This is a genomic window from Deinococcus rubellus (assembly GCF_025244745.1).
Classification (GTDB): domain Bacteria; phylum Deinococcota; class Deinococci; order Deinococcales; family Deinococcaceae; genus Deinococcus; species Deinococcus rubellus.
In genome coordinates this window covers 2,397,939-2,482,500 of the sequence record NZ_CP104213.1, presented here as the reverse complement: position 1 = coordinate 2,482,500, position 84,562 = coordinate 2,397,939, and the positions used below count along the sequence as shown (strand labels likewise).

Annotated in this window: 84 protein-coding genes, 2 tRNA genes and 1 pseudogene (2 of these 87 only partly in view); 47 read left to right on the top strand and 40 right to left on the bottom strand. The window is 64.7% G+C overall.

The features are described from left to right. Window positions 1-513: the 5' portion of a DMT family transporter gene (locus tag N0D28_RS12745; RefSeq protein WP_260561902.1), read on the bottom strand. Its footprint begins 393 nt before the window's first position; the window shows 513 of its 906 coding nt (coding positions 1-513); it begins with the start codon at window positions 511-513; the stop codon falls past the left edge of the window. Window positions 514-518: 5 nt separating this feature from the next. Beyond that, on the bottom strand, window positions 519-1,289 hold the full coding sequence (locus tag N0D28_RS12740) for a glucodextranase DOMON-like domain-containing protein (protein ID WP_260559880.1): 771 nt from the start codon (window positions 1,287-1,289) through the stop codon (window positions 519-521). A 413-nt stretch (window positions 1,290-1,702) separates the two neighbouring features. On the opposite strand from N0D28_RS12740, the pseudogene N0D28_RS15580 reads away from it, so the two are divergent. The 6 genes and pseudogenes from N0D28_RS15580 to N0D28_RS12710 form a co-directional block, all read left to right on the top strand. Next, window positions 1,703-1,978: pseudogene (locus N0D28_RS15580) on the top strand (hypothetical protein); the annotation flags it as partial. 150 nt (window positions 1,979-2,128) lie between these two features. Further along, a protein-coding gene (locus N0D28_RS12730) for an IS5 family transposase (protein WP_260561901.1) occupies window positions 2,129-2,988 on the top strand; the annotation gives its coding sequence in 2 pieces (ribosomal slippage) (window positions 2,129-2,486 and window positions 2,486-2,988; 861 coding nt in all). Between the two features lie 44 nt (window positions 2,989-3,032). Beyond that, entirely contained in the window at window positions 3,033-3,299 is a 267-nt protein-coding gene (locus tag N0D28_RS12725; protein WP_260559879.1) for a nucleotidyl cyclase domain-containing protein, read from the top strand. Between the two features lie 26 nt (window positions 3,300-3,325). Beyond that, window positions 3,326-5,431, top strand: coding sequence for an SF1B family DNA helicase RecD2 (gene recD2 / locus N0D28_RS12720; protein ID WP_260559878.1), 2,106 nt, complete (start codon window positions 3,326-3,328; stop codon window positions 5,429-5,431). A 141-nt stretch (window positions 5,432-5,572) separates the two neighbouring features. Next, entirely contained in the window at window positions 5,573-7,183 is a 1,611-nt protein-coding gene (locus N0D28_RS12715; RefSeq protein WP_260559877.1) for an HD domain-containing phosphohydrolase, read from the top strand. A 46-nt stretch (window positions 7,184-7,229) separates the two neighbouring features. Beyond that, complete coding sequence (locus N0D28_RS12710; protein ID WP_260559876.1) at window positions 7,230-8,798, top strand: GGDEF domain-containing protein; 1,569 nt, start codon at window positions 7,230-7,232, stop codon at window positions 8,796-8,798. Between the two features lie 56 nt (window positions 8,799-8,854). On the opposite strand, the gene N0D28_RS12705 is transcribed toward N0D28_RS12710, so the two are convergent. After that, window positions 8,855-9,526, bottom strand: a complete 672-nt coding sequence (locus N0D28_RS12705; protein ID WP_260559875.1) for a hypothetical protein — start codon at window positions 9,524-9,526, stop codon at window positions 8,855-8,857. Window positions 9,527-9,629: 103 nt separating this feature from the next. On the opposite strand from N0D28_RS12705, the gene N0D28_RS12700 reads away from it, so the two are divergent. From N0D28_RS12700 to N0D28_RS12685, 4 genes are all read left to right on the top strand, one after another. After that, window positions 9,630-9,932 (top strand): putative quinol monooxygenase, encoded by a 303-nt coding sequence (locus N0D28_RS12700; RefSeq protein ID WP_260559874.1) that lies wholly within the window; start codon window positions 9,630-9,632, stop codon window positions 9,930-9,932. Between the two features lie 109 nt (window positions 9,933-10,041). Continuing rightward, entirely contained in the window at window positions 10,042-11,556 is a 1,515-nt protein-coding gene (gene sthA, locus N0D28_RS12695; protein ID WP_260559873.1) for a Si-specific NAD(P)(+) transhydrogenase, read from the top strand. 4 nt (window positions 11,557-11,560) lie between these two features. After that, the gene (locus N0D28_RS12690; protein WP_260559872.1) at window positions 11,561-12,124 is read left to right on the top strand and encodes a hypothetical protein; all 564 of its coding nucleotides are present in this window, start codon (window positions 11,561-11,563) and stop codon (window positions 12,122-12,124) included. Between the two features lie 55 nt (window positions 12,125-12,179). Continuing rightward, the gene (locus N0D28_RS12685) at window positions 12,180-14,432 is read left to right on the top strand and encodes a DUF6930 domain-containing protein (protein ID WP_260559871.1); all 2,253 of its coding nucleotides are present in this window, start codon (window positions 12,180-12,182) and stop codon (window positions 14,430-14,432) included. 10 nt (window positions 14,433-14,442) lie between these two features. On the opposite strand, the gene N0D28_RS12680 is transcribed toward N0D28_RS12685, so the two are convergent. The 5 genes from N0D28_RS12680 to sufC all read right to left on the bottom strand — a co-directional run bounded on the left by N0D28_RS12680 (window position 14,443) and on the right by sufC (window position 19,303). Then, window positions 14,443-15,048: a TMEM175 family protein gene (locus N0D28_RS12680; protein WP_260559870.1), complete on the bottom strand. Its 606-nt coding sequence runs from the start codon at window positions 15,046-15,048 to the stop codon at window positions 14,443-14,445. 100 nt (window positions 15,049-15,148) lie between these two features. Next, window positions 15,149-16,504 (bottom strand): Fe-S cluster assembly protein SufD, encoded by a 1,356-nt coding sequence (sufD, locus tag N0D28_RS12675; RefSeq protein ID WP_260559869.1) that lies wholly within the window; start codon window positions 16,502-16,504, stop codon window positions 15,149-15,151. 29 nt (window positions 16,505-16,533) lie between these two features. Continuing rightward, window positions 16,534-16,893 carry a VOC family protein gene (locus N0D28_RS12670; RefSeq protein WP_260559868.1) on the bottom strand — a complete coding sequence of 120 codons (360 nt, stop codon included), beginning with the start codon at window positions 16,891-16,893 and terminating at the stop codon, window positions 16,534-16,536. A gap of 102 nt (window positions 16,894-16,995) precedes the next feature. Continuing rightward, window positions 16,996-18,402: a Fe-S cluster assembly protein SufB gene (sufB, locus tag N0D28_RS12665; protein WP_260559867.1), complete on the bottom strand. Its 1,407-nt coding sequence runs from the start codon at window positions 18,400-18,402 to the stop codon at window positions 16,996-16,998. A gap of 118 nt (window positions 18,403-18,520) precedes the next feature. Beyond that, window positions 18,521-19,303, bottom strand: a complete 783-nt coding sequence (gene sufC / locus N0D28_RS12660; RefSeq protein ID WP_260559866.1) for a Fe-S cluster assembly ATPase SufC — start codon at window positions 19,301-19,303, stop codon at window positions 18,521-18,523. 202 nt (window positions 19,304-19,505) lie between these two features. On the opposite strand from sufC, the gene N0D28_RS12655 reads away from it, so the two are divergent. The 9 genes from N0D28_RS12655 (at window position 19,506) to N0D28_RS12615 (ending at window position 27,909) form a co-directional block, all read left to right on the top strand. Next, window positions 19,506-20,222 (top strand): MotA/TolQ/ExbB proton channel family protein, encoded by a 717-nt coding sequence (locus N0D28_RS12655; protein ID WP_260559865.1) that lies wholly within the window; start codon window positions 19,506-19,508, stop codon window positions 20,220-20,222. Continuing rightward, a complete protein-coding gene (locus N0D28_RS12650) occupies window positions 20,219-20,623 on the top strand; it encodes an ExbD/TolR family protein (protein ID WP_260559864.1) in 405 nt (134 codons plus the stop codon). Before N0D28_RS12655 ends, N0D28_RS12650 begins: the two co-directional genes overlap by 4 nt. A 57-nt stretch (window positions 20,624-20,680) precedes the next feature. Next, complete coding sequence (locus N0D28_RS12645; protein ID WP_260559863.1) at window positions 20,681-22,954, top strand: hypothetical protein; 2,274 nt, start codon at window positions 20,681-20,683, stop codon at window positions 22,952-22,954. A 97-nt stretch (window positions 22,955-23,051) separates the two neighbouring features. Further along, on the top strand, window positions 23,052-23,837 hold the full coding sequence (locus N0D28_RS12640) for a hypothetical protein (protein WP_260559862.1): 786 nt from the start codon (window positions 23,052-23,054) through the stop codon (window positions 23,835-23,837). 299 nt (window positions 23,838-24,136) lie between these two features. After that, window positions 24,137-24,976 carry a DUF72 domain-containing protein gene (locus N0D28_RS12635; protein ID WP_260559861.1) on the top strand — a complete coding sequence of 280 codons (840 nt, stop codon included), beginning with the start codon at window positions 24,137-24,139 and terminating at the stop codon, window positions 24,974-24,976. Between the two features lie 430 nt (window positions 24,977-25,406). Then, on the top strand, window positions 25,407-26,357 hold the full coding sequence (locus N0D28_RS12630) for a hypothetical protein (protein ID WP_260559860.1): 951 nt from the start codon (window positions 25,407-25,409) through the stop codon (window positions 26,355-26,357). 108 nt (window positions 26,358-26,465) lie between these two features. Continuing rightward, window positions 26,466-26,864: a RidA family protein gene (locus tag N0D28_RS12625; protein ID WP_260559859.1), complete on the top strand. Its 399-nt coding sequence runs from the start codon at window positions 26,466-26,468 to the stop codon at window positions 26,862-26,864. After that, window positions 26,861-27,784: an aldo/keto reductase gene (locus N0D28_RS12620; RefSeq protein WP_260559858.1), complete on the top strand. Its 924-nt coding sequence runs from the start codon at window positions 26,861-26,863 to the stop codon at window positions 27,782-27,784. The genes N0D28_RS12625 and N0D28_RS12620 overlap by 4 nt, the downstream gene beginning before the upstream one ends. 50 nt (window positions 27,785-27,834) lie before the next feature. Then, window positions 27,835-27,909, top strand: a tRNA-Thr gene (locus N0D28_RS12615). Window positions 27,910-28,524: 615 nt separating this feature from the next. Here the strand turns inward: N0D28_RS12615 and N0D28_RS12610 are convergent. After that, complete coding sequence (locus N0D28_RS12610) at window positions 28,525-29,925, bottom strand: hypothetical protein (protein ID WP_260559857.1); 1,401 nt, start codon at window positions 29,923-29,925, stop codon at window positions 28,525-28,527. 37 nt (window positions 29,926-29,962) lie between these two features. Then, on the bottom strand, window positions 29,963-31,441 hold the full coding sequence (locus N0D28_RS12605) for an alkaline phosphatase family protein (protein WP_260559856.1): 1,479 nt from the start codon (window positions 31,439-31,441) through the stop codon (window positions 29,963-29,965). A 60-nt stretch (window positions 31,442-31,501) separates the two neighbouring features. Here N0D28_RS12605 and N0D28_RS12600 point away from each other — a divergent pair. Next, window positions 31,502-32,456 (top strand): IS630 family transposase gene (locus N0D28_RS12600; protein WP_260559855.1). Its coding sequence is split into 2 segments (ribosomal slippage): window positions 31,502-31,852 and window positions 31,854-32,456, totalling 954 coding nucleotides; the frame shifts between segments, so codons are not numbered across the junction. A 133-nt stretch (window positions 32,457-32,589) separates the two neighbouring features. Here the strand turns inward: N0D28_RS12600 and N0D28_RS12595 are convergent. The 4 genes from N0D28_RS12595 to N0D28_RS12580 are packed head-to-tail and all read right to left on the bottom strand — an operon-like array spanning window position 32,590 to window position 37,184. Then, complete coding sequence (locus N0D28_RS12595) at window positions 32,590-35,226, bottom strand: FtsX-like permease family protein (RefSeq protein WP_260559854.1); 2,637 nt, start codon at window positions 35,224-35,226, stop codon at window positions 32,590-32,592. Beyond that, a complete protein-coding gene (locus N0D28_RS12590; RefSeq protein ID WP_260559853.1) occupies window positions 35,223-35,948 on the bottom strand; it encodes an ABC transporter ATP-binding protein in 726 nt (241 codons plus the stop codon). Before N0D28_RS12590 ends, N0D28_RS12595 begins: the two co-directional genes overlap by 4 nt. After that, window positions 35,941-36,597, bottom strand: a complete 657-nt coding sequence (locus tag N0D28_RS12585; RefSeq protein ID WP_260559852.1) for an ABC transporter ATP-binding protein — start codon at window positions 36,595-36,597, stop codon at window positions 35,941-35,943. Before N0D28_RS12585 ends, N0D28_RS12590 begins: the two co-directional genes overlap by 8 nt. 5 nt (window positions 36,598-36,602) lie before the next feature. Beyond that, window positions 36,603-37,184: a hypothetical protein gene (locus tag N0D28_RS12580; RefSeq protein WP_260559851.1), complete on the bottom strand. Its 582-nt coding sequence runs from the start codon at window positions 37,182-37,184 to the stop codon at window positions 36,603-36,605. A gap of 247 nt (window positions 37,185-37,431) precedes the next feature. On the opposite strand from N0D28_RS12580, the gene N0D28_RS12575 reads away from it, so the two are divergent. Next, the gene (locus tag N0D28_RS12575; RefSeq protein ID WP_260559850.1) at window positions 37,432-38,730 is read left to right on the top strand and encodes an Nramp family divalent metal transporter; all 1,299 of its coding nucleotides are present in this window, start codon (window positions 37,432-37,434) and stop codon (window positions 38,728-38,730) included. A 42-nt stretch (window positions 38,731-38,772) separates the two neighbouring features. Then, window positions 38,773-40,056 carry an ArsB/NhaD family transporter gene (locus N0D28_RS12570; protein WP_260559849.1) on the top strand — a complete coding sequence of 428 codons (1,284 nt, stop codon included), beginning with the start codon at window positions 38,773-38,775 and terminating at the stop codon, window positions 40,054-40,056. A 148-nt stretch (window positions 40,057-40,204) separates the two neighbouring features. On the opposite strand, the gene N0D28_RS12565 is transcribed toward N0D28_RS12570, so the two are convergent. After that, window positions 40,205-40,642: a cupin domain-containing protein gene (locus N0D28_RS12565; protein ID WP_260559848.1), complete on the bottom strand. Its 438-nt coding sequence runs from the start codon at window positions 40,640-40,642 to the stop codon at window positions 40,205-40,207. Between the two features lie 435 nt (window positions 40,643-41,077). Here N0D28_RS12565 and N0D28_RS12560 point away from each other — a divergent pair, with 435 nt between their 5' ends. Beyond that, the gene (locus tag N0D28_RS12560) at window positions 41,078-42,643 is read left to right on the top strand and encodes a molybdopterin-dependent oxidoreductase (protein ID WP_260559847.1); all 1,566 of its coding nucleotides are present in this window, start codon (window positions 41,078-41,080) and stop codon (window positions 42,641-42,643) included. A gap of 46 nt (window positions 42,644-42,689) precedes the next feature. Here the strand turns inward: N0D28_RS12560 and N0D28_RS12555 are convergent, their stop codons facing one another. After that, on the bottom strand, window positions 42,690-43,826 hold the full coding sequence (locus N0D28_RS12555; RefSeq protein ID WP_260559846.1) for a polysaccharide deacetylase family protein: 1,137 nt from the start codon (window positions 43,824-43,826) through the stop codon (window positions 42,690-42,692). Between the two features lie 135 nt (window positions 43,827-43,961). Between N0D28_RS12555 and N0D28_RS12550 the strand changes: the two genes are divergently transcribed. The 4 genes from N0D28_RS12550 (at window position 43,962) to N0D28_RS12535 (ending at window position 46,092) form a co-directional block, all read left to right on the top strand. Next, window positions 43,962-44,480, top strand: coding sequence for an alpha/beta hydrolase family protein (locus N0D28_RS12550; protein ID WP_260559845.1), 519 nt, complete (start codon window positions 43,962-43,964; stop codon window positions 44,478-44,480). Further along, window positions 44,438-44,782 (top strand): hypothetical protein, encoded by a 345-nt coding sequence (locus tag N0D28_RS12545; protein ID WP_260559844.1) that lies wholly within the window; start codon window positions 44,438-44,440, stop codon window positions 44,780-44,782. The genes N0D28_RS12550 and N0D28_RS12545 overlap by 43 nt, the downstream gene beginning before the upstream one ends. A 125-nt stretch (window positions 44,783-44,907) precedes the next feature. Then, the gene (locus tag N0D28_RS12540; RefSeq protein WP_260559843.1) at window positions 44,908-45,387 is read left to right on the top strand and encodes a cupredoxin domain-containing protein; all 480 of its coding nucleotides are present in this window, start codon (window positions 44,908-44,910) and stop codon (window positions 45,385-45,387) included. Between the two features lie 168 nt (window positions 45,388-45,555). After that, entirely contained in the window at window positions 45,556-46,092 is a 537-nt protein-coding gene (locus tag N0D28_RS12535) for a Dps family protein (RefSeq protein ID WP_260559842.1), read from the top strand. A 67-nt stretch (window positions 46,093-46,159) separates the two neighbouring features. On the opposite strand, the gene N0D28_RS12530 is transcribed toward N0D28_RS12535, so the two are convergent. Then, window positions 46,160-47,446, bottom strand: coding sequence for a HAMP domain-containing sensor histidine kinase (locus N0D28_RS12530; RefSeq protein WP_260559841.1), 1,287 nt, complete (start codon window positions 47,444-47,446; stop codon window positions 46,160-46,162). Next, complete coding sequence (locus tag N0D28_RS12525) at window positions 47,443-48,120, bottom strand: response regulator transcription factor (RefSeq protein WP_260559840.1); 678 nt, start codon at window positions 48,118-48,120, stop codon at window positions 47,443-47,445. The genes N0D28_RS12530 and N0D28_RS12525 overlap by 4 nt, the downstream gene beginning before the upstream one ends. 137 nt (window positions 48,121-48,257) lie before the next feature. Between N0D28_RS12525 and N0D28_RS12520 the strand changes: the two genes are divergently transcribed. Genes N0D28_RS12520 through N0D28_RS12505 form a run of 4 tightly spaced genes read left to right on the top strand, consistent with a single transcriptional unit; the run spans window position 48,258 to window position 50,094 of the window. Continuing rightward, a complete protein-coding gene (locus N0D28_RS12520) occupies window positions 48,258-48,851 on the top strand; it encodes a ferric reductase-like transmembrane domain-containing protein (RefSeq protein WP_260559839.1) in 594 nt (197 codons plus the stop codon). 30 nt (window positions 48,852-48,881) lie between these two features. Beyond that, on the top strand, window positions 48,882-49,385 hold the full coding sequence (locus N0D28_RS12515) for a Rieske 2Fe-2S domain-containing protein (RefSeq protein ID WP_260559838.1): 504 nt from the start codon (window positions 48,882-48,884) through the stop codon (window positions 49,383-49,385). A gap of 46 nt (window positions 49,386-49,431) precedes the next feature. Continuing rightward, window positions 49,432-49,746: a hypothetical protein gene (locus N0D28_RS12510; protein ID WP_260559837.1), complete on the top strand. Its 315-nt coding sequence runs from the start codon at window positions 49,432-49,434 to the stop codon at window positions 49,744-49,746. Further along, window positions 49,747-50,094, top strand: coding sequence for a hypothetical protein (locus N0D28_RS12505; RefSeq protein WP_260559836.1), 348 nt, complete (start codon window positions 49,747-49,749; stop codon window positions 50,092-50,094). Between the two features lie 14 nt (window positions 50,095-50,108). On the opposite strand, the gene N0D28_RS12500 is transcribed toward N0D28_RS12505, so the two are convergent. The 8 genes from N0D28_RS12500 to N0D28_RS12465 all read right to left on the bottom strand — a co-directional run bounded on the left by N0D28_RS12500 (window position 50,109) and on the right by N0D28_RS12465 (window position 56,520). Further along, the gene (locus N0D28_RS12500; RefSeq protein ID WP_260559835.1) at window positions 50,109-50,309 is read right to left on the bottom strand and encodes a hypothetical protein; all 201 of its coding nucleotides are present in this window, start codon (window positions 50,307-50,309) and stop codon (window positions 50,109-50,111) included. Then, a complete protein-coding gene (locus tag N0D28_RS12495) occupies window positions 50,306-51,061 on the bottom strand; it encodes a COG4280 domain-containing protein (RefSeq protein WP_260559834.1) in 756 nt (251 codons plus the stop codon). The genes N0D28_RS12500 and N0D28_RS12495 overlap by 4 nt, the downstream gene beginning before the upstream one ends. Before the next feature lie 249 nt (window positions 51,062-51,310). Further along, window positions 51,311-52,333 carry a PIG-L deacetylase family protein gene (locus N0D28_RS12490; protein WP_312846407.1) on the bottom strand — a complete coding sequence of 341 codons (1,023 nt, stop codon included), beginning with the start codon at window positions 52,331-52,333 and terminating at the stop codon, window positions 51,311-51,313. Beyond that, window positions 52,330-53,709 carry a sensor histidine kinase gene (locus tag N0D28_RS12485; protein ID WP_260559833.1) on the bottom strand — a complete coding sequence of 460 codons (1,380 nt, stop codon included), beginning with the start codon at window positions 53,707-53,709 and terminating at the stop codon, window positions 52,330-52,332. The genes N0D28_RS12490 and N0D28_RS12485 overlap by 4 nt, the downstream gene beginning before the upstream one ends. Beyond that, window positions 53,709-54,383 carry a response regulator transcription factor gene (locus N0D28_RS12480; protein WP_260559832.1) on the bottom strand — a complete coding sequence of 225 codons (675 nt, stop codon included), beginning with the start codon at window positions 54,381-54,383 and terminating at the stop codon, window positions 53,709-53,711. Before N0D28_RS12480 ends, N0D28_RS12485 begins: the two co-directional genes overlap by 1 nt. Further along, complete coding sequence (locus tag N0D28_RS12475; RefSeq protein ID WP_260559831.1) at window positions 54,383-55,024, bottom strand: phosphatase PAP2 family protein; 642 nt, start codon at window positions 55,022-55,024, stop codon at window positions 54,383-54,385. Before N0D28_RS12475 ends, N0D28_RS12480 begins: the two co-directional genes overlap by 1 nt. A gap of 98 nt (window positions 55,025-55,122) precedes the next feature. Beyond that, window positions 55,123-55,617: a PepSY domain-containing protein gene (locus tag N0D28_RS12470; RefSeq protein WP_260559830.1), complete on the bottom strand. Its 495-nt coding sequence runs from the start codon at window positions 55,615-55,617 to the stop codon at window positions 55,123-55,125. Window positions 55,618-55,719: 102 nt separating this feature from the next. Continuing rightward, a complete protein-coding gene (locus tag N0D28_RS12465) occupies window positions 55,720-56,520 on the bottom strand; it encodes a COG4705 family protein (RefSeq protein WP_260559829.1) in 801 nt (266 codons plus the stop codon). Between the two features lie 132 nt (window positions 56,521-56,652). Between N0D28_RS12465 and N0D28_RS12460 the strand changes: the two genes are divergently transcribed. Continuing rightward, window positions 56,653-57,135, top strand: a complete 483-nt coding sequence (locus tag N0D28_RS12460; protein ID WP_260559828.1) for a hypothetical protein — start codon at window positions 56,653-56,655, stop codon at window positions 57,133-57,135. 65 nt (window positions 57,136-57,200) lie between these two features. Here N0D28_RS12460 and N0D28_RS12455 read toward each other — a convergent pair whose 3' ends face one another. Next, the gene (locus N0D28_RS12455) at window positions 57,201-57,614 is read right to left on the bottom strand and encodes a hypothetical protein (RefSeq protein WP_260559827.1); all 414 of its coding nucleotides are present in this window, start codon (window positions 57,612-57,614) and stop codon (window positions 57,201-57,203) included. A 144-nt stretch (window positions 57,615-57,758) separates the two neighbouring features. Between N0D28_RS12455 and N0D28_RS12450 the strand changes: the two genes are divergently transcribed. Both N0D28_RS12450 and N0D28_RS12445 read left to right on the top strand, forming a co-directional pair. Next, complete coding sequence (locus tag N0D28_RS12450; protein WP_260559826.1) at window positions 57,759-58,262, top strand: YbhB/YbcL family Raf kinase inhibitor-like protein; 504 nt, start codon at window positions 57,759-57,761, stop codon at window positions 58,260-58,262. After that, a complete protein-coding gene (locus N0D28_RS12445) occupies window positions 58,259-59,317 on the top strand; it encodes a YVTN family beta-propeller repeat protein (protein ID WP_260559825.1) in 1,059 nt (352 codons plus the stop codon). Before N0D28_RS12450 ends, N0D28_RS12445 begins: the two co-directional genes overlap by 4 nt. A gap of 63 nt (window positions 59,318-59,380) precedes the next feature. On the opposite strand, the gene N0D28_RS12440 is transcribed toward N0D28_RS12445, so the two are convergent. Then, a complete protein-coding gene (locus N0D28_RS12440) occupies window positions 59,381-59,851 on the bottom strand; it encodes a fasciclin domain-containing protein (RefSeq protein ID WP_260559824.1) in 471 nt (156 codons plus the stop codon). A 294-nt stretch (window positions 59,852-60,145) separates the two neighbouring features. Between N0D28_RS12440 and N0D28_RS12435 the strand changes: the two genes are divergently transcribed. Further along, entirely contained in the window at window positions 60,146-60,940 is a 795-nt protein-coding gene (locus N0D28_RS12435) for a COG4705 family protein (RefSeq protein ID WP_260559823.1), read from the top strand. Window positions 60,941-61,371: 431 nt separating this feature from the next. On the opposite strand, the gene N0D28_RS12430 is transcribed toward N0D28_RS12435, so the two are convergent. Then, entirely contained in the window at window positions 61,372-61,983 is a 612-nt protein-coding gene (locus N0D28_RS12430; RefSeq protein ID WP_260559822.1) for a TetR/AcrR family transcriptional regulator, read from the bottom strand. A 142-nt stretch (window positions 61,984-62,125) separates the two neighbouring features. On the opposite strand from N0D28_RS12430, the gene N0D28_RS12425 reads away from it, so the two are divergent. From N0D28_RS12425 to N0D28_RS12415, 4 genes are read left to right on the top strand one after another with little or no spacing between them, the layout of a single operon-like run. Then, window positions 62,126-64,858 (top strand): YhgE/Pip domain-containing protein, encoded by a 2,733-nt coding sequence (locus N0D28_RS12425; protein WP_260559821.1) that lies wholly within the window; start codon window positions 62,126-62,128, stop codon window positions 64,856-64,858. A 56-nt stretch (window positions 64,859-64,914) separates the two neighbouring features. Then, window positions 64,915-65,436: a gluconokinase gene (locus N0D28_RS12420; RefSeq protein ID WP_260559820.1), complete on the top strand. Its 522-nt coding sequence runs from the start codon at window positions 64,915-64,917 to the stop codon at window positions 65,434-65,436. Further along, complete coding sequence (locus N0D28_RS15715; protein WP_376777628.1) at window positions 65,372-65,602, top strand: DUF2256 domain-containing protein; 231 nt, start codon at window positions 65,372-65,374, stop codon at window positions 65,600-65,602. Before N0D28_RS12420 ends, N0D28_RS15715 begins: the two co-directional genes overlap by 65 nt. Further along, window positions 65,575-66,519 (top strand): apurinic/apyrimidinic endonuclease family protein, encoded by a 945-nt coding sequence (locus N0D28_RS12415; RefSeq protein ID WP_376777627.1) that lies wholly within the window; start codon window positions 65,575-65,577, stop codon window positions 66,517-66,519. Before N0D28_RS15715 ends, N0D28_RS12415 begins: the two co-directional genes overlap by 28 nt. A gap of 251 nt (window positions 66,520-66,770) precedes the next feature. On the opposite strand, the gene N0D28_RS12410 is transcribed toward N0D28_RS12415, so the two are convergent. The 4 genes from N0D28_RS12410 to N0D28_RS12395 form a co-directional block, all read right to left on the bottom strand. Further along, the gene (locus tag N0D28_RS12410) at window positions 66,771-67,304 is read right to left on the bottom strand and encodes a copper chaperone PCu(A)C (RefSeq protein ID WP_260559818.1); all 534 of its coding nucleotides are present in this window, start codon (window positions 67,302-67,304) and stop codon (window positions 66,771-66,773) included. Window positions 67,305-67,336: 32 nt separating this feature from the next. Then, on the bottom strand, window positions 67,337-67,732 hold the full coding sequence (locus N0D28_RS12405; RefSeq protein WP_260559817.1) for a DUF2946 family protein: 396 nt from the start codon (window positions 67,730-67,732) through the stop codon (window positions 67,337-67,339). A 74-nt stretch (window positions 67,733-67,806) separates the two neighbouring features. Beyond that, the gene (pyrF, locus tag N0D28_RS12400) at window positions 67,807-68,637 is read right to left on the bottom strand and encodes an orotidine-5'-phosphate decarboxylase (RefSeq protein ID WP_260559816.1); all 831 of its coding nucleotides are present in this window, start codon (window positions 68,635-68,637) and stop codon (window positions 67,807-67,809) included. A gap of 1 nt (window position 68,638) precedes the next feature. Next, a complete protein-coding gene (locus tag N0D28_RS12395; RefSeq protein ID WP_260559815.1) occupies window positions 68,639-69,532 on the bottom strand; it encodes a class I SAM-dependent methyltransferase in 894 nt (297 codons plus the stop codon). 164 nt (window positions 69,533-69,696) lie between these two features. Here N0D28_RS12395 and metK point away from each other — a divergent pair, with 164 nt between their 5' ends. From metK to N0D28_RS12380, 3 genes are all read left to right on the top strand, one after another. Further along, window positions 69,697-70,941 carry a methionine adenosyltransferase gene (gene metK / locus N0D28_RS12390; RefSeq protein WP_260559814.1) on the top strand — a complete coding sequence of 415 codons (1,245 nt, stop codon included), beginning with the start codon at window positions 69,697-69,699 and terminating at the stop codon, window positions 70,939-70,941. 140 nt (window positions 70,942-71,081) lie between these two features. Further along, a complete protein-coding gene (locus tag N0D28_RS12385) occupies window positions 71,082-71,846 on the top strand; it encodes a hypothetical protein (RefSeq protein ID WP_260559813.1) in 765 nt (254 codons plus the stop codon). 53 nt (window positions 71,847-71,899) lie between these two features. Next, window positions 71,900-73,084, top strand: a complete 1,185-nt coding sequence (locus tag N0D28_RS12380; protein WP_260559812.1) for an MFS transporter — start codon at window positions 71,900-71,902, stop codon at window positions 73,082-73,084. 21 nt (window positions 73,085-73,105) lie between these two features. Here the strand turns inward: N0D28_RS12380 and N0D28_RS12375 are convergent, their stop codons facing one another. Both N0D28_RS12375 and N0D28_RS12370 read right to left on the bottom strand, forming a co-directional pair. Beyond that, window positions 73,106-73,483 carry a hypothetical protein gene (locus N0D28_RS12375; RefSeq protein WP_260559811.1) on the bottom strand — a complete coding sequence of 126 codons (378 nt, stop codon included), beginning with the start codon at window positions 73,481-73,483 and terminating at the stop codon, window positions 73,106-73,108. After that, window positions 73,483-74,604 (bottom strand): butyrate kinase, encoded by a 1,122-nt coding sequence (locus tag N0D28_RS12370; protein WP_260559810.1) that lies wholly within the window; start codon window positions 74,602-74,604, stop codon window positions 73,483-73,485. Before N0D28_RS12370 ends, N0D28_RS12375 begins: the two co-directional genes overlap by 1 nt. A 97-nt stretch (window positions 74,605-74,701) precedes the next feature. Here N0D28_RS12370 and N0D28_RS12365 point away from each other — a divergent pair, with 97 nt between their 5' ends. The 3 genes from N0D28_RS12365 to N0D28_RS12355 are packed head-to-tail and all read left to right on the top strand — an operon-like array spanning window position 74,702 to window position 78,237. Next, window positions 74,702-76,126, top strand: a complete 1,425-nt coding sequence (locus N0D28_RS12365) for a S1C family serine protease (RefSeq protein ID WP_260559809.1) — start codon at window positions 74,702-74,704, stop codon at window positions 76,124-76,126. Window positions 76,127-76,179: 53 nt separating this feature from the next. Further along, window positions 76,180-77,580 (top strand): tRNA nucleotidyltransferase/poly(A) polymerase family protein, encoded by a 1,401-nt coding sequence (locus N0D28_RS12360; protein ID WP_260559808.1) that lies wholly within the window; start codon window positions 76,180-76,182, stop codon window positions 77,578-77,580. A gap of 42 nt (window positions 77,581-77,622) precedes the next feature. Beyond that, entirely contained in the window at window positions 77,623-78,237 is a 615-nt protein-coding gene (locus N0D28_RS12355; RefSeq protein ID WP_260559807.1) for a site-2 protease family protein, read from the top strand. A 65-nt stretch (window positions 78,238-78,302) separates the two neighbouring features. Here the strand turns inward: N0D28_RS12355 and trhA are convergent, their stop codons facing one another. After that, window positions 78,303-78,959: a PAQR family membrane homeostasis protein TrhA gene (trhA, locus tag N0D28_RS12350; RefSeq protein WP_376777626.1), complete on the bottom strand. Its 657-nt coding sequence runs from the start codon at window positions 78,957-78,959 to the stop codon at window positions 78,303-78,305. A 181-nt stretch (window positions 78,960-79,140) separates the two neighbouring features. Here trhA and N0D28_RS12345 point away from each other — a divergent pair, with 181 nt between their 5' ends. Continuing rightward, window positions 79,141-80,037, top strand: coding sequence for a LysM peptidoglycan-binding domain-containing protein (locus tag N0D28_RS12345; RefSeq protein ID WP_260559806.1), 897 nt, complete (start codon window positions 79,141-79,143; stop codon window positions 80,035-80,037). A 212-nt stretch (window positions 80,038-80,249) separates the two neighbouring features. On the opposite strand, the gene guaB is transcribed toward N0D28_RS12345, so the two are convergent. Beyond that, a complete protein-coding gene (gene guaB, locus N0D28_RS12340; RefSeq protein WP_260559805.1) occupies window positions 80,250-81,713 on the bottom strand; it encodes an IMP dehydrogenase in 1,464 nt (487 codons plus the stop codon). 104 nt (window positions 81,714-81,817) lie between these two features. Between guaB and N0D28_RS12335 the strand changes: the two genes are divergently transcribed. After that, window positions 81,818-81,893, top strand: a tRNA-Ala gene (locus N0D28_RS12335). Window positions 81,894-82,043: 150 nt separating this feature from the next. Here the strand turns inward: N0D28_RS12335 and N0D28_RS12330 are convergent. From N0D28_RS12330 to tnpC, 3 genes are all read right to left on the bottom strand, one after another. Next, window positions 82,044-83,093 carry an SIS domain-containing protein gene (locus N0D28_RS12330; RefSeq protein WP_376777625.1) on the bottom strand — a complete coding sequence of 350 codons (1,050 nt, stop codon included), beginning with the start codon at window positions 83,091-83,093 and terminating at the stop codon, window positions 82,044-82,046. A gap of 55 nt (window positions 83,094-83,148) precedes the next feature. Then, window positions 83,149-84,267: an N-acetylglucosamine-6-phosphate deacetylase gene (gene nagA, locus N0D28_RS12325; protein ID WP_260559804.1), complete on the bottom strand. Its 1,119-nt coding sequence runs from the start codon at window positions 84,265-84,267 to the stop codon at window positions 83,149-83,151. Between the two features lie 182 nt (window positions 84,268-84,449). Further along, a protein-coding gene (tnpC, locus tag N0D28_RS12320) for an IS66 family transposase (RefSeq protein ID WP_260561897.1) crosses the window boundary here: on the bottom strand, window positions 84,450-84,562 show its final stretch. Its footprint extends 1,237 nt past the window's final position; 113 of the gene's 1,350 nt are visible here — the last part of the coding sequence; the start codon falls outside the window, past its right edge; the stop codon is at window positions 84,450-84,452.

The window sequence follows — 84,562 nt, the reverse complement described above, 5'->3', positions numbered from 1 at the left end:
GTAATACAGGCTGTAGGTCAGCCCTGCCGTAAGGCCCCAGCCGAGCGAGAGGACTGAGACCTGCACGCCCGAGCCGCCGCCCAGCGAAATCAGCGCCACGCCGCTGAGGGTGAGCGCGATGGCCCCGAGTTCGCGCAGGCCCAGCCGTTCTTTCCAGAACAGCCAGCCGGAGAGTGCCACGAACGCTGGGGCGGTGTAGAGCAGCACCGAGGCCAGGCTCGCGCCGCCTGCCCGGACCGCCAGTTGGTAGCTGCCGTAAAAGATGCTGACCCCACCCAGTCCGAACAGCCCGGTGATGAGCAAATCGCGGCCACGCGGCAGGGTGCTGCGGCGCACTCCGGCGCTGAGGGCAAAACAGCCGCCGCCCAGCAGCGCCCGCCAGAAAGCGATCTCCAGCGGCGAGACGCCTTCCTGCTGCGTGAATTTGCCGAAGATACCCAGTAAGCCCCACAGGCAGGCGGCCAGCAGCACCCAGGCGGCCCCGGCACTGGCTGCCAGGCCGGTCTGTCGCAAGCGGGTCAAGCGCCGCGCCGCCAGGCAAGAACGCCCAGTATGCTGGCCACCACCAGTCCGGTCACTGCCAGTCCCAGCAGCGTCAGCGCCCGCACATCGCGCACCTGGCCCACGCTGCTGAGCGCGCCGGAGGTGTAGACGGATTTCTGATCGCCGCTGAGCAGCACGTCTATCGGCGCGGGGGTGCCCTCGCGGGCGCTTCTCAGGGCGCTCAGGGAGGTGTCGCCGCCGGGCCGCGCCACGCCGTCGGGGCTGAACGGGGTGTAGAGGCTGGTCATGACCCAGTAGCTGTAGGCCCCGGCCTGAATGTCGGTGTCGATGACAATGTCGGTGCCGCGCAGGCTAACACGCGGCGCACCGCTGTCCAGGCGCACCTTGCCTGCTGTATCGGCGCTAAAGTGCTGGGCCACGAAGCCGTTGACGCGGTAGTGCTCCTGCCAGCCGGGTGGCTGAACGGTGCGCAGCCCCAGGTTGCCCAGATCATCGGCCCCACCCGGCCCGGTTTTGACGAAGATATCGAGGTTGAGGCCGGAAAACCCTGCTGGAGCCTGCCAGGGATTGCCGACGGCCCCCAGCGCGGTGCTCAGTTGCAGCTTGCCGCCGACATTTTCGGCCCTGAAGAGCCGCAGATCGAGCATGGCCGCGCTGACAGCGGGCCGGGCAGGCAACTGATAGCTGCCGTCGCCGTTCGCGTCACCCGCCGGATCGGGCACGCTCAGCAGCACAGTGGCGGAGAGTAGAGCGGCGGGCAAAAAGGCGGCCAGCAGGACAGACACGCCGGGCAGTATAGCGGCCTCCGGAGACCTGACGGGCCGCACCGCCGTGAGATGACAGGCTGCACAGTGGTCGAACCCAGTCCATCAAAAAACCGCCAGGATAGCAGGCGCTGCATGGCTTTTTCGTTGATGACTCCAGACCTCTTTTCTCCAGAAGGTCGCCGCATACTGCTGACCCTAGATCTGATGGTGCTGGGGCTGCTGCTGTTCGCCTCGCCTCGGGAGAATCAGCGTGGTGCTGGGCGTGCTGACGTTCTCACTGGTGGCGATGCGAGATCTGCGCCAGGCACTGACGCTCGGCAGCTTGCCCAGTGGGCTGGGCTTGTGGACGCCCGCCGAGATTCTGGAAGTGTTCTTTGCTCTTGGGGTCTGCGGCGGGCCTGGCGGGTATAGGGCTACTGGGCGCAGGGCTCATGGGAGTGCTGCTGTGGAATCTGCCGCTGGCGGTGATGATCCAGAAAGTGTGGGTCAATCTGGTGCTGGTCACGCTGCTACTGACCTGGCTGGGCTACGGCCTGAGCCGATTTCTGGAACGTGCCCACCAGATGCATCGGAGCGGCCACGCCGCGCTGGTCGAGGCCCGACAGGATTCCCTGACGCGGGTGCTGGGCCGGGCCGCCATTGAGGCTGAACTCGATCTGGCGCTGGAACGTACTGAGGCGAACGGCAATCCACTGAGTCTGGTGGTGTGTGACCTCGACCATTTCAAGGCGGTCAATGACCGTCACGGTCACGCGGTAGGTGATGTGGGGTGGCCAAACTGCTGCGCCGCAGCGTGGGCCAGGGGCGCAGCGTGGGGGCTAGGGTCTGTCTGGCTAAGTTTGATAGAGTCGTCTGTCATGGGCAGAACAGATCTCACGCCGGAACAATGGGCAAAACTGGAGCCTGAATGGCCAGGTAACCCCCGGCACGGACATGCCTACAAGCCGCATCTGCCGGTCACCAATGGCATTCTCTGGCGGCTGAAGACGGGAGCACCGTGGCGGGACATCCCAGAACGGTATGGCCCCTGGGAAACGTGTTGGGATCGCTTCACCCGCTGGTCACGCGATGGCACCTGGAAACGCGTCCTCGTGGCCCTCCAGGTCAAGGAAGATGCTCAGGGAAAGATTGATTGGGACGGCGCGTCCCTGGATAGCACCAGTTGTAAAGCCCACCGCGCTGCGGTGGGCGCACGAAAACAGCCAGCTAAGCTGGAAAAAAGGGGGCACTCAACGATGAGTGGCTCGGCATCAGCCGTGGAGGACGAAACAGCAAGATCCACGTGCTGACCGAGGGAAAACGCCGCCCGTTGGCCGTGCTGGTGTCGGAGGGTCAGGCCAGCGACCCGACCTACCTGCTTCCCCTCCTTGACGAGGTCTGCATCCGGCGGCCCGGTCCGGGCCGCCCTCGGAAGCGTCTGCCGATGGTGCGCGTAGATCGTGCGTACGGTGCACGGAAGTACCGTCAGCAACTGCGGAGCCGCAAGATCGTCTGTGTTTGTCCTGAACGCAAGGATGCCAAGAAAGCGCGGTTGAAGAAGGGCAGTCGTGGAGGTCGGCCCCCGAAATTCGACGCTGAAGCCGACAAGGGCCGCCAGGTGGTGGAATGCAACATCAATCGGCTCAAGGATTTTAGAGCACTCGCCACCCGCTACGAAAAACGTGGACATCAGTTTTTAGCCGTTGTACACGTTGCGTGCATTGTCCTCTGGCTCTGAAAACTCAGCCAGACAGACCCTACGGCGGAGAGGAATTTCTGCTGGTGGTGGCGCTCACCAAGTCCGACGCCCTGGGGTTGGCCGAGCAGCTCCGGCGCGACATCCAGGCCAGCCAGTGGGCGGGGCTGCGCGTCACGGTGAGCCTGGGAGTGGCGGCCTACCGAAGCGGCGAGAGTGCCGCGTCTTTGCCCGCGCTGCCCGGCGGCTTTACGCAGCAAAGCGCACCGGGTGCAACACCGTGCGCTGAACCCTCATCCCGCGTCCTGGGGCGATGGACGGGTTCATCTGGAACCCGCGCCCACCGGAGCTGATATGCTGAGAGCAGAATGGAGCCGCCGTGACCGACCTCGCCTCGCTGACCGATTTCAAACCCCGGCAGCTCAGTGTGACCGGCAGCGTCAATAAGGTGCGCTACCGTGCCGAGAGCGGCTTCACGGTGCTGTCGGCCACCCTCAGGAACGAGGAGGGCGAGGACGGTGACGCCACCGTGGTCGGCCTGATGCCGCCCCTGGACATCGGAGACAGCTTCAGCGCCGAGGTCAGCATGGAAGAGCACCGCGAGTACGGCTACCAGTACAAGGTGCTGAATATGGTGCTGGAAGCTGTGCCCGCCGACCTCACCGAGGAGGGCGTGGCGGCTTACCTGGAAGCCCGTGTGGGCGGCGTCGGTAAGGTACTGGCCAAGCGTATCGCCTCGCACTTCGGCCCGGCGACCTTCGAGGTGCTCTCAGAGACCCCCGAGAAGATGCTTCAGGTGCCGGGCATCACCCAGGCCACCCTGTTCAAGATGACCCAGAGCTGGAACGTGCAGGGCGGTGAGCGCCGTTCACTCGCGGCCTTGCAGGGCCTGGGCCTGAGCATTGCTCAGGCGCAGCGGGCTGCCAAGCACTTCGGCGAGGCGGCTGCCGAGCGGTTGCAGGCCGACATCTACGCCCTGACCGAAGTGGAGGGCATCGGCTTTTTGACCGCCGACAAGCTGGCCCGTGAGCAGGGCATGACCCTGGACGACCCGCGTCGCCTGACCGCCGCCGCCGTCTACGCCGTGCAGCAGGCCGCGCAGCAGGGCGGGCACAGCTACCTGCCGCGTGAGCGGGCCGAGAAGGGTGTGGCGCACTACGCCCGCGTCACGCCGCAGCAGGCGCTGCTGGCCCTCGACAACGCCGTGGAGCTGAACCGCCTCAAGGACGACGCGGGCCGGATCTACCTGCCGCCCGTGCTGCGCGCCGAGCGGCGGCTGGCCGGGACCATCCGCACCCTGATCAACACGCCGCCGACGGGTGAGTGGACCGTGCCCGCCGGAGCCGACCAGGGTCTGTCGGCGGAACAGGCCAGCGTGCTGCACCTGATGGAAGATCACCGCCTGGTGGTGCTGACCGGCGGCCCCGGGACCGGCAAGAGCACCACCACGCGGGCGGTGGCCGATCTGGCCGAGTCGCTGGGCCTGGAAGTGGGTCTGTGCGCCCCCACCGGAAAGGCGGCGCGGCGGCTGGGCGAGGTCACAGGCCGCAGCGCCAGCACCATTCACCGCCTGCTCGGCTACGGTCCCGAGGGCTTCCGGCACAACCATCTGGAACCGGCCCCGTTCGAGCTGATCATCGTGGACGAGGTGAGCATGTGCGGCGACGCGCTGATGCTGAGCCTGCTGGCTGCCGTGCCGCCGGGCGCGCGGGTGCTGCTGGTGGGCGATACCGATCAGTTGCCCCCGGTGGACGCCGGATTGCCGCTGCACGCCGTCACCCAGGTCGCGCCCACCATCCGGCTGACCCAGGTGTACCGTCAGGCCGCCCAGAACCCGATTATCCGGGCGGCGCACGACCTGCTGCATGGTCAGGCTCCAGAGTGGGGGCCGGAAGAACTCCATCACGTCGCCACTGAGGCCGACGTGGGGGCGCGGCGGGTCGCCCTGCTGGTGCGCGAACTCGGCGGCCCCGGCAAGGTGCAGGTGCTGACCCCCATGCGCAAGGGGCCGCTGGGCGTGGAGATGCTCAACCACCACCTTCAGGGCGTGTTCAATCCTGGCGTGGGTGGCGTGCGGATTGCCGACGGCGAGGCTCGGGCCGGGGACATCGTGGTGCAGACCAAGAACGATTACCAGAACGAGGTCTTCAACGGCACGCTGGGCACCGTGCTGCGTGAGGACCGGGGCAAGTTGCAGGTGGATTTTGACGGCAACATCGTCGACCTCGCCGGAGCTGAACTCTTCAATCTCCAGCTCGGTTACGCCCTGACCGTCCACCGCGCCCAGGGCAGCGAGTGGGGCACCGTGCTGGGCGTGCTGCACGAGGCCCATATGCCGATGCTCTCGCGCAATCTGGCCTACACCGCCCTGACGCGGGCCAAGGAGCGTTTCGTGGGCGTCGGTTCGCAGAGTGCCTGGGTGCGGGCGGCGGGCAAGCAGAAAGACGAGCGGTATACGGCCCTGCTGGAGCGGATTCGGGGCTGAAGCCACCAGTTCGACGTTCTCGGAGTCAGGATTCTGCAAGGTGCAGAGGATTAGACTCCCCATGATGGCCTCCCGCTTTTTCCCTGCTGGTCAACGGCGCTGCCGAACGCGGCCAGGGTCGTGGTCTTGAAGGCTGCCGATGTGCCTGTCGTTGTGCCTGCTAGAGTAGATTTGTACCGCTCCTCGGGGACACCCAAACCAGGTGTGGAGGCGCAGGCGCTGGTACTGCTGGCCCAGTCTTCCGAGGACGTCTTCCGGCGCTGCGTCAGCCTGGCGCTGGAGATCACGCGGGCCACTACCTCGATGGTGTTACTGTACCGGCCCGCGCTGGACGTACTGGAAGTGGTTGCGGCCAGCGGCCATCTGGCCGAGGAGGCCACCGGGCGGCGGTTGAGGCGCGGCGAGGCGTTGGGCTGGCGGGTCTTTGACTCGGGCGAGGTACAGACCGTTGGGCAGGCGCAAGACATGGCCGAGGCGTATTTCGTCTCTGGCTGCCCCCAGCCCGGCATGTATCTGGGGGTACCACTGCGCGACCCGGAAGGTCAGGTGCTGGGCGTGTTGTCTGCCGACACCACCAACAGCATGGAGCGGCTGGACGCGGCAGACGCCCAGGTGCTGCTGCTGCTGGGACAGGCTGCAGGGGTGGCCTATAGTCGCTGGCTGGCGCTCGAACACGCCCAGGTCACGGCGCGGCAGTTCGAGCGCCTCGCCACCCTGACGCCGGAGCTGGACCGTCTGACCCAGCCCGAAGAGATTGCCCGGCTGGCTTTGCAAGCACTGATCGACATGAGTGGGTTTACGTCCGGAGCGGTGTTCGCCATAGATCTTCAAGGTCAGGCCACCCTGACGGTGCTGGAGGGCGAAGAGTATGAAGGCCCGCCCAGCGCTGCCTGGTTACGTGAGCCGCATCCACCGGCGGGCCTCGTGGCGGAGGTGTTGCGAACCGGCAGCCCGCAGCTGGTGCCCGATTACCTGAGCTGGAGCGGCGCACGTGTACGCGGCATTTATACCGCCGTCGCCGCGCCGCTGCGTTCACGTGGACAGGTCGTGGGCGTGATCGGACTGATGCATACCCGTTACCGTCACAAAGCCCCCGGCGAAATCATGACCCTGCTCGGGATGGTCGCGGCCCGCATCGATCAGGCGCTGGAACGCGCCGCTGGACTGGACTACCTGCATCAGACGCGTGAGGCGGCCTTGCGGGCGCTGGGCCGGGTGCTCGAAGGCCGCGACGGCGACACCTTCGGCCACACCGACCGCGTCACCACGCTGGCCCTGCAACTGGGCGAGGCTCTGGGGCAGTCGCCGGAAGACTTGCAGCATCTGCGCTGGGGCGCGTACCTGCACGACATCGGCAAGGTGGCGGTGGGTGACGACGTGTTGCGTAAACCCGGTGCGTTGACAGCGGCGGAGCGGCGGCTGATGCAGCGCCATGTGGTGGTCGGGGACGACATGCTCCGTGACGAGGTGTTTGTGCCGCGTGCAGTCAGGGAAGTGGTGCGCCATCACCATGAACGCTGGGACGGTTCGGGCTATCCAGACCAACTGGCGGCACAGGCCATTCCGCTGCTGGCCCGTATCTTCAGCGTGGTGGATGTTTACGACGCGCTGCTCAGTGAGCGGCCCTATAAGCGGGCCTGGCCCCAGTCGGAGGCCCTGGCCGAACTCCAGCGCTGCGCAGGCAGCCAGTTCGATCCTCAGATCGTGGAGGTCTTCGTGAACTTGGAGCAACCATGTCCTGTCTGCCTGTGATGCAAAGTCGTTGCGGCGCTGCGAGTGGGCGGGCGTGAGCGGCGGCGTGTCAGGCCGCTTGCTGGCCTTGCCCCGGCGAACGGCTCTGCAAGAAATAGAGACGAACCTGGCCCAGTCGGAGGTGGGTGCTGCCGACCGTGCCCTGCTTCACCGCGACGCCGTGTATCTCGCCCTGGATCTGGGAGAAGCTGCACGCGCCATGACGCACGCCCTAAGTGCACTGGAGCTGGCCCGTGCCTGCCAGGACGGTCCCTTGCAGGTCAAGGCGCATGTGGCCCTGGCGCTGGTGCAGGCCGAATCCTACGACGATCTGGGGGCAGGTGTGCAATTTGCGCTGGCCGATCAATTGGCCCGTCGACATCACGATGACCGTGGCGTGGCTTTGATCGCCGTGAACACCTCACACTACGAACTTGAGCGCCGTAATTACGGCGAAGCGGTGCTGCTCCTGACCCGGCTGCTGCGCTCCGAGCATGTCCGGGGGCTGGCGCTGCCCGAGTCGCTCGGTCTGCTGACCACCTTTCACATCAACTTCGTGGTGGGGGCCGCCGAGGCGCTGCTGGGCGGTCAGATCCCACTCGCCGAGCAACCCGAGGCGGCGGGGCAACTGCGGCTCTCGGCGGCGTCCCTGCGTGGTCTGGAGCGTGAGGGCGGCGACACGCCTTCACTGGAAGCCACCGCTGTTCTGGACGCCCTGACCCGCTACGCGCTGTGGCAGGGCGACCTGACGGCGGCCCGGCAACTGGCCGATGAACACGTGCGTCTGACTGGGCAGGCCGACGTGCCGCTGCTGCATGGCCGTGCCCTGCTGGACCGCAGCCGGGTGCGCGGGCAGACCGGCGATCTGGAGGCGGCCATTGGCGACGCTCAGCAGGCCGTTGGGCACTTCAGGGCGGCAGCCAACGGCTTGTGGGAGAGCCGCGCCCGCGAAACGCTGGCCGAGGTTTACGCCCGGGCTGGACGCTTTGAACAGGCATTCGAGGCGCAGCGGGCGGTGACGCGCGGGATGGAGCGGCTGTTTCGCGATTACCATCAGCAGCGTGCCCTGGTCGGTCAGATCGCCCAGCAGGCCCGCGAGGCTGAGGTGCACGCCCAGGCGATGGCGCAGGCGGCCCTGAGCGATCCTTTGACCGGCATCCCCAACCGGACCCAGGCGATGCAGGTGCTGGCCCGACTGCGCGAGCAGGCGGTGGGCGGCGGGCCGGTGAGTGCCATTGCGCTCATGGACCTCGACCATTTCAAGCGTGTCAATGATCTGTACGGGCATCTCACTGGAGACGCCGTGCTGATCGAGGTCACGCGCCTGCTGACGGCAGAGTTGCGCAGTGACGACGTGCTGGCCCGGCTGGGCGGCGAGGAGTTCGTGGTGATCCTCGCCGGAGCGGCGCTCAGTGAGGCCGTGCGCCTCTGCGAGCATCTGCGCGATATCCTGCACCGCGCCGACTGGGAACATACCGCGCCGGGGCTGAACATGACCGCCAGCTTCGGAATCGCCGTGCTGAGCGGCGAGCTTGACCTGACGGCCACGTTGCAGGCCGCAGACCGTGCTCTCTACGCGGCCAAGGCGGCTGGGCGCAACGCCGTGCAGGTCGATCCCCAACTGCAAGTCGTCTGAAACTGGGAAGGGAGTGGAGGCCAGAGTGGTTACAGGTGGGGTAAGGCTTGACTGGCTCAGGGCGAGAGCTGTGTTCTGAGGGCATCGGTATTGGTCCAGACACTGCCGGGCGCGAGACTGCCATTTCCCGCCGTGCCGCTCACCTGAATGCCGCTGAGGGTCAGCGTGCCGGTGATATTCAGCGCCACCACATTCCAGCCCTCTGAAGCGCTGACATCCACCTGCACGCTGGTCGGGTAGCCTGTTGCCGCCGAGCAGTCGAGCGGCCCCCGAATGGTGGTGGGCTTGTCGGCGTAGAGGTAGGCGCGGCCTGTCAGGGTGCGGGTCGTGAGGGTCTTGCTGACCGAAGCGTCGGCGTAGTCCTTGCCGTTTCCGGCAATCAGCGTGGCGAAGCCGTAGCCCTGGGCGCTGGGGTCGCCCAGATTCAGCGTCCCCGTGCACCCCAGATCGGCCAGCAGGCCCCGGGTCAGGGAAGTCTTGACGCCCGCGAGCTGCTTGGAGGTGGGCAGGGTCAGCGTGAACTGGCCCGAAGCGTCCACCGAGGTCACCGCCAACGTTTGTCCGCCGCCGCTCAAGCTGACGGTGGTGTTGCTCTCGCCTGAAAGTTGCCCGCTCAAGATAGGGGTAACCTCAGCTTGTTCCGGCGCGGGGACGACGGACTTGGTGGTGCATGCGCTGAGCAGGGCGGCGCTCAGTAGGGCCAGCAACGGAAACCGCAGAGAAGTCATCCTCTCAACTTACCTGCTCAAGCGGCTGACAAGCTGATGAAACCCTGAGAATCTGACCCACAAGCGGAGTAGAGTGCGCTCACCATCCCTGGAGGCTACACCTATGGTCATCTCGCACGGTACCCTGACGTTTCCCGCCGCCCACCTCGGCACCGCCCGCACCATGCTGTCGGGCCTCGCCGCCCAGACCCGCAGCGAGCCGGGCTGCCTGAGCTACCTCGTTTCGGAGAATCTGGAAACGCCCGGCGCATTCATCATCAGCGAGCAGTGGGAAAACATGGAGGCCATGCAGACGCATTTGAGCCTGCCGGGTGTCGGTGAAGCGGTCAAACAGGTTACCGAGATGGGCGTGGACGACCTGACCATCACCGCCTGGGAAGCGGGGCAGGCCACCAAGATCATGTGATTCTGGTCACGGAAGGCTGACCGGCCCAGCAATCCGGGCATGCCACAATGGAGCCGACCCGTTTTGGTCGGCTCCACTTTTCTAGCGCCCCTTTGCCCATGAGGTTGCCATGACACCCAGCCCGAAAAACAGCCAGATGCTGTCCATCGCCACATCCCACGACGACTTTACCTACGACCTGCTGGTGATCGGCTCCGGCCCCGGTGGGCAGCGGGCGGCGATTCAGGCGGCCAAGCTCGGCAAGAAGGTGGCGGTGGTGGAGCGTAAGGCGGTGGTGGGCGGGGTATGCATCAACACCGGCACCATCCCGTCCAAGACCTTCCGCGAGGCGATCATGCATCTCAGCGGCTACAACGAGCGCGGCCTCTACGGCTCCGCCTACGCCGTTAAGGACGACATCACCGTGCAGGACCTGCTGCTCAGGACCTCCAGTGTGATGTCGCACGAGTTGGACGTGGTCCGTAACCAGCTTCACCGCAACCGCATCGAGAGCATCAACGCCGAGGCCTCGTTCATGGGGCCGCATACCGTGCGGCTGCGGGACGTGCGCGGCCACGGCGACGGCTGGCGCGACGTGACGGCGCGCCACATCGTCGTGGCAGTGGGCACCAAGGCGGCCCGCGATCCCAAGATTCCCTTCGACGGCCAGCGCATCATCATCAGTGACGACATCCTTGATCTACGCGAGCTGCCGCGCACCGTGACGGTCATCGGCGGCGGCGTCATCGGCTGCGAGTACGCCAGCATGTTCGCGGCGCTGGGCGTGCGGGTGACGCTCATCGACAAGCGCCCGCGCCTCCTGGAATTTGTGGACCACGAGATCACCGACGTCCTGGCCTACCAGATGCGCCAGAACCGCATGACCCTGCGGCTGGGTGAGGCGGTCAAGGCGGTGGAGCCGTTCACGGACCGCCTGGGTCAGCGCGTCAAGGTGACGCTGGCGAGCGGCAAGGAGATCGTCAGCGACATGGTGCTCTACTCGATTGGCCGCATCGGGGCCACGGACCGCCTCAACCTGGAAGCGGCGGGCCTGAGTGCCGACGAGCGGGGCCGCATCAGCGTCAACGGGCACTACCAGACCAGCGTCAGTCACATCTACGCGGTGGGCGACGTGATCGGCTTCCCCAGCCTGGCCTCGGTGAGCATGGAGCAGGGGCGGCTGGCGACCTGCCACGCTTTCGGGGTGCCCACCCAGAGCGTGCCGGAACTGTTTCCTTACGGCATCTACACCATTCCCGAGATCAGCACGGTGGGCAAGAACGAGGAAGAGCTCACGTCGGCGGGCGTGCCTTACGAGATCGGCAAGGCCCAGTACCGCGAGATCGCGCGTGGCCAGATCATCGGTGACGAGCAGGGCACCCTCAAACTCATTTTCCACCTCGACACCCGCGAACTGCTGGGCGTGCACATCATCGGGACCGGGGCCAGCGAACTCATTCACATCGGGCAGGCGGTGATGGCCTTCGGCGGCACGGTGGACTACTTCGTGAACACGGTCTTCAATTACCCCACCCTGGCCGAGTGCTACAAGACCGCCGCCTTCGACGGCATCAACCGCCTGGGCAGCGCGCCGCTGTTGGAGCCGAAGCTCGAACCGGCCAAGGAAGTGGGGGAAGTGGTGTGAGGGCTTGAGCGAAGCGCCCAGGGTCGTCAATCCTGCCGAGTTCTGGGCCTGGGCCTATTCGGATTTCCTGTCGAATGCCCTGCGCGGCGTGCTGGCGGAAGACATCGTCGCTCAAGCGCTGGGCGGCATTGCCAAACCGAGAGCCGAATGGGACGCTTACGAACTGAAAATCGGTACTGGACTGAAAATTGAAGTGAAGTCCTCGGCCTATCTTCAGACCTGGGAGCAGAAACGCCACAGCACGATTCGTTTCGACATCGGTATGAAAAAAGGCTGGGACGCCGAAACGAATGTCAGTGCGCTGGAAAGAGCCAGAGCAGCGGATGTCTACATCTTTTGCGTATTCGCCACTCAGGAACGGGCCGCAGCCGATCCACTTGAGCTGAGCCAGTGGTTTTTCATGGTCTGCTCCACGCGGCGGCTCAGTCAGCAGTTCAACACGCAGAAAACGGTGGGACTGGCGGCGCTTGAAGCGCTGGGGCTTGAGCGCCTGAGGTTTGAAGATCTGAGAGTGGCGGTTGCGCGAGAAGAGTCGGGGGCGTCGGAGGACCACTTCCGAAACTGCTGATCTGGTGCGCCCCGGTTTTCTCTTTCTTTCGCCCCGCATCCTCTACACTTTTGCCATGACCAGAACCCGGACCCAGTCGCGTGGGATGTGTCGCAACTGCGGTTATATCGGCACCAAGGCCAGCATGACCAAGCACCAGGCCGTGTGTGAGGCGCGCTCCAGCGGTAGTCAGGGTGAGCACGAGGTTTACCGCCTGCGCGTCAGTGGCAGTCTTCGCCCGCAGTACTGGCTGGACGTGGACATGCCGGTCAATGCCACACTGGACGATCTGGATGGTTTTCTGCGGGGCATCTGGCTGGACTGCTGCGGGCACCTGAGCGAGTTTACGATTGGCCCCCAGGACGACGACAATTTCGACCCGTTCAAGCCGCCCAGAAGGGGTAAGCCACCCACGCTGAACAAACTGCTGAGTGTGGGCGACAAGTTCGGCTACACCTACGATTTTGGCAGCAGCACTGAGCTGAAGGTGCATGTGCAGGCCCGCGAGACGGTGGGTGGTCAGGCGCAGGAGAAGGTGAGGCTGCTGGCCCGCAACCTGCCCCCGGCGCTGGCCTGTTCCGAGTGCGGCGTACCGGCCCAGTGGGTTCACAGCTGGGACGATGACGAGGAAACGGACGGGCTGACGTTCTCCTGCAACAAGCACGGAAAACGCACCCGCGACGAGCAACTGCCAGTGGTCAATTCGCCGCGCATGGGTATGTGCGGTTACGAGGGCGGCAATGACGATACCTGGCCACCCGCCGACCCCGGCACCGCAGTTGAACCTGCCAGAGCGCCCAGGAAGGCCAGCCCCGAACAGATCGGAGTGTCGCAGATGCTCAAGTCCGGTCAGCGCACCGAGGAAGCAGAGCTGAGGGCTTTTCTGCAACAGGCACTCCCACAGGACAATGCGGACGACGAAGATTTGCTGGTCGAGGCCCAGGCACTGCCGCTCAAGGCGGAAGCGGTCTGGATCGTGGCGGTTCAGGAGTTGCCGGACGTGCTGCCGCCGGAGGAGGGTCTGGCCAGCGTGGTGCTGGTGCTGGACGCAGCCAGTGGGCGAATCGTCTCCAGTGAAGTCATGACCGATGCGGCCCCAGGCGACGTACAAGACGCGCTGCTGCTGGCCATGCTGGAGCCACACGACGAAACAACCGTGCCGCAGCGTCCGGGGCAGATTCTCACGCCAGATGGGGCGCTGGCCTGGACGCTGCACACCAATCTGGCGGGGCTGGGCGTCAAGGTGGAGCAGCGCGAGATTCCTGGCCTGGAGGAGCTGCTGGGCGAGCTGGCGGCGCAGATGTCGGGTGACTTGGCCGAGATGCAGGCCGGGCAGCAGCCGCGCTCCTTCCTGGACACGGCGTCCGGTGATGAGGTGAGGAATCTGCTGCAAGCGTTCGGGCGCTTCATGCGGGTCAGGCCCTGGCAGAACTTCACGGCAGACAAACCGCTGCGGGCCAGTTGGGTCAACCCCGACGGCAGCGCTGGGCAACTCTACGCCACGGTGATGGGCGAGCTGGGCGAGGTTCACGGGCTGGCGCTCTATCCCGACTGGCTGAATTTTATCAAGCACCTCAACAACGGCTTCGACCCCGAGCTGGTGATGCTGGCGACAGGTGGTCTAGAGAGCCTGACGTTCAGTGCCGAAGACGAATTTGCCCCGGATGACTGGGCGCGGCTGCGGGTGGTAGGGTTGCCCGCCAAAGCCAAGGCTGGCCCCGCCTTGATGCGGATTGGGCCATATGGCCGTCAAGTGCCGCTGACCCCACTGCGCCCACTGATCGCCGTGCTGAATATCCTCTCGGAGCGGGCCGAGCGCAAGCAGGGGAAGGTCACCTCGCTGAAGAGCGAGCAGGACGGCGTGAAGGTACAGTTTCCGGCCACGGCCCAGGGCGACCTGAGCGATGCCGAGAAAGCAGGTCACGTGGTGGTGCGCCTGCATGCTGGCTCATTCAGTCCCCAGCCAGACGGCGGCGAGATCGTCCTGACTGGCCCGCCGGAGCTGCTGCTGCGGCCCGCTTTTGCCGAAGCGCGGCGTGTGCTGATGCAGCAAGATGGACGGGTACACATCCCATTCAATCTGGAATCCTCGGACGAGTTTCTGGAAGACGGGGGGTTCTTCGGCGATTTGCATGTCAGGGTCTGGGACCGTGGGATTGGTTCGCCCGCCCTCACGCTGGCGCACCTGACCCGGCTGGGTCTCCTGACCGACAGCCTCGGCACGCGGGTTGAGGCGACCCTTCAACCTGGCGAGGTGGGTGGTCTGCGTGTGGAGTGGCGCGCTCTGCCGCCATCGTCTGAGGGGAGCAGAGACCGATTGTCAAATTGAAGGAGCGGCCTCAGCTCCGGTCGTGCCGCCCGCCATCGGCCAGGACCCGCTCGATGCGCCGATCTGGCACGATCCACATCAGGGCGACGCCGATCAGCAGGAGTCCGCTGAGGTAGACCCCCGGCAGCCCGAACAGAGGAAGCAACGCCGCGACGATGTACGCGCCCGTCGAGAGCTTTTCCCTGAGGCCGCCCTCCACCGCGTCGGCCAGCAGCGTGTTGCCGGGGTCGGCGCGGATAATCGCTTGCTGGAGCAGCGCGAAGGCCACGCCGCACAGCAGCAGGTCTAGAGCATAGACGCCCATAGGCACGGCAGCAAAGTGGCTCTCGCCTGCCCAGGCGGTCAGCACCGGCAGCAGTGAGAGCCAGAACAGCAGATGTAGATTGGCCCACATGACCGCGCCGCTGATGCGTTTGACGGTCACGAACAGGTGGTGGTGGTTATTCCAGTAGATGCCCACGTACACGAAGCTGATCACGTAGGCCAGGAATTTGGGCCAGTTTCGGAGGAGATCGCCGAGCTGATGGCCTTCCGGCGCTTTGAGTTCCAGCACCATGATGGTGATGATGATGGCCAGCACGCCGTCTGAAAAGGCTTCTATTCTCGACTTGTTCATGCTGCCGGGGCACGCTCCTGTGGGGCCAGTTTAGCCTGAACACAAAAGCCAGCGGCCAGCCTCCGTACTGGAAGCTGGCCGCTGGTTAAAGCGAAGCGGGTTAGGCTGCGCCGACCTTCTTGGCGATGATGCCTTCGATGTACTTGACCACGCTCTGAAGCGGCACGCGGCCCAGCACGTCTTCCAGGAAAGCGGTGACGAGCATCTTCTCGGCCTGCTCCTCGCGGATGCCGCGCGAGCGCAGGAAGAAGAGTTGCTCCTGATCGACGGGGCCGGTGGTGGAGCCGTGCGAGCAGCGCACATCGTTGGCGTTGATCTCCAGCTGAGGCACGCTGAAGTTCTGCGCCTCGCTCGACAGCATCAGGGTACGGTGCTTCTGGTAGGCGTCGGTCTTCTGCGCGCCCAGATCGACCTTGATCATGCCGGAGAACACGCCCACACTCTGGTCGTCGCTGACGCCCTTGTAGAGCAGATCGCTGTGCGCGTTGGCGGCGGCGTGGTGCTGGAGGGTGTAGTGGTCGAAGTGCTGGTCCTCGTTGGCAAAGTAGAGGGCCAGCATCTCGGAGTCGCTGCCCTGGCCGCGCAGGTAGCTCTGCATCTCGGTGCGGCTGAGGGTTGCGCCCATCGTCACGACCAGGCTGTTGAGGGTGGCGTCCTTGCCCACGTCGCCGCGCTGGCGCTGGATGTGGGTCACGCCCTTGCCCCAGTTCTGAATCGAGACGTAGCGCAGCTGCGCGCCGTCCTTGACCACCAGTTCGACTGCGCCGATGGCGTAGGTGCCGGGCAGGTCCTCGCTGTCTTGCTCGTCAATGAAGGTGACGCGGGCATTCTCCTCGGCCACCACCAGGGTGCGGGTGGCGGTGAAGGTGCCGGCCTCGCTCATGACCCGGAACGACCCCAGGGGCAAGGCCACTTCCACGCCGCGCGGCACGTACACGAAAGCTCCGTTGGTCCACAGGGCCGCCGCCATGGCGCTGAACTTGCCCTCGCTGGGATCAGGCGACTTGCTGGGCGTGGTGCCGGGCGCGGCAATGGTGGTGTCGTCCGGCACCTCGGCAGGCACCACGCTGTAGAGGTACTGCTGCACCTTGTCGGGGTACTGCTCCAGCGCCGACTTGAGGTCGGTGAAGATGACGCCTTTGTCGGTCAGTTCGGCGGGCAACTCGGTGCGGTAGACCACATCGGGGCCGTCGAGCACCAGAAACGCGCCCACGTCGGTGCTGTTCAGGCGTTCCTGCACGCTCTTGGGCAGCGCTGAGACGTTACTAACGGCCTCCCGCTTGGGGTGCGGGTTCAGTTTGCCGAAGTCGATGACGACCTGGGTGTATTTCCAGGCTTCCACGCCGCTGTGCGGCACTTCCAGGGTGTCGAACAGATCGAAGCTCTGTTTGCGTTTGGCGGTCAGCCAGTCGGGGCCGGTGTGCTGGGCGAGGTGTTCGCTAAGAGATTGGGTCATTTGGTCTCCAGATCAATTGAGTGGCTGGCTCAGCCGAAAAACGATTCGACTTCCAGCACGAAGCCGCCGGGCGTGTCGAAGTAAAACGTCAGGCGGCCGTTGTTCTCGTGCGGCTCAGGAATGGTGAAGCCCGCGCCCACGAGCTGCTGGTGGACGTCGCGCACCTGCTGGGGCGTGTTCTGCATAAAGCCGATGTGAAAGACCTTGGGGTACGTCACGTCTTTGGCCTTGAAGACCGAAATCAGCGAACCGGCGTCGTCGCGCAGAAAGGCCATGCGGTCGTTCATCGGCATACCGCCGCCCGCCGGGACAAAGCCGAAGTGGTCCTGAAAGAGGGCCACCGTTGCGGGGACGTCGGTCACGCCGAGGTTAATGTGGTTGAGTTTCAAGTGTGCTCCCATGCGGTGAACATTTTGTGCAGTGAACACCAGACACTAAGCGGGCCGCGCTTCCCCCAGCACAGGCCGGAAGGCAGGCGCGGCCCAGCGAAATCAGCCGACGCTGCCTTCCATTTCCAGCTCGATCAGCCGGTTCAGCTCGACGGCGTACTCAAGCGGCAGTTCCTTGGCAATCGGCTCGATAAAACCGCGCACGATCAGCCCAGCAGCCTGATCCTTGCTCAGCCCACGGCTCTGCAAGTACAGAATCTGCTCGTCGTTGATCTTGCTGACGGTGGCCTCGTGGCCCACGCGGGCGGTCTTTTCCTCGATCTCGATGTAGGGGTAGGTGTCGGTGCGGGCTTCCTCGTCGAGCAGGAGGGCGTCGCACTCCACGTTGGTCTTGGCGTTGCGGGCACCCTCGTAAATCTTGACCAGGCCCCGGTAGCTGCTGCGGCCCGAGTCTTTGCTGATCGACTTGCTGACAATCGAGCCGCTGGTGTTGGGCGCAAAGTGAACGATCTTGCCGCCCGCGTCCTGGTGCTGCCCGCGTCCGGCCATGGCGATGCTCAGAATCTCGCCGCGTGCGCCGTCTTCGAGCAGGTAGCAGGCCGGGTACTTCATGGTGACCTTGCTGCCCAGGTTGCCGTCCACCCATTCCATCACGCCGTTGCCGTAGACGGCAGCCCGCTGCGTGACGAGGTTGTAGACGTTGTGGCTCCAGTTCTGGATGGTGGAGTAGCGGAAGCGTGCGCCTTCCTTGACCACGATCTCGATGACGCCGGAGTGGAAGCTGTCGGAGTTGTAGGCCGGGGCGGTGCAGCCCTCGATGTAGTGCGCCTGCGCGCCCTCGTCGATGATGATCAGGGTGCGCTCGAACTGGCCCGAACTCTCGGCGTTGATGCGGAAGTAGGTCTGGAGTGGGATGTCCACCTTCACGCCCTTGGGCACGTAGACGAACGACCCGCCCGACCACACCGCGCTGTTCACGGCGGCGAACTTATTGTCCTCCGGCGGAATGATGGTGGCGAAATGCTCGCGGAAGAGGTCGGGGTACTGCCGCAGGCCATCCTCGATGCTGAGGAACACCACGCCCAGCTTCTCCCACTCCTCTTTGAGGTTGTGGTAGACCATCTCGGACTCGTACTGCGCGCCCACACCGGCCAGCATCGCCCGCTCGGCTTCGGGGATGCCCAGGCGCTCAAAGGTCTTCTTCACGTCGTCAGGCACATCGTCCCAGCTCCGGGCGTTCATGCCCTCGGGCTTGATGTAGTAGTAGATCTCGTCGAGGTTGAGGCCGCTCAAATCTGCGCCCCAGGTGGGCATCGGCTTGCTGTAGAAAATATCCAGCGCCTTGAGGCGGAAGTCGAGCATCCACTGCGGCTCGTCCTTGGCCTTGCTGATCATCTCGACGACTTCGCGTGACAGGCCCCTGGGAGCCTTGAAGGCGTACTTCTCGGGGTTGCTCCAGCCGTACTCGTAGTCGGTGTTGATGTCGTTGACTTCGGGATTGATGGTCATGATTGCTCCTTCGGAGGCAAATCTGAGGGGCTAAGAGTCAAATGGTTCAGGGGCTGAAACTGGGGTCCAGGTCCTTCAGACCCCGAAGCCAGCGGCCTTCTGACACTGACACTGACGATTACGCCGTCGCCAGTTCCTTCACCCAGTCGTAGCCCTCGACGTCGAGCTTCTTGGCGAGTTCGGGGCCGCCCGACTGCACGACTTTGCCGTCCACGATGATGTGAACTTTGTCCGGCACGATGTAATCGAGCAGGCGCTGGTAGTGGGTGATGATCAAGCCGCCGAGGCCGGGGCCGCGCATGCTGTTCACGCCCCTGGCGACGATCTTGAGCGCGTCCACGTCAAGGCCCGAGTCGGTCTCGTCCATGATGATGTAGGTGGGGTCGAGCATCAGCATCTGCAAGATCTCGTTGCGCTTCTTCTCGCCGCCGGAAAAGCCCGCGTTGAGGTAGCGCTCGACGATGCTCTCGTCCCATTCCAGGGTCTTGAGGGCGGCCAGCAGCTTGCCGTAAAATTCGGTGAAGCTGACTTCCTCGCCCTCGGCCTTGCGCGCCTGCATGGCGAGGCGCAGGAAGTTGGCGATGGTCACGCCGGGAATCTCGACGGGGTACTGGAAGGCCAGGAAGACGCCCAGTCGGGCGCGCTCGTCGGGCTCCATCTCCAGAATACTCACGCCGTCCACCAGCACCTCGCCCTCAGTCACGGTGTACTCCGGGTCGCCCACGATGACCTTGGCCAGGGTGCTCTTGCCGTTGCCGTTCGGCCCCATCACGGCGTGCAGCTCGCCGCGCGGGATAATCAGGTTGATGCCCTTGAGAATCGGCAGATCGCCGACGCTGGCGTGGAGGTTGCGAATTTCGATCTGGTGGGGGCTGGAAGGGGTCGTGCTGGGCTGGGTCATGGGCGCTCCTGTGGGGCTGAAATGGACTGCTCTTAGGAATGATTCCTACTTACTGGCCCATTCTAGCGGGTCTGTCCCCCTAAAGTCGAGTGGTTTACTGCGGATTTGCTTCATCTCAAAATGAGACCGAACCACCACGCAAGATGAGCTGAATAGGGAATTCTTCACGCTTGCCATAGAGGGCCATGCTAAGAGGTGGAGGGTGAATGTTCTCTCGCTGGTTCAGGCCGCCGGGCCACTGCTGTGGGTGCTGCTGGCCTTATCCCTCTACACCGTCTACCTGATCGTGCTGCGACTGCTCGAACTCTCGCGGCTGGGGCAGGACTCCTCGGCGCTGATTGAGCGCACGCGCGCCACCACTGCCGAATCGGGACCGGCGGCAGCACTCGCCGAGATCGATTATTCGGGCCTCCAGACGCCCACCGCCAACGTGCTGCGGGCGGGCTTGGCACGGGCAGACCGGGGCATCGACGCCGCTCAGGCCGCTATGAACGGCGCGATCTTGCAGGAAGATGCCCGGCTCTACGCCGGAATCAGCGCGCTCGGCACCGTGGCCCAGATCGCGCCGCTGATTGGGCTGCTCGGCACCGTCATCGGCATGGTCCGGTCATTTATCGTCTTCTCGCAGACCACCTCGCCCACGCCCGCGCAACTCGCCACCGGCATCAGCGAGGCGCTGGTCAACACGGCAGGTGGCCTGATTGTGGCGATCGTCGCCTATGTGGCCCGCAACGCCCTGCGCGCCCGCGCGGACCGCATTGCGGCAGGGGCCGAGCGGGTGCGCGAGGAACTGCCCGCCTGGCTGAGCGTGCCGATTGTGATGGCCCAGGGGCACGCCGCGCCGGTCCGGTCCGTTCAGAGCCAGGCGTCCCAGATTGCCCCGCTGGAATTCACCTTCGAGGGCAACGCCAAACCGTGAGACGCCGATTTCAGGAAGAGCAGCCGCTCACCTTCGACTTCGCGCCGATGGTGGACATCGTGCTGCTGCTGCTGATCTTCTTCTTCTTGACCAGCAACCTCAACGCCCGCCAGAACGCCCTGCCGCTCGATCTGCCGCGCGCTTCCCAGACAGTGCAGCAGACCCCCGATTTGCCAGTGGTCAGCCTGGAGAAATCCGGCAAGCTTTATCTCAACGGCAAGGAAACCACCCTGACCAAGCTGGGCGCGCAACTGAAACCCCTGCTGCGGGTCTCGGGCGGCGTGGTGGGTCTGCGCGCCGACGAGAAGGGCAATTACGGCGGCGTGGTGCAGGTGATGGACGTCATCAAGAAAGCGGGCGGCGAGCGATTGGCGCTGGGCACCCGTAGCGGGAGCAAGTAACGCCGTGAAGACGACTGCGCCTTTCTCTTGCGCCCCGGTCCGCTTCAGGAGTCTGCTGTGACTGTCTCGCTGCCGCCCCAGGGCAACCCAGGCAACCCAAATCGGGGCAACCCGTCCCAGGGAAATTCGGGCAATGCCGACCGGGCGCGGGCGCTGGGCGTCACGCTGATCGTCCACGCGGCCCTGCTGCTGGGTATTCTGGCGCTGCGGCCCAGCGCGCCCAGCCGCCTGCCGAGTCCTGCCGACCTCAGCCGCGCGCCGCTGGAAGTGGTGACGCTCGCGCCGGAAGTGCTGGCCGCGACACCCACCCAGCCGGTGGCCCCGCCTGCCGTGCCGCCCAAAGTTCAGCCCGTCAAGCCGCCCGCTGTGCCGAAGGTGCCGCTCAAGACCCAGGTGCTGCCGCCCGAAACACCCAAACCCCCGCCGAAAGTGACGCCCCCGAAAGTGGAGCCGGTCAAGGTGACGCCCACGCCTGCCGTTCCCAAACCTGCCTTGCCCAGTCCCACCACGCCGCCCAAGGTGGCCCTGCAGCGCTCGGCCCAGCCGCAGACTGCCGCCCCCAGGGTGCCGGTGGCCCCCACGCCCGCCCCCACCCCTTCCGAGACGGCCCGCAGCGCGCCCACCCGGACGCCGAATCCGGCCACCCCCACCCAGCCCGAAACGGCCCAGACGCAACCCACCCAGACGCAACCTACCCAGTCGACTCAGCCGCCGCCGACCCCCACCCCAGCCCCGCCCAGCGAGACGCCCGCGCCGCAGGCCCAGCTCACCCCGCCCAGCCCCGTGCCGTCCAGCGAGACACCCCAGGCGGCTCCCACGCCCCAGGCCACCCTGACTGAACCGGCCCGCGCGCCCACCGATCAGCCGACGTCCACGCCGACGCCGATGCCAACCGCCACGCCGGTCACGGCCCAGCCTGCCCAGGTGGAGACGCCCATTGCCGCCGCGCCCACCAGTCGCCAGCAGCAAGCCAACGCTGCCGCCCCGGACACGCCCGCTCCGGCGATTCCCACGCCGCCTGCTGCGCCCGCCCCCGATCCGTCGCCGATCACATCGCTGCCCCGGCGAGAGGACGCCGCCGCGCCCAGTCAGCAGTCCGAATCGGCGCGCGGCGGCGGCGCGGCGGGCGACCCCGGCGCTCAGGCGGCTCCGGCCCGCAGCACGGCCAGCGCTGCCAACACGCCGGCCAACGCGGCCAGCAGTGAGGTCGCCCAGGCGGCCCCCAGACCGGGTCCGGCAGCCACGGCTGCGCCCGCTCCCGCCGCCCCGGTGTCGCCGCGTCCGGAAATATCGGCCAGCGACATTCCTGCCGCCCCGGCCCGCAACACCAGCCCGGTAGCGACCCGGCCCAGCGAAACACCTTCCCAGAGTCCAGCCCCGTCGCGCGGCAGCAGTGGGGGAGAAGCCGCTTCTGCTCCGGCGGCTGAGATCGCCGCCCGGCCCCGGGGCAACGCCAGCGACCCGGCGGGCAGCCAGGCCATCCCCGAAGCGACCCGGCCCACCGGCGGCAGCAGCCGGGGAGCCGCAAGCGGTGGTAACCCGGCCATAGCCCGTCCAGCGGCGGGAGCGGGGGCCAGTGCAGGCGAAGCCGGGAAGGGCGAGGCAGCCACGCCCGCCGGGGGCAGCGGCGCGGGCACGGCCAACACTCCCGGTGCGGACAGTGCGGCCCCGGTGCGCGGTACGCCTGGCAGCAACGGCGTGAGCGCTGATGCCCCCGCCGCGCCGCGCGAATCGGCAGGCGGCAGCACGGGCAGCGGAGCAGGTGGCAGCCCCGCCGTGGGCGAGGTGGCGGGCCGTCCGGCAGGCAGCGGCGGGGGGCGCACCGGGGCCCTGCCGCCGCAGGGTGAGGCCCTGGGCCGTCAGACCGGCGGCACCCCCGGCGCGGCTGGCGGTTCCGGCTCCGGTGAAACTGCGGGCCTCAGCGGCGGCGGGGCCAGGGCCACCGGGGCGGGCGGCGCGGGTGCGGGCAGCGAGAACAAGGCGCTGCTGTGCACCGTCGCCATCGACGTGCGTGGCCTCGATCCGCGCTTCGAGCGGGCGCAGACCAGCTTCGTGTTCGACAGCTCCGGCAACCAGCTCTGGCCCGACGCCGCCCTGATCAAAGGCGTCAGCTCGCAGATCGTCAACGAGGGCAACCTGCACACCTACATCACCACCGAGGGTGAGCTAAGCCAGTTTCAGAACGTGACCCGCATCAAGGCGGCCAGGGTGCAGGCCACCAAGTTCTCGCCCAACAGCACCTACATCACCGACTCGGTCCTCGACGCGGCGGGTGCGGCGGCGTTTCGGGCTGCCGGTCAGGCCTGCCGTCTGGTCTACCTCAAGAGTTGACCTTGCCCGGCATTTCAGCCCACGTCAGTTCTGCGTCATTTGCAGGCATTAGATATCAAGTCAGTACAACGTTCAGCACGTCACAGTGAGGTTCTCCATGCGAAAAACGTCAATCGGTCTGGTTCTTCTCACCGCCCTTACCTCCGGCCCGGCGCTGGCCTGGGTGCCCAAGCTCGAAGATCAGAGCGCCAAAACCGTCATCGACAGCGCGTATGGCCGCCGGGCCGCCGTGCCCACCTTCTACACCCTTGATCTGAGTGTGGACGGCGGCAAGTTCAAAGCGCCGGACGGCAGCGTCAAGGTCTTCGACGGTGGCGACGCCTGCCTCACCAGCTGGCTGAGCGCGCCGGGCGATTACAGCCAGGGCAGCCGGATAGCCAGCCTAACCCTCAGCGGCCAGGCCGATCAGCTGCTCTATCAGGCCCAGGACGCCCGCGACAACTTCAAGAACCTGAATGCCGCCGACGCTCTCAAAGCCTTCGGGGCCGGGTATCTGCCGAGCGCTGACAACGGCTACGGTTCAAAAATCGTAGCGACGCCTGCCGGGGCCACGACACCGCCCGCGCAAAGTGGCTCGCCTGCCCTGCCCGACGGGCAACTCCGCATTGACATCGCCGTGAAGGGCCTGAGTGACCTGCAACAGCGCAGCGCCTATCAGGTGCGTCTCAAGGGGCCGGACGGCAAGCTGCTCGCGCCCACCCGCTTCAGCTTCGTCAACGACTGGAAGGTCGGGGACGGCGGCAAGCAGGCCGGAACGCTGGTGTACTACTTCGAGCCGCTTAAGGCGGGCCTCAACGCCAACGACAAGATCGACCTGCTGCTCCGCAACGAGCAGGGCAGCTGCGCCTACGACTTTATTCTGGACCTGAGCAAGTTTAACTGAGTCTTTTTTGATCCCTGGCAGCCGCCGATTGAGTTCGGGCGGCTGTTTTTTGTGGACTGATGCCAGGTGCAGGAGTGAGAAGGATATTTTTGAAGTCCTCTCCAAACCGCTGACGGTCTGAGAAAGCAGCATGGATTGGGCTTTCCCTCCTATTGAGGGGAGGGGGTGGGTGAGCGCAGCAAATGTCTTCATGACTGTGAATTACAAATGACCCACCGGGTTTCGTTGGCGCGGCTTGAGCTTCGCTTCAGCTCCCCGACCCGGCCCCGGCGCAGAGTAGAGCGCATGAAGGCGAGCAGATGAAGGTGTATATCGGCACCGGCGGCTACACCAACGACGACTGGATCGGTGAGGACCTGCTGTACCCACCCGGCACCAAACAGACGGAGTTTCTGAGCCTGTACGCCCAGCATTTCGATGCTGTGGAACTCAACAGCAGTTTCTACGGCATTCCCGGCCTCAAAGCCTTCGAGGGCATGGTACGCAAATCGGCGGGGCGTACCCGCTTCGCCGTCAAGCTCAACAAGGTGTTTACCCACGAGCGCAACCCCCAGGACAGCGACTTCGACCGGATGCTGCAAAGCCCCCAGCCGCTGCGCGAGGCCGGGATGATGGGGCCGTATCTGGCGCAGTTTCCATACAGCTTTCACCGCACGCCGGGCAACCGCACCTACCTGCGCGAGCTGGCCGAGCGCTTCGCCGGGCACGAGCTGGCTGTGGAGTTTCGCAATCAGGGCTGGGACAGGCCCGAGGTGCGAGACGGCCTGCGGGAGTTCGGCCTGATCTGGGTCAGTCCTGATTACCCGCCGGTCGCAGGCGTTCCGGAGCCGGCCCTGCACATCACGGCTCCGGTGGCTTACCTGCGGCTGCATGGGCGCAACAGCGGCAACTGGTGGAGCGGGGAGAGCGCCGCCGAGCGCCACGACTACCGCTATCACCAGGCCGAGATGGACGAGTGGGCCGACAAGATTGCCTTCGTGGACGGCGAGGTGGACGAGGTCTACGTGTTTTTTGAGAACACCACCAAGGGGCACGCCCTCAAAAATATTCCAATGTTGCGTCAGGCCCTCAACGCACGCGGCGTTCCGGTCAGTGCGCCGCAGCCAAGTTCACAGCCGCTCTCGGGCGACCTGCTTTAAGTACAACCAGACTGCCGTTTCGGGATTCCGCGAAACGCGCTCCATCCCTATGCTCTCGTCTGGCCGTACTTTTTCACTTTCTCGCTCCGCCCGGTTTACCCAATGGTAAACGTTGTTGCATTTGGATGCGGCCAGCAGCTTCACCGATTGCCTGTCTGGCCTGAAGTGAGCGTTCACCGTCATGCTCATGTTTGCTGGAACTGATCACCCGTCAATCTGCAGAAAGAAACGTTTCAGACGTGGTTTTTCTCATTGGCCGGTGCGCTGCTGGTTCCACCGACGTTCAGACCATGAGAGTCAGATTGATGTCCGCTGGGTTTCGTGACAGGAGCCGAGCCAGTACGGTGGACTTGTTCGCGCCAGGGCAAAACCCTGGTAACACCATGTCGGACACTTCATATTTTGAGCAGTTAATCAGGGGAGACATTACATGACCAATCGTGACTTTTTATCGCACCGACTGAGCTGGCCCGGCATCTTCGCCGGTCTGGCCGTGGGCCTGGTGGTTCAGCTCACCCTTATTGCGCTGGGTACGGCCATCACCGCCCTCACCGGCATTACCCTGTCGGGCGTCGGCATTGCCGCCATCATCTGGCTGGCCATCAGCGTACTGATTGCCGCCTACGCCGCCGGTCTGGTCGCTGTGCGTTCCAGTGCGCCGTCCACCGTGGAGGGCACGCCAGGCATCGCGTCCATGACCAAAGACGACGCCACCCTGACTGGCCTGGTCACCGGCAGCCTGCTGGTGCTGCTCGGCACCCTGCTCGGCTACAACGCCCTGAGCAGCGCGACGGGCGCGGCCACCAGTGCGCTGGGGAGCCTCGCCAGCGGCATTCCGGCCCTGGCCGGGGCCGCCACGGCGGGCGCGCAGCAGGCGGCCCAGACCCCGCAGGGCCAGGACATCGTCGCGGGCTTCGGCCAGCAGGACGTGGAAAACCTGATCGCCCAGGCCAGCCCCACCCTCAACCAGCAGCAGGTGAGTGCGGCGGGCAACGTGGTGACGGGCATCGTGCGCCGCGCCGCCAATGACCTGGGCGATTTGACCAGCGTCAACAACGTCGGTGATTTCGTCACGAAGCGTGTGGACAACATCAAGAAGGCGTTGACCGGCGATCAGTTCGTGACCCGTCTGGAGCGTCAGGGGCTGACCCAGCCGCAGGCCACCGAGGTGCAGACCTCAATCAACCAGGGCATTGACGCGGCCCAGAAGCAGGCTGCCGCCACCGCCGCCGCCACCGAGCGCATCGCCCGCAGCACCGCCAACACGGCGGGCTGGGGCTGGCTGCTGGCTGCGGGTCTGACCCTGCTGCTGGCCATCACCGGAGCGCGCAACGCCGCCAGCGGTGGCCGCACCGTGACCCCCGAGGTTGGCCGCCGCTAACCCCAGACCCCTTCCTCTCTCAGCGCAGGCTTTCGGGTCTGCGCTTTTTGCTGGCTTGATCTGTTGACCTGTTGGCTTTCTGGGGTTCCTTCACCGCACAATGGCGGCATGAGACGCAACATCGGTGGCACTTCACCCTGGGAAGCGCGGGTGGGCTACTCGCGGGCCGTGCGGGTGGGCCAGCACGTCAGTGTGGCCGGAACCACCGCGACGGTGGGCGGCGAAGTCGTTCATGTGGGCGATCCGGCAGGTCAGACCCGCGTGATTCTGGAGATTATTCGGGCCGCGCTGGCGGAAGCTGGGGCCAGCCTCGACGACGTGGTGCGCACCCGCCTGTATGTCACCGATATTGCCCACTGGGAGGAGGTTGGTCAGGTTCACGCCGAGGTCTTCGGGCAGATCCGCCCCGCCGCGACGCTAGTGCAGGTGGCGGCTTTGATCGATCCCCGCCACCTGATCGAGATTGAGGCCGACGCCATCGTGGCGAGCGCTGTGGAGCGCAGGTGAGTGCTCGCCTGGGCCTGGGGCTGGCGGCGCTGGGGCGGCCCGGCTACATCAACCTGGGCCACGCCGAAGACCTGGGGCCAGAAAACGGTGTGGCCGATCTGCGTGCCCGCAGCCATGTCCTGCTTGACGCTGCCTGGGACGCCGGGCTGCGCTGGTTTGATGCGGCCCGCTCGTACGGCCTGGCCGAGCAGTTTCTGGGCGAATGGCTGGCCCGCCACCCCGAGCGCCGCCAGCAACTGATTGTCAGTTCCAAATGGGGCTATACCTATGTGGCCGACTGGCGCAGCGACGCCGAGCAGCACGAGGTCAAGGACCACTCGCCTGGCACCTTCGAGCGGCAATGGCCCGAGACGCTGGCGGCGCTGGGCAGCCCGCCGGATCTCTACCTGATTCACAGCGTCACGCCGGACAGCCCGGCCCTCGGCGACGCGGCATTGCTGGCCCGGCTGGACGTGCTGGCCGAACGCGGCGTGACGGTGGGGTTGTCGGTCAGCGGTTCCCGGCAGGCCGACACCATTCGCGCCGCGCTGGCGCTGGGCTGGCCTTTCGCAGCAGTGCAGGCCACCTGGAACGTGCTGGAACCCTCCGCCGGGGAAACGTTGGCCGAGGCCAAAGCCGCCGGGTGGCAGGTCATCGTCAAGGAAGCGCTGGCCAATGGGCGGCTGACCGCGCGCGGCGATGTTCCTGGCTTGAATGCCCTGAGTGCCGAATCCGAGGTCGCCCCCGACGCGCTGGCGCTGGCCGCTGCCCTGGTTCAGCCCTGGGCCGACGTGATACTCAGCGGTGCGAGCACCCGCGCCCAGCTGGAGAGCAACCTGGGAGCGGCCCATCTGGTGGGTGCTGATCTGACCGGGCTGGCTGGGCTGGCCGAATCGCCCGAACACTACTGGCATACCCGCGCCGGGCTGGCCTGGAATTGACACTCCTGGGCACTTTCTCTATACTCCCTGAGCCTGACTTTTGAGGGAAGGCCAGTGTAGCTCAGTGGTAGAGCAGCTGATTCGTAATCAGCAGGTCATCGGTTCAAGTCCGATCTCTGGCTCCAAGAAAAAGCCCCGCCCAGCGCGGGGTTTTTCTTTTGAGAGAATGGGCAGTTTCGCTCCCGACAGCCCATCTTACACACGTTTGGCTCATGCTGTGTTCCGGGGAGCTGGATGGAGAAGTAAGGTGAGCAAAGGACCGAGGATTGATTGGCCACGGCGACGAAGGTTGTGCATGGTTTGGAAGAGGCCAAGATCGAAGTAAGCTCCACACGCCCTCAGGGGTGTTGACGTGGACTTCGCTTACGCCGTATCCGGCTGCATCTCTGGCAAATTCACCGTCACCTTGGTTCACAGTGACGTGGACATAGACCCATTCCAGCCACCAGGATGGTGAGCTTGTTGGACTGGGCCTGAGCGGGGCCAGGGGCGAGCAGAGTCAGGAACAGCGCGGCCAGAATCAGTTTTTTGGACATCAAGGACTCCTTGAACGCCCCAGCGCAGGTGTCTGGAAAGGGAGGGCGGCTCGGTCAGGAGTGGGTCGGATTGTTTGACGCCCTCACCTTGAGGTGGAATGCCGAAATTGCCCAGTATTTGTTCATTGCTTGCATAGGCGAGAAAAATTAACGAAAAAAGCCGGAACCACCCGTTCAAGGTGGTTCCGCCTGCGCTCAGAATGTCTAGTGCTTCAGGTCAACCACCAGAATGGAGCGGTAGTTGGCGCTGTCTGTTGGTTGGAAGGTCACGGCGGGAGTGCCGATAGCGTTGCTGGCTCCAGTCTTGGCGATCGGCGACCCGGTGCGGTAACCGCTAAAGATCAGGCGGGCGCTGCCGTCTTCCTTGGCGATCACGTTGGGCGCGTATACCCGGCCCGAGTAGTTGGCGGCAGGCGAGGCAGCGGGGTAGCTGTAATCGACCTGCACCAGCGGATTCTGGGCCCCCTGATCTACCGTCCAGCTCACGGCGTCTTTAGAGTGGGCGTAACCGATGAAATGGTAGGCGTCCGAGTCGCCGTCCTGACAGTTACCGCCCGAGAAGAACAGGCCATAGCTGCCGTCCTGATAACGCAGCAAGGTGCCGCGCGGCCCCACGAAGCGGAACCCGTCAGTGGCGTTGTCGTCGGGATTGTTCAGCCCGTTGACGGCTCCCAGATCGGTGAAGGTCAGACCGTCGCTGGTGCTGGCCAGGCGCAACTCGGTGCGGTCGTGGTTGGCTTTTTTGCCAGCCAGGGTCTTGGATTGGGCATCCGTGCAGAGGCTGGCCGGATTGAGTCCGGCAGCGGGTGCCGCCGCACTCCCCTTGAGCTTCTTGAGATACATCACCTTGAGCGGGTCGGCAGCGCTCAGGCCCGTGCCCGGCACCGCGCCGAGAATGCCGTCGGGGTTTTGCAGGCCGCTGGTTTGCTGGAGACCGGCGGGCACCGGAGCCGCGTCACTGACCGGCTGGCTGTCTGGCAAGGATGCCGCACCGCTGACCACGTCATGCACCAGCAGGCCGCCGGTATCCACGACGCTGGACTGGCGGTCAAGTGTGTACAGGTAGGTTCTCGGGCCGCTGGCCGCGTTGATCTTGAGCACCACCGGGTGGCCCTGGCCGTCGTCGTCGCCCAGCGGCGTGGCGCTGTCTGCCGGACACTGACCCGCGTGGAGTCTCAGCTTGCTGGCGTCCGCCGTCCAGGTGAGGCCGCCGTCGCTGCTGGCCGCGTGAATGACCGCCTCGTCCTGATCCTTGACCCGGTAGTCGAAGTAGCCTGTCAGGTTCTGGCCCTGACCCTGAATGAACGGAAAATAGTACGGCTGCATCGGGTGCAGGGCGGTATTGACGCTGAGCTGCCCGCCCATGCAGTACCCGCTGAGCGGCGCAGCGAGGGTGGCCGCGCCCTGCGCCAGCGTCCAGGGACCGTTGCTGATCTGGGCCACCCGCACCGCGCCGCTGGGCGTCCAAGTTCCACTGGCGAGCTGGACACTTCCGGCAGGTGGCGTGGTCGTCGGTGTTGTGGGTGAGGTTGGGTTGCTGGCGGAGAGAGAATTGCAGGCGCTGATCAGCAGGGCGGCAAGGGCCAGCAACAGATATTTGGTCATGGCAACAGGTCCTTTTTCAACAGAGAGGGTTCGTTGATTATTTGAGCGGCAAGGCAGCGGTATGTTCCTGCACCACGGCCTGGAGGGCTTGTGGACTGAGGCCAAGGGCCTGCAAGACTGTGGGGGCCACCTGGGTGGTGCTGACCGGCGTGCTGATGGTGGCCTGGCTCAGGTTGGGCGCACTGACGAGCAGTGCCACGTGGGTGTCGTCCTCGGAGAAGCCGCCGTGCTCAGCGGTTTTGGTGGCCGAGGGCTTGGTGTAGATCACGCCCAGGCGCGGAACGACGATCAGATCTGGCACGCGCGGGTCCTTGGCCGGATCGCCGAACATCGCCTGGAGCGCCTGGCCGACCAGCACGTGGTCAATGCCCAGGGTGTCTTTCTGGGTATTGAGGGCGTCGGCCACTGCCTGAGCGTTGCCGCCCTTGAGCCACACCAGACCCACCGTATCGGTGGTGAGCTGCGCCAGCGTCCCTGGTTTGGTCGCCGCCGCAATGGCCGAGGCCAGTGCTTTGCTGTCCACGATCCGCCGCAATGCCGGATCAATCGGGGACTGCCCATGTTTGGCCGTCACCACGATCAGGGTGCTACCGGCCAGATGGTGCGCTTTAAGGGACGCTTCCATCTGGCCCAGCGAGGTGTCCACGAAATCCAGCGCCGCTGCCACATCGGGGGTCGGGGTGGCCGCCGCGTCGAGGTAGCCTTTGGTCTTCTGGGCCACGCTGAGCGCCTGAAAGTTCATACCCAGTATGGCGGGCACACTGGCGGCCTTACCGGTGCTGCTCAGGCCGCCCAGCTCGTTCAGCACGGCCTTGACCTTGAGGGCGTCGTAGGCGGCAGTCTGGCCTTCGCTGTCGGTCACGCCGCCCGCATTGATTTCTGGCGTGTAGAGGTCGTCCACCCCTGTGCCGCTGGGGCCGTTGACCAGATCGTAGGCCGGGTGCTTGTCGGCCCAGGCGGTATTCAGGCCCGCTGCGCGCGCCACCTCGAAGATGGTGTTGACGCGCAGGGCGCTGTGTGGGTAGACCGGTGAGCAGTTGTGGGCCGGATCGCGCGGCAGCTTGGCCGGGTCAATCCCGCCGCCGCTGCCGAGCGCGTCGGGGTTGCGGTCGATGCTCTCGTCGTAGACCAACTCGGTGCCGGGCGTCTGGCAATCGCTGCCGGGCGCGGCCAGAGTGCGGTCATAGCTGTCGTCGTAGTAGACGCCGGTGCTTTTGGGTGTGCCGCCCGTGACGAGCGCCAGCAAGCCGGGAAACGAGTCGGCAGGGGCAGGAGAGTGCGCCGCCGTGAACGTCAGCCCGTGCGCCGAGAGCTGCGCCAGGCTGGAGGTCAGGTGGGTCTGCACGTAGCGGCTCAAATCCTGCTGGTGCAGGCCATCGACGCTGATCAGCAGGACATGCTGGTAAGAGGGGGACTGTGCCGCTGGAGGTTGTGCCGCTGAAGTCTGGGCCAACGCCGCGCCGACCAGGCCGAGGGACAGGCCCGCGCCCAGCATCACTGCTCTGGTAAGTTTCACGCGGCAAACTTAGGCTTGACATGTCAGCGCGATGTCTAGAGCATTTGCCATAATAAATTCGTGAATACAGCCGGGGTACGTGGGTACAGCTTGGAGCTTCGGACTCGGATTGTCGCGCTGGTCCTGGGCGGCGCTTCGCCGAACGAAGCGGCAAAGCACTTTTCTGTGCATGTCGACACGGTCAAAAGCTATCTGGAGCGGCATCGCCAGAACACTCTGCACGTCGTGGCTCGGCCGACGGGTCGTCACCGCACGGTGACGACCCACCATGAGCAACAGCTCTTAGCGCAGCTTGAAACACACCAAGACGCGACCCTGCAAGAGCACGCGGACCTGCTGGAAGCCGCCACCGGGCTGAGGGTCAGTTTCAAAACAGTCGACCGGGTGTTTCGCCGTCACAAGATCACCCATAAAAAAAACGCTGGTCGCCAGAGAACGCTGTGAGGAACGACGTAAGCAGTTCCTCAATGACCTTGCACCCTATCTCCAACGTCCTGAGCGTCTGGTGTTTCTCGACGAGAGCGGCTTTCACATCGCGATGACGCGGAGGTATGGGCGTGCCCCCAGCCATGAGCGTGCCGTTGATCAAGTGCCGAGAAATCATGGGCGAAATCAAACCTTGATCTGCGCACTGAGCTTGGCCGGGCCGCAAGCCGCCATCGTGATCGATGGCGCTTTGGATGGGGCAACGTTCGAGTGGTACGTCAGAGACATCCTCTGCCCCACACTTCAAAAGGGACAGGTCGTGGTGCTGGACAACCTCTCCTCGCACCACCGAGCGTCCATTCGGACGCTCATCGAAGCCCAGGGCTGCGAGATGCTGTTCACCTCACCGTACAGTCCAGATTTCAACCCGATTGAGCTGATGTTCTCCAAAATGAAAGCCCTGGTGCGCGGTGGTGCCTGGCGGGTCGTCCAAGATCTTCTCAACGCCATTGGCAACGCCCTGGACGCCGTGAAGCGGTTAGAGATCGAACACTGGTTTAAACACGCCCATCCCCAGATTCTATTGTGACAAATGCTCTAGGCCGCGTCAGCCGACGGTATAACCTTGCTGGAACCTGTACAGAAGGAGCTGTGAGGGTGCTGAACTGGGAAAGGGCCACCCCAACCGGCAGCCCCTCGTCGCTGTGCTCACCTCGCTCTGGTCACGACGCCCGCAGCACTTCCGTCATCCGCCGCGCCGAGGCCGCCCGTGCCCAGCGCAGTGCCAGCCAGGTACTCAGGCCCGCCGAGATCAGCAGTGCCGTGAGGTACGCCCAGGGGAGCAGTAAGACTTCCGGCGGCGGATCGAAGACGCCCTGAAGCAGCTTGATCAACGTTTGCGCCACGCCGAGTCCCAGCACCAGCCCGAACGTCCCACCCAGGCCGACGACGACCAGCGCTTCACCCGACAAAAACGCGCCGAGCTGCGACGCCTTCGCGCCGAGGGCACTCAGCACGGTGAAGGTGCGCCGCCGCTCACTGAGGCCCAGTGCCAGTACCAGGCCGGTAGAGGCGGCCAGCAGGAGGGCCGCGAAGGCCAGTTCTATTCTCGACAGGCCCGCCAGATTCACAGCCGTCAGACCTGAGGCGATCTTGCCGCGCACCGCCGCCAGATCAGTGACCTGAATGCCGGGCACGCCGCTGAGCAGTTGCTGTGCTCCACTGACCACCGTTTGCGGATTGCCACTGATTTGAAGTAAGGCGACTTCCGCCACCGGATTGCCGGTCATCTGCGCCACGTAGCTGGCATTGGCGACCAGAAACGAATCCTTGGGGGCGGTGGGAAACTCACGCACCACGCCCGCCAAACTGAACGGCACCACGCTGTATTGATGCGTTTTGGCATTCAGCAGGCGCAGCTTGAGGGTGTCGCCCAGCGAGAGCTGATAGTCGTTGACCGTTTCCTGCGAGACGAAAATGGCGTTCGGGGTGGACTTGAGCTTGTCCAGCGCCTGCGTGGCCGTGATGTCCTTGAAATAGCTGTCAGCGAGGCGACTGACATCGGTGAAGTGGGCCGCATCAATGCCGTAGATGTCCTGCAAGTCCGCGCCCACGTAAGCGAAACGGTGAATCAGCGGCTGGGTCTTGACCACGCCCGGCAGTTTTTGCAAGTCGGCCAGATGTGGCCCTGCAGGGTTGTTGGCGTTGCCCGTCACGGTCACGTCCGATCCGTTGGTCAGCACCGCGTCCACCCGCGCTTGATCGTTGTAGGTGGCGTTGAAGATGGATGTGGAGACTGCGAACGCGCCTGCCAGCGACACCAGCGCTGCGCCACGTAGCAGCAGGGGCCGCTGACGTTCCAGTGCTGAGGCGACGGTGGCCGAGAGATTGCCGCCGAATGGCCGCAGCAGACCCGTCAGGCGGCCTTTTCCCAGCAGCCAACCCAGCAGGCGCAAGCCCAGTAAGGTTCCGCCCAGCCACAGGGCCAGCGGAGCCACGAAGGCTTCGAGTTGAATGCTGGCCTTGGTGACGCCCTCGGGAGCCAGCACCAGTTGATAACCGCCCGCCGCGCTGCGCCAGAACTCGGCGGCGGCGACGACCAGCAAGATCAAGTCAAGATACAGGCGCTGCCACAACGGAACGCCAACCCGACCCACCGCCTGCCGTTGGGCCGCCACGGTGGACGAGCGCACCGCGCGGTAAGTCGGCAGCAGCACTGCCAAGAGCGCCAGCGACAATCCTGCCAGCACCGGCAGCAGGTACGCCAGCCAACCACCTGACAACCCGCCGGTGAGCAGCGGCGAGAGGGCCACAAACAATCCCAGTCCCAAGACTGTGCCCACCAAGCCCACTGTCAGCGCTTCCGCCGCGCCGAGCTGCACGATCAGGCGCTCAGATGCGCCGCGTACCCGAAGGAGGGCCGCTTCATGTTGCCGCTGCGCTGCGCTCGCGCCCGCCACACTGAGGGTCAAGGTCGCGGCCAGGATCGCGCCGGGCAGCCCCAGAAACAAGAACAGCGCCTGGGCGTAGAGGGCATTTTCACGCGCTCCGTCCAGGGTGACGCCCAGCGTGTCGCCGACCACCGCGCCGCCGGACAGCCGCGCCTCCACGTTGTTGGCGAGTGAGCCGACCAGCGCGAAGGCCAGGCCCGGATCGCTGGGCAAGACGGTCGCCAGCCGGACGTGAAGCTCGGTCTTGACCGTGTCGGGCCGCGCCAGACGCTGCGGCGCAAAGAGTTGGTCAAATTGAGCCTGAGGCAGCAGCAGCACGTTATCCGGCGGAGCCTGCGGCGCAAGGCCCTTGGGTGCGCCCACCGCCTGAAACAGCGAATCGGCCTGCGGTAAATCCACCACACCCGCCACCGTCACCGGCACACTGGCAGCTCCGTATCGCCCCACGTTGATAATGTCGCCCACCGCCGCGTGCAGGTTGGCCGCCGTCTGCTGCGAGATCACCACGCCGTCTGCTGATCCGATCAGCGGGCGAATCTCGGAAGGAAAGGCCGCGCGGTAACCGTCTGGAAGGCCCAGCACCTTGCCTGCGCCCGTCGTTTGCACCGTGCCGCCGGTGCGTGAGGTGAAGCTGGCCACGTCGGCGTACTCCACGGGCAGCAAAGTCTTGACGGCGGTGGCGGCTTTGATGGCCTGCTCGGCGGCGGCGGGCGTGGTGTTCTGGCCCAGCAGGACCTGCCAGTCGACCGGCACCGAGGCGGCGGCGCGGCGGGTCATGTTGGCGTTGCCGGACGCGATGAAGCTCAGCAGCAGCGCCAGAAACGCCACCGTGAGCATGATGCCGGTGGCTGCGCCCCACAGTCTCAGGGGCCGTTCTCTCCGCAGGCCGCGCAACCATAAACTGATCATGGGAGTTCCTCCAGAATGCCGTCTTTCATGCGCCAGACGGTCTTCAGGCGGCGGGCCACCGTTTCGTCATGGGTGGCCATTACCAGCGCCGTGTCAGGGCCGAGAGCGGCAAGCAGCACGTCCATTAAATGCTGGGCGGTCTGCGAGTCGAGCTGCCCGGTGGGTTCGTCGGCCAGAATCAGTTGCGGGTTGGTCACCAGGGCGCGGGCCACCGCCACCCGCTGCGCCTGCCCGCCGGAGAGTTCTTCGGGTAACTGCTGCGCAACCGACAGGAGATCCAGTGTCTCCAGGGCGTCGGCGGCCCGTTGGCGGGCGTCATCCGGGGCCGCACCGAGCAGCAGCAGTGGCAAGGCCACGTTTTCCAGCGCCGTGAGCGGAGGCATCAAGCTCTGCGCCTGAAACACGAACGCCACTTTGCTGGGCCGCAGATCAGCAGAATCACCCAGCGCGGGCCAGCTCAGTTCGCCGCCCGTTGGCTGATCCAGGCCGCCCAGCAGATGCAGCAGGGTACTCTTGCCGCTGCCGGACAATCCCAGCAGGGCAATGCTGTCGCCGGGGAAAATGCGGAGGCTGGCTCGCTTGAGGGCCGCCACGTTGCCGTATTCGCGGCTGAGATTCTGGGCCATCACCAGCGCGACTTCGCCCCGGCGCGTTTCAGCGGCTTGGGGCCAGACCTGCGCGGATTCAAAGGTCAGGCGCTCGATTCGTTCAGACTCAGGCATCTTGCCACCGCCCGTCTTGAATCCGCAGCACCCGGTCGGCTTGCTCGGCCAGTCTGGGACTGTGGGTGGCGATCACCGCAGCGCTCTGATTTCGACGAACAAAGTCCTTGATCACCGCGATCACCTGCTGCTCGGTCTGGGCATCCACCTCAGCCGTGGGTTCGTCGGCCAGCAGCACGCGGGGGTGGTGGGCCAGTGCAGCAGCTAGTGAAGCGCGGGCCGTTTCGCCGCCGGAAAGCTGCGCGGGAAAAGCATGTAAGCGCTCGGCGAGGCCCAACTGAGTCAGAAGTTTGATGGCCCCGTCTTCGTCCGGCTTACCGTTCAAGCGGCCTGTCAGCGTCACGTTGTCCAGCACATTCAGATGAGCGATGAGATTGCCGCCCTGAAGCATCACGCCCAGATGCTCGGCCCTGAGCGCCGCCCGTACCCGTTCGGGTTGGCGCGATAAAGTTCGCCCATTGACGCTCACCACGCCGCCGTCGGGATCGTCCAGGCCCGCCAGACACGCCAGCAAGGTGCTTTTGCCGCTGCCAGATTTGCCGAGGAGCACCGTCAGCTCGCCGGGCCGCACGTCTAGACTCACGCCCCTCAGGGCGCGGGTTTCCTCGTCACCCACATGGTAGAAGCGGTAGAGATCGGCGGCTTCCATGACGCTCACTTCCACCTTAAGGAGCGCGACATCTGCCGCCAGGCGTCCACGTTGTCCGACCCCTTGGGCGCGGAGAAGCGCAACTGAACTTGCTGCCCGGCGTGATTGAGAACGTACAGATCGTTTTCCAGGAGCGCCGCCTTGCCGGTCACGGCGTTGGGCGCGGACAGGGAATCAAAGCTGGCGAGAATGGCTGGCCCCGCCGGAAGCTTGAGCGCCTTGACCATATTGATCTTGACACCAGACTCCGTGCTCGCCAGCGCCTTGAGGGTGTCCGCGCGGACGCTGCTGACACTGGGCGCGGCCTTGCTGGGCGTCACCGTCACCTTAACCTCACCAAGTTTGGAGAGAAACGACACGTCACTGCCGTTGACGGTGCGTGCCCAACCTTCGGGCGCGTCAACGGTGTAATTGCCCACCGTATTGTGGTACGGCACGAACGCCTGATTGTCGGGAATATCGCCCACCGGATGCACTTCTGGAGCCATCTGCGAGGTGGGTGAGGCGGTAGGCGTCTGGGCAAAGGCGAAGCTGCCCACCAGAGCGGCTGAAATGAAGACGTGTTTGAACGGGTTGAATTTGAACATAGTTGACCTCCGTGGCTCCGAAGGTAGGCCAGGGCGGTATAACCCCGGTATAATGACAATTCAGTTTGAATCTGATAAAGGACAGCGGCAACAATAGAGAGCCAAAGATCTGGCGAATTCAACTTCAACGAGACGTTATGTCAACTTTTTAGATTGATATTATCGAAAAGTCGACAAACCGGCTTCGGTTTGATTTCTAACGTCTTCTCCTCTACCTCGCCTCAAGCTTGAGTTTATTGGAAGATCAATGACCGAAGCGCCCCCTTCGCTGCCTGAGCCTGAACGCCGTGAACAAAAACATAACCTGCTCAAAGCCCTCGGACCTGGCCTTATCACTGGGGCCAGCGACGACGATCCGAGCGGCATTGCCACCTACTCGCAGGTCGGGGCGCAGTTCGGCTACGGCCTGCTGTGGGCGATGCTCTTTTCTTACCCTCTGATGGCCACCATTCAGGAAATCAGTGGCCGCCTGGGCCGCGTGACCGGACACGGCATCGCCGGAAACATGCGCCGCGCTTACGCGCCGGTGTGGCTGTGGCTTGTCACGGCGCTGCTGATTATCGCCAACGTCATCAATCTGGGGGCCGATATCGGCGCAATGGGCGAAGCGGTGCGGCTTCTGGTTGGCGGCCCGGCCCTGCTCTACGCGGCCCTGTTCGCCGTGCTGTCGGTGCTGCTGCAAGTCTTCGTGCCCTACAGCCGCTACGCCCAGATCCTCAAATGGCTGTCAGCCTCGCTCCTGGCCTACGTCGCCACCGTATTCGTGGTGCATGTGCCGTGGGGTCAGGCGCTGCGGGCCACGCTCCTGCCGCACTTCAGTGTCGGCGCGTCATCGATTCAGGCGCTGGTCGCTGTGCTGGGCACCACCATCAGTCCTTACCTGTTTTTCTGGCAGGCGTCCGAGGAAGTTTCCGACATGGACACCCATGTCCTCGAGCATCCCCTCAAAGAAGACCCGCAGGAAGCCCGTGAGCAATTCAGGCGCATTCGCAGCGATACGTTCATCGGTATGGCCTTTTCCAATCTGGTGGCCTTTTTCATTATTCTGACGGCAGCAGTGGTGCTGCACGCACACGGCCAGACTGATATCCAGACCGCCTCGCAGGCCGCTGAGGCGCTGCGCCCCATTGCCGGGCGCTTTGCCTTCATTCTGTTTGCGGCGGGTCTGGTCGGTACCGGGTTGCTGGCCTTGCCGGTGCTGGCCGGGTCGGCGGGCTACGCGCTGGGTGAGGCGCTGAGGTGGCCGGTGGGTCTGGAACGCAAGCTTTATCAGGCCAGAGGCTTCTACGCCATCATCGCGCTATCGACGCTGCTCGGACTTGGACTGGTACTGGTGCACATCGACCCGATCAAAGCGCTCTATTACTCGGCGATCATCAACGGCGTAGCGGCGGCTCCGGTGATGCTGCTGCTGATGTTGATCACGGCCAACAAGGGGGTTATGGGCGAATTCACGGTGAAGGGCTGGCTGCGGGGGCTGGGCTGGCTGGGCACCGGCGTGATGGCCCTGGCCGCCGCCGCCATGTTCGCCACGCTGGGAAAATGATGGGCCGACGACGTCTTTCCTCTGGGCGCTTACACTGACCCGGTGACCTTGCTCGCCGCTCTCGCCGTGTTCGCCGCGACTTTGTTTCTGGTGATCGTTCGTCCCTTCAAGCTCAATATCGCGCTGGGGGCCGGGCTGGGTGCGGCAGCGGCGCTGCTGCTGGGGCTGGTGCACTGGCATGACGTCTGGGTGGTCTGGCAGGCCACCTGGAACGCCACCTTCACCCTGATCGCCCTGATTATTCTCAGTTTGCTGCTGAGCGAGGCAGGCCTCTTCCGCTTCACGGCGCTGCATCTGGCGCGGTGGGCAGGGGGAAGCATGGGTCGGCTGTTCGTGCTGCTGATCCTGTTTGGGGCGGTGCTGGCCGCCCTCCTCGCCAATGACGGCGCAGTCCTGATCCTGACGCCGATTGCGCTGGAGCTGTGCGAGCTACTTCATTTGAAACGCCCCGCTGGGCTGGCCCTGCTGTTTGCCACCGGCTTTATTGTGGACGCGGCGAGCTTGCCGCTGATTACCTCCAACCTCACCAATATCATCAGCGCCGATCAGTTCAAGCTGAAGTTCGCCGCCTACGCTGCCGTGATGGGGCCGGTGGATCTGGCAGCCGTAACGGCGGGGCTGGCGGCGCTGTGGTGGCGCTTTCACAAGGCGTTGCCCGCCCGCTACGCGGTGGAGGACCTGCCTGCGCCCAGGTCGGCCCTCAACGACGTGGTGGTCTGCGGGGTGGGCACGGGTCTGCTGGCTGTGCTGCTGATCAGCTTTTTTCTTGCGCCGCGCTGGGGAATTCCCGAAAGTCTGCCTGCCTTGACGGCGGCGGCGGCGCTGCTCCTCACCGCCTGGGCGCGGCGGCGTCCAGCGGGGGCGGTGCTGCGGAAGGCTCCCTGGTCGGTGGTGGGGTTTTCGCTGGGCATGTACCTGGTGGTTTACGGCTTACGCAATGCCGGAGTCACCAGCGCGGCGGGGACAGTGTTTGCGGCGCTGTGGGAACGGGGGGCCTGGACGCTGGCCTACGGCCTCGGCGGACTGATGGCGCTGGCGTCCGCCCTATCCAACAACCTTCCAGCCCTGCTGATCGGAGGGCTGGGTATCGAGCAGGCCAGATTGCCGCCCCATGCCGAGACCCTCGCGGTCTACGCCAATATCGTGGCGGTCAATGTCGGCTCCAAGCTGACGCCGCTGGGGAGCCTGGCGACGCTGCTGTGGCTGAGCCTGCTCTCGGCGCGGAAGTGGCAGGTGTCCTGGGGCGAGTATGTGCGCCTGGCCTGGGCCGTGACCCTGCCGACCTTGCTGCTGACCCTGGGCGCGTTGGTGCTGCTGCGGCCCTAAGGGGCCAATGGACCCACTGTTGTGACAGTATAGCCCCGCTCACCACCTTGAGGAGATCGGGCAGGGCCAAAAGCCGTGTTACCGAGGTCATGTTGTCGTGAAGCGAATGAATACCGCTGGACCGAAAAACACCTTGAAAGTGCAGCTCTCAAGTCTGTTCGGGAGCCTGCACTGTCTCCACCTGTCGTTCACGCTCAAGGCCAACAGGGCTGGTGTGCGTGACCAGCTCAGCAATGGTGATCAAGAGAGCGCTGTCTTCCAGCGCCATCACGGCGTGGGAGACGTGGGCGGGCAACGTGACCAGTTCATGTGGGCCGAGGTCAAGCTGCGTGCCCTGAGCTGTGAAAGCGGCGCGGCCATCGAGCACCAGGACGCTGATCGGGCCAGGAGCGGTGTGCTCTGGCAAACCTGTGCCCGCCTTCAGAACCATCAGCAGGAGTGTGAAACCCGGATCACGCACCAGCGTGAGTGAGTCGCGTCCGTACTTGGACAGGGGCACGTCGTCGCGGAGGCGGGCAATTTGACCGGTGAGGTCATAGCGGTTGAGGGCAATGGGTTGCGGGCGATCCAGTCGTCCTTCAGACATAACGGCCTCCCTGGCTCTCCCCCTACCTTACCTGAGAGTTGACGTGCTGACCTTGGCCATGCACCTATCAAGTCTTCAAGCGGAGCACCCAGACCGCCAGGAACAAGCAGCGGCAGGCTGGGTCGTGACCGCTGGCCAGTCGTTTCTGGCAGCACGAACGACCTGCCCACTCCTGCCTTCTTTCCCTGACTTCTCACACCCGTCAGATGTAGGTTCAGGCTGTCAGGGTGGTGACCCAGCCACTTGAGGAGCCGCCCAGTAAGTCAGGACGCCGTCACTGCTCTGCGTGGGCCTGCCCGGTGAAAACTTAAAACAATGAGCGGCTGGCCCTGGGGGGATGGAATGATCCATTCAGCACCTCCACGGGAAAACAAGGTTCATTACCCCCCAGATCGCCGCCCAGGACTATGGATCCGGCCAACCCTGCTGCTTGGCGTGACAACAGTGGTACTGCTGCCGATCATCATCGCCTGGATTCAGTACGGGCTTTTCGGTCTGCCTGCTGTGGCTGACCCGGTTCGCACTTTTCCCGGCTCGTCCGGCTTCCCGCTCTGGCTGCGGACCGCTCACTACATTAGCTTCGTGTTGACACTGCTGCTGATCCGCAGCGGACTGTCGATTCTGGCCGATCACCCTCGCCTGTACAGCCACCAGGACTGCACCCCCGGCTCGGAGTGGATTCGCTTCACGCCACTGACAGTGCCCACTGACCGCCTCTGGACGGCCAAAGACGACGCCCGCTACATCTCGCCGCTGTGGAGCCTGCCGGGTTACCGCCACACCATCGGCGTGGCCCGGCACTGGCATTTTCTCTCGGTGCTGTTCTGGGTGCTGACGGGAGTGATCTACGTCGTGCTGCTGTTCGTGCAGGGCCACTGGGCACGGCTGGTACCGACCTACTGGGGTATCCTTCCTGAATCCTGGAAGATCTTCGTTCATTACGCGACCTTCCACCTGCCCGCCGAACCGGACGGCTTTTATGCGTACCAGGCCTTGCAGCAGCTCGCCTATTTTGCCGTCGTATTCGTGATGGCTCCGCTGTCCATCCTGAGCGGGCTGGCCATGTCACCCGCGCTGGACGGCCGCTTTTCCTGGTATCCGCGTTTGTTCGGCGGGCGGCAGGGGGCCAGGTCACTGCATTTCCTGTTGATGGTCGGCTTCTCGGTGTTTCTGGTGATCCACATTGTTCTGGTCGCCACCACTGGTTTTGTGCAGAATATGAACCATATCGTCATGGGTACTGATACTGGTGGCCCTGCCGGATGGATGCTGGGCCTGATCGGCATCGCCGCCGCTCTTGGCGTTTTGTTTGCGGCCTACTGGGTGTCGTGGCACCGTCCGCGTGCGCTGCAACTCGCGGCCCGGCGCACTGTCGGCACATTGACCCTGCGGACACTTGACCCCTTGACACCCAGTGCTGAATTTACCCGCGCCGACATCTCGCCGCACTTCTGGTCAAACGGCAAGCTGCCGACTTCCGAGGACTGGCAGACGCTGCTGGCCGATGATTTTCAGAATTTTAAGCTGCGAATATCGGGCCTGGTGGACCATCCAGTCGAACTCTCACTCGGCGAGATCATGGCGCTGGGTCAAGAAAACCACATCACGCTGCACCACTGCATCCAGGGCTGGTCCGGCGTGGCCGAATGGGGCGGCCTCTCCATGAGCGCCCTGATCGAACTGGTGCAACCCCGGCCTGAAGCGAAGGTGATGGTGTTTCATTCGTTCGGTGAGGGGCTGTACGGCGGCGAATACTACGAGACGCTGTCGCTGAAAGACGCCCTGCACCCGCAATGTCTGCTGGCCTACGAGATGAACGGCGAGCGGCTGGGAGCCAACCACGGTGCGCCGCTGAGGTTGCGGGCCGAGAATCAACTGGGCTACAAGATGATCAAGTGGATCAGCAGCATCGAATTTGTCGTGAGCGAGAAGGAGGTGGGCCAGGGTTTTGGCGGCGCGAACGAGGATCACGAGTACTTTGACCTCGTGCCGAACATCTGAAGGCTGCGGCCCAGAGGACGAGATGTTCGGTAGCGCCCGCTTGTACTTAGCGTCCGAGTGCCCCCACCGTCGTCACTGTGTAACCCCGCTGTCTCGCCACCTTGAGCAGATCGGGCAGGGCCAGGAGTCCGTCCAGCGCGTTGTCATGCAGCAAAATAATTCCGCCAGGCCGCAAACGCTTCCCGAAACGGGCCTCGACGGTCTCGACGCCAGGATTTTGAAAGTCGCCTGGATCATCGGTCCAGAAGACGGTGGTGAGACCGAGTTGCCTGGCAATATTCAGCACGCGGGTGCTGTAGCGGCCGCCTGGGGGACGGAAATACAGCACGTTCTGGCCGCCGAGCTGAGTGAGGAGCGTGTTGGTGCTGCTGAGTTCTGTTTTGATCTGAAGGGTGCTGAGGCTGGGCAGCCGGACATGGTGGAAGGTATGGTTGGCGATCTCGAAGCCGCCGCGCACCAGATCCTGCACAAAATAAGGGTAGGCGACCGCGTTGCGCCCAATCAGGAAGAAGGTGGCTTTGACATCAGCACGGCGCAGCAAATCAAGCACCAATGGAAAGTACAGCGGGTGCGGCCCATCATCAAAGGTCAGGGCCACCTGCCGCCGTGACGAAGGCCCCTGAAACAGCAGCCCGCCGCGCACGCCGCCCCTGGCATGACTCAGTGACTGCTGCAACTGCTGCTTGAGTTGCTCAGCCCTGCTGCCGACAAATACCGGCACTTTCTCCAGCAGCTTGGCAGGCGGAGCAATCACTTCCGGCGTGTCGATCTGCGGGTTGATCCAGATGCGGTCGTATTGGTCGGTCTGGACGCTGGTCCGCACCGTCGCCAGGCGCTCACGTGGCACCGAGAGGGTGAGCAGCGGCAGCGGGCCACCGAAGCCCGCGTAGCCTTTGGCACGGTACACGCTGACATCCACCTCCAGTAGATCGGGTGCGGCGCGGTACGTGCGCTCAGCGGCCAGCAGCGCCAACTGGGTGGCCCGGCCATCGGTGGTCTGAGCGCCGGACAGCAAAATGATGGCGTGGGCAGCCCGAACAAAGCCGTTGCTGAGCACCTCCACGGTTTTTACTTCAGGGAGAGGTGGGGTGAGAGCGAGGGTCTGAAGGCGCGGAGCAGTCCGCGTGCCGGGCGCAACCGGTTGAATCTGGCCGGGAGCAGGTTGAGCGAGAGATGTACCCATCAGCAGGACCAATAAAGCCAGAAAACGGTGCATCCCTCACCCTAAACGCATTCGGTATAGAGGCGGTATAGGCCGTTCGAGCCTTTGTTCGCCGCTATACAGCAGCTTAACCATTGGCCTGTAGGATGAGGGGTCATGGCCAACTGCTTGTTCTCCCTTCTGGCTCTGGCTGCGCTGCTGGCCTGGACGCCGCTTCTGGACGCTCAAGCCAGGGCTGTGTGGCTCAGCGATAAAGACGGGCGGCAAACCTTGACCTTACCTGACCCTACAGGCGACGCACAGCTCATCGTTCCAAAGCAGTGCCAGGCCCGACCCTGCGCAGTGGTGATCGTCTCGCACGGGCGCGGCGGGCTGGCGAGCGACGGCATCCAGCACGCGCCATTTGACGCCTTGCTGGACGGCATTGACGCGCAGGGCTTTGTGCTGCTGCTCAGCAGCGACGGCGGTCCTAGCACCTGGGGCAACGCGGCAGCGCTGTCTTCCATCCAGCGCGCTTACAGAGCCGCCTTGCCACACTTCCGACATGATGGGCGGGTCTACACCCTGGGGATCTCAATGGGTGCTCTGCCCGCCACGCTCACCGCCGCACACTGGGGATTCCAGTCAGTGCAGTGGCACTGGTGGCCGGACGGGTCAACTTGCAAGACGCGGTGAGGTCATCGGTGAGCCGGGGCAAAAGTATTACCGACGCCTACGGCTCGGCGGCACTCAAGACATCTGATCCGGTCAATCATTTCCAGCACTTTATCGGCAGGCGCACGCCGCTGATGGTGGTGGTCAGCCCGCAGGACACGGTGGTCAGCAGCGTAAAGAATGGCGGTCGCCTGGCCCACCTGGCCCGCGCCGCTGGGGCCAGCGTCAAGGTGGTGCAAGTCAGCGGCCAGCACCTCACGCACGGCGACGTGAATGCCGAAGTGGGACGGCAGATCGGGGCGTTTTTCTTGCGGCACCGCTGAGCCGGGCCATTGACGTAACCCCGTCATAACCGCCTGCTTTTACTGTAGGAACCGGCTGTCCAGAGCAGCGCGGTCCGATTGGTTCGCACTTCAATTTCACTGGATGACCACTCCTGGAGTCCACCATGCAAGTTTCCTCTGCTCTCCTGATCTCCGCACTCCTTGGCACAGCGCTGGCTGCCCCTTCACCTGTTCAGACCAAGGGGCACGCCGTTACTCTCGATCTTATCGCTGGCCAAGGCAGCGCCAACGGCGGTATGAATTTCAATGGTGGGGCCAAAGGCAACCGCACCTTCACTGTGCCGCTGGGCAGTCAAGTCACGATCAAGTTTACGAATATGGGCACCCTGGCCCACAGTTTCGTGATTCGCAAAGGCGGGGCCGCTCCGACGGACGCTGATGCCACAGACGCGGTCTTTCCCGCCGCTTACGCGCCCGCCAGGGTTGAGGTGGGCATCAAATCTGGCATGCACCAGCAGGTCACGTTCACGGCCAAGCGAGCTGGCTCTTACTACATTGTCTGCGGTGTTCCGGGGCACGCGATGGCCGGACAGTACATCCGGCTCATGATCTCAAAAACAGCCAAGGTTGCCAGCTTCCAGTGAGCTGCTCTGGCCCGACTGCTGGCAGCTTCTTCAACCAGGTATTCACACAAGCTCCATGAAGTTGTCTCCATCCATTTCCATCTGTTGCCCTATGAAAGAGGAAGAACATAAGAGGTCGTGACCGAAGTCCAACACGTTCACCTTCTCGATTGTTCTTAGGAGAATCATATGACCCAGACCACCACCAAGACCGCTGCTTATCCTGCCCCTGACGCCCTGAAGACCCCCACCGACCTGAAGGCCGAAGGTGTTCAGAAGATCGTCGAAGCCATCAACCCGATCATCGCTGACGCCTACGCGGTCTACCTGAAGACCAAGAACTTCCACTGGCATCTGTCGGGCAGCCACTTCCGCGATTATCACCTGATGCTCGACGAGCAGGCCGATCAGCTCCTTGGCAGTACCGATCCGCTGGCCGAGCGTGTCCGCAAGCTGGGCGGCACCACACTGCGCTCCATCTCGCATATCTCTGGCCTCCAGACCGTACAGGACAACAACGCCGACTTTGTGGCTCCGCTGGACATGCTCCGTGAGCTGATGGCCGACAACCAGAGCATCGCCGCCAATATGCGAAAAGCGCATGAAGTGTGCGACGACGCCCGCGACTACGCCACCTCCAGCTTGCTGGAAGTGCTGATCGACGAGACCGAGCGCCGCACCTGGTTCTTGTTTGAAGCGGCGCAGGGCGGCGAACAGACCCGCTAAACCCGGAGTGCCTTGCAGGCAACCTTTCTTCAATGTTGCCCTGCACCATGACCGCTGAGGAGAACCATCACCTTGGCGGTTCTGCGTTGCCTTTGAGACTGGCCTGAAGGTTGGGCAAGTGCAGATTCACCGTTAAGCCATGAGGTGAAGTGGACGCCAGTTGCACCGTGCCGCCGTGAACCTCCGCGACGCGCTGCACGATGGCCAGGCCCAGGCCACTCCCGCTTTCACGGGTGCCGGGCACACGGTAAAAGGCCTCCATCAAGCGGGGCAGCGCTTCCGGCGGCACACCGGGGCCCGCGTCGCTGACCGACAAAACGATCTGCTGATTGGCGGCGGATAAGCCCACGGTGGCTGCCACTCCGGGCGCGTATTTATTGACGTTGATCAATAGATTGATCAGGACCTGACTGAGAAGGGCCTGACTTCCGGAAAACGGCAGGTGGGCCGGGCCGCAGTACGCCGCGCCGTGTTGCTGGGCCAGTGCACCGCCGATCTCGGCCAGGTCGAAGATCTCATGCTCGGCACTGTTCTCGCGGGAGAGCAGCAGCAGCGCCCCCGTCAGGGCGGTGAGCCGCTCGACTTGCTGGTCGACCGTCGCGATCAGTTCGGCGTCACTGATCCAGCCCTGGGCGTTGGCGTCCACCTGCGCCCGCAGCGCCGCAAGTGGCGTGCGGAACTCGTGGGAGGCGTGGCGCACGAATTCTGTTTCACGCTGCCGAAAGGCTGAAAGCCGCTGGAGCATGGTGTTGAAGCTGCGGGCCAGTCGGGCGATTTCGGCTTGACCTTGCGGCGCGTCCACCCGTTCATCCAGTTGCCCGGATTGCGCCACCCGTTCGGCGGCCCGCGAGAGATCACTGATGGGCCGCACCATGCTCCGGCTCACCAGCAGTGCCGCCGCCACACCCAGCAGCGACATCACCACCACCGACAAGGTGACGGTGGCCAGATAAGCAGCCAGGCCCTGATGGTAGGACCGCAGCGGAATACTGGCCTGCAAGAGTGTGCCCGCTCCCAGATCCGGCACTGCGAGTTGCTGGGTCAACCACTCGTCGCTGTGCTTGTCGTCGTCGCCGTGCTGGGTGGCGGTCTGGGGAAAGGGACCGCCGTATTCCTGAATCACCTTTTCACGCCGGATCAAGCGGGCGCGGATACCGTTCTCGTTGGGCAGGTAGGTCGGGGTGTCCCCTTCATTGCGGTCATGGGCCAGCGCGGCAAGGTAGGTACTCAGGTCGTTGCGCAGGGCCGCATTGGCGGTCTGGCGGAAGGTCAGGAAACCGAGGAACCCCTGAGCCAACAGTGCGCCCGTGACAATCAGAGCGATCAGCAGCGCCAGTCGGACGCCCAGCTTCATGAACGGCGCTCCAGATTCGCCAGGCCCAGTTGGTAGCCGCGCTGAACCGTCTGGATCACCTCGGGACTGAGTTTGGCCCGCAGATGATGAACGCAGACCTTCACCACGCCGGGGTCGCTGGCCCGCTCGCCCCAGACCATATCCAGCAGCTCCTCTGCCGAGAAAACCCGCCCAGGTGCGCGGGCCAGACGTTCCAGCACGTCGTATTCCCGCAGGCTCAGGGTCACAGTGCGGCCCTCCCAGTGGACCTGCCGCGCTGCCAGATCGAGCGACAGTGAACCGTAGCTCAGCAGATCGGTCTTGGCCTCGCTGACCCGCCGCAGCAGCGCCCGAACGCGGGACAGCAGTTCGGAGAGATGAAACGGCTTGGTCAGGTAGTCGTCGCCGCCGAGGTCCAGTCCCTCCAGGCGGTCGTTCAGGCTGTCGCGGGCCGTCAGGAACAGCAGGCTTCCCCGGTAATCCGCCGCCCGCATCTCACGGGCCAGCACAAATCCGCCGGATTCGTCTTCGGGGAGTTGCACATCCAGCACCGCCAGATCGGGCTCCAGGGTCAGCAGGGCGGCCCGCGCCTGGGTCAGATCAGCGGCGTACTTCACCGCGTAGCCTTGCGCGGCCAGTGCCCGCCGCAGCGGTAAGGCAATCGCCTCCTCGTCTTCCACCAGCAAGATCAGCACCCTGACCTCCGGCAATACCTGGCATATCTCTTCACCTGTTCAGCATGCGCGTTCGGGGTTACGGCGGAGTTAAGCATAACCAGACCGTAACCGACTCACCTTACGGTTGATCGCGTTAGGCCCTTCAAGGAGACGAGATGAAGAACTGGATTTTACGTTACTGGCTGCTGATTCTGGGTCTGCTGCCGTTGCCGCTCCTGGCGCTCCGGGCCTCTCAGAGCGGCGCGTTTGAGATCATCAACCCGGCAGGCACCCTTTCCACGCTGGCGTTTGTGGGCTGCCTGTCGTGCACCCCGCTGCATCTGCTGATTCGCCAGGCCTGGCTGCTCAAACTCAAGCGCCCTCTGGGGGTATTGGCCTTCGGCTACGGCGCGCTGCATTTTCTGGCCTACGCCGTGGATCTGGGCACCCTCCAGGACACCGTGACCGAAACCCTCCGTAGGCCCTCGTATGTGTGGGGTACGGCTGCCCTGCTGGTGATGCTGCCGCTGGCCCTGACCTCCAACAAAGCGGCCATGAAGCTGCTCAAGCGCAACTGGAAGCGCCTTCAGCAAGCCTCGTATGCGGTGGTGGGCCTGCTGATCGCCCATTTGCTGCTGCTGCCGCATATCAAAGCCGAGTACCAACTCTTCGCCCTGGTCTTGCTGGCGGGGCTGCTGCTGCGCCTCCCGCCCGTGCGCCGCCTGCTGAACCAACGCCCGCTCACCTTCAAGTTGCCGACCCGCAACTGAAGTGCAGATGTGCCGTTAAGGAGAAAAGAGATGTCCAAGTCTTCACAGACCGACCAGACACCGGAAGCTGACCTGGGCCGCCGCGACGCCCTGCGCGTGATCGGCTGCCTGTTGTGCGCCGCTGCCGTGCCCGGCGTCTGGTCGCAGGCTCAGGCCCAGTCGCTGGGTGCGCCCCTCAACATTCTCAAGCCTGCTGAGACGCTGGCCGCTGACGGGTTCAAGCTGATGTCGGTGGCGGGTGATCCGGCGATTCTGTATGCCAGCAAAACGCCGGTAGCGGGCGGTGTACAGCGGGGTCAGGTCTGGCTGACCGTCTATTCCCGGATCTGTTCGCACCGCAGCACCGTCGTGATAGGTCCGCCGCGAAATCAGGTCATGACCTGCCCCAAACATCATCAGGCTTACGATCTCGCCACTGGGCAGCCGACTGGATACGTCCACCGTACTTCAGACCCGCTGGCCCAGTACAGTCTTCAGGTGAGGCCCGATCAGTCCGTCTGGATCACTGGAATGATTCGCCCGCAAGCAGGCTGAAATGCGCTTGACCACTGCTCTACCGCCTCGGCGCAGACTGCGCGGCATGAAGACATTGACTCAATTTCGTTGGATTCAGGTGCAGCAGTGGCGGCGCGAGATGCGGCTACGGCAAGTGGTATTCGGTGCTCAGATGCAGCGCGAGATCGTTCGTGCCGGCGGGCAGTTTGATGTCCCCGCCACCCTGATCGCCAGCATCCTGGCCGACGAGCGCACCCGATTGGACACCGCCGATCATGTCCAGAATGCCCTGATGCGGCTGAGTCTGCTTCTTCCCGCCTGGGCCGAGCGTCCCCTGCTGCACGCTTTAGAACGCTTGTGTGGCCGCCGCACGGAGAGTTTTAGCTTGGGCAGAGCATAGATGAAAAGCGGCACGCTGGCGCGGCTGGGCGCAGAAGGTTATCTGAAGGTGCCCGCCGATGCCCGCCAGGGCCGTCAGCTGCTCCTGAGCGACACTGAGCCCCCGCTCCTGGTCGCGGCTTGCCTGCGTTCTACCCTGGACCACTGGCAGCGCGGCGGCGTTGATCTCCTGAAGCGGCCCGCCGTCCTCGGCACGCTTTACAGCCTCGACTTGACTGGAAAGCGCGGTGTTCATGCCGATCCACAACCCTCGGCACGGGGAAAGGCGATTGCCACCCATGCCGAGCGCCTGTCCCGTCTATCTCAAGGTGTCTTCGGCAGTTCCGGCGGTCAACTGCTTGCCGTTTAAAGACGCAATTTCGCTCAGCGCGAGCGGCGTGCCACCCGCCAGACACTCAAACCCAAAAAGGCCAGCACGACCAGCGGCAGGATGATCCAGGCAAGGCCCTGTCCAGCCAGCACGGCGGTCAGGGCCAGGGCGGCCACCACGGCTGCGGCCACCCGCCAGTCGTCGCCCACCACGAAGTCATACCAGAACCGCAAAAATCCCAGAACGGCGTTCATACTTGCACCTCTTTTCTGCCGAGCTGTCCCTGCTTTTCGCGCCGCAGCGCCGCGACCAGAACCCATGAAACCAGTGCGTACACGACCAGAATCACGGGAATGGCCGCGTCACCGCCCGGCCAGATGGCCCCAGCTCCTTCTGCGGCCCAGAAGGTGCCGAACGTGGAGAGCAGCAGGCCCACCGCGAACTTGAGGGTATTTTCTGGCACCTGGCTGAGCGGGCGGTGCAGCAGCACACCTGCCGCCAGCACCACGATCAAGGCTGCCGCCGCGCCGAGGATCGCCAGGTCCAGCCGCCCAGCGCTGGCCCCGAACGTCACCACGATAAAGGCCACTTCCAGGCCCTCCAGCAGCACGCTCTTGAATGCGAGCGTGAAAGCGTACCAGTCCAGCCCCGCCCGCAGGTCCTGACCCTGACGGCGGGCGGCTTCGGATTCCTCGGCGAAAGTCGCGTCCTCGTCGTGCAGAGCCTTGAAGCCGCTGGAACGCAGGACGGCCTTGCGCCACCACTGAATGCCGAAGATCAGCAGCAGGCCCCCAACGATCAGGCGCAGCGTCCCCAGCGGGATACGTGCCAGCAGCGGGCCGAACAGCGCCACGATCAGGGCCAGCACCACGAGGGCCGCGCCGGTGCCGATCAGCGCCGAGCGCCAGCCCCGCGTCAGTCCGACGGCCAGCACGATGGTCAGCGCCTCCACCATTTCCACACTGGAAGCCAGAAAGGCGGCCAATATCAAAAATGCTCCATTCATAGACGTACCTCAGCATCAGGCTAGAGCGGCATTACTGGTTTCAGGATGAACCGCCAGAGAGGTCGGCAACGTGAATCTTGACGGTGTCGGGGAGCAGCAAAGTGAAGCTGCCCAGCTTCAAGACCGCACCGTTCGTTGCTGCGTTCAGGTTGCCCAGCGCGCCAGTGAACTGAGCAACGCAGAGAATGCAAATCTGCTCTGGCGATGCCCAGTACAGACCAGGACTTTCGGTCCCAGGAGAGTCGACGCTTACCGCGTCAGTGGCCTGTCAGCTGTCGGTAGAGCGCCGGAGCCACTTCTGCTTGATGGTTTATCTGGGAGCGCTTCGGGACTCAGCAGTTCATTGGTTCGCACAAACGAGTCCATGAAGCGGCCCATGATGCGGGTCTGGGAGTGGTACTGCCCGGTGGCCCGCGCTTTGAGGGCTTCTTGATCCGGCGTGAGTGCCACGCGTGTCCAGGGCAGTTGGGCGGCCAGTGGCGGCAAGGTCAGGCTCAACGTGGGATGCAGTCCCTTGGGGAGTGGCCATTCCAGGCCGCCGTGGACCACCCAGAATCTCAAACGCGCTTCTTGATGCCGAGCGGCCAGGAGTCGCAGGGCGATGTACGACAGTGTGCGGTGATCTGGATGAAAGTCCTGCGGCGCGGGAGCCAGTACCATGTCAGGCTGCACCGTGTCCAGCACCTTGTTGAGATCGGCTTCCAGGAAACGTCCGCTAAAAGCGGCGCCCGGTGTCAGTGCGCCCTGAACGTACACCCTCGAAGCGCCGGTGCGCGGCGAGGTGTAGGGCTCGTCAAAATGGGTGGTGAACAGCGAAAAGAGCCCGCCGTCCGGATAGCCGAGCATGAAGGTGTGGTCTGGCGGCACACCCAGCACGGCAGCGGCTCGGCGGGCTTCCTGCGTTCTGAGCTGACCCAGCGCCCGCATGGCGTGAACATTGGGCTTCAAGGTGCGCTGGCTGAGCGCGGCGGCAAACTCGAAGCCGTCGCCCGCCGTGGCCCAGACGATGTTCACGGCGGCTCCGGCGGCCTGGGCCTGCTGAATGAGCCCCGCACAGCACAAGGTTTCGTCGTCGGGATGGGGCGAGAGGATCAGCACCCGCTCTCCACGCTTGAACGCAGCGGCCTGGGGCAGCGCGGCCACCACGTCGGTGTTCTGGTCAAAAATCTGACCGACCAGCGGCAAGTTGATCCAGGCGGCCAGCGCGAGGGTAAGCAGCGTGGCGGCCAGCACCATGAGGCGTTTGATGATGGTCCATCTGAACCAGATCAAAGCGGTGCGCTGCTCGGCGAGGACGCTGAAGGACGCTCATCCGTCAACGCCGCAGCGGGCTTCAGTGCCGAGCGATTGACAGCCTGAAATCGCACGCTCACGTTGAATCGCTGCGGCAACCACTGGGGACGGAGTTCCGCATTCCAGCGCCCGGTCAGCGCCGCCACCAACGTCAACCCCAACCCGCTGCCCGCCAGGCTCTGCACCCCTGTGCCCCGCTCAAAGGGTTGCAGCAGCCGCGCCCAATCCGTCTGGGCTGGACCCGTTCCGCCGTTGCCAATGGTGCAAGTGCTGCGCTCGACATGGACCGTGACCACGTCGCCTGTGCCGTACTTGAGGGCATTTTCGATCAAGTTGATCAGCAACCGCTGAACGCCGTCGCCTTCCGCCACCACCCAGCTTTCGGTCAGCGAAACTTTAATCTGTTTTCCAGCGTTGCGGGCCGCGTCGCTCAGCTCCTCGGCGGCGGCGAGCACGCTGGCGGACAGTTCCACCGGCTCTAATTTGACTGGCGCGTCGGTGCGGGCCAGCGCCAGCAGGCTCTCGGAGAGCGCAATCAGGTCGTCGACCCGTCCCTGCATGCCGCTCAGGGCTTTCTGGTACGCAGCGGCGTCGCGGGGACGTTCTAAAGTCAGTTCCAGGCGGCCTTTGAGGACCGTCAGCGGTGTGCGGAGTTCGTGGGCGGCAATGCGGGCGAACTGTTTTTCGCGCTCGATGGTGTGTTCGAGTTGATCGAGCATGGCGTTGACGGTGTTGGTCAGCCGGGCCATCTCGTCGTGGCCACCCAGGGCTGGAACGCGCTCACGGTAATCGCCCCGTCCCGCAATGGCTGCCGCCGTACGGGCCACTGCGTCCACCGGCCTCAGCGCCCGGTCCGCCAGCCAGTAGCCTGCCACGCACGCCAGGGCGATCATCAGCATGCTGCCCAGCAGCAGAATGCGGGCCAGCGTTTCAAGGAGGTGACTCAAGGTATCGCTGGGCCGCGAAACCCGCAAATACAGACCGCCACCAACAGCCTGGGTAAACACCCGCTGCTCGGCAAAGCTGATGAACCCCAGTTTGAGCGGCGGCACAGTATCTTCATCCCGTCCGACGCTGGCCAGCAGGCGACCCGACGCCGAGAGCAGCTCGATGCTCAGATCACTGCTGGCCTTGAGTTCAGGCGCGAAAAAAGATCGCCCTTTCTGGGTTTCCACGCTGGCCCGTGCGACGGTGGCGGTCTCCTGCAAGGTCTGATCCAGCGAGGCTGTCAGCGATGAGCGGGCTGCGAAATACACGCCCACCGCGCCCAGCAGCACCGTCAAAGCAAACACCAGCGCGTAGCCCAGAGTCAGCTTGAGGCGCAAACTCCAGCGCCCACGTTGGGCGGCCAGCATTAGGAGGTCCCGCGCCCCAGCCGGTAGCCGGTGCCGCGAATCGTGTCGATCAGGGCGTCATGGGTTTTGCGCCGCAGGGTGCTGACATACACGTCAATCACCTTGTGCTCCACACTGCCCTCGCCGCGCCACAACCGCTCGATGATTTCCTCACGGCCAAATGCCCGGCCCGGATTCATCACGAACAGTTCCAGCAAAGCAAATTCGCGGCGGGTCAGGTCGGCCCGCACCCCCGCCGCGTAGACTTCGCGCGCGCCCAGATCCATCATCCAACCTTGCGGCAGCGGCACCGTGTTCTGGGTATTGCCGCTGGCCCGCCGCAGCAGGGCGCGGATTCTGGCACGCAGTTCCTTGAAGGCAAACGGCTTGATCAGGTAGTCGTCGCCGCCCGCTTCCAGCCCGGTGACCCGGTCCTCGACGGTGCCGCGTGCGGTGAGGTAAAGGATCGGGGCCTGCACCTCAGCCGCGCGTAGCCGCTCGCCCAGTTGATACCCGGCGTCGATGCCTTCCGGCAGCATCACGTCCAGAATCAGCAGCGCGTAGGGAAATAACTTGGCCAGGTGTTCGCCTTCGGCGGCGCTGGCCGCCCTGTCGCACTCGTAGCCCTCCTCGGTCAGACCATCGGTGAGCAGCTCAGCGATGTGGGGATCATCCTCGACAATCAAAAGCCTCATCAGGCCCGCCGCCGCGCCACGATGCTGTAGACGCCCAGCACCCAGGCCAGCCCGGAGAGCCAGCCCGCCAGGACATCGGTGGGGTAATGCACACCCAGATACAGCCGTGACAGACCGACTGCCAGGGTAAACAGCACGCCCAGCACCAGAACCAGAGGCCGGTAGGGGGTGCGCCACGTCATCAAGATCAGGGCCACCACGAAGGCCATGCTGTACATACTGTGGCCGCTGGGGAAACTGGCGTCGGATTCGTGGACCAGCCGGGGCCACAATTCGGGGCGGGAGCGGTTGAAGATCAGCTTCATGATGAAGTCCAGCACTGCCGCACCCGCCACAGAGAAGGCCCAGAAGAAGGCTTGCGGGCGTGACTTCCACCACAAGAACGCCAGAATGAGGGCGCTGAGCGGCGCGATCACGCTGACGCCGCCAAGGGTGGTGAAGGCCAGGGCCAACTGATCGAGGGCTGGACTGGCAAAGGAATGAATCCACAGCAGCAGCGGCGTCTCGAAGGCGAAGCGGGCTTTTTCGAGAATGTCCTCGGCGATGACCCCGACGATCAGCAGCGGGAGCAGGATGCCGAGAAACAGCCGGACCAACTGGGCAGGCCGGGCGGCGCGGGCGTGGGTGAGCAGGGTGGGCATGACCCCAGCCTGACAGAAGAAGGTATAAAGACGGTATAGTCCTGGGCCAAATTAAAAAGCGCCCACTGGCAGCGCTCTTTTGAGAGAAGGTTTAAATTTCAGTCGTTCGTTTCGGTGCCGCTGTCCGCGCCCGTGTCCGAACCTTCGGTGTCGGCGGTGCTCTGACCCAGCACCTGGCCGTTGCCCGCGTCCACCATCACCGCCACCTTGCCGATGACCACTTCGTACACCAGGCTGCCGTTCTCGTCGCCGAGCGTGACGCTGCTGACCGCTCCAGGCACTCTGGCTTGCGCGGCAGCGCTGGCCTGCGCGGCGGAGATTCTGGTGAGGGCCTGATACTGCCCTTGCTCCTGGGCGTCCGGCACTTCAATTCCGGCGGCCTCGGTGGGTAAGCTGAGGCTGCCTTTGACGCTGGAATCCTGGGTGTCGGGGCCGTCGTTGGTTTCGGCGTCGGCAGGCTGAGCGGCCTGGGCGAGTGTGCTGGTCTTGGTGGTGCTGCTCGTGGTCTGGGCGAAGGCGTACCCGGCCAGCGGCGCGGCGAGGGCAGTGAAGACGGCGAGGGTCAATACGGTGTTCTTGGTTTGCTTGTTCATGGGTTCTCCTTGAGGACACGAAAAGACGTCTTTTCGCGTAGGCCCAAGGTAGAACAAGTCGGTATAAATGCCGTATAGCACGGTAAAAGGCAGGTATAGCCGCTACTCGGTCGGAGCCAACGCCTCACCCTGTACGGCAAAACGGCTCTTATGAATCGCGCTTGCCAGCACGAACACCAGGATCAAGGCACTCAGTCCCAACGTCACGATGCCGGTGCCCCAACCGAGTCCGCCTTGACTGTGCGGCACTGCCATCCAGTCAGCGAAAGAAGCCCCAACGGGCCGCGTGATGACGTAAGCCCACCAGAAGGCCAGCACGGGGCTGAACTTGAGCCGGACACGCAACAAAACTGGCAGGGCCATCAGCGCCGCGAACACCAGTCCTGACGCCAGCCACCCCAGGCCCAGCGTGCGGGCCGTGAAGTCGCCAGCGGCAGTGCCCAGCGCAAAGGTCGCCAGCACGGCGGCCCAGTAAAACACTTCGCGGCGGCGGGTGGTGACGCTGTGAATGGATAGAGTGCCCTCTGAGCGCTGCCAGAGCGTAAAGATCACCCCGAGCGCCAGCAGAAAACCGAGTGTGGAAGTCCAGTACGGCACGCCAAATCCAACATGGACGGCGTCGGCGGCCAGCGTGCCGAAGACGCTGACCATGATGACCGCAAACCAGTACAGCGGCGCGGCGTAGCGTTTGGCCCTGAGTTGCAGCGCGAGGGCAACCACAAAAACACTGCCCGTGAGTCCCACGGCGGGCAGCGGTCCCAGGCGGTGTGCCAGGAAGTCCGAAGCGGTTTCGCCCATGCCGGTACTCAGCACTTTGATGATCCAGAAGGAAATGGTGATGGCCGCGACTTTGCTCAGCGGGGAGTGGGCCTGTTCGTCCGAACTTGCAGGTGAGTCGGGCATCAGGAGTGGGCCAAGTGCGAAGGCCAACAGGAGTTGAGCGAGAAAGGACACGTCACGACTGGCAGCTTAAAAAGAGCAGTTAACGTTGAGGTATAGCGGCAGCGTGTTGACTCCGTCTCCTAGAATGACGAAATGTCACTACTTTCTGCGGGTCGCCGTTTGCTCGTTTCTTTTGCCGTGCTGGGTAACTGTGCGCTTCCTGTGCAGGCCGCGCAGGTCAGTTTGGGGCTTCAAGCCAGCGCCACCACGTCTCTGGTCGGCGTTGGTGCCCATTTGACGGTGGCTACGCCTTTCAACGCCGCTGGCGATTTGCGGCTGCGCGGCAATCTGGAGGGCAACCTTGAGCTGGGCGGCGTGCCGGATATTTTGCTGGATGTGGCCCTCATCCAGCGCTACGACGCTTTTTATATCGGTCTGGGCGCGGGTTCGGGCGTGGTCTTTGATTTTGTCGATCACGGCAGCAGCTTTCCGGGCATCGTTCTCTCGCCACTCTTTCTGGCCAATATTCACGGCATTGTGGGCACCACACTCAGCGGCGGCACCACCGTGGAGGGCGTGCTGCGGGTCGGCGCAGTGCCGCGTCTAGAAGTGCGGATGAGTTTCCCACTGCGCTGAACAAGACGTGAAAAGAGGCGACGCCCGTTATGGACGCCGCCTCTCTCGTTGACTTCCGATTTGCTTTACCGTGCGCTGCCAATGACCATTTTCTCAAAGGTGTAACTGGCCCCAGTCAGGGGATTGGTCAGGGTGAACAAGCCGTTCTGGTAGACACCTTCGGTCTTGGTACCGCGCCAGATGTTCAGTCCGATGGTGTTGATCGGGCCGCTGTTGAGGCTCAGCGCCACATGCACGTTGCTCGGCAGGTGCTGGGTGGTGAGCCGCACGGCTCTCAGGTTGCCCAACTTGCTGAGGGCCTCAGCGGGCAGGGAAATCCGTTCCCAGTTGCTCTCGGTATACAGGGCATGCTCCCCGACGGGAGTGCTGCCGCCCGATACGATGGCAGGCGGCGGAAAAGCAGATGTGGGTGCGGCGGCAGAGGCCAGTGGCAGAGCGGCAGCGAAGGGCAGAATGGCGGTCAGGATCAGCTTATTCATGGTGGTTCTCCTTTACGCCTCAAGTTGTAGACCTAAAGGGTTTAAAAGCCGTATAGCACGCTTATACCGAGATTTAAACCTGAAGGTGTAAAGCAGGTTTGCTGGCTATACCGGGTCTTTACCTCAAACCGCCACTATGTGACCGTGAAAACAAGAAACTGGATGTCGGGCGTGATGATAGGCGTCCTTGGCGGTTCCCAAGCTTCTGCCACCTCCTTTCAGGTGGCGCTCTCCGCCAGCGATACGGCCCTCAAGTGCGGCTCGGCCACCACACCTGTCCTCAAGTTCTCTGGCACGCCGCCGAGCGGCACCAAAAGTTACGCCATCATCTTCTGGGATCAGCGCCCCAGCAGCCTCAGCGGAAGATGGCTGGTCTTTGACTTGCCCCTGGGAACGACCCAGCTCAAAGCGGCGTCCGCGAATGCGCTGAGTGTCGCAGGCGGCAAAGCAGCGACCAACGAAGCCAATCAAGCGGGCTACACGGCGATTTGCTCCAAAGGCAGGCATGACGTTTACATCGACTACTACGCGCTGAACGTCGCCTCGCTCAACATACCTGCCGGTGCGCCGCTGCAAACGTTGCACTCGGCCATCAAGCGCCACAAGCTTCAGGAAGCCAAAGCCCACTTGGTCTGGCCAGTCAAATGAGCCACCTGCGGCGCGTGGCGGGCCTGATGATGACCGCTTTGCTGGGGCAGTCGCTGGCTCTCAATCTCTACGCCCACACCGGCGTGGGGAGGTTCAGCTCAGCCGTCAAAGGCGTTCCGACCCGCGTCTATGTTCCCAACGGTCTAGACAGCACTGTCAGCGTGATTGACCCCCAGACCTTCAAGGTGCTGCGAACGTTCAAAGTTGACCGTGAGCCGCAACACGTGGTGGCCTCTCACGACCTCAAAACCCTGTATGTCGCCAGTGACAAAGGGCGGCAATCCTTGACGCCGATTGATCCGCGCACTGGTAAGGTGGGCAAACCGATTCCCACGCCTGACCCTTACAACCTGTATTTCACGCCTGACGGTCAGTACGCGGTGGTGGTGGCCGAGAACCAAGCGCGGCTGGACTTTCTGGCAGTGGGCAGCATGAAACGGGTCTTTTCCATCGCGGTGCCGTGCAAGGGCATCAACCATATGGATTTCAGTCCAAATGGAAAGCGGGTGCTGGCGGCCTGCGAGTTCAGCGGCGATCTGCTCAAGATTGATCTCTCCGCCCGCAAAGTGACCGGCAAGCTGCACATCGGCGGCATGCCGCAGGACGTGCGAATTGCGCCGGACGGCAAGGTCTATTACGTGGCGGACATGATGGCCAATGGTGTGTATCTCATTGACGGGTCTGGATCAGTCCCGAAAAAAGTCGGCTTTATTGCCACCGGTAAGGGCGCACACGGCCTGTATCCCAGCCGGAACGCCAAGGAACTCTATATCTCGAACCGGGATGAGGGCAGTGTCAGCGTGCTGAATTTTGCGACCCGCAAGCTCATTGCCAAGTGGCGTATTCCCGGCGGCGGCAGTCCTGATATGGGCAGCGTCTCGGCAAACGGCAAGCAACTGTGGCTCTCCGGGCGGCGCAGCAACGTGGTGTACGTCTTTGATACCAGAAGCGGCAAACTTCTGAAGAGCGTCAAAGTTGGCAACGGGCCGCACGGTCTGACCTTCTTTCCGCAGCCCGGACGGTATTCGCTCGGCCATACCGGAAATTACCGCTGAGCCCCACACGAAACCGCCCGCTTCCACAAAGTTGGGAAGCGGGCGGTTTTTGGATGGGGCGGTTTACATTTTCGGCATCAGCACCGTGTCAATGACGTGAATGACGCCGTTGGACGCTTTGATATCCGTCTTGGTGACGTTGGCCTTATCCACCATCACGTTCTTGCCCATCACGTTGATTTTGACGCTGGAACCTTCCAGGGTCTTGGCGGACTTCATCTTGACGACCTGGGCGGCCATGACGTCGCCCGCGACCACGTGGTAGGTCAGCACTTTGATCAGCTCTTTTTTGTTCTTGAGCAGGGCGTCGAGCGTGGCTTTGGGAATTTTGGCGAAGGCCGCGTTGGTCGGTGCGAACACCGTGAACGGCCCCTTGCCTGCCAGCGTCGTGTCCAGGCCCGCCGCCTTGAGGGCCGCGAGCAGGGTGCTGAACTGCGCGTCTTTGGTGACGATGGCGGCGATGGTATCCGTACCCTGAGCCGAAGCGCTGCCGAGAGCGAGGGCCGCAAATATAACTACAGTTGCACTTTTCATGATTTCTCCTGTCCTACTCAAGAAGCCTAAAGCATCAACATAAAGTTCAGGTATAATCCGCTTATTTCAAGCTTCGGTTGCTCGAGTTGACGCAGTTTCTGTTCAAGCGACCTATTCCGAAATCATAACGAAGTGCAGTTGAATTCTTTGTAGCTTTTGCTACCCGTTATTGGAGCTTCTGGGCCATTCGAATCTTTTCGGCGTGAGCTTTGCTCTATACCGTGCCTTTACCAATTCTTTCTAAGCTAGGCCTGAATGTGCTGCCTATTACTGAGCAGCCCAGAGGAGACCCATATGAGCTTAGGAACCCTGGATCAGAACGCCGCCCTCAAGACCATGCTCTGCAAGGTGCCGGAAGTCACCCTGTTTTTCTGGATCATCAAGATCTTGTGCACCACCATTGGCGAGACGGCAGCGGATTTCCTGAATACCAATCTGAATCTGGGTCTGACCGGTACCACTCTGATCATGGGCGTGCTGCTCGCGGCGGTCTTGGCGATTCAGTTCCGGTTGCGGGGTTACGTGCCGGTGGTCTACTGGCTGGCCGTGATGCTCATCAGCGTGGTGGGTACCCTGATCACTGACAACATGACCGACAATTTCGGCATCAGCCTGTGGGTCTCCAGCGGCATTTTCTCGGTGGCGCTGGCCGCAACGTTTGCTGCCTGGTACGCCAGCGAAAAGACGCTGTCTATCCACAGCATTTTTACTTTCAAGCGCGAGACCTTTTACTGGCTGGCGGTGCTGTTCACCTTTGCGCTGGGCACGGCCACGGGCGACCTGGTGGCTGAGAAGCTGGCGTTGGGGTACTGGCCTTCAGCCCTGATTTTTGGCGGCGTTATCGTGTTGGTGGCGCTGGCCCACCCAGCCTTGCGGTTGAACGCCGTGCTGGCCTTCTGGATCGCTTACATCCTGACCCGGCCTCTCGGTGCGTCCATTGGCGACTTTCTCTCTCAGCCCAAAGATGCGGGCGGCTTGGCCCTCGGCACCCTGACAACCAGCGCCATTTTCCTGGTTCTGATTGGAGCAGTGATCGTTTATCTTACCAGTACGCACCGGGACCAGATTCAGGCTGCCGACAGCATCTGAACGACTGAAGCCCACTCAATCAGAGGCTTTTTGTATTCGCTACTGAGATACCAGAGTTTTTACATGTCTTTTTCTTCCTAACGAAGCAGATCGCAGATTAAGATTCAGACGAACTGTTTGTATCTTGCTCATAGCGCCTTATTTTTTGATGATTGTCATCTACACTTCGGCAACAATGTAATTCCTGAGATTATTTTTGAAGACTGCAAGATCTACGGTACAGGCAAGATCGTTTTAGAGCAGAACAGCGAAGCCTATTTTTGAGAAATGAAATATGGACGATAGACCGTGATCTCTTTCTTCATCATTCATTCTCTCCTGAGTTACCACCCAGATCCGGTCTCTGGATCCAGAACAGTACCGAAGAAAAGAAACCCGCCCAGTGCGGGTTTTTTCGTTTCCTGCCTCCAGCACCAATGGTTCCGGCGACCTCACCCCTCCGTCGCGCCACCTTCCAGCAACATGGCTGAGCCGCCGCGCACGAAGGCGTCGAGGGCCTCGGCCAGTGCATCCGGCTGATCGGGCGGCAGCAGGGTCACCCGCAACGCCACGCTGCCCAGTAGCTGGGTGAGCAGCATCAGCAGGTAGGGCGAGCGCCGCACGTCGGGCCGCAACGTTGCCAGCCGGGCGGCCAGTTCGTCGAGGAAGGCCAGCCTCCGGTGCTGAAAGGCCGGGCCACCGCCGCAGTGCAGCAGCGAGAGGGTCGCGCGCTCGCCCACCAGAAAAGTCAGCAGCGACGAGAACAGGTGCGGCGGCAGCTGCGGTGGCAGTGGCGAGGTCGCCGGGGGCAGCAGCCGCGTGAGCTGCTCCTCCAGCCCGGTCCAGAACGCCTGGAGCCGCTCGCCCAGCAGCACGTCGAGTACCGCTTCGGGCGAGGCGAAATAGGTGTACATGGTGGGCCGCGAGACGTGCAGCATCTGGGCCAGGTCAGTCATGGTGACAGCCTCGAAGCCGCGCGCCACGAACAGCTCGGCGGCGGCTTCCAGAATCTGTCTCCGCCGGTCTTCTGCCGCCAGGCGCTTGTGAAGTGCGGGACCGGTCATAGACAGGAGTTTAGCAGAAGGTTGACGCTACGTCACTTGACGCTGTGTATATTTGACGGTATGTCTACTTGACACAGCGTCAATAGAGCGGCAGACTTGGGGGCAGCCGGGCATCTCTGCTGCCCATCTCCTGAGGAACTTCATGACTGATCAAGCGCCCAACCCTGTCCGCCGTTCGCCACTCCACCGTCTGGGGCAGGATTTCCGCGTCCTCACGCCCAGCGAACGCCGCCTGTGGCGCGCGCCGATCATGTGGGCGGCGGCCCTGGCCATCTTGCTGGTTCCGGTAATTTATGTCTCGGTGTATCTGGCGAGCGTCTGGGACCCCTACGGCAACCTGAACAAGCTGCCCGCCGCGCTGGTCAACGCCGACGCGGGCACCACCTTTCAGGGCCAGCGCTACGACCTTGGCGCGCGGCTCGTCAAGACCTTACACGACGATCCGCCGGTCAAGTTCGTGGACTATCCCAGCGAGGCGGCGGCCCAGGCAGCGGTGCGCCGGGGAGAGGTGTACTTCGCGCTGAGCATTCCCACCGACTTCAGCCGTAAGGCCATCGCCGGGAGCAGCGCTGAGCACGGGCTGCTGCGGCTCTACAGTGCCGAGGGCACCAGTTACTTTGCCAGCCGGGTGAGCGCTTCGGTGACCGATAAGGTGGCTGCCACGCTCAATGCCAGCCTTGGAGATACCCGCTGGAACAAGATGCAGAAAGCGCTGGTGAAGGTGGAGCAGGGCTTTGGGGATATTCGTAGCGCGACCGGGCAGCTCAGGACCGGCGCGGATCAACTGGTGGACGGCAGCAAGAAACTGAGCAGCGGGGCCAGCCGACTGGCCGGAAGCGCAGCCCAGGCGGCCCAGGGCGGTCAGCAACTGGCCCAGGGCGCGGGCGATCTGTCGGGCGGGGTGGGTCGGTTGACCGGCGGCGTGGCCCGGCTCTCCAGCGGGATCGGGCAGCTCAGCGCTGCCGCCCCCGGTCAGGCACAGCTCAAGCCGCTGCAAGGAGGAGCCTCCGCGCTCCAGCAGGGCAGCCGTCAACTGGCGGGCGGGCTGACCCAGCTCAGCGCGGGTGCGGACAGGCTGGCGGCCAGCAGCGGCCAGCTCACCAGCGGGGCCAGGCAGCTCAGCATGGGAGCCGGACAACTGGCGGCGGGCCTGCCCGAACTCAGTGCCGGCGCGGGCCAGCTCCAGCAGGGCGCGGCGTCCCTCTCCAGCGGGGCCGGGCAGCTCTCGGGCGGACTGAAGCAGCTCGGCGGCGGGGCGCAGCAACTGGCGTCCAGCAGCAAGACGCTAGCGGCGGGAGCTGCGCAGGTCAATGGCGGCGCTCAGCAACTGGCGAAGGGGTTACCAACCCTGACCGGTGGCCTGAACCAGCTCCAGAGCGGCGCGGGCACGCTGGCCCAGGGAGCAGAGCAGCTCAGTCAGTCTGCCGCCGCACTGAAGGCAGGCGTGCTTGACGCGCCGACCCCCTCGCCGCTCAGCAGCGGCCTGGTGCAGCTTGAAGGTGGGGCCGCCCAGCTCCAGGGTGGCAGCAGCGACCTGGCCGCCAAGATCGGCACGGCGGCAAGCGCGGCCCAGAAACTCAGCGTCGGGGCCGGGACGCTGGCGGTGGGCACGGCGAAGTTGAACGCGGGAAGCCAGCAGCTCCAGCAGGGTGCGGCGACCTTGGCCCAGAAAACGGCCCAGGCGCAGGCCGGGGCTGCAACCCTGGCGACGGGAGCAGCGACGTTGGCTGCCAGGAGCGGCGACCTGAAAATCGGCACGCAGCGGCTCAGCGCCGGGGCCACCACCCTGGCGACTGGCGCGGCCACACTCGCAACGGGAAGCCAGCAGCTCCAGCAGGGCGCGGCCACCCTGGCCCAGAAGACCGGCGAGGCCCGCAGCGGCGCGCAGAAGCTGGCAACGGGCGCGGCCTCGCTCGGCGGTGGGCTGGAGACGCTGGTGGCGGGCAACCTCAAGCTCAAATCAGCGCTGGGCAGCATCGAGAAGCAGCTTCCGGCCCAGCCCACCCTGGATAAACTCAGCAGCGGGGCCAGTACCCTGGCGCAGAAGAGCGGCGACCTCGCCAGCGGCCTGGGGCAGCTCGGCAGTGGGGCGCAGGCTCTGGCAGCGGGGGCCAGCGATGTCAGCGGCGGCAGTATCAAGTTGCAAAGCGGCCTTGCCAAGCTGTACGCCAGGATTCCCACCAGCGTGCAGCAGCTCGGCGGCGATCCGCAGGGACTGTCGGCCAGCGTGCTGGTGGTGTCTCAGACGACGGCCAAGGTCGCCAACAACGGCACCGCCTTCGCGCCGTACTTCATCACGCTCAGTCTGTGGGTCGGCTGCACCCTGACCACCTTCATCTTCCCGTTCCTGCTGATTCCTGAGAGTGGCCGCCGCAGCGGGCAGGCGGCGCGGGTGCTTCGGAAGTTCGCGGTGCCGGGCGCTTACGTGGTGGCGCAGTCGCTGGTGGTGGTGCTGGGCATTCACCTGCTGGGCATCGAGTTTCTGCACCCGGCCCTGGTCATCGTCACGGCAGTGGCGTCCAGCCTGACGTTCATGCTGCTGGTGCTGGCGCTCAACCTGCTGCTGGGCGCGGCAGGGCGGTTGCTGGCCCTGATTCTGCTGGTGGTGCAACTGGCGGCCAGCGGCGGCACCTACCCGGTGGAACTGTCCTCGCCCTTCTTCCAGGCGCTGCACGCCGTCGTGCCGGTCACCGACGCCATCAACGCCATGCGCTACGCCCTGTTCGGCAGCTACGCCGGGCAGTACGGCCTGTTCATGCTGCGGCTGGGTGCGGTGGCGCTGGTCAGCCTGATCGTGGCGCTGCTCAGCCGTCGCCGCTGGCTCTACGTGCCCGATGAGCGCTTCCGCTCGCCGCTGCTCTCGGACGTGGGCTGAGGGGGGCTGTGCCTTGCCTTCCAGATCCTGCTCCTCACCTGCTCTAGCCTGACGGCATGCCCACCTCCCCGTTTGCCCAACTGATCGTGATGGGCGTTTCCGGCTCCGGCAAGACCACCCTGGGGCAAGGTCTGGCAGCGTATTACGGCTTCGTGTTTCTGGACGCCGACGACTTTCATACGCTGGACGCCAAGGCCAAGATGGCGCGCGGCGAGGGCCTGACCGATGCAGACCGCGCGCCCTGGCTGGCCCGCCTGAAGGCCGCCCTGGAGCAGCACACCGCCGGGGGAGAGGGCGTGGTGCTGGCCTGCTCGGCACTCAAGGCCAGCTACCGAACGGCGCTCAGCGGGCCGCAGACTGGCTTCATTTACCTGGACGTGCCGCAGGGCGTGCTGCGCACCCGGTTGGAGGAGCGCCAGGGCAGTTACGCCAAGGCTTCGCTGCTGCCCAGTCAGCTCGCCGCGCTGGAGAAACCCGGCCCGGACGAAGCCGTGACCGTTCACGTGAAGGCCGATGAGGACGCTGGTCTGGTGCTGGCGGACGCGCTGCGGCAACTCGCTGAGAAGCATGCCCGCTAAATCTGCCGCTAGGCCGATGGGCGGCGGCAAAAAGCCTTCCGAGCGCCCCCAGAAAATGTGTCCGGTGTGTGGCCGCCCGTTTGCCTGGCGCAAGAAGTGGGAGCGCGATTGGGACACGGTCGTCTACTGCTCGGACAGATGCCGGACGCAGGGAAAAAAGTCGTGAGCGCGCCCGCCTTCGGTCTGGTCTGTATGACCCAGGGTCCGGAACTGCGGTTCCGTACCATCACCCTCAAGCGCTACCGCTCGCTGGACGCGCCCGAGCGGTACCCGGCCCTGCGCGACCTTTACGCCTCCAACACCGCCAAACTGGCCAGCGCCGCCGCCTACTGTGTGGCGCGCGGCATTCGGCTCTTCCGGATGTCGGCAGCCCTTTACCCGATGCTCGATCTGCTGGACGACCCCACCGGACAGGCCGTGCTGGATGAACTCGCGCCCGAGCTGACGGCGGCGGGGCAGGCCTTTCATGATGCGGGCGTGCGGGTGTTGATTCACCCCGACCAGTACATCGTTCTCAACTCCGAGCGGGCCGAGGTGCGAGTAAGCAGTCTGCACCAGTTTCTGACGCACGCCGACGTGCTCGACCGCCTGGGTTTCGAGCGCAGTCCGTACCACGGCATGATCCTGCACGGCGGCAAGGGGGGGCGCGCGGGTGTGCTGGCCGAGGTCATCCGCGATCTGCCCGACACGGCGCGGCTGCGCCTGGTGCTGGAAAACGACGAGCGCGCCTACAGCCCCGCCGAGCTGCTGCCGGTTTGCCAGGCCACCGGCACGCCGCTGGTCTTCGATGCCCACCACCACGTCGTTCATGACAAGCTGGAGGGGCAGGAAGACCCCAGCGTGCGCGAGTGGGTGCTGGCGGCGCGGGCCACCTGGACGCCGCCCGCGTGGCAGGTCGTTCACCTCAGCAACGGCATCGATGGACCACAGGACCGCCGCCACAGCCACCTGATCACCGATGTTCCCAGCGCCTACTTCGACGTGCCCTGGATCGAGGTGGAGGCCAAGGGCAAGGAGGAAGCGGTGCTGGCGCTGATCGGGGGGCAAACGCCGCAGACCCACTCACTGTTCTCTGGCTCCTGATGGGCATCCCGGCAGCCATGCGCCGCCCCTTGCGTCAGTTGTTCTGATTCTCGCGCTGCTCGGCTGAGGCTACGCCCAGACTGCCGCCCCGCATCGTCCCCTACCACCGCGTCAACTTCGAACGACTCGCCGCTGCTGAGCCACTCGTTATGTTGGAGGACAACGACGCGGTATGGACGCTGTGGGCCGTTGTTGGGGCCAAGCTCAGCCCTGGCGATGCTCCTCGTATAGGCGGCGGCGCACTGCCTGGCTCAGAGTCGCTTGACTGGCACTTTGAGGGTCAGCGGTGCGTAGCCGACGAAATTCAGTGTCAGGCTGACGGTCTCGCCGACCAGCGGCACCCGCTTCATGCGGTAGAGCATCAGGTGGTCGCCGCCCGGACTCAGCTTCAGGGTCTGTCCCGGCGCGATGGTCATGGCGGGCAGATCTTTCATACCGGTCATTCCGGCCATGCCGGTCATCTTGGTCTGCTGCATCGGCGTTACCGCCTGGCTCACGCTGGACGTGCCGCCAGTCAGCTTCAGGGCAGTTTTGCCAGTGTTGGTGAGGTTGAGATACACGCTGCCGTCGGCGGTGCCGGGTGGGAGGGCCTGTACGAACGCCCCACTGACCCTGACAGGCGCGGCGGGCAGCTTCGTGGCCGCCTTGCTGGTCGCGGATTTGGTTGGCATCGGCATGGACATGCTGGGCATGCTGTGGTCTGACACGGCATGGTGGTGCTGGGCCTGTGCCGGGGCCGCGAGGGTTAGGGCAATCAAGCTGAACAGTAGGGGAATGCGGGACATTGAATCGACCTCCAGGAGGGAAACGAAAACGATCAGGCTTCGGCTCTGGAAGGGGGTGGGGCGCGGACCTCGGCGTGGCGCAGTGCCAGCAGGTGCGGCTGAGGGTAGGGCACACGGAGAAAACCGGGACGAATCGCTTCAACCAGTGACAGCACGAAGTCCTGGGCTTCCAGCGCGAAGGCGGCGCTGAAACAGAACGGGCAGTGGGCGGCGTGGTGGCTGTGCGGCGAATATGCTGGCGTCTCGCCGGACCTGTCCTTACTGTCCATGTCCATCCCCGCCATGCCGGACAGCGCGGGTAGACCCAGCGCGCCGTTCAGGTTCTGTAGCCCGTTCTGCGGCTCGCGGGTCAGGTAGGCGAACGAGGCCACCAGACACAGCGCTGCCGTCCAGAGAAACAGGAGACGCTGACGGGCCACGGAAGTCACGCGTTCAAGGTAGAGCCGGGAGGTGAGGCGTGATGTCCTGCAAAGGTCTCAGCCCCAAACCCCAACCCCGCCGCTCAGTCTCGGAGCGCCGCGTTCAATTCGTCCCTGAATGTCCGCGCTGCCGATACCGCCGCGTCCACGTCCAGCCCCGCCGCATACTGAATGCCCCGGCTGGCGCTCACCACCGCGCCCGTGCCGCCCGGCAGGAAGGCGGCGGCCAGGTCGGCGGCCCTTGCCCCCTGTGCTCCCAGCCCTGGCAGCAGCAGGGGAGCCTGTGGCATGGCCGCCCGCCACTGGGCCAGTTCCTGCGGATGCGTCGCGCCGACGACTGCACCCACTGAAGACAGGCCGCCGCTGCTCAGGCCGCCCTCGTCCGATCCCAGCCGGGCCACTTCCGCTGCCACCTTCTCGGAAATGCCGCCGCCCTGAAAGTCGGCCTGGCCGGGATTGCTCGTCTTGACCAGCACGAAGACCGCGCCGCCGTATTGCCGCGCTGCGTCCACGAACGGCGTCAAAGTTTCCGCGCCCAGAAACGGGTTGACCGTCAGCGCGTCGCCCGCGTGGTCGCCACTGAGCCAGGCCTGCGCGTAGGCCGCCGCCGTGCTGCCGATGTCGCCGCGCTTGGCGTCCAGAATGATCGGCAGGTCCAGAGCGCGGGCCGCTGTGCAGACTTCTTCCAGCAGCGCCATGCCCCACAGACCCAGCGCCTCGTAGAAGGCGAACTGTGGTTTGACGCAGGCGGCGTAGGGTGCGCAGGCGTCCAGCACGGCCAGGGTATGCTGCCGCAGGGCGTCGCGGTTCCCGTAGGCGTTCAGCCGGGGGTCGAGGCCAAGGCACAGGCGGGTGCCAAACGTCAGGCTGCGCTCGGTCAGGCGCTTGGTAAACGGAACAGGGGTGAGCGTCATTTCAAGGATTCAGTGTAGCTTCCCGCAGCGGAACACCCGTCACCAGCACCTCGTACTTGCCAGTCACGTATACCTTGAAGCCGTGCTTGTGCAGATGCCGCCGTACCAGCGCCACGTCGGCCATCAGAAGCGACAGATCGGGGTCGCGGAAGTTGAGCATCCGCGCGCCGTAGCGCAGTTCGCCGCCCGTGTATCGGCAGTTGGGAAAGCCGACGATCAAGCTGCCACCGGGCTTCAGGTGCTGCTTCATCAATCCGCGTAGGGCCACGTCCAGATTCACCCCCCGGCTTTGCAGCACGCTCAGCGCCACGATCAGGTCGAAGCGGCCCAGGTCGGGACCAAGCGCATTCACATTCCCGGCTTGAAAGGTCCAGGCGGGGTGGCGTTCTCTGGCCAGACCCAAAGCACTCTCGTCCAGATCGATGCCGGTCACTTCAAACTCCCTGCCCGGATACGCCAGCGCCAGGGCGTCCAGCTCGCGGCCTGCGCCCACGCCGACGCTGAGAATCTGTGCGCCCACCTTCAGCCAGGCCCGCTGCAGCGCCTCGGTAAAACCGTGCAGAAACCAGGGATCTTCCAGCTTGTCGACGCGCTGGAACTCGCTCTCTGCGCCGTACCCGCCGCCCCGCAAGGCGGGTGGCAAACGTTGCAGGGTCAGCTCGATGCGCCCACCTTCCAGCACCCCAGGCGTCAGCATCCTCGCGCCCAGCACGTCGGCCACGTCGAGCCAGACCGGATAAGAACGGTGGCGGCCCGCTGCCCCGACTTCCCCGGCGTACAACCCTGCCCCCGCGTCCGGGTCGGGTACGCTGAACCTGACCTCGCCCGTCTCCAGCAGGGCAGCCCGCAGCCGGGGCAGCACCTCGGAGAGCGGCTCAGGCCCAAAAGTGAACATCCGCCCAAGATGACAGATTCGCCGCGCCCCTGTACGCCTGCCCGCCCGGCTTGTTAGATTGACCTCGCGCCGCCGGGCCGGTGAACACTCCTCTCCAGGTCTGTTCTGTGAGACACATCCCGGCTTCCCGCATTATGCGAAGGCTGCGGGGCGCAGAGGCAGATATGCAAAAGTCGCAACCGCACACGCGCGCCAGAACCTACTACACTTCCGAGTCCGTTTCGGAAGGCCACCCCGATAAGCTGGCTGACTTCATCTCCGACAGCATTCTCGACGAATTTCTGCGTCAGGAACCCGGCAGCCGGGTGGCCGTCGAGACGCTGCTGACCACCGGCATGGCCGTGGTGGCGGGCGAGGTCACGGCCCACCGCGCCCATGTGGACGTGCAGCGGGTGGTGCGCGAGGCGGTCAAGGAAGTCGGCTACACCCGCGCCCACTACGGCTTCGATGCCGAGTACAGCGCCGTGCTGGTGGCGCTGCACGAGCAGAGTCCCGACATCGCGGGCGGCGTCAATTTCTCCGAGGAGTGGCGCGGCATGAGCGAGGCCGAGCGTCTGGACCCGGTCAACAAGTACAGCATGATCGGCGCGGGCGACCAGGGGCTGATGTTCGGCTACGCCACCGACGAGACCCCCGAACTGATGCCGCTGCCGATCAGTCTGGCGCACCAGTTGACCCGCCGCCTCGCCGAACTCCGCAAGACCGAGCAACTGACCTACCTGCGCCCCGATGCCAAGGCCCAGGTCACGGTGGTGCGCGAGGCCACCGCTGAGGGCGGGCAGGACACCTGGGTCGATACGGTGGTCATCTCCACCCAGCACGACGAGGAGGTGACCCAGGCCCAGATCCGCACCGATCTGGAAGCCCAGGTGATCCGGGCCGTCATTCCTGCCGAGTATCTGCGCCCCGACACCAAGTTCTTCATCAATCCGTCGGGCAAGTTCGTGATCGGCGGCCCGCACGGCGACACCGGCCTGACCGGACGCAAAATTATCGTGGACACCTACGGCGGCGCGGTGCCGCACGGCGGCGGGGCCTTTTCCGGCAAGGACCCGACCAAGGTGGACCGCTCGGCGGCCTATTACGCCCGCTACATTGCCAAGAATCTGGTGGCGGCGGGTCTGGCCCACAAAGCACTGGTCGAGATCGCCTACGCGATTGGCCGCGCCCATCCGGTGTCGCTGCGGGTCGAGTCCTACGGTACCGGCAACATCAGCGACGAGGCCCTAGCCGAACTGGTCCGCACCCACTTCGACGCCCGCCCGCAGGCCATCATCGCCGAGCTGGATCTGTTGCGCCCCATCTATGCCCAGACCGCCGCCTACGGTCACTTTGGCCGCCCCGAATTTCCCTGGGAGCAGCTCGGCAAGGTGGACGCCCTCAAGGCGGCGGCAGGCGCACTGGCTTAGAGCTGGGCGCGGCAGTCGCTCTGGAATTCGTTCAGGCCGACGCCGGACAGCGCGGCACTGGCCGGAAGTCTGCCTCATGGTTGCTTAAACATCATGCTGCACTACGGCAGCTGTTTCTGGAGCGCCGGTAGAATGATCGGGTGTCCGCTTCTCCTATCGGCTCCGTTTCTCCGGTCGGCCCGGTGGTCAGTCTGACGCTGAGCCGCTACAGCTGGTCCCACGCCTGGGCCGGCATGAGTAAGATGGGGAGTGACCATCCGCACCTGCGCGGTGTGCCTGGCCTGCACTTCTACCGACTGCTGGGCAGCGGGCGCGGCAGCAATCTCGGTCTCGGCGCGGATATGCGGCGCTGGGCCAGGCTGGCGGTGTGGTCGTCGCCCGCCGCCTGTCAGCTCTTTGAGGACAGTCCCTGGCGGCGTCAGGAGCTGGCACTGACGAGGGAGAGCTACACCCTGATACTGCGTCCCACGCGCTGGCACGGGCAGTGGGGCGGCGAATCGCTGTTCGCCTCACCTCCTTCCAGCCCGCCTGAAACGGCCCGTTCGCCCGGGACAGGCCAGATTGCCGTCCTGACACGCGCCGTCATCCGTCCCGCCAAACTGGCCGCCTTCTGGCGCGGCGTGCCCGCCTCGCAAGCGGGCCTGCAAACGCAGCCGGGCCTGCTGGCCTCGGTGGGGCTGGGCGAGGTGCCGCTGCTGCACCAGGCCACCTTCAGTATCTGGCAGGACACGGCCAGTATGCTGGCCTACGCTTATCAGGGTGCGGGCCACCGGGGGGCCATCGCCCGGGCCAGGCGGGGGCATTGGTTCAGTGAGGAGCTGTTCGTCCGTTTTGCCGTGCTGTCCGGGCAGGGAAGCTGGAATGGCCGCGATCCGCTGTGCCCGCAGGCTCCCCACCCGCCATGACAGCTCGGATCGGCCTGACCTTATAGCCCGCCCCGACTTGCTACAGTTCACCCATGTCCGCTTCTTCCCCCAGCCAGCCGGGCCGCTTCAATCTGGCAGCGCTCTTTCTTTCGCAGTCGCTGGCCACCGGGGCCACCACCGCCAGCACCGTGCTGGCCTCGCTGGTCATCAGCGCGCTGGGCCACGAAGCCCTGGCGGGCTTGCCCAGCACCCTGGTCACGCTGGGCGCGGCGGCCTCGGCGGGGTTGTTCGGGATGCTGATGTTGCGAGGCCGCCGTCAGGGGCTGGTGCTGGCCTACCTGCTGGGTGTGGTCGGCGCGCTCATCGGCTTCTGGGGCGCGTGGCAGCAGCATCTGCTGGTCTTTCTGCTCGGTGCGGCGCTGGTCGGTATGTCTCAGGGCGGTTTCCAGCAGGCCCGCTACGCCGCCGCCGAGAGCGTCGCTCCCTCAAGGCGCGGGCTGGTGCTGGGCGCGATGATGTTCGCCTCGGTGCTGGGGTCGGCGCTCTCTACAGCGCTCAGCGGGCCGCTCGCCAACTTTGCCAGCGGGCTGAACACCTCGGCGGAGGTGGTGGGCTGGCTGCTGGCAGCGCTGTTCCTGCTGCTCGGTGCGGGCCTGACCTCGCTGTGGCGGCCTCCGGCTCAGGTCGAGGTGACGGCCCAGGCTGCTGAGGTGGCCCGCGTGCCCATCACGCACCCGCAGGTCTGGCCTGCTGCGCTGGCGGTGGCCGTCTCGCAGGGCCTGATGGTCACGTTGATGAGCCTCACCCCGCTCAGGGCGCACCACATGGGCATGGACCACACCGCCATCGCCGGACTCGTCACGGTGCACATCGCAGGCATGTACGGCTTCGGCTGGCTGACCGGGCCACTGATTGACCGCCTGGGTGTGCGCTTCGGCTATCTGGCCGGGGCGGTGCTGCTGCTGGCCGCTGCGCTCAGCGCGCCGTCGGGTCGCCTGTGGATCGCGCCGAGCATGTTCTTGCTGGGGCTGGGCTGGAATCTGGGCTTCCTGTCGGGCAGCAAGGCGCTCACCGCTTACCGGGGCGCGCAGGGCAAGGTGGACGCCCTGGCCTACCTCAGCGCGGGCTTCGGCACTTTTTTCGGCGGGCTGCTGCTGGGCCGCTTCGGCTTCGAGCCGCTGGCCTGGATCTGTGCGGTCCTCAGTTCACTGCTGCTGATCAGCGCCTGGTGGGGCGGCGCGAGACAGCGGGGGAACGTGGCGGTGGCGGCGGACTGAAGCTGAAGGGTGCGCCGGGCCTCAGCGCATCTGGTCGCGCACCTCACCCAGCGTTTCCAGAAAGGCGTCCAGAAACTCGTCCTCCAGCGCCCGGTCACGGATCAGTTCGTCCTGGGCGGTGGCCGATTGCGCCCGTGTCCATCTCACGCGGGCGTTTCTGGCCTCGTAGACATTGCCCTTACCCGCGACGAAGCGCGCGGCGTGCCTCACCGCCTCAGCGGGGTCGTCTGTCGGCGCGATGGTGATGAGGTTTCGCAGGCCCCCCTGATCGTTGACCAGACTGGCGATCACCTCCACCCGCTGGCCCCGGCGACTCAGAAACACCTGATCGACCCGCCACATGCTGGTGGCACGAATGGGCTGCGCCGGGCGGCGGCTGGCGTGGGGGCGGCGGGCCATCAGGACGGGTCAGCAGCAGTGCTGACGGCGGAATCAGTGGCGTCGGAGTCGGGCGGCGCGCTCCACTCGCGGACTGCCTCCAGGCCCAGCAGCACCCGGCCTGCGCCCTCAGCCAGCGCTTCGAGTTCGAGTTCGCCGGGCAGTACCGTCAGCGGCGCGATCCAGCCGACCCGGCGCTCGATGCGGTCCACGACGCTGCCCCAGCGGGCAATGCCGCCGGTCACGGCGATAGCGTGCGGGCGGGCACTCAGCGCCGCAGCGTAGGCCCCGATGTTCTTGGCGACCTGGTGGGCGAAGGCGTCGGCGGCCAGCTTGACCCGTCCCTCGGTCTTCTCGCGCCGCTCCAGTTCGCGCAGGTCGGCAGTGCCAGTCAGGCTGACGAAGCCCGATTCGCGCAATAGCAGCCGTTCCAGTTCGGCGCGGGGGCGGCTGTAGGCCAGCTCGATCAGCACATGCATCGGCAGGGTTCCGGCGCGGCTGGGGGTGAACGGCCCCTCGTCGAGCCGCGCGCCCGTCGTGTCGATGATCCGCCCGTTCTCGAAGGCGCTGACGCTGACACTGCCGCCCAGGTGAGCGACCACCACGCGGGCGTCCTGAAAACGTACCCCCTGCTCGTGAGAGGCGCGGCGGGCCACCAGCCGGGCATTGAGGGTGTGCAGGCGGCTGAGGCGCTCGGTCCCGGCCAGCCCCGAGACGCGGGCCTCGGGCAGCAGTTCGTCCACGTCCGGCGGATCGACGATGTAGGCGGGCACGCTGCGCGACTCTGCCAGCGAGAGGGCCAGCGCCGCGCCCACATTACTGGTGTGCTCGCCGTTCGGGTGGGTCAGCAGCCACTCGGCCAGTTCGGGGGTGACCCGGTAGGCCCCGGCGTTCAGCGTGCCGATCAGGCCGCAGTGGGCCACCACCGCGTCGGGGGCGGGCCAGTCAGCGGCGGCAGCGCTCAGATCGGCTTCCAGGCCGCCGAGTTCGAGCGGCCCAGTCAGCAGCGCCGAGTGCTCGACCTCAGTTTTTTGCAGCTTGAGGCGCAGTTGAGAGGGCAGGCCCGGGTTATCGCCGCGCTCAATCTCGGCCAGGGCCAGCTTGGTGCTGGTCGAGCCGGGATTGATGACATAGACGATCATGAGAAGTAAGGTAGCAGATCGGCGCGGCGGGAAAGTGGGTGTTCTTCATTCTTCTGGGCATCGTCTTCACGTTTGCGGCGCTTTAATAGGGTCAATTATGGCCAAGTCCACCAATACCGTTGTCATCACCGCCGTGATCGCCGCCGCTGTGGGCCTGGGTCTGGGAGCCACCGTCGTTCACGGCGCGCTGCCGGGCGTGGTCCAGCCCGCCAGCAGCGCCTCATCCACCCTGATCAAAACTGAGGCGGCCCAAAACGCGCAGACCCAGACCACCCAGGCCGCCCCTCCCACCCAGGCCAGCGCTGCCGCGCCCGGCGACGCCACCGCGCCGATCAGCGAGGTGGGGGCCAAGCTGCAAAACGAGGCCAATACCATCTCCATCGTCAAGCAGTACGAGCCGGGACTGGTGTACGTCAGCACCGAGTCGCCCGCCAGCCCTGACCCGTTCAGCCAGCGGCAGGGAGGCGGCAACCAGATTCAGGGCGGCGTCGGCTCGGGATTTTTCGTGGACGAGAGCGGCGACATCCTGACCAACTTTCATGTCGTCACCGAGGACGGCCAGACTTTCCGGGCCAGCATCAAGGTGCGGGTGCAGAGTCAGAAAGACCCGGTGGACGCCGAGATCATCGGCCTCGCGCCGCAGTACGATCTGGCGCTGATCCGGCCCAAGAACATCGACAAGGCGCTGATCAAGCCGATTCCGCTGGGCGATAGCGACGCGCTGGAAGTCGGCCAGAAGACGGTGGCGATGGGCGCGCCGTTCGGCTTTGACTTCAGCGTCTCGGAGGGCATCATCTCCAGCGCCTCGCGGCAGATTCCGATTGGTTTCAGCCTGGCGGCCCTCGGCGGCGCGGGCGGCAACCCGGAAGGCATCACCCAGAAGGCCATTCAGACCGACGCGGCCATCAATCCCGGCAACAGCGGCGGGCCACTGCTCGACAGCACCGGGCGGATCATCGGCATCAACACCCAGATCATCAGCCCGGCGGGGGCGCAGAGCGGCGTGGGCCAGAGCGCGGGCGTGGGCTTCGCCATCCCCATCAACACGGCCAAGAACCTGCTGCCCCGGCTGCGGGCGGCCAAGGGCGGCATCGTGCTGGCCCCCACCATCGGCATTCAGTCGGGGTTGCTGGCGCAGCAAAGTGACGGCAGGGGCGGGGTCGTGGGCGTGCCGGTGGACATCGGGCAGCTCACCGATCAGGCCAGGGCGCAGTTCAAGCTGCCCGCCAGCGGCCTGATTATCGGCGTGGTGACGCCCGGCAGCCCGGCGGCCAAGGCGGGCCTCAAGGCCGGGACGCCACGTCAGTTTCAGGGCGGCCAGATCGCCCTGGGCGGCGACGTGATCGTGAGCGCCGACGGCATGCCGGTCTCCAACTCCGAAGACCTGCAAGGCACCTATATCAGCAAAAAAGCGGGCGACACCGTGAAGCTGGAAGTGGAAAACGGCGGCCAGACCCGCACCGTGAATGTGGTGCTGGACCAGAGCTCATTCTCCACGTTGCCCAGGACGCAGTTCAACTGAGCATATAAGGTACCGGGTTTGCCCCCGATGCCCAGGTGTGAAAGCCTGGGCAGGTGTCAGACACGCTCGCCCACCTGCTGCCCGCCCAGCCGCCACCAACGCTGACACCCGAGACGCTGGGGCAGGCTGGGCAGGTTCTCGACGCCTGGAATCTGGAGGCGCTGGCGGTGCTGGACGGGGGAGAGGTCGTGGGCGCGGCCACGACTGGCGGAACACCTGAGTGGGTGCCGCTGCTGGAGAGCGTGATCAGTCTGGAAGACGCCCGCGCCGCTCTGCGAACCGCGCCCGCCCTGGCGGTGACGCACGCCGGAACTTTCGCCGCCCTGCTGACGCCTGCTGACCTCGCGCCGCCCGCCGCGCCGGAACTGGCCGAACGGGTCTGGGCGGCCCTGGGCGAAGCGGACCAGGAACTGCTGTCGAAGTTGAGCGCCCGACTGAGCGTGGGCACCCTGGCCCTGGTCGGCGGGGCGGTGCGGGACGCTTTGTTGGGCCTCATGCCACTCGATCTCGACATCGTGGTGGTGGGAGCGGACGCGGAGGCGCTGGCGCAGGCGTCGGGGCTGCCGTTCGTCTTTCATCCGGCCTACCGCAATGCCACCCTCAGCTTGCCGGGTGAGCGCAACGCTGATCTGGTGAGCGCCAGAATGGAACGCTACCCGGCCCCCGGCGAGTCGCCGCTGCCGCACCCCGGTACCCTGGCGCAGGATCTGCGGCGGCGCGACTTCTCGCTGAATGCCCTGGCACTGGTGCTGGGAGCGGATGGGCCGGAGCTGCACGACCCGCACGGCGGCCTGACCGAACTGGCCTGGCGAGAGATGCGCCCACTCAGCGCTCGCTCGTTCACCGACGACGCCTCGCGGATAGTGCGCGGCGCACGGCTGGCGGCGCGGCTGGGACTTACGGCCTCGCCGGAACTGCTGGCCCAGGTGCCGCAGGCGCTGGCGGTGGCCGCCCGGACGCCCCGGCTCGACGCCGAGCTGAGATTGCTGCTGGCCGAACCCCAGCCCGGTCAGGCGGCGCGGGTGCTGGAGCGCTGGGGCGCGGGGTCGCTGCTGCCATCTGCCTCGCTACCGGTACTGGACGCGCTGGACGCCCTGCCCGAGCGTCCCGTTGACGCTGTCTACGCGGCGGGCCTGCTCTCCGGCGCGGTGGATGTGCCGAACTGGGAGCTGCGACTGAACCTGGGGCCACGTCCGGCGGCGCTGCTTGTGCGGGCGCTCGGCCACGGTTACGCTGCGCCCGGCAGCCCCGAGGCCGTGCTGCGCGGGGTGCTGCGGCCCCAGGCGTACATCCCGCTGACGGGCAAGGACGTGCTGAAGCTGGGTGTGTCGCCGGGGCCGGGGGTGGGCGAGGCGCTCGCGCATCTGGCCGGGTTGCGCCGGGCGGGGAAGGTCGCCAGCCGCGAGGAGGAGGCGGCGGCGCTGCGAACGTACCTGGGCTTCTCAGCGCCGTGAAGCGGGGCAATTTATCATGAGACGCCCCGTTAGAATGCTCCAATGGGTCTTCTCTCGCTGCTGTCGTCCAATCCCACCGCCTTTGTTATCATCGCACTGGCGCTGATCCTGTCGCTGACCGTTCACGAGTTTGCCCACGCCTACACCGCCGACCGGCTGGGCGACCCCACCCCCCGGCAGTTTGGGCGGGTCACGCTCAATCCGCTGGCCCACCTCGATCCGTTCGGGGCCATTCTGCTGCTGGTGGCGGGTTTCGGCTTCGCCCGCCCGGTACCGGTGAACTTTAACAATCTGGGCCGCTGGGGCATGGTGGCGGTGGCGGCGGCAGGGCCGATCAGTAACATTCTGATCGCGCTGCTGTGCATCCTGCTGCTGCGGGTGCTGCCCGAGACCAATCTTGGCGATACCATTCTGGGCATCGTCGCCAGCATCAACGTCGTGCTGGCGGTCTTCAATCTGATTCCCATTCCGCTGCTCGACGGCTCGCGCATCCTGGCGGGCATTTTCCCCAATACCCTGGGCCGCAGCTTGATGGAGTTCGAGCGGTTGCCCTACGCCTTTCTGATCGTGATGGGCTTCATCTTGCTGGCCCGTGGGCCGCTGAGTAGCGTCATCGGCACAGTGCAGGGCTGGCTGTTCGGGCTGGCAGGGGTCTAGCGCCGGGCACCCAACTCTGTGAGGGGCGGGCCTATGGGGTGGCCCGCCCCTCCCGTTTTCCGGTTTCAGCGCAGCGCGAACATCATCGCCACGTGTGCCCCGGTGCCGCCCAGCACGAACAGATGCCAGATTTCGTGGAAGCCGAAGATGCCGGGGCGCGGGTTCCACCGCTTGGTGCCGTAGACCACCGCTCCGATGCTGTACATGACCCCGCCCACCGTCAACCAGAAGAGGGCCGCGCCGCTGAGACGGTGCGAGAGTTGCGGCAGGAACGCCACGGCGGTCCAGCCCATGATGACGTAGAGCAGTGTGCTGACCCAGCGGGGCAGGCGCATGGTGAGCAGCTTGAGCAGAATGCCCGAGAGCGCCACGCCCCAGATGACCCACAGCACCACGCTCTGCCACACGCCGCTGAGGCCGAAGTACGCCACCGGGGTATAGCTGCCCGCGATCAGCAGAAAAATGGCGCTGTGGTCGAGCTTGCGCAGCCGCAGCAGGGCGCGCTCGCCCACCCGGAACGAGTGGTAGGACGCCGAGGCGGTGTATAGAAACAGCATGCTCAGGCCGAAGACCACGAACGGCCAGACGCTCAGGTGCTGGGCCAGTGCGTACCACAACATACCTGCCAGCGCGACCACCGCAAACACCGCGCCCGCCCAGTGGGTGAGGCTGTTCCACGGCTCACGCAGTGAATGGTAGACGGCCTTCAACATCGTCTTCATGACCATAGTATACGCCTTTTTCAGTCTTAATGACAATTTGTCAGATGAGAAGAGATGAACATGTCGGAGTCTTAGGTCACGTCGTCTCACTGTGAGAAACTTCCCAAGGGCGTCTGGGCGCGGGTTCGTTTCCTGATTCACTCATCCGCAAGGCACCCGTCACCTTTATGATCTGAAGGAGATGAAGCTTACTTTTTTGCTGGGCGTGGGCTGCGCCTGGGCACTGCTGGCCAGTTCGGTCTCAGCGGCCTACACGGTCCAGCCCGGCGACACCCTCTATCAGATCGCCCGCAGCGCTGGCGTGGACTCTCAAGTGCTGCTCAAGCTCAACGGCCTGAGCAGCCCGACCCTGAGAGTGGGCCAGCAGTTGCAGCTTCCGGCAGCGGGCCGGGCCACGCTGGTGGGCCAGCCCAAACTGGCCACGAAACTGGCAACGGGGGCAGCCCGCGCCGCTGCGCCCGGCGTACCCACGGTGTCGCGCTCTGGCCCGGTCGGCGGCCCACTTGCCTGGAAGACCGAGCCTGCCGCGACGGTGGCGAGCTTCGTGGGCTGGTCGCCGGTCATCAACGTGGCCTCGTTCGGCGACGCCCTGCCGCTGCGAACCTACCTGCGGGGGCTGGCCTTCGATTTCCAGACCTTTAATAACTGCGGTCCCAGCGCGCTCTCGGCGGTGCTGGGCTTTTACAAGGTGAGCCTTGGTCAGAACGTCATTCAGCAGACCACCCGCCAGGGCGACGGCTACATGCAGGTGAGTGCCATTGCCCTGGAACTCGCCAAGTTCGGCCTCCGCACCCGCACCATTCGCGGCGGCCAGCTCGTGCAGGTCAAAAAGCTGCTGGCGCTGGGCATTCCGGTGATCGTCTTGCAGTGGTTTGACCGCCCCGGTCACATCAACCACTTCCGGGTGGTGCGCGGCTACGATGACCAGGCAGGCGTCATGTGGGTGAGTGACAGCATGGTGGGGCCGGTGTCATATCTCAGCTACCGCGACTTCGACGCCCTCTGGAATACCCAGGGCCGCCAGATGTTTCCGGTGTACCCGGCAGCTTACGAGGCGCAGGTCAAGACGTTTCTGTAACCTCTGAATGTCGCAGGGGCTGAGGAAACCGCAAGGTCTCAGCCCCTGCGCCTCACAGTCTTGTACTGATTGCGCTTAATTTCAGTACACCCCGCAAAAAGCGCGGGATGCACGTCCACAACGCAGAACCAGTACCTTGTCCTATCTCCCGTTGGTCGGGTTAGATCGTGTTCAGCGTCTGTGTGCTGGACGCGATCTCATCGGAATCTGTATTACTTGCTGTAGTTCGGTGCTTCCTGCGTGATTGTCACGCCGTGTGGATGGCTCTCGATCAGCGAGGCCGAGCTGATCCGCACGAATTGGGCCTCACGGCGCAGGGTGTCGAGGTCGGGTGCGCCGCAGTAGCCCATGCTGCTTCTCAGGCCGCCGACGAACTGATACACCACCTCGCCCGCCGTGCCCCGGTAGGCCACGATGCCCTCAATGCCCTCGGGAACGAACTTCTTGCTGCCTTTCTCCTGAAAGTAGCGGTCCGAACTTCCCTGGTCCATCGCGCCCAGGCTGCCCATGCCCCGGTAGCTCTTGTAGCGTCGCCCGTCGCGCAGCACGACCTCGCCGGGGGCTTCGTCGGTGCCCGCCAGCATGCTGCCCATCATCACGGCGCTGGCCCCGGCCGCAATCGCCTTGGCCGCGTCGCCGGTCTGCTTGATGCCGCCGTCGGCAATAATCGGAATGCCCGCTTCACGGGCGGCCTCGGACGCCTCGAAGATGGCGGTGATCTGCGGCACGCCGACGCCGGTGACGACGCGGGTGGTGCAGATGCTCCCCGGTCCGATCCCGGCCTTGACCGCGTCTGCCCCGGCGTCGATCAGGGCCTGGGTGCCTTCCCGCGTGGCGATATTGCCCGCGATCACGTCCACGTCAAAGCGGGTCTTGACCTGTTCAAGCGCGCTGAGAATGCCCTGCGAGTGGCCGTGGGCACTGTCGAGCACCAGCACGTCGGCTCCAGCCTGCACCAGCGCGGCGGCCCGGTCCATCAGGTCGCTGCTGACCCCGATGGCGGCGGCGACCCGCAGCCTGCCCAGATCGTCCTTGGCGGCGTTCGGGTACTTCACTGTCTTCTCGATGTCCTTGATGGTGATCAGGCCGCGCAGGTACTCGCCTTCCGTCACCAGCAGCTTCTCGATACGGTTGCGCTTGAACAGTTCACGGGCCTCTTCCAGATCGGTGCCCACCGCCACCGTCACCAGATTCTCGCGGGTCATCACGTTGCCGATGGGCTGCTCTAAGTCGTCGATGAAGCGCATGTCGCGGTTGGTGATGATGCCCAGCAGCTTGCCCTCGGCGTCGGTGATCGGCACGCCGCTGATCTTGTACTCGGCCATCATCCGGTCGGCCTCGCGCACGCTGGCAGTGGGCGGCAGCGTAATCGGGTCGACGATCATGCCGCTCTCGCTGCGCTTGACCTTGCGGACCATCTCGGCCTGCGCGTCGATGCCCATATTCTTGTGAATGACCCCGATGCCGCCCTCGCGGGCCATTGCTATGGCCATCGCGGTTTCGGTCACGGTGTCCATCGCCGCCGATACGAAGGGAATATTGAGCCGCACCCGGCGGGTCAGCTGGGCCTGCACATTCACGTCTCTCGGCAGCACCAGCGAGTGCCGGGGCAGCAGCAGCACGTCGTCGAAGGTGATGCCCTCGCGGCCAAACTTGTAAGCGAAGCGGTCTTCCATCGAATGAGCTTACACCCTGGCAGGGCGCTCAAGCGTGACGCCTCTTGCGCCCCTGAGGGGGCCGTGCTAGGCTCTCTTTCGCCTGAGCTGGACTGGGTGAAGATGGGGCCATAGCTCAGCTGGGAGAGCGCGTCGTTCGCAATGACGAGGTCAGCAGTTCGATCCTGCTTGGCTCCACCATCAAAAAGCAACCAAGAGTAAGTCCATATCAGGGCTTCCTCATAACAAGCGCCGACGGCCTAAAACCCAGTCGGCGCTTTTGTTATTTTTAAATTCCTCACTTCCTGTGCGCGGCGTACCATCTCCTGAACGGCTGTATTCGATCCTCGTTCAGCGCGTCTTCGTCACTTTGCTCAGCAGCGGCGGGGCGTCGGGATTGAGGCCTTTGTGCAGCGCCAGATGCCCAGCGAACAGGTAAAAGGCCAGAGCGCTGGCCACCGGATCGGTGAGGGCGTGGCCGGTCTGGGGAGTGATGAGGCTGCTGGCGGGAGCCGGGCCGATGGTTCGCAGGTCGGCTCCGCTGATGACCAGATCGCGGTATGCCTGCTCAGTGGCGCTCCGGGCCGCGTCGGCGGACGCGAAGCCCAGTAGGGGCAGTCCCTCGGCCAGCAGGCGCTTGGGGCCGTGACTGAACTCGGCGGCGCTGTAGGCCTCGGCGTGAATGCCGCAGGTCTCCTTGAGCTTCAGGGCCGCTTCCTGCGCCACCCCGAAGTGCAGGCCGCGTGCCAGCACCAGCAGGTTCTCGGCAAAGCGGTAGCGCTCGGCCAGATCGGAGGCGCTGCTTTCCAGTTCCAGGGTCTGCGTCAGCTTGTCGGGCAGCCCGGTCAATGCGTCTTGCAATGCCTGATCGTCAGTCAGTGCCGCGATCACCGGCAGAAAGGCCGTCAAGCTGGCGAGGTAACTCTTGGTGGCGGCCACCGCCCGCTCCTCGCCGCAGCGCAGCGGCAAGGTGAATTCGGCAGCGCGGGCCAGATCGCTGTCCTCTACGTTCACCAGCGCCACGGTGATGGCCCCGCCCTCACGGGCCATCTGAACGTTCTCCACCACGTCCGGGCTGGCCCCCGACTGCGATACGGCAATCACCAGCGCCCCACGCAAGTCGAGGCGCGCTCCGTAAAGGGTATGCACGCTCGGCCCCAGCGAGGCGACGGGCAGGGCCAGTTGTGTTTCCAGGGCGTATTTCAGCACGGTGCAGGCGTGGTCGCTGCTGCCGCGCGCCACCGTCACCGCGTAGGGCGGGCGGCGCTCGCGCAGGGCGGTGGCCAGGCGGGTCACAGCTTCAGCGTTCTCGCGCTGCTGGCGCTCAAGCACCTGCGGCGTCTGCCGGGCTTCCTGGAGCATCAGGGGGTCGAAAAGGTCCGGAGTATTCATCTGGGTCATGTCATTCCTCGGCTGAAATCTGGGGAGAACGAATTGAACGTCACATCAGCGCAGCTCAGATCTGCTTCCCGCCCACGTACACCGCTTCCACTTCAAATTGCTCGCTGAGCACCACCAGGTCGGCCCGCAGGCCCACGTCCAGGCGGCCCCGGTCCGTCAGTCCCAGCGACTCGGCGGGCGCGGCGCTGAGCATCCGGCTCACGTCGGGGAGGCCCAGGCCCGCTGCCAGCGCGTTTCTGAGCGCCACGTCGAGCGTCAGCACACTGCCCGCGATGCTGCGCCCATCGGCCAGCACGGCCTTGCCGTCCTTGACGATGACTTTTTGCCCCCCGAGTTCGCTCTCGCCGTCACCGAGTCCGGCGGCGCGCATGGCGTCGGTGATCAGCACCACCCGCCCAGCGGCAGCCAGATGGGCCAGCAGAAAACTGATTTCGTGAACGTGAACGCCGTCCAGAATGATTTCCAGCCAGGTGTGGGGATCGGTGATCAGCGCCCCGGCAGGCCCGGGAACGCGGCCCTCGATGCCGCCCATCGCGTTGTAGAGGTGGGTGGCCGCCGTTCGCCCGCCCGCCGCCTGCACCGCTTTCAGAAACTCGCGGACTGTCTCGGCGTCGGCGGTGGTGTGGCCCACGCCCACCCTCACGCCCGCGCGGGCAAAGTCCAGCCCGGCCTGGGCGGCTCCCGGCACTTCCGGCGCGAGGGTCACGGCCTTGATGACCCCGCTGGCCAGCGCCTGCGCCACCAGGCCAGGGGTGGGGGAGAGGGTCAGCGGCGGCTGCGCGCCCAGCTTGTGGGGGCTGATGAAGGGGCCTTCCAGGTGAGCGCCGATGATGTCGGCCCCGCCCGGTACGCCGACTTCCACCACCTCGCGTACCGCGTCCAGCGCCGCCAGTACCCGCGCCCAGGGGTTGGTGATGGTGGTGGGCAGCAGGGTGGTGGTGCCGTGCCGGGCGTGAAAGCGGGCCAGCGTAGCAATCCCCGCCGCGCCGTCCATGGTGTCGCCGCCGTTTCCACCGTGAACGTGGGTGTCGATGAAGCCGGACAGCAGGTAGCGGACGGGCGTGCCTTCCTGATGGGGCTGTTCGGTCAGGACCTGCTCGATGGTCGCTCCGAAGCTCAAGCGCCCTGCCTGGAGTCCGCCGGGCAGCACCAGCATGCCGCTGAGGTCGGTCATGCAGACCCAAGAATGCTGAAACGAATGGAGGGGAGTGGAGCGGCAGGGAGCAGCGTGCAGATCATGGAACCTCCGGGCGGCGAGCGCGCATCACGCCAGCCTCCAGCCTACGGTCTGAAAATTATTTTTGTCAACCTGAATGCGTTGAGAGAAATTTTTAAGGATTGTCTGACCGTAACTACTCAGCAGCAAAAACTAGGCATAATGATTTCACTGCGAAACACGCTGACGAGGCCATGCCAGACGTTCAATCCCTGCTTGTGGAGCGTCGAGATGTCACTCCGGATACGGGCGA

Bases quoted from the DNA above. Each gene is read 5' to 3' on its own strand.
- guaB (WP_260559805.1), bottom strand. From the start codon at position 81,713: ATGGAAGACCGCTTCGCTTACAAGTTTGGCCGCGAGGGCATCACCTTC.
- N0D28_RS12470 (WP_260559830.1), bottom strand. From the start codon at position 55,617: ATGAACAAGCAAACCAAGAACACCGTATTGACCCTCGCCGTCTTCACT.
- N0D28_RS12580 (WP_260559851.1), bottom strand. From the start codon at position 37,184: ATGTTCAAATTCAACCCGTTCAAACACGTCTTCATTTCAGCCGCTCTG.
- N0D28_RS12440 (WP_260559824.1), bottom strand. From the start codon at position 59,851: ATGAAAAGTGCAACTGTAGTTATATTTGCGGCCCTCGCTCTCGGCAGC.
- N0D28_RS12700 (WP_260559874.1), top strand. From the start codon at position 9,630: ATGGTCATCTCGCACGGTACCCTGACGTTTCCCGCCGCCCACCTCGGC.
- N0D28_RS12685 (WP_260559871.1), top strand. From the start codon at position 12,180: ATGACCAGAACCCGGACCCAGTCGCGTGGGATGTGTCGCAACTGCGGT.
- N0D28_RS12565 (WP_260559848.1), bottom strand. From the start codon at position 40,642: ATGTCTGAAGGACGACTGGATCGCCCGCAACCCATTGCCCTCAACCGC.
- N0D28_RS12375 (WP_260559811.1), bottom strand. From the start codon at position 73,483: ATGGCCCGCCGCCCCCACGCCAGCCGCCGCCCGGCGCAGCCCATTCGT.
- N0D28_RS12425 (WP_260559821.1), top strand. From the start codon at position 62,126: ATGACTGATCAAGCGCCCAACCCTGTCCGCCGTTCGCCACTCCACCGT.
- N0D28_RS12410 (WP_260559818.1), bottom strand. From the start codon at position 67,304: ATGTCCCGCATTCCCCTACTGTTCAGCTTGATTGCCCTAACCCTCGCG.
- N0D28_RS12435 (WP_260559823.1), top strand. From the start codon at position 60,146: ATGAGCTTAGGAACCCTGGATCAGAACGCCGCCCTCAAGACCATGCTC.
- N0D28_RS12370 (WP_260559810.1), bottom strand. From the start codon at position 74,604: ATGATCGTCTATGTCATCAATCCCGGCTCGACCAGCACCAAGCTGGCC.
- N0D28_RS12485 (WP_260559833.1), bottom strand. From the start codon at position 53,709: ATGCTGGCCGCCCAACGTGGGCGCTGGAGTTTGCGCCTCAAGCTGACT.
- trhA (WP_376777626.1), bottom strand. From the start codon at position 78,959: ATGAAGACGATGTTGAAGGCCGTCTACCATTCACTGCGTGAGCCGTGG.
- N0D28_RS12355 (WP_260559807.1), top strand. From the start codon at position 77,623: ATGGGTCTTCTCTCGCTGCTGTCGTCCAATCCCACCGCCTTTGTTATC.
- N0D28_RS12345 (WP_260559806.1), top strand. From the start codon at position 79,141: ATGAAGCTTACTTTTTTGCTGGGCGTGGGCTGCGCCTGGGCACTGCTG.
- N0D28_RS12575 (WP_260559850.1), top strand. From the start codon at position 37,432: ATGACCGAAGCGCCCCCTTCGCTGCCTGAGCCTGAACGCCGTGAACAA.
- N0D28_RS12535 (WP_260559842.1), top strand. From the start codon at position 45,556: ATGACCCAGACCACCACCAAGACCGCTGCTTATCCTGCCCCTGACGCC.
- pyrF (WP_260559816.1), bottom strand. From the start codon at position 68,637: ATGACGCTCACCCCTGTTCCGTTTACCAAGCGCCTGACCGAGCGCAGC.
- N0D28_RS12420 (WP_260559820.1), top strand. From the start codon at position 64,915: ATGCCCACCTCCCCGTTTGCCCAACTGATCGTGATGGGCGTTTCCGGC.
- N0D28_RS12510 (WP_260559837.1), top strand. From the start codon at position 49,432: ATGAAGACATTGACTCAATTTCGTTGGATTCAGGTGCAGCAGTGGCGG.
- N0D28_RS12430 (WP_260559822.1), bottom strand. From the start codon at position 61,983: ATGACCGGTCCCGCACTTCACAAGCGCCTGGCGGCAGAAGACCGGCGG.
- N0D28_RS12455 (WP_260559827.1), bottom strand. From the start codon at position 57,614: ATGAATAAGCTGATCCTGACCGCCATTCTGCCCTTCGCTGCCGCTCTG.
- N0D28_RS12495 (WP_260559834.1), bottom strand. From the start codon at position 51,061: ATGAATGGAGCATTTTTGATATTGGCCGCCTTTCTGGCTTCCAGTGTG.
- N0D28_RS12415 (WP_376777627.1), top strand. From the start codon at position 65,575: ATGCCGGACGCAGGGAAAAAAGTCGTGAGCGCGCCCGCCTTCGGTCTG.
- N0D28_RS12520 (WP_260559839.1), top strand. From the start codon at position 48,258: ATGAAGAACTGGATTTTACGTTACTGGCTGCTGATTCTGGGTCTGCTG.
- N0D28_RS12480 (WP_260559832.1), bottom strand. From the start codon at position 54,383: ATGAGGCTTTTGATTGTCGAGGATGATCCCCACATCGCTGAGCTGCTC.
- nagA (WP_260559804.1), bottom strand. From the start codon at position 84,267: ATGACCGACCTCAGCGGCATGCTGGTGCTGCCCGGCGGACTCCAGGCA.
- N0D28_RS12505 (WP_260559836.1), top strand. From the start codon at position 49,747: ATGAAAAGCGGCACGCTGGCGCGGCTGGGCGCAGAAGGTTATCTGAAG.
- N0D28_RS12625 (WP_260559859.1), top strand. From the start codon at position 26,466: ATGAGACGCAACATCGGTGGCACTTCACCCTGGGAAGCGCGGGTGGGC.
- sufC (WP_260559866.1), bottom strand. From the start codon at position 19,303: ATGACCCAGCCCAGCACGACCCCTTCCAGCCCCCACCAGATCGAAATT.
- sufD (WP_260559869.1), bottom strand. From the start codon at position 16,504: ATGACCCAATCTCTTAGCGAACACCTCGCCCAGCACACCGGCCCCGAC.
- N0D28_RS12550 (WP_260559845.1), top strand. From the start codon at position 43,962: ATGGCCAACTGCTTGTTCTCCCTTCTGGCTCTGGCTGCGCTGCTGGCC.
- N0D28_RS12515 (WP_260559838.1), top strand. From the start codon at position 48,882: ATGTCCAAGTCTTCACAGACCGACCAGACACCGGAAGCTGACCTGGGC.
- N0D28_RS15715 (WP_376777628.1), top strand. From the start codon at position 65,372: ATGAGGACGCTGGTCTGGTGCTGGCGGACGCGCTGCGGCAACTCGCTG.
- N0D28_RS12705 (WP_260559875.1), bottom strand. From the start codon at position 9,526: ATGACTTCTCTGCGGTTTCCGTTGCTGGCCCTACTGAGCGCCGCCCTG.
- N0D28_RS12530 (WP_260559841.1), bottom strand. From the start codon at position 47,446: ATGAAGCTGGGCGTCCGACTGGCGCTGCTGATCGCTCTGATTGTCACG.
- N0D28_RS12585 (WP_260559852.1), bottom strand. From the start codon at position 36,597: ATGGAAGCCGCCGATCTCTACCGCTTCTACCATGTGGGTGACGAGGAA.
- N0D28_RS12475 (WP_260559831.1), bottom strand. From the start codon at position 55,024: ATGCCCACCCTGCTCACCCACGCCCGCGCCGCCCGGCCTGCCCAGTTG.
- metK (WP_260559814.1), top strand. From the start codon at position 69,697: ATGCAAAAGTCGCAACCGCACACGCGCGCCAGAACCTACTACACTTCC.
- sthA (WP_260559873.1), top strand. From the start codon at position 10,042: ATGACACCCAGCCCGAAAAACAGCCAGATGCTGTCCATCGCCACATCC.
- N0D28_RS12330 (WP_376777625.1), bottom strand. From the start codon at position 83,093: ATGACCCAGATGAATACTCCGGACCTTTTCGACCCCCTGATGCTCCAG.
- N0D28_RS12465 (WP_260559829.1), bottom strand. From the start codon at position 56,520: ATGCCCGACTCACCTGCAAGTTCGGACGAACAGGCCCACTCCCCGCTG.
- N0D28_RS12500 (WP_260559835.1), bottom strand. From the start codon at position 50,309: ATGAACGCCGTTCTGGGATTTTTGCGGTTCTGGTATGACTTCGTGGTG.
- N0D28_RS12610 (WP_260559857.1), bottom strand. From the start codon at position 29,925: ATGACCAAATATCTGTTGCTGGCCCTTGCCGCCCTGCTGATCAGCGCC.
- N0D28_RS12380 (WP_260559812.1), top strand. From the start codon at position 71,900: ATGTCCGCTTCTTCCCCCAGCCAGCCGGGCCGCTTCAATCTGGCAGCG.
- N0D28_RS12365 (WP_260559809.1), top strand. From the start codon at position 74,702: ATGGCCAAGTCCACCAATACCGTTGTCATCACCGCCGTGATCGCCGCC.
- N0D28_RS12680 (WP_260559870.1), bottom strand. From the start codon at position 15,048: ATGAACAAGTCGAGAATAGAAGCCTTTTCAGACGGCGTGCTGGCCATC.
- N0D28_RS12555 (WP_260559846.1), bottom strand. From the start codon at position 43,826: ATGGGTACATCTCTCGCTCAACCTGCTCCCGGCCAGATTCAACCGGTT.
- N0D28_RS12635 (WP_260559861.1), top strand. From the start codon at position 24,137: ATGAAGGTGTATATCGGCACCGGCGGCTACACCAACGACGACTGGATC.
- N0D28_RS12630 (WP_260559860.1), top strand. From the start codon at position 25,407: ATGACCAATCGTGACTTTTTATCGCACCGACTGAGCTGGCCCGGCATC.
- N0D28_RS12540 (WP_260559843.1), top strand. From the start codon at position 44,908: ATGCAAGTTTCCTCTGCTCTCCTGATCTCCGCACTCCTTGGCACAGCG.
- sufB (WP_260559867.1), bottom strand. From the start codon at position 18,402: ATGACCATCAATCCCGAAGTCAACGACATCAACACCGACTACGAGTAC.
- N0D28_RS12590 (WP_260559853.1), bottom strand. From the start codon at position 35,948: ATGCCTGAGTCTGAACGAATCGAGCGCCTGACCTTTGAATCCGCGCAG.
- N0D28_RS12595 (WP_260559854.1), bottom strand. From the start codon at position 35,226: ATGATCAGTTTATGGTTGCGCGGCCTGCGGAGAGAACGGCCCCTGAGA.
- N0D28_RS12445 (WP_260559825.1), top strand. From the start codon at position 58,259: ATGAGCCACCTGCGGCGCGTGGCGGGCCTGATGATGACCGCTTTGCTG.
- N0D28_RS12395 (WP_260559815.1), bottom strand. From the start codon at position 69,532: ATGTTCACTTTTGGGCCTGAGCCGCTCTCCGAGGTGCTGCCCCGGCTG.
- N0D28_RS12460 (WP_260559828.1), top strand. From the start codon at position 56,653: ATGTCACTACTTTCTGCGGGTCGCCGTTTGCTCGTTTCTTTTGCCGTG.
- N0D28_RS12640 (WP_260559862.1), top strand. From the start codon at position 23,052: ATGCGAAAAACGTCAATCGGTCTGGTTCTTCTCACCGCCCTTACCTCC.